Annotated in this window: 107 protein-coding genes, 2 tRNA genes and 2 other RNA genes (1 of these 111 cut by a window edge); 63 read left to right on the top strand and 48 right to left on the bottom strand. The window is 55.0% G+C overall.

Annotation, left to right across the window (positions count from 1 at the left end):
• Positions 1-292, bottom strand: the beginning of a protein-coding gene (locus AC007G_RS21940; protein WP_032688408.1) for a NupC/NupG family nucleoside CNT transporter. The gene continues 893 nt to the left of window position 1, outside the view; 292 of the gene's 1,185 nt are visible here — the first part of the coding sequence; it begins with the start codon at positions 290-292; the stop codon falls past the left edge of the window.
• Positions 293-565: 273 nt separating this feature from the next.
• Here AC007G_RS21940 and efeU point away from each other — a divergent pair, with 273 nt between their 5' ends.
• The 4 genes from efeU to phoH all read left to right on the top strand — a co-directional run bounded on the left by efeU (position 566) and on the right by phoH (position 5,168).
• Positions 566-1,405: an iron uptake transporter permease EfeU gene (gene efeU / locus AC007G_RS21935; protein WP_032688407.1), complete on the top strand. Its 840-nt coding sequence runs from the start codon at positions 566-568 to the stop codon at positions 1,403-1,405.
• 47 nt (positions 1,406-1,452) lie between these two features.
• On the top strand, positions 1,453-2,580 hold the full coding sequence (efeO, locus tag AC007G_RS21930) for an iron uptake system protein EfeO (RefSeq protein WP_032688609.1): 1,128 nt from the start codon (positions 1,453-1,455) through the stop codon (positions 2,578-2,580).
• Positions 2,581-2,584: 4 nt separating this feature from the next.
• Positions 2,585-3,868, top strand: coding sequence for an iron uptake transporter deferrochelatase/peroxidase subunit (efeB, locus tag AC007G_RS21925; protein WP_142630385.1), 1,284 nt, complete (start codon positions 2,585-2,587; stop codon positions 3,866-3,868).
• A gap of 511 nt (positions 3,869-4,379) precedes the next feature.
• Complete coding sequence (gene phoH, locus AC007G_RS21920) at positions 4,380-5,168, top strand: phosphate starvation-inducible protein PhoH (protein WP_032695716.1); 789 nt, start codon at positions 4,380-4,382, stop codon at positions 5,166-5,168.
• A 78-nt stretch (positions 5,169-5,246) separates the two neighbouring features.
• On the opposite strand, the gene AC007G_RS21915 is transcribed toward phoH, so the two are convergent.
• Together AC007G_RS21915 and AC007G_RS21910 are read right to left on the bottom strand one after the other, a co-directional pair.
• Complete coding sequence (locus AC007G_RS21915) at positions 5,247-6,488, bottom strand: MFS transporter (RefSeq protein ID WP_032688405.1); 1,242 nt, start codon at positions 6,486-6,488, stop codon at positions 5,247-5,249.
• Between the two features lie 258 nt (positions 6,489-6,746).
• On the bottom strand, positions 6,747-7,163 hold the full coding sequence (locus AC007G_RS21910) for a hypothetical protein (protein ID WP_142630383.1): 417 nt from the start codon (positions 7,161-7,163) through the stop codon (positions 6,747-6,749).
• Positions 7,164-8,762: 1,599 nt separating this feature from the next.
• Between AC007G_RS21910 and AC007G_RS21905 the strand changes: the two genes are divergently transcribed.
• From AC007G_RS21905 to AC007G_RS21885, 5 genes are all read left to right on the top strand, one after another.
• Positions 8,763-9,275, top strand: a complete 513-nt coding sequence (locus AC007G_RS21905; RefSeq protein ID WP_123618898.1) for a hypothetical protein — start codon at positions 8,763-8,765, stop codon at positions 9,273-9,275.
• Positions 9,276-9,296: 21 nt separating this feature from the next.
• Entirely contained in the window at positions 9,297-9,878 is a 582-nt protein-coding gene (locus AC007G_RS21900; RefSeq protein ID WP_048619527.1) for a fimbrial protein, read from the top strand.
• Between the two features lie 106 nt (positions 9,879-9,984).
• Positions 9,985-12,618 (top strand): fimbria/pilus outer membrane usher protein, encoded by a 2,634-nt coding sequence (locus AC007G_RS21895; protein ID WP_142630381.1) that lies wholly within the window; start codon positions 9,985-9,987, stop codon positions 12,616-12,618.
• A gap of 9 nt (positions 12,619-12,627) precedes the next feature.
• Positions 12,628-13,371 (top strand): fimbrial biogenesis chaperone, encoded by a 744-nt coding sequence (locus AC007G_RS21890; RefSeq protein ID WP_049267542.1) that lies wholly within the window; start codon positions 12,628-12,630, stop codon positions 13,369-13,371.
• A gap of 149 nt (positions 13,372-13,520) precedes the next feature.
• Positions 13,521-14,729 carry a fimbrial protein gene (locus AC007G_RS21885; RefSeq protein WP_133959394.1) on the top strand — a complete coding sequence of 403 codons (1,209 nt, stop codon included), beginning with the start codon at positions 13,521-13,523 and terminating at the stop codon, positions 14,727-14,729.
• A 173-nt stretch (positions 14,730-14,902) separates the two neighbouring features.
• Here the strand turns inward: AC007G_RS21885 and AC007G_RS21880 are convergent.
• The 4 genes from AC007G_RS21880 to AC007G_RS21865 form a co-directional block, all read right to left on the bottom strand.
• Positions 14,903-15,039, bottom strand: a non-coding RNA gene (locus AC007G_RS21880) — RtT sRNA.
• 43 nt (positions 15,040-15,082) lie between these two features.
• Positions 15,083-15,170: transfer RNA gene (locus tag AC007G_RS21875), tRNA-Ser, on the bottom strand.
• Between the two features lie 146 nt (positions 15,171-15,316).
• Positions 15,317-15,994: an isochorismatase family protein gene (locus tag AC007G_RS21870; RefSeq protein ID WP_479466667.1), complete on the bottom strand. Its 678-nt coding sequence runs from the start codon at positions 15,992-15,994 to the stop codon at positions 15,317-15,319.
• A 19-nt stretch (positions 15,995-16,013) separates the two neighbouring features.
• Positions 16,014-16,874, bottom strand: a complete 861-nt coding sequence (locus AC007G_RS21865; RefSeq protein WP_032688399.1) for a pirin family protein — start codon at positions 16,872-16,874, stop codon at positions 16,014-16,016.
• Positions 16,875-16,988: 114 nt separating this feature from the next.
• On the opposite strand from AC007G_RS21865, the gene AC007G_RS21860 reads away from it, so the two are divergent.
• Positions 16,989-17,894 carry a LysR family transcriptional regulator gene (locus tag AC007G_RS21860; RefSeq protein WP_032688398.1) on the top strand — a complete coding sequence of 302 codons (906 nt, stop codon included), beginning with the start codon at positions 16,989-16,991 and terminating at the stop codon, positions 17,892-17,894.
• A gap of 570 nt (positions 17,895-18,464) precedes the next feature.
• Here AC007G_RS21860 and AC007G_RS21855 read toward each other — a convergent pair.
• The 4 genes from AC007G_RS21855 to AC007G_RS21840 form a co-directional block, all read right to left on the bottom strand.
• A complete protein-coding gene (locus AC007G_RS21855) occupies positions 18,465-18,800 on the bottom strand; it encodes a nuclear transport factor 2 family protein (RefSeq protein ID WP_047665504.1) in 336 nt (111 codons plus the stop codon).
• A 132-nt stretch (positions 18,801-18,932) separates the two neighbouring features.
• On the bottom strand, positions 18,933-19,193 hold the full coding sequence (locus AC007G_RS21850) for a hypothetical protein (RefSeq protein WP_046852770.1): 261 nt from the start codon (positions 19,191-19,193) through the stop codon (positions 18,933-18,935).
• Between the two features lie 59 nt (positions 19,194-19,252).
• Positions 19,253-20,155, bottom strand: a complete 903-nt coding sequence (locus AC007G_RS21845) for an SDR family NAD(P)-dependent oxidoreductase (protein WP_032695721.1) — start codon at positions 20,153-20,155, stop codon at positions 19,253-19,255.
• Positions 20,156-20,203: 48 nt separating this feature from the next.
• Complete coding sequence (locus tag AC007G_RS21840) at positions 20,204-20,941, bottom strand: SDR family oxidoreductase (RefSeq protein WP_032688394.1); 738 nt, start codon at positions 20,939-20,941, stop codon at positions 20,204-20,206.
• Positions 20,942-21,088: 147 nt separating this feature from the next.
• On the opposite strand from AC007G_RS21840, the gene AC007G_RS21835 reads away from it, so the two are divergent.
• Complete coding sequence (locus tag AC007G_RS21835; protein WP_032688393.1) at positions 21,089-22,000, top strand: LysR family transcriptional regulator; 912 nt, start codon at positions 21,089-21,091, stop codon at positions 21,998-22,000.
• A 394-nt stretch (positions 22,001-22,394) separates the two neighbouring features.
• Here AC007G_RS21835 and AC007G_RS21830 read toward each other — a convergent pair whose 3' ends face one another.
• Positions 22,395-23,345, bottom strand: coding sequence for a Gfo/Idh/MocA family protein (locus AC007G_RS21830; RefSeq protein WP_142630380.1), 951 nt, complete (start codon positions 23,343-23,345; stop codon positions 22,395-22,397).
• Positions 23,346-23,870: 525 nt separating this feature from the next.
• Here AC007G_RS21830 and AC007G_RS21825 point away from each other — a divergent pair.
• Positions 23,871-25,163, top strand: coding sequence for a glycoside hydrolase family 28 protein (locus AC007G_RS21825; RefSeq protein WP_085397146.1), 1,293 nt, complete (start codon positions 23,871-23,873; stop codon positions 25,161-25,163).
• Between the two features lie 120 nt (positions 25,164-25,283).
• Here the strand turns inward: AC007G_RS21825 and AC007G_RS21820 are convergent.
• Positions 25,284-25,419, bottom strand: a non-coding RNA gene (locus AC007G_RS21820) — RtT sRNA.
• A 224-nt stretch (positions 25,420-25,643) separates the two neighbouring features.
• Positions 25,644-25,731 (bottom strand) — tRNA-Ser (locus tag AC007G_RS21815).
• A 268-nt stretch (positions 25,732-25,999) separates the two neighbouring features.
• Between AC007G_RS21815 and ghrA the strand changes: the two genes are divergently transcribed.
• From ghrA to ymdB, 5 genes are all read left to right on the top strand, one after another.
• Positions 26,000-26,938 (top strand): glyoxylate/hydroxypyruvate reductase GhrA, encoded by a 939-nt coding sequence (gene ghrA / locus AC007G_RS21810; protein WP_112150006.1) that lies wholly within the window; start codon positions 26,000-26,002, stop codon positions 26,936-26,938.
• Between the two features lie 84 nt (positions 26,939-27,022).
• Positions 27,023-27,760, top strand: a complete 738-nt coding sequence (locus AC007G_RS21805) for a phosphatase (protein ID WP_032688389.1) — start codon at positions 27,023-27,025, stop codon at positions 27,758-27,760.
• 22 nt (positions 27,761-27,782) lie between these two features.
• The gene (locus tag AC007G_RS21800; RefSeq protein WP_142630378.1) at positions 27,783-28,337 is read left to right on the top strand and encodes a TorD/DmsD family molecular chaperone; all 555 of its coding nucleotides are present in this window, start codon (positions 27,783-27,785) and stop codon (positions 28,335-28,337) included.
• Positions 28,338-28,439: 102 nt separating this feature from the next.
• On the top strand, positions 28,440-28,934 hold the full coding sequence (locus AC007G_RS21795; RefSeq protein WP_094898267.1) for a DUF1097 domain-containing protein: 495 nt from the start codon (positions 28,440-28,442) through the stop codon (positions 28,932-28,934).
• Positions 28,935-29,209: 275 nt separating this feature from the next.
• Positions 29,210-29,743 carry an O-acetyl-ADP-ribose deacetylase gene (ymdB, locus tag AC007G_RS21790; protein ID WP_142630376.1) on the top strand — a complete coding sequence of 178 codons (534 nt, stop codon included), beginning with the start codon at positions 29,210-29,212 and terminating at the stop codon, positions 29,741-29,743.
• Positions 29,744-29,800: 57 nt separating this feature from the next.
• On the opposite strand, the gene mdoC is transcribed toward ymdB, so the two are convergent.
• Positions 29,801-30,961, bottom strand: a complete 1,161-nt coding sequence (mdoC, locus tag AC007G_RS21785) for a glucans biosynthesis protein MdoC (protein ID WP_032688385.1) — start codon at positions 30,959-30,961, stop codon at positions 29,801-29,803.
• 252 nt (positions 30,962-31,213) lie between these two features.
• Here mdoC and mdoG point away from each other — a divergent pair, with 252 nt between their 5' ends.
• The 3 genes from mdoG to AC007G_RS21770 all read left to right on the top strand — a co-directional run bounded on the left by mdoG (position 31,214) and on the right by AC007G_RS21770 (position 35,582).
• The gene (mdoG, locus tag AC007G_RS21780; RefSeq protein ID WP_004860475.1) at positions 31,214-32,767 is read left to right on the top strand and encodes a glucans biosynthesis protein MdoG; all 1,554 of its coding nucleotides are present in this window, start codon (positions 31,214-31,216) and stop codon (positions 32,765-32,767) included.
• On the top strand, positions 32,760-35,288 hold the full coding sequence (gene mdoH, locus AC007G_RS21775; RefSeq protein ID WP_032695729.1) for a glucans biosynthesis glucosyltransferase MdoH: 2,529 nt from the start codon (positions 32,760-32,762) through the stop codon (positions 35,286-35,288). Before mdoG ends, mdoH begins: the two co-directional genes overlap by 8 nt.
• A gap of 66 nt (positions 35,289-35,354) precedes the next feature.
• Positions 35,355-35,582 carry a YceK/YidQ family lipoprotein gene (locus AC007G_RS21770; protein ID WP_004860481.1) on the top strand — a complete coding sequence of 76 codons (228 nt, stop codon included), beginning with the start codon at positions 35,355-35,357 and terminating at the stop codon, positions 35,580-35,582.
• Here AC007G_RS21770 and AC007G_RS21765 read toward each other — a convergent pair whose 3' ends face one another.
• The 3 genes from AC007G_RS21765 to AC007G_RS21755 all read right to left on the bottom strand — a co-directional run bounded on the left by AC007G_RS21765 (position 35,583) and on the right by AC007G_RS21755 (position 38,386).
• Positions 35,583-35,969, bottom strand: coding sequence for a MysB family protein (locus AC007G_RS21765; RefSeq protein ID WP_004860482.1), 387 nt, complete (start codon positions 35,967-35,969; stop codon positions 35,583-35,585).
• Between the two features lie 92 nt (positions 35,970-36,061).
• Entirely contained in the window at positions 36,062-37,312 is a 1,251-nt protein-coding gene (gene mdtG / locus AC007G_RS21760; RefSeq protein ID WP_049267672.1) for a multidrug efflux MFS transporter MdtG, read from the bottom strand.
• Between the two features lie 153 nt (positions 37,313-37,465).
• Positions 37,466-38,386, bottom strand: a complete 921-nt coding sequence (locus AC007G_RS21755; protein WP_032695732.1) for a Kdo(2)-lipid IV(A) acyltransferase — start codon at positions 38,384-38,386, stop codon at positions 37,466-37,468.
• 210 nt (positions 38,387-38,596) lie between these two features.
• Between AC007G_RS21755 and trhO the strand changes: the two genes are divergently transcribed.
• Positions 38,597-39,661, top strand: a complete 1,065-nt coding sequence (gene trhO / locus AC007G_RS21750; protein WP_004860488.1) for an oxygen-dependent tRNA uridine(34) hydroxylase TrhO — start codon at positions 38,597-38,599, stop codon at positions 39,659-39,661.
• Here trhO and AC007G_RS21745 read toward each other — a convergent pair.
• The 7 genes from AC007G_RS21745 to mdtH all read right to left on the bottom strand — a co-directional run bounded on the left by AC007G_RS21745 (position 39,647) and on the right by mdtH (position 45,098).
• A complete protein-coding gene (locus tag AC007G_RS21745) occupies positions 39,647-39,760 on the bottom strand; it encodes a YceO family protein (protein ID WP_004860490.1) in 114 nt (37 codons plus the stop codon). The genes trhO and AC007G_RS21745 overlap by 15 nt on opposite strands.
• A gap of 76 nt (positions 39,761-39,836) precedes the next feature.
• On the bottom strand, positions 39,837-40,955 hold the full coding sequence (solA, locus tag AC007G_RS21740) for an N-methyl-L-tryptophan oxidase (protein WP_032700310.1): 1,119 nt from the start codon (positions 40,953-40,955) through the stop codon (positions 39,837-39,839).
• A 125-nt stretch (positions 40,956-41,080) separates the two neighbouring features.
• Positions 41,081-41,335 (bottom strand): biofilm formation regulator BssS, encoded by a 255-nt coding sequence (bssS, locus tag AC007G_RS21735; protein ID WP_004860493.1) that lies wholly within the window; start codon positions 41,333-41,335, stop codon positions 41,081-41,083.
• Between the two features lie 387 nt (positions 41,336-41,722).
• Complete coding sequence (dinI, locus tag AC007G_RS21730; protein WP_032688380.1) at positions 41,723-41,974, bottom strand: DNA damage-inducible protein I; 252 nt, start codon at positions 41,972-41,974, stop codon at positions 41,723-41,725.
• Positions 41,975-42,046: 72 nt separating this feature from the next.
• Complete coding sequence (pyrC, locus tag AC007G_RS21725) at positions 42,047-43,093, bottom strand: dihydroorotase (protein WP_142630374.1); 1,047 nt, start codon at positions 43,091-43,093, stop codon at positions 42,047-42,049.
• 122 nt (positions 43,094-43,215) lie between these two features.
• Complete coding sequence (locus tag AC007G_RS21720) at positions 43,216-43,776, bottom strand: lipoprotein (protein WP_032688378.1); 561 nt, start codon at positions 43,774-43,776, stop codon at positions 43,216-43,218.
• A 113-nt stretch (positions 43,777-43,889) separates the two neighbouring features.
• On the bottom strand, positions 43,890-45,098 hold the full coding sequence (gene mdtH / locus AC007G_RS21715) for a multidrug efflux MFS transporter MdtH (protein ID WP_032688377.1): 1,209 nt from the start codon (positions 45,096-45,098) through the stop codon (positions 43,890-43,892).
• A 228-nt stretch (positions 45,099-45,326) separates the two neighbouring features.
• Here mdtH and rimJ point away from each other — a divergent pair, with 228 nt between their 5' ends.
• The 4 genes from rimJ (at position 45,327) to murJ (ending at position 49,142) form a co-directional block, all read left to right on the top strand.
• Positions 45,327-45,911, top strand: a complete 585-nt coding sequence (gene rimJ / locus AC007G_RS21710) for a ribosomal protein S5-alanine N-acetyltransferase (RefSeq protein ID WP_004860498.1) — start codon at positions 45,327-45,329, stop codon at positions 45,909-45,911.
• A gap of 9 nt (positions 45,912-45,920) precedes the next feature.
• Positions 45,921-46,568 (top strand): YceH family protein, encoded by a 648-nt coding sequence (locus AC007G_RS21705; protein ID WP_032688376.1) that lies wholly within the window; start codon positions 45,921-45,923, stop codon positions 46,566-46,568.
• A 2-nt stretch (positions 46,569-46,570) separates the two neighbouring features.
• Positions 46,571-47,494: a Gfo/Idh/MocA family protein gene (locus AC007G_RS21700; RefSeq protein WP_032688375.1), complete on the top strand. Its 924-nt coding sequence runs from the start codon at positions 46,571-46,573 to the stop codon at positions 47,492-47,494.
• 112 nt (positions 47,495-47,606) lie between these two features.
• Positions 47,607-49,142 carry a murein biosynthesis integral membrane protein MurJ gene (gene murJ, locus AC007G_RS21695; protein ID WP_032688374.1) on the top strand — a complete coding sequence of 512 codons (1,536 nt, stop codon included), beginning with the start codon at positions 47,607-47,609 and terminating at the stop codon, positions 49,140-49,142.
• Between the two features lie 52 nt (positions 49,143-49,194).
• Here the strand turns inward: murJ and AC007G_RS21690 are convergent, their stop codons facing one another.
• Positions 49,195-50,409 carry an MFS transporter gene (locus AC007G_RS21690; protein WP_032688373.1) on the bottom strand — a complete coding sequence of 405 codons (1,215 nt, stop codon included), beginning with the start codon at positions 50,407-50,409 and terminating at the stop codon, positions 49,195-49,197.
• A gap of 109 nt (positions 50,410-50,518) precedes the next feature.
• Here AC007G_RS21690 and AC007G_RS21685 point away from each other — a divergent pair, with 109 nt between their 5' ends.
• Positions 50,519-51,454, top strand: a complete 936-nt coding sequence (locus AC007G_RS21685; protein WP_142630372.1) for a LysR family transcriptional regulator — start codon at positions 50,519-50,521, stop codon at positions 51,452-51,454.
• A 41-nt stretch (positions 51,455-51,495) separates the two neighbouring features.
• Here the strand turns inward: AC007G_RS21685 and rne are convergent, their stop codons facing one another.
• Complete coding sequence (rne, locus tag AC007G_RS21680) at positions 51,496-54,792, bottom strand: ribonuclease E (protein ID WP_475697995.1); 3,297 nt, start codon at positions 54,790-54,792, stop codon at positions 51,496-51,498.
• Positions 54,793-55,621: 829 nt separating this feature from the next.
• On the opposite strand from rne, the gene rluC reads away from it, so the two are divergent.
• Positions 55,622-56,575: a 23S rRNA pseudouridine(955/2504/2580) synthase RluC gene (gene rluC / locus AC007G_RS21675; protein WP_015584649.1), complete on the top strand. Its 954-nt coding sequence runs from the start codon at positions 55,622-55,624 to the stop codon at positions 56,573-56,575.
• 209 nt (positions 56,576-56,784) lie between these two features.
• Here rluC and AC007G_RS21670 read toward each other — a convergent pair whose 3' ends face one another.
• The gene (locus AC007G_RS21670) at positions 56,785-57,369 is read right to left on the bottom strand and encodes a Maf family protein (protein WP_032688367.1); all 585 of its coding nucleotides are present in this window, start codon (positions 57,367-57,369) and stop codon (positions 56,785-56,787) included.
• 141 nt (positions 57,370-57,510) lie between these two features.
• Here AC007G_RS21670 and yceD point away from each other — a divergent pair, with 141 nt between their 5' ends.
• The 22 genes from yceD (at position 57,511) to AC007G_RS21560 (ending at position 76,616) form a co-directional block, all read left to right on the top strand.
• Positions 57,511-58,032 (top strand): 23S rRNA accumulation protein YceD, encoded by a 522-nt coding sequence (yceD, locus tag AC007G_RS21665; RefSeq protein WP_032695736.1) that lies wholly within the window; start codon positions 57,511-57,513, stop codon positions 58,030-58,032.
• Positions 58,033-58,048: 16 nt separating this feature from the next.
• Positions 58,049-58,222 carry a 50S ribosomal protein L32 gene (rpmF, locus tag AC007G_RS21660; protein WP_000290724.1) on the top strand — a complete coding sequence of 58 codons (174 nt, stop codon included), beginning with the start codon at positions 58,049-58,051 and terminating at the stop codon, positions 58,220-58,222.
• A 201-nt stretch (positions 58,223-58,423) separates the two neighbouring features.
• Positions 58,424-59,521 (top strand): phosphate acyltransferase PlsX, encoded by a 1,098-nt coding sequence (gene plsX / locus AC007G_RS21655; RefSeq protein ID WP_071824628.1) that lies wholly within the window; start codon positions 58,424-58,426, stop codon positions 59,519-59,521.
• A gap of 53 nt (positions 59,522-59,574) precedes the next feature.
• The gene (locus AC007G_RS21650) at positions 59,575-60,528 is read left to right on the top strand and encodes a beta-ketoacyl-ACP synthase III (RefSeq protein ID WP_032688349.1); all 954 of its coding nucleotides are present in this window, start codon (positions 59,575-59,577) and stop codon (positions 60,526-60,528) included.
• 15 nt (positions 60,529-60,543) lie between these two features.
• Positions 60,544-61,473 (top strand): ACP S-malonyltransferase, encoded by a 930-nt coding sequence (gene fabD / locus AC007G_RS21645; RefSeq protein WP_032688348.1) that lies wholly within the window; start codon positions 60,544-60,546, stop codon positions 61,471-61,473.
• 12 nt (positions 61,474-61,485) lie between these two features.
• Positions 61,486-62,220: a 3-oxoacyl-ACP reductase FabG gene (gene fabG, locus AC007G_RS21640; RefSeq protein WP_004860512.1), complete on the top strand. Its 735-nt coding sequence runs from the start codon at positions 61,486-61,488 to the stop codon at positions 62,218-62,220.
• Positions 62,221-62,430: 210 nt separating this feature from the next.
• Positions 62,431-62,667 (top strand): acyl carrier protein, encoded by a 237-nt coding sequence (gene acpP, locus AC007G_RS21635; RefSeq protein ID WP_000103754.1) that lies wholly within the window; start codon positions 62,431-62,433, stop codon positions 62,665-62,667.
• 88 nt (positions 62,668-62,755) lie between these two features.
• The gene (gene fabF, locus AC007G_RS21630; RefSeq protein WP_032688347.1) at positions 62,756-63,997 is read left to right on the top strand and encodes a beta-ketoacyl-ACP synthase II; all 1,242 of its coding nucleotides are present in this window, start codon (positions 62,756-62,758) and stop codon (positions 63,995-63,997) included.
• Positions 63,998-64,129: 132 nt separating this feature from the next.
• Positions 64,130-64,939: an aminodeoxychorismate lyase gene (gene pabC / locus AC007G_RS21625; RefSeq protein WP_142630368.1), complete on the top strand. Its 810-nt coding sequence runs from the start codon at positions 64,130-64,132 to the stop codon at positions 64,937-64,939.
• Between the two features lie 2 nt (positions 64,940-64,941).
• Complete coding sequence (gene yceG, locus AC007G_RS21620) at positions 64,942-65,964, top strand: cell division protein YceG (RefSeq protein WP_032688344.1); 1,023 nt, start codon at positions 64,942-64,944, stop codon at positions 65,962-65,964.
• On the top strand, positions 65,954-66,595 hold the full coding sequence (gene tmk / locus AC007G_RS21615; protein ID WP_032688343.1) for a dTMP kinase: 642 nt from the start codon (positions 65,954-65,956) through the stop codon (positions 66,593-66,595). The genes yceG and tmk overlap by 11 nt, the downstream gene beginning before the upstream one ends.
• Complete coding sequence (gene holB / locus AC007G_RS21610) at positions 66,592-67,596, top strand: DNA polymerase III subunit delta' (RefSeq protein WP_032688342.1); 1,005 nt, start codon at positions 66,592-66,594, stop codon at positions 67,594-67,596. The genes tmk and holB overlap by 4 nt, the downstream gene beginning before the upstream one ends.
• 10 nt (positions 67,597-67,606) lie before the next feature.
• Positions 67,607-68,392 (top strand): metal-dependent hydrolase, encoded by a 786-nt coding sequence (locus AC007G_RS21605; RefSeq protein ID WP_004860525.1) that lies wholly within the window; start codon positions 67,607-67,609, stop codon positions 68,390-68,392.
• A 303-nt stretch (positions 68,393-68,695) separates the two neighbouring features.
• A complete protein-coding gene (ptsG, locus tag AC007G_RS21600; RefSeq protein ID WP_004860526.1) occupies positions 68,696-70,129 on the top strand; it encodes a PTS glucose transporter subunit IIBC in 1,434 nt (477 codons plus the stop codon).
• A 345-nt stretch (positions 70,130-70,474) separates the two neighbouring features.
• On the top strand, positions 70,475-70,831 hold the full coding sequence (gene hinT / locus AC007G_RS21595) for a purine nucleoside phosphoramidase (RefSeq protein ID WP_004860530.1): 357 nt from the start codon (positions 70,475-70,477) through the stop codon (positions 70,829-70,831).
• A gap of 3 nt (positions 70,832-70,834) precedes the next feature.
• Positions 70,835-71,209, top strand: coding sequence for a YcfL family putative periplasmic lipoprotein (locus AC007G_RS21590; RefSeq protein WP_015584643.1), 375 nt, complete (start codon positions 70,835-70,837; stop codon positions 71,207-71,209).
• A 21-nt stretch (positions 71,210-71,230) separates the two neighbouring features.
• A complete protein-coding gene (gene lpoB / locus AC007G_RS21585; RefSeq protein WP_162180106.1) occupies positions 71,231-71,866 on the top strand; it encodes a penicillin-binding protein activator LpoB in 636 nt (211 codons plus the stop codon).
• Positions 71,847-72,665, top strand: coding sequence for a thiamine kinase (thiK, locus tag AC007G_RS21580; RefSeq protein ID WP_142630366.1), 819 nt, complete (start codon positions 71,847-71,849; stop codon positions 72,663-72,665). Before lpoB ends, thiK begins: the two co-directional genes overlap by 20 nt.
• Before the next feature lie 20 nt (positions 72,666-72,685).
• Complete coding sequence (gene nagZ, locus AC007G_RS21575; protein WP_047664654.1) at positions 72,686-73,708, top strand: beta-N-acetylhexosaminidase; 1,023 nt, start codon at positions 72,686-72,688, stop codon at positions 73,706-73,708.
• A 26-nt stretch (positions 73,709-73,734) separates the two neighbouring features.
• Positions 73,735-74,277 (top strand): alpha/beta hydrolase YcfP, encoded by a 543-nt coding sequence (ycfP, locus tag AC007G_RS21570; RefSeq protein ID WP_032688339.1) that lies wholly within the window; start codon positions 73,735-73,737, stop codon positions 74,275-74,277.
• A 240-nt stretch (positions 74,278-74,517) separates the two neighbouring features.
• Positions 74,518-75,822 carry an NAD(P)/FAD-dependent oxidoreductase gene (locus AC007G_RS21565; protein WP_032688338.1) on the top strand — a complete coding sequence of 435 codons (1,305 nt, stop codon included), beginning with the start codon at positions 74,518-74,520 and terminating at the stop codon, positions 75,820-75,822.
• Between the two features lie 254 nt (positions 75,823-76,076).
• Positions 76,077-76,616 (top strand): glycine zipper 2TM domain-containing protein, encoded by a 540-nt coding sequence (locus tag AC007G_RS21560; protein ID WP_048619515.1) that lies wholly within the window; start codon positions 76,077-76,079, stop codon positions 76,614-76,616.
• 55 nt (positions 76,617-76,671) lie between these two features.
• Here AC007G_RS21560 and AC007G_RS21555 read toward each other — a convergent pair whose 3' ends face one another.
• Entirely contained in the window at positions 76,672-78,858 is a 2,187-nt protein-coding gene (locus AC007G_RS21555; protein WP_032700297.1) for a TonB-dependent siderophore receptor, read from the bottom strand.
• A gap of 244 nt (positions 78,859-79,102) precedes the next feature.
• On the bottom strand, positions 79,103-79,738 hold the full coding sequence (locus tag AC007G_RS21550; RefSeq protein WP_032688336.1) for a TetR/AcrR family transcriptional regulator: 636 nt from the start codon (positions 79,736-79,738) through the stop codon (positions 79,103-79,105).
• A gap of 249 nt (positions 79,739-79,987) precedes the next feature.
• On the opposite strand from AC007G_RS21550, the gene bhsA reads away from it, so the two are divergent.
• Entirely contained in the window at positions 79,988-80,245 is a 258-nt protein-coding gene (gene bhsA / locus AC007G_RS21545) for a multiple stress resistance protein BhsA (RefSeq protein WP_004860548.1), read from the top strand.
• Between the two features lie 214 nt (positions 80,246-80,459).
• Here bhsA and ldtC read toward each other — a convergent pair whose 3' ends face one another.
• Both ldtC and mfd read right to left on the bottom strand, forming a co-directional pair.
• A complete protein-coding gene (gene ldtC, locus AC007G_RS21540; protein ID WP_046852760.1) occupies positions 80,460-81,422 on the bottom strand; it encodes a L,D-transpeptidase LdtC in 963 nt (320 codons plus the stop codon).
• A 167-nt stretch (positions 81,423-81,589) separates the two neighbouring features.
• Positions 81,590-85,036, bottom strand: a complete 3,447-nt coding sequence (mfd, locus tag AC007G_RS21535; RefSeq protein ID WP_032688334.1) for a transcription-repair coupling factor — start codon at positions 85,034-85,036, stop codon at positions 81,590-81,592.
• A 564-nt stretch (positions 85,037-85,600) separates the two neighbouring features.
• Here mfd and lolC point away from each other — a divergent pair.
• From lolC to cobB, 5 genes are all read left to right on the top strand, one after another.
• Positions 85,601-86,800, top strand: a complete 1,200-nt coding sequence (lolC, locus tag AC007G_RS21530; RefSeq protein WP_123198868.1) for a lipoprotein-releasing ABC transporter permease subunit LolC — start codon at positions 85,601-85,603, stop codon at positions 86,798-86,800.
• The gene (gene lolD / locus AC007G_RS21525) at positions 86,793-87,494 is read left to right on the top strand and encodes a lipoprotein-releasing ABC transporter ATP-binding protein LolD (protein WP_032688332.1); all 702 of its coding nucleotides are present in this window, start codon (positions 86,793-86,795) and stop codon (positions 87,492-87,494) included. The genes lolC and lolD overlap by 8 nt, the downstream gene beginning before the upstream one ends.
• Positions 87,494-88,738 carry a lipoprotein-releasing ABC transporter permease subunit LolE gene (lolE, locus tag AC007G_RS21520; protein ID WP_032688331.1) on the top strand — a complete coding sequence of 415 codons (1,245 nt, stop codon included), beginning with the start codon at positions 87,494-87,496 and terminating at the stop codon, positions 88,736-88,738. Before lolD ends, lolE begins: the two co-directional genes overlap by 1 nt.
• 155 nt (positions 88,739-88,893) lie before the next feature.
• On the top strand, positions 88,894-89,805 hold the full coding sequence (nagK, locus tag AC007G_RS21515) for an N-acetylglucosamine kinase (RefSeq protein WP_032700293.1): 912 nt from the start codon (positions 88,894-88,896) through the stop codon (positions 89,803-89,805).
• A 14-nt stretch (positions 89,806-89,819) separates the two neighbouring features.
• Entirely contained in the window at positions 89,820-90,644 is an 825-nt protein-coding gene (cobB, locus tag AC007G_RS21510) for a Sir2 family NAD+-dependent deacetylase (protein WP_479466665.1), read from the top strand.
• Between the two features lie 170 nt (positions 90,645-90,814).
• Here the strand turns inward: cobB and AC007G_RS21505 are convergent, their stop codons facing one another.
• The 3 genes from AC007G_RS21505 to AC007G_RS21495 are packed head-to-tail and all read right to left on the bottom strand — an operon-like array spanning position 90,815 to position 92,520.
• On the bottom strand, positions 90,815-91,060 hold the full coding sequence (locus AC007G_RS21505) for a pentapeptide MXKDX repeat protein (RefSeq protein WP_049267687.1): 246 nt from the start codon (positions 91,058-91,060) through the stop codon (positions 90,815-90,817).
• 49 nt (positions 91,061-91,109) lie between these two features.
• The gene (locus AC007G_RS21500; RefSeq protein ID WP_136895124.1) at positions 91,110-91,898 is read right to left on the bottom strand and encodes a molybdopterin-binding protein; all 789 of its coding nucleotides are present in this window, start codon (positions 91,896-91,898) and stop codon (positions 91,110-91,112) included.
• A gap of 10 nt (positions 91,899-91,908) precedes the next feature.
• Positions 91,909-92,520, bottom strand: coding sequence for a cytochrome b/b6 domain-containing protein (locus AC007G_RS21495; protein ID WP_064385105.1), 612 nt, complete (start codon positions 92,518-92,520; stop codon positions 91,909-91,911).
• A gap of 144 nt (positions 92,521-92,664) precedes the next feature.
• Here AC007G_RS21495 and AC007G_RS21490 point away from each other — a divergent pair, with 144 nt between their 5' ends.
• Both AC007G_RS21490 and AC007G_RS21485 read left to right on the top strand, forming a co-directional pair.
• Positions 92,665-93,384 (top strand): response regulator transcription factor, encoded by a 720-nt coding sequence (locus tag AC007G_RS21490; protein WP_032695746.1) that lies wholly within the window; start codon positions 92,665-92,667, stop codon positions 93,382-93,384.
• A gap of 272 nt (positions 93,385-93,656) precedes the next feature.
• Entirely contained in the window at positions 93,657-95,294 is a 1,638-nt protein-coding gene (locus AC007G_RS21485) for a long-chain fatty acid--CoA ligase (protein WP_142630364.1), read from the top strand.
• A gap of 252 nt (positions 95,295-95,546) precedes the next feature.
• Here AC007G_RS21485 and potD read toward each other — a convergent pair whose 3' ends face one another.
• The 4 genes from potD to potA are packed head-to-tail and all read right to left on the bottom strand — an operon-like array spanning position 95,547 to position 99,331.
• Complete coding sequence (potD, locus tag AC007G_RS21480) at positions 95,547-96,593, bottom strand: spermidine/putrescine ABC transporter substrate-binding protein PotD (RefSeq protein ID WP_032688324.1); 1,047 nt, start codon at positions 96,591-96,593, stop codon at positions 95,547-95,549.
• The gene (gene potC / locus AC007G_RS21475) at positions 96,590-97,375 is read right to left on the bottom strand and encodes a spermidine/putrescine ABC transporter permease PotC (protein WP_032688323.1); all 786 of its coding nucleotides are present in this window, start codon (positions 97,373-97,375) and stop codon (positions 96,590-96,592) included. Before potC ends, potD begins: the two co-directional genes overlap by 4 nt.
• The gene (gene potB, locus AC007G_RS21470) at positions 97,372-98,229 is read right to left on the bottom strand and encodes a spermidine/putrescine ABC transporter permease PotB (protein ID WP_032688322.1); all 858 of its coding nucleotides are present in this window, start codon (positions 98,227-98,229) and stop codon (positions 97,372-97,374) included. Before potB ends, potC begins: the two co-directional genes overlap by 4 nt.
• The gene (gene potA, locus AC007G_RS21465) at positions 98,213-99,331 is read right to left on the bottom strand and encodes a spermidine/putrescine ABC transporter ATP-binding protein PotA (protein ID WP_032688321.1); all 1,119 of its coding nucleotides are present in this window, start codon (positions 99,329-99,331) and stop codon (positions 98,213-98,215) included. Before potA ends, potB begins: the two co-directional genes overlap by 17 nt.
• A gap of 274 nt (positions 99,332-99,605) precedes the next feature.
• Between potA and pepT the strand changes: the two genes are divergently transcribed.
• Together pepT and AC007G_RS21455 are read left to right on the top strand one after the other, a co-directional pair.
• Positions 99,606-100,835: a peptidase T gene (gene pepT / locus AC007G_RS21460; protein ID WP_047664668.1), complete on the top strand. Its 1,230-nt coding sequence runs from the start codon at positions 99,606-99,608 to the stop codon at positions 100,833-100,835.
• Between the two features lie 277 nt (positions 100,836-101,112).
• Positions 101,113-101,616, top strand: coding sequence for an REP-associated tyrosine transposase (locus AC007G_RS21455; RefSeq protein ID WP_142630362.1), 504 nt, complete (start codon positions 101,113-101,115; stop codon positions 101,614-101,616).
• A gap of 450 nt (positions 101,617-102,066) precedes the next feature.
• Here the strand turns inward: AC007G_RS21455 and AC007G_RS21450 are convergent, their stop codons facing one another.
• The 3 genes from AC007G_RS21450 to phoP form a co-directional block, all read right to left on the bottom strand.
• On the bottom strand, positions 102,067-103,188 hold the full coding sequence (locus tag AC007G_RS21450; RefSeq protein ID WP_047664669.1) for a ribosomal protein uL16 3-hydroxylase: 1,122 nt from the start codon (positions 103,186-103,188) through the stop codon (positions 102,067-102,069).
• Between the two features lie 124 nt (positions 103,189-103,312).
• Positions 103,313-104,779 (bottom strand): two-component system sensor histidine kinase PhoQ, encoded by a 1,467-nt coding sequence (gene phoQ, locus AC007G_RS21445; RefSeq protein WP_032688317.1) that lies wholly within the window; start codon positions 104,777-104,779, stop codon positions 103,313-103,315.
• A complete protein-coding gene (gene phoP / locus AC007G_RS21440; RefSeq protein ID WP_032688316.1) occupies positions 104,776-105,450 on the bottom strand; it encodes a two-component system response regulator PhoP in 675 nt (224 codons plus the stop codon). The genes phoQ and phoP overlap by 4 nt, the downstream gene beginning before the upstream one ends.
• Positions 105,451-105,814: 364 nt before the next feature.
• Here phoP and AC007G_RS21435 point away from each other — a divergent pair, with 364 nt between their 5' ends.
• Positions 105,815-106,102, top strand: a complete 288-nt coding sequence (locus AC007G_RS21435; RefSeq protein ID WP_032688315.1) for a hypothetical protein — start codon at positions 105,815-105,817, stop codon at positions 106,100-106,102.
• A 125-nt stretch (positions 106,103-106,227) separates the two neighbouring features.
• Here AC007G_RS21435 and purB read toward each other — a convergent pair whose 3' ends face one another.
• The 5 genes from purB to rluE are packed head-to-tail and all read right to left on the bottom strand — an operon-like array spanning position 106,228 to position 110,595.
• On the bottom strand, positions 106,228-107,598 hold the full coding sequence (gene purB, locus AC007G_RS21430) for an adenylosuccinate lyase (RefSeq protein WP_032688314.1): 1,371 nt from the start codon (positions 107,596-107,598) through the stop codon (positions 106,228-106,230).
• Positions 107,599-107,601: 3 nt separating this feature from the next.
• Entirely contained in the window at positions 107,602-108,243 is a 642-nt protein-coding gene (gene hflD / locus AC007G_RS21425) for a high frequency lysogenization protein HflD (RefSeq protein ID WP_004860640.1), read from the bottom strand.
• Between the two features lie 59 nt (positions 108,244-108,302).
• Positions 108,303-109,409, bottom strand: a complete 1,107-nt coding sequence (mnmA, locus tag AC007G_RS21420) for a tRNA 2-thiouridine(34) synthase MnmA (protein ID WP_046852754.1) — start codon at positions 109,407-109,409, stop codon at positions 108,303-108,305.
• Between the two features lie 56 nt (positions 109,410-109,465).
• Positions 109,466-109,924 (bottom strand): NUDIX hydrolase, encoded by a 459-nt coding sequence (locus AC007G_RS21415; protein ID WP_032688312.1) that lies wholly within the window; start codon positions 109,922-109,924, stop codon positions 109,466-109,468.
• Positions 109,925-109,944: 20 nt separating this feature from the next.
• Complete coding sequence (gene rluE / locus AC007G_RS21410; protein ID WP_142630360.1) at positions 109,945-110,595, bottom strand: 23S rRNA pseudouridine(2457) synthase RluE; 651 nt, start codon at positions 110,593-110,595, stop codon at positions 109,945-109,947.
• 233 nt (positions 110,596-110,828) lie between these two features.
• Between rluE and icd the strand changes: the two genes are divergently transcribed.
• The 3 genes from icd (at position 110,829) to AC007G_RS21395 (ending at position 113,272) form a co-directional block, all read left to right on the top strand.
• The gene (icd, locus tag AC007G_RS21405) at positions 110,829-112,079 is read left to right on the top strand and encodes an NADP-dependent isocitrate dehydrogenase (protein WP_032695751.1); all 1,251 of its coding nucleotides are present in this window, start codon (positions 110,829-110,831) and stop codon (positions 112,077-112,079) included.
• 337 nt (positions 112,080-112,416) lie between these two features.
• Positions 112,417-112,881, top strand: coding sequence for a hypothetical protein (locus AC007G_RS21400; RefSeq protein ID WP_047664672.1), 465 nt, complete (start codon positions 112,417-112,419; stop codon positions 112,879-112,881).
• Positions 112,853-113,272 (top strand): hypothetical protein, encoded by a 420-nt coding sequence (locus AC007G_RS21395; RefSeq protein ID WP_047664674.1) that lies wholly within the window; start codon positions 112,853-112,855, stop codon positions 113,270-113,272. The genes AC007G_RS21400 and AC007G_RS21395 overlap by 29 nt, the downstream gene beginning before the upstream one ends.
• A 203-nt stretch (positions 113,273-113,475) precedes the next feature.
• Here the strand turns inward: AC007G_RS21395 and AC007G_RS21390 are convergent, their stop codons facing one another.
• On the bottom strand, positions 113,476-114,030 hold the full coding sequence (locus AC007G_RS21390) for a hypothetical protein (RefSeq protein ID WP_052135790.1): 555 nt from the start codon (positions 114,028-114,030) through the stop codon (positions 113,476-113,478).
• Between the last annotated feature and the right edge of the window lie 469 nt (positions 114,031-114,499).

Here is a 114,499-nt window from a genome sequence, read left to right as displayed (position 1 = left end):
TCGGGCACAGCACGCCAAGGAAAATAAACGCCATCCCTTTTTCACTCATGCCGCCAAATACAAAGTTGGTGCCTTCGGCAGCAAAGCCGAGCAGCGAAGTGAAAAAACCAGAGATATTTTTAACTATCCACAGACCGCTTTCGGCATGCAGGAAAAAGAATGCCAGCGCAATTTCAATGATAATTAACTGGATAATATAGCGAACGCGGATTTTTTGTCGGTCATAGCTGGCAAGCCAGGCAAGGCCGAGGATAACCGCCAGCGCCAGCAGGAAGTGCAAGAATTGTGTCATGTTGTTCATTTCGCAGGTCAATAAGGCCGCTATTTAGCCACAGCCGGTCAACCTGGTAAATATCTGCAGCGAAAAAACCGCCGCGCCGACTGGCCGAACGCGACGCAGACAGATAGTCCCCTAAGTGATTATTTTACAGCAATTAATTTACAACTCGTCACCAAACTCTCTACATTTCACTTGTGTTTCTGATTATTGTAATGATAATCACTATCAGAAATATTTACTTATCTTTGCATCCACTGACTGCGATTCACATTGAAGGGTGTCGGCATGTTTGTTCCATTTCTCATTATGTTACGCGAAGGGCTGGAGGCGGCGCTGATTGTCAGCCTGATTGCCAGCTATCTCAAACGCACCCAGCGCGGCAGCTGGATTGGCGTCATGTGGATTGGCGTAATCCTGGCGGCGGCGCTGTGCCTGGGCCTGGGGATCTTTATCAACGAAACGACCGGCGAGTTTCCCCAGCGGGAACAGGAGCTGTTCGAAGGCATCGTGGCGCTGGTGGCGGTATGCATCCTGACCTGGATGGTGTTCTGGATGCGTAAAGTCTCGCGCAACGTGAAGCAGCAGTTGGAACAGGCGGTGGATAATGCTCTGCAGCGCGGTAATCATCACGGCTGGGCGCTGATCATGATGGTCTTTTTCGCCGTCGCGCGGGAAGGGCTGGAGTCGGTGTTCTTCCTGCTGGCGGCATTCCAGCAGGATGTCGGAATTTGGCCGCCGCTCGGGGCGATGCTGGGACTGGCTACCGCGATTGTCCTCGGCTTCCTGCTTTACTGGGGCGGGATCCGCCTTAACCTCGGCGTATTTTTCAAATGGACCAGTCTGTTCATTCTGCTGGTGGCGGCCGGGCTGGCTGCCGGGGCAATTCGCGCCTTTCATGAAGCCGGTCTGTGGAACCATTTCCAGGACGTGGCGTTTGACCTGAGCGGCGTGCTGTCGACCCACACGCTTTTCGGCACGCTGCTCGAAGGGATCTTCGGTTACCAGGAGACGCCTACCGTCAGTGAAGTGGCGGTCTACTTTATCTATTTGATTCCGGCGCTGGTGCTGTTTGCGCTGCCGCCGCGTAACAATACAGCAACCTCGCGCACCGCTCCGCTTAAGTAGGGCGCCGCAGGATTATGGTTACAACATACTTACCGAAAGGGATGATCATGATGATTCATTTTCGCCGTAATGCGCTGCAGCTTGCCGTCGCAGCGTTGTTCAGCTCTGCCTTCTACGCTCAGGCTGCGGATATCCCGCAGGTAAAAGTCACCGTTAACGACAAACAGTGTGAGCCGATGAACGTCACCGTGAAAGCGGGGAAAACGCAGTTCATTATTCAAAACCACAGTCAGAAAGCGCTGGAGTGGGAGATTCTCAAAGGCGTGATGGTCGTGGAAGAGCGCGAGAACATTGCGCCAGGCTTTACGCAAAAGCTGACGGCGAACCTGCAGCCGGGCGAATACGACATGACCTGCGGTCTGCTGACCAACCCGAAAGGCAAGCTGATCGTGACCGGCGCCGCCACCAAAGATGCGGCGAAAGCCGATGCGCTGTTAAGCCTTGGCGAGGCGATCACCGCCTATAAAGCCTACGTTACGGCGGAAACCGCACAGCTGGTTAGCGGCACGAAAGCTTTCACCGACGCGGTGAAAGCGGGCGATATTGAAAAAGCGAAAGCGCTGTATGCTCCGACGCGTCAGCACTACGAGCGCATTGAACCGATCGCAGAACTGTTCTCCGATCTGGACGGCAGTATTGATGCGCGTGAAGACGATTACGAGAAAAAAGCCGAAGACCCGAAATTCACCGGCTTCCACCGTCTGGAAAAAGCCCTGTTTGGCGACAACAGCGTCAAGGGGATGGAAAAGTATGCCGACCAGTTGAACAGCGATGTGCTTGAACTGCAAAAACGCATCAGCGAACTGGCGTTCCCGCCGTCGAAAGTGGTGGGTGGCGCGGCGGGCCTGATTGAAGAAGTCGCGGCCAGCAAAATCAGCGGCGAAGAAGATCGCTACAGCCACACCGATCTGTGGGACTTCCAGGCGAACATCGACGGCGCGCAGAAGATTGTTGACCTGCTGCGCCCGCAGCTGCAAAAAGAGAACAGCGCGCTGCTGGCGAAAGTGGATGCTAACTTCAAGAAAGTTGACGCTATCCTCAGCAAATACCGCACTAAAGACGGCTTCGAAACGTATGACAAGCTGACGGATGCGGATCGTAATGCGTTAAAAGGGCCGATCACCACGCTGGCGGAAGATCTGTCTCAGCTGCGCGGGATCCTTGGGCTGGACTAAGTCGATGGCAGAACAGAAGCAATCTGACGTGAATGAGCCTTCACGTCGTCGATTATTAAAAGGGATCGGCGCGCTTGGCGGCGCGCTGGCTATTACCGGCGGCTGTCCGGTGGCACACGCGGCGAAGAGCAACAGCTCTCCGGGTGTGCTGTCGCCGGACGCGCGGGCCGAGGCGCAGCCTTTTTACGGGCAGCACCAGGCCGGCGTGCTGACGCCGCAGCAGGCATCGATGATGCTGGTGGCCTTTGATGTGCTGGCCAGCGATAAAGCGGACCTGGAGCGTCTGTTTCGTCTGCTGACTCAGCGCATTGCCTTTCTGACCAAAGGGGGGCCGGCGCCGGACACGCCCAATCCGCGCCTGCCGCCGATGGATTCGGGGATCCTCGGAGCGTGGATCTCCCCGGATAACCTGACCGTCACCGTGTCGGTTGGCCATTCGCTGTTTGATGAGCGCTATGGATTAGCGGACCAGGCGCCGAAAAAGCTGCAAAAAATGACCCGCTTCCCCAACGATTCGCTGGATGCGGCGCTCTGCCATGGCGATCTGCTGTTGCAAATCTGTGCCAATACTCAGGATACGGTTATCCATGCGCTGCGCGATGTGATTAAACATACGCCGGATCTGCTCAGCGTCCGCTGGAAGCGTGAAGGGTTTATTTCCGATAGCGCCGCGCGGAGTAAAGGCAAAGAGACGCCGGTTAACCTGCTGGGCTTTAAAGACGGCACCGCGAACCCTGTCAGCACCGATAAGGCGCTGATGGATGAAGTGGTATGGGTGACCGCCGATCAGGGTGAGCCGGAATGGGCAACCGGCGGCAGCTATCAGGCGGCGCGAATCATCCAGTTCCACGTGGAATTCTGGGATCGCACCCCGCTGAAAGAGCAGCAGACCATTTTTGGGCGCGATAAGCACAGCGGCGCGCCGCTGGGCATGCAGCATGAGCATGACGTGCCGGATTACAGCCGGGATCCTGACGGCGATATTATTGCCCTGGACAGCCACATTCGACTGGCGAACCCGCGGACACCGCAGACGCAGTCCAGTCTGATGATGCGTCGTGGCTACAGTTATTCGCTGGGCGTAACCAACTCCGGGCAGCTGGATATGGGACTGCTGTTCGTCTGCTATCAGCATGATCTGGAGAAGGGATTCCTGACGGTGCAAAAACGCCTTAACGGCGAAGCGCTGGAGGAGTACGTCAAACCTATCGGCGGTGGCTACTTCTTTGTGTTACCGGGCGTTATCGACAGCCAGCACTTCCTGGCGCAATCCCTGCTTGAAGCCTGACGCACCTGCCCGTAAGGGCAGGGCGTTTCTGCTGTTTTTCCATTCTTTTTTTGTATTTCCTGCCTTGTGTTATTTTTCTGTAATCTAAATGACGGAAACTCGCTCCAGCTGTACAGGGAAATATTTGTTGCGTCTATGTAAAAAATAAGTTGCATTAAGAATAATTTTTGATGTACTTATTACAGACGCGGTAGTTCCCGGCAGTGATGTCGTTTCACTATGGAGATCGCGAATGGTAGGGTCCTGTACCGGACAACGCAAAACAACACACCGTACTCTTCAGCACGGAGGGAAAACCTCCGGCAGCGATTTCGTCAGCGTAAATTCACCTCTTTCCACCCCCACAGAACATCCGAACCCTGACCGGGTACGCGGTGCGCGTAGCCGTGACTCGTTGTCAATTCAACCGGCAAGCAATGGCTTAAAAGGAAGCCAAACCTCAATCGTTTGTGCGCATAATCGCGTCGATGCTGACGCGTGTGATGTAAACCAACAACGCAAGGTGCTATCCATGGGAAGACAAAAAGCAGTGATCAAAGCTCGTCGTGAGGCAAAACGTGTGCTGAGACGCGATTCGCGCAGCCATAAGCAACGCGAAGAAGAATCGGTCACATCGCTTGTGCAAATGAGTGGCGTAGAAGCAATTGGCATGGCGCGGGACAGCCGTGATACTTCCCCAATTGAAGCGCGCAATGACGCTCAGGCGCATTATTTGAATGCCATCGACAATAAACAGCTGATTTTTGCAACGGGCGAAGCCGGGTGCGGTAAAACCTGGATTAGCGCAGCAAAAGCCGCCGAAGCCCTGATTCACAAAGATGTGGACAGGATTATTGTTACCCGTCCCGTTCTGCAGGCCGATGAAGATCTCGGCTTCTTACCGGGAGATATCGCCGAGAAGTTTGCTCCCTATTTCCGACCGGTGTACGACGTACTGGTGAAGAGGCTGGGCGCTTCCTTTATGCAATACTGCCTGCGACCGGAAATTGGCAAGGTGGAAATCGCGCCGTTCGCCTATATGCGCGGACGTACATTTGAAAATGCCGTGGTGATTCTGGACGAGGCCCAGAACGTGACGGCTGCGCAAATGAAAATGTTTTTAACCCGCCTCGGGGAAAACGTGACGGTCATCGTGAACGGCGACATTACCCAGTGTGATTTACCCTCTGGCGTGAAGTCCGGGCTGGTCGATGCGCTGGCGCGTTTTGAGGAAGACGAGATGATCGGCATTGTGCGTTTTACCGCCGATGATTGCGTCCGTTCGATGCTCTGCCAGCGAACGCTGAAAGCCTACTACTGATCGCTATCTTGTGTGCAAAGCCCGGGGAAACCCGGGCTTTGTTATTTTGATGCGGCGACGACGGAAGCGCTAACCCCGTTAGCCTATCGCGCCCAGCGCATCTTCGCTGCCCTGCGTTTTCGGCAGTAAGAACAGGGTGGCGAAAATATCCAGCAGGTACAGAAGGGCCAGCAGCGTGATGGCAGCGGTGAACGACCAGTGGCTGACGCACAGACCAATCACCAGCGGCCCAAAACCACCGACGCCGCGACCAAGGTTAAACAGCACGTTCTGCGCCGTAGCGCGGACCTGTAGCGGGTAGGTATCAGAAATAAGCGCCCCGTAGCCGCCAATCATGCCGTTGACAAACATTCCCATTACCGCCCCGGTAAACAGCATCAGGGTCGGGTCCCGCAGCTGGGCATAGATAATGACCATCACGACGGCCCCAACCTGGTAAATCAGAAAGATCTTCCAGCGGGCGAAACGGTCCGCCAGCACGCCGAACAGCCAGATGCCGAAGGTCATCCCCACGACGGTGACCGCGGTCCAGAGTCCTGATTTGGTGAGCGAAAAACCAAAACTGGAGGAGAGATAGCTGGGCATCCAAATCATCAGGCCGTAGTAGCCAAAATTCTGTACCGAGCAGAGGATGAGGATCCCGATACTGGCCTTCGAGGTGGCGCGGTCAGCAAACAGCATCCGGAGACGGGTCGTGAAGGAGACCTGTTGGGTGACTGCGATATCTTTGGTAAACGCGTCGGGCTCCCCCATGCCGCGGCGAATGGCAAATGAGACCAGGGCGGGCAGCAGCCCAACGAGGAACATTCCGCGCCAGCCGATGATATCCAGCAGGAGAGGGGTGATAAAGGCGGCAAGCAGCACGCCAAGCTGCCAGCCGATACCGACCCATGCCGAGGCGCGATTGCGTTTGCTGGCGGGCCAGACTTCAGCAATCAGCGCCATGCCAATACCGAATTCGCCGCCTAGCCCCATACCTGCAAGAGTTCGATAGGCCAACAGATCCCAATAACCCTGCGCAACCGCACAGAGGCCGGTAAAGACCGAGAACATCAGGATCGTGAAGGTCAGGACGCGAATACGGCCCAGGCGGTCGCTGAGATGACCGAAAAAAATCCCGCCCAGTACCGCGCCAATCAGCGTCCAGGTCACGAGGGAACCGGCCTGAGAAGTGCTGAGCGCCAGCGAAACGCTGATCGCAGGCAGCATGAAACCGAGGATCAGCAGGTCAAAGCCATCCATTGCGTAGCCGCTGATCGCCGCGACCATCGCTTTCGCCGGCGTGACGCCGCGTTTGTTAAGTGGAGAAGAGAACGTCATGTCCAGACCTTAGAGTGAAAATTGTGCGCCAAGTATAAGTTTGTCGGCGGCCGCAATCTACAGGCAAAGCGGGGTAAAAGGGTCCGGGCAAGGCAAGAATGCCGACCGCAGGAAAAGGCATGCGCGCTGCCGTCGGTCAGGGCGATGCGGTAGGCGGAAAAAACGTGGCTGCGTATGGACTTGCTGCAGACGATGAGGTGGTACGCGCATCCACCTTGTTTGTGCCTTAAGTCTGGCCCCCCCTGAAGGGGCCGGGTGTTATTTTAGCCCCTCCCATAGTCCTTCAACGATCGCGGCAGCCATTGAGGAACTGTGGCCGGTATGTTCCACGCAATATGACTGCGCGGTATCGAGGTCTTTGCGAACATGGTGGCTTTTGGCAAATGCCTGGCTTGATACCGATGAACCGCCCGTGTAGATCTCAAGGCTGGCAACGCTTTCTGCATGACGCGTCACGTCAAAACGATTTACGCCGACTTCATTGTTGAGTTTTCCGTACTCCAGAAGGTATCCCTGAGAAAAAAGCTTATCCTGCATGCAAGAGTATATCGCTCTGGGTTTTGCTGAATCCTTGTAAAAGTAGCTTTGGGTGACCTCAGTATCCTTGCCGTACGGCTGAAGCGATGCGCAGCCGGCAATCAAGAAGGGGACCACAAGAACAGTTCTTTTCCGCATAAAGGTTATTCCTTTTAAGGATACGTATCATTGCGCCATCGGTCATAAGAACAGATATTCCTGCTATGCTGCGCTCCGCTATTTGACATCCTCTTTAAGGAGTAAATATATCAACACTGAGGTGGGGCAATGATTCAGATTTTAATTCTAATATTAACGAAGTCGGGTAAACCTGAGATAAACAAACTTAAGATAAAACTTTCCGTATCTGATGGGCTAAAGCAGAACTGCGTTGCAACCGCTGCATACATATAATTAACACTCCAGACATTGGTATTAACAAAAGGGGGGTTGGTGTTGATTCAATTAGCAGGGTAGAAGTGGCAATGGCAATGCAGGAAAAATACTGTACTCGCGCCACCACTTTGCTTCGCGAAAAGCTGAATAAGGGACGGTCATCCACTCGACTGTTTGAGGACCAAATCTGCTATATCGTGAAAAAATAGTACAGGTTCTACTAACACGCTTTTTAACTATACGGCGACCGCGCGTGACAAACCCCTACAATCGACTTCGTTGTCGTCATGATATTGCATGATCCTGTCCCCGCATTATGGGTCTGACTTTTTCTGCCAGGCGCGCTTCATTCACACTGAGATTTGGCTTGATTTGAAACTTAAACGGAATTCAAACACCAGCAAATTAGTTTGTTTTATAAATATTACAACTATTATAATTAACTTACGAAATCATTGCGGTGGTGCTGTATTTCTGAAGTGAAGATCATTGAATTATATACAAATTAAATTTCATCATGTTACATGTGTGCTAATAAAAAGATCCGCGGGATACTTTTCAATAGGAATAAACTATCAAAATGTTGATTTTGATAGTTTATGTGATTTTGTGATTTTTATTAGATGGTTTAATTTCTGTCGCATATGAAATGCACATGATTGTCATCTGGCTTTATTTATAAACAGGGGGACGGGAAAGATATTTCTGACAATAACTTTATTTAACTTTACATTGGTTAGTCCGCTAAGAATTGGGGAATATTCCTATGCCGGCGCTGGCAATTTTCTGTAGCGGAGAGGTTTTTTTCTAAAATTCAGCGTGCATCATGTCTGAGACGCTCTAGCAGATAGGGCCTGATTGCTTATTCGTCACTAAAGGGGAGGTTGCCATTTTATTTAAAGTCGCTAATGATTGTTTATTGATTCAAATCAAGTCATTTTTATAATGAATCGCATAAACAAAGAGTTATTTTTTTGTTGCTCATTATTTATTAAGATTTTTCCTCAAAAAAACAATGATGAAAACTTCATATTTAATCATTGGCCTGGAATACAGTGGCGCTTACAGGCTGAAAAATGATTTGTTTTATCTATCAAAACCCATGTTGATTTGAGTTAAAAACTGTTAGGAAAAATTTGGGTGGTATGATTTAAATAAAGGTGTAAGAAAACAATACTAAACAATTTTGAATGTGTCTGTTTGACACGTTGATTTCGTGTGCGTTGAATAAACAGAGAGAAAATGCGATATCATATTGTATCAGATAATTTATATTTTCTCCTGGGGGTCAGAGGACTATTTAACCGGAAGGGGTTGTTTGCATTTATATATTACAGCTGTGAGCAGTCTACGCTGGAGTTGATGCGTGATATCAATGGTCATCTGAAACCTGGTGATGTGCTGGTTTGTGCACTCAATGATATTATTCTTAGGCAGAATGTACTGAAGTTATCATGCGTATTGTTTGGGCGAATATTATTTATGCCTTTTTTTACAGTATCTGAAAAAACGACGGGTTCATTACCCTGGGTCCTGAATAGTACTGTAACAGAAGATGCTTTCTTTATTCTCCTGAAGAAAATGGAAACCGCTACATACTCTAAAAGAAATATCACCGATAAACATATGGAAACAATAGGGTTTCTGACGTCCGGTAAAACAATTAATGAACTGGTCATGGCGACGGGCTGGACCGCGAAAAAACTCTATTACCAGCGAACGGCATTGCTGAAGAGGTGCGGTCTTACCGGAACCACGGATCATGAAGTTCTTCTCTGCAGAGACATATTGACCTTATTAAGGAGGCATAACGTAACGAAAGCTGAAGTACCGCCATCTCAACATCATCTGTCAAAAGGTGAATATTATTCATAGTTAAGTAGTAAAGGGACCTGTATGAAAAGAAATACTTTATATAAAGCCTTAATTTCCGCTTTCGTGATTGTGGGGGGCTTGTCAGCCAATGCAAACGCTGCCGACGGTACCATCAACTTTCAGGGAACAGTAACATCGAGCGCCTGTACCACCATTGTTGGGGCGGCTCCGGCTGGAGGGACTGCCGGGAGTACCACAACCGTTAACCTTCCTCCGGTATCTGCCGACACGCTGAACGCCCTGGCCGGTACCTATGCCGGACATACCGCATTCACCATTCAGCTGACCGGATGTCAGGCTGCCGGTTCGTTGAACAGCGTGCGCGCAACGTTTTCTACCGCTTCTCCGGCTGCCGGAGACAATACGGTAATGGGCAATACCGCCCCTTCCGGTGCGGCCGACGTGGCAGTTGCGATTCTGACCGCGCAAAGTGCACCGGTTCATCTGAACGGTGGCACATTGCTCGATCCCGGTGCCGCGCTCCCTACCGCGGCGGCCGGTCCGGTCACTCTTAATTATCTGGCGGCATACAAATCCCTCAGCACAGCCGTCACCCCCGGTCCTGTCACTGGCATTGCCGACTACGTGATTTCCTATTTCTGATAATACGGAATAACTGTTGTATTTGTGATTAAAGCCGGGTCGACCGGCTTTTCTGGGTAACGACAGTATCTGGTTTCTACCGCGCTATACCGGGGAATATCATTATATGTATCGTTTTTTACTGCGCTGTATTCACACGGAAGAACCACGGAGTCAGGTATCCCGGATATCGATGATTCTCCCGGTGCTTCTCAGTAGTGTCAGCGTCAGTGTTTTTGCCGGAAACGATTTTGAGGAAGCGTTTTTGCGGCGCGATAAAAACGGTGTATCTCAGGATGTTTTTATGTACCAGGATCCTGTTATGCCCGGGAGGAGACTGACTGATATCGTTATTAACGATCGGTTACGGGAAAAGACCGAAATTGACTTCGTCAGCAATGGCAATAACAAGGTTATCCCCTGTCTTTCATACCGCCAGCTGAAAGCCTCAGGCATCAGGGTTAGCCACTATTCTGGCTGGGAAACCCGCGAAGGGGAAGCGGCTGGTTCGTCTGACGCGGAAACCTCCGTGCCTTCCCGCTGTGAAGATCTCGCGCTGCGAATACCTGCTGCTTTTGTTCAGTATGACCACACCCACCAGGTGCTGAACATTACCGTACCGCAGGAGGCCATGGACAACGAGCGCTTCACCATGATCTCGCCAGCTGAATGGGATCACGGCACTCCCAGTCTGCGCTCATCCTACAGCGGCTATTTTTACTCGTCACGGCTGAAGGGGGCATCCGGGCCGGGCTGGAAGGTAGATGATAGTACCACCGAGAGTGCCTGGCTTAGCCTGAATACCACGGGAAATGCCGGCCCATGGCGTCTCTACAGTATTGATTCGTTTTATCGTAATGACCGGCATCAGTGGAAATCCAATCATGACAGAGCCTATCTGGCACGTGATATTGCGTTACTGCGCAGCAGCCTGCAGGTAGGTGAAATCTACACCCGAACCTCAGGCACAATGACCGGAGCCATCCCTCTGCGGGGGATCTCGTTGGCAACCAGTGAACGCATGTCGCTCGATAACCAGTACAGCTATGCACCGGTTATCCGGGGAGTGGCGCGCACTAACGCCAGATTGACTGTGCGCCAGCGTGATGCGGTGATTTACAGCACGTTGTTGACCCCTGGCGCATTCGCAATTGATGATCTGTATACCGCTCAGGTGGGGGCCGATCTTGACGTTATGGTGGAGGAATCGGACGGGCAAATTCAGTCCTTCCGGGTTCCCTATACGGCCCTGCCGGGCATGATTCGTGCCGGCGCGATACGCTACAGTCTGGCCGCCGGTACCTGGCGCGGTCCGGACGGTGGGACATCCGAACCTGCGCTGTTATCCGGCACTCTGGAATACGGTTTTGAACATTTCACCCTGAATAGTGCATCTGTGATGACTGAAAATTATCAGATGTTCTCCTCGGGAGCGGCATGGAATATCGGTGCAATCGGGGCTTTCTCTGCCGACCTGGCGTATGCCCGCCACAGCGAAACCTGGAGAGATAACCGCCAGCGCGAAGGTACGGCAGCCAGGCTGCTTTATGCTCGTCAGTTTGATGTCACCGGGACATCATTGCAACTGCTGGGCTACCAGTATCAGTCCGAGTCCTTTCTTGATGCCGGGGAATTTCTTGCACGTCAGAGCCAGAGCTGGATTGACGGGTATGCTCCGGATACGACGACCTGGCAGAGGCGCCGGCGTAACCGGATGGAGATGACCGTCAGCCAGAATATGAACTCTGTCGGCAATCTGTATATGACCATCAGTCAGGAAAGCTTTTACGGCACGGGGGATAAAAACAGCTCGCTGAGTGCCGGAGCGGGTACCACCGTCGGTTCGGCCAGCGTATCCCTGGCTCTGACGCACAATCGTTACCAACGTCTCAGCGATAATCAACTCACTCTTTCCCTCAGTCTGCCGTTGTCAGTATGGCTCCCCGCCAGGCAGGATGCTGGTTTTCTGAGCTATGGTCTCAGCCGCAACAAAAACAACCAGTACGGCCAGTCTCTGGGGTATGCGGGCAACAGCGCTGGCAACGACTTCAGTTATTCGGCCAGTCTCCAGCGGGATACTCAGGGGGAATACAGTCAGTCAGGATCTCTGGGCTGGAATAGCAGCAGGGCAAATATCACCACAGGAATGAGCCACGCGAGGGATTATCGCCAGTACTCCGCCGGGATGTCCGGCGGTGTGACGCTGTACCGCGGAGGGGTCATTATGTCGCCGCCATTGGGTAACACCGTGGCGATTGTTGAAACCCCTGGCGCGGAAAATATCAGGGTTTCCGGTATCAATAATGCCCGGACCGATTCATCTGGCCGGGCGGTGGTGACCTGGCTGACGCCTTATCGCTATAACCAGATTAACCTGGACGCCGGGGAGTCTGATGGTGCTGAGTTGCAGGAGTCGTCCCGCAAAATCGTCCCTACAGAAGGTGCCGCCGTGCTGCTCCGGTTTGCCACCCGGTCGGGTAGAAGAGCGCTGGTGGAAATTTACAGCCGAAAAAGTATTCCGCTGGGTGCGCTGGCGTACACCGAAAGTGCTCCCGGTGTTAATGAGACCGAGGAGGCCGGTATCGTGGGTCAGAAAGGACTTGTCTGGCTGACCGGGCTGGATACCCACAGGGCGCAGGTACTGAATGTTATCTGGGGCCAGCGGCCTGAAGAACGATGCCAGATTGCGCTTTCCGCACCCACTGAAGAGCAGCTTAAACCCGATAACTGGCATAAAAAAATCAGAGCGGAGTGTCTCTGATTCTTCACCATGAAACTGCATAAAAAGAGTAACGTAATGAAATTGCTGAAATTATATATCACCGGGCTTCTGACGGTCATTTTCCTCGCCGGTACGGCGACAGCCGGCGTCAGGCCGCAACTGACACGCATTGTTGCCTATGCACAGGACAGAGAAACTCCGGTAGACGTGATAAACGACAGCCAGGAGACTTATATGGTGCAGGCCTGGTTGGAAGATCTTCGGGGGAATGACAATGATCTTCCGCTGGTGCTGACTCCACCGGTGATGAAGCTTGAGGCTAAAAAACAGGGGAAATTCCGACTCGTGGTTCTGAGGGGAGGGATTGCGAAGGACAGAGAGTCCGCATACTGGCTATCGCTGCAGGAAATACCGCCAAAAGCCGGCAGTGCAAATAAGCTGGTGATTGCCGTACGCAGCAGACTTAAAGTTTTTGTCCGTCCTGACGGACTTAACTCTGCCGGTGCCCGCGATGCGGTAAAGCAAATTCGCTGGAGTCTTGAGAAAGACGGTAATGCCGTCTGGCTGAAAGCAAGCAATCCCACGCCTTATTTTGTCAGCTTTGCCCGCCTGAGTGTGGGGGCCGGCAAGGGGATTACGTTGGAGGATCGTCATCGTATGCCTCCGCCGTTTGGTAGCGAACGTTACCGTCTGCCTGCTTCAGTTAACCATACCAGTGTGACCGTGACCTGGAGTGGGATCCATGACTGGGGCGGTGCGGGTGAAGAATACCGGGCGGAGCTAATACCATGAAGAGGGCGGCAGGCACATGTATCGTACTCATCAGAATAAGGGGTCTGTCCCTTTTTCTGATGGCTGTCGTGCTTATGTTTACTACAACAGTAACGAGGGCAACGACGTATACCATCAGTTACGTCTGGTCATCCGCCAGCGACCCTAATGTGAATAAACTGGCAGGACAATGTTCTTACACCTATCCGGATAATCAGCCTTTTTCTGTTCCCCGTTCCGTTGTTGCCGATAACTCGGTACCGGCAGGAACGATTCTTGCTTCGTGGAGTTACGCTGACTTAAATGTCCCTCTGTCGGTGAGTTGTAGCGGGAGCGGTATTGAAGGTACGACCCCGCTCGTCTCTTCTTCATATGGCGGGATTATTGCCAATTCAAGCAGCCTCACCGTTATGGGATATAATATTGCGGGGTCATTAGTGGATTCAGGGATCCTGAACACCACCGTCCCCGGTATCGGTATTCGGTTTTATGTACAGTCAGATACGCCGGACCTCGGGAACGGGATTGATACGCCTGCCTATATTCGTCTGGCCGGGTTTGGTGACTCTTCCGGTTCAGCTGTATTTGCCGCAAGTGGTGTGGAGTATCCGTATGCTGGCCCTACCGTAGGGCAGGCGGCTCTGGCCATGAGTATGCTGCGGTCGCGTACAGAAAATGGAACGACCCTCTGGTATATTCCAACACGGAGTTTATCGATTTCCCTGCGGGCTGAACTGATTAAAACCGGTTATGTAGAGAATTATGGTCCAGTCTCCTTCAGTCATCTGTTTAACTCGTGGATAACGCCATCTCCATCGGGTTCGGCGAGTGTTGTCCTGCCTCCTTCCATTCATTTTCTGACGGGGACGGGGGTGACGCTGGTCCGGCCGACCTGCAAACTGAGCTCACAGCGTCCAACGGATTATTCGGTCAACATGGGAACGTGGGATGCCAACACCATTTCCCGGGAGGGAGCCCCTGCCTTCGGGCCTGATGTTCCGGTTCCGGTGGAACTGGAGTGTAATGGGATGGCGGAGAATATCCGAATGCGATTTGAAGATGCGGGAGCGTCGCCTCTTCCGGTGAGTAACATCGGTCTTTACGATGCCGCCGGTGGACATAAAATTGATGGGCTGGAAATTGAGCTGCGGTACAACGGTAACCATATTGATGTCAACGGGTCGGCCGTCAATATTGGGAGTTATGGTTCGGGGGCCACGTCTGTGGGAGGGGATAAAATATTTGCTGTGCCATCGACAAGTTTTGTGCCGATAACCTTCCAGGCACGCTATATCCAGCGAGCAATGATCACGAGATCTGCCGTCAATTATACCGGGCCAGTCAGCGGCACCGTTAATCTGTTTATGGTTTATGACTGATGATGCTTTCAACGGGGATCTGCTGCGGGGAAGAGAGGCCTGCTCGCAGCGCGATCCCTGAAACTCGCAGGACTGCGCCAGCTGTCGCCCCCCGGTCGGGGATTCTCATCCCCCCGCAGGCGTGCAACATGCAAAAAAAAGCCCGCATTTTCATGCGAGCTCTTCTTTAAATATGGCGGTGAGGGGGGATTGACTCGCTTTGCTCGCCCTGCGGGCAGCCTGTTCGCTACGCTCTCAGTCTGTCCAGCTGGCTGTCGCCAGCTGTCGAACCCCGGTCGGGGATTCTCATCCCCCCGCAGGCATGCAACATGCAAAAAAAAGCCCGCATTTTCATGCGAGCTCTTCTTAAAATATGGCGGTGAGGGGGGGATTCGAACCCCCGATACGTTGCCGTATACACACTTTCCAGGCGTGCTCCTTCAGCCACTCGGACACCTCACCATATTGTTTTGCTGCTCACCCTGGGTGGGCAACGGGGCGCTACTATAGGGAGTTGCGCTAAAACGGTCAAGCAGTATTTATTCTTTCTTTACCGTTCGGTCAAGCAATGAACACTACGCCAGCCGAAAACCGTCAGGGCAGCAGTTTTAACGCTGAGAATCAAGCTGTTCGCTATTCTTCAGGACATCCTGAGCTTTACTGTAGCTTTCGATCAGCAGCTGGTAGGCCGGGAAGATTTTGGTATACACCTCCGCCCACTCCGCAGCATCCGGACGGTTCCAGCTGCGCTGCAGCTCGGAAGCCACCGCCGCGGTATCCATCGGCACGACGCCAGCTTGTACCACGCGTGCCAGAGTGATCTCCTGCGCCATCTTGCTGTAGGTGCCGGACGCATCTATGACGGCGAAAACCCGATAGCCGTCGGCAACTGCGGCGATAGAGGGAAACGCCATGCAGACGCTGGTAATGGTGCCGGCAATAATCAACGTCTTGCGTCCGGTAGCTTTCACGACGGCAACGAAATCCGGATTATCCCAGGCGTTGATTTCGCCTTTACGCGCAATGTATTGCGCGTGAGGCGCATTTTCGTGGATTTCCGGGATCAGCGGCCCGTTCGGCCCCTGCGGTACCGAGGCCGTCGTGATCACCGGGAGCCCTGCCAGAGAGGCCATTTTTGCCAACGCGGCGGCGCGAGCGCGCAGTTCAGGCATTGGCATATCGCCCACGGTCTGGAACAGGCCGCTTTGATGGTCAATCAATAACATGGCAGTATCGTTCACATCAATCATTGGACGAGAGTCGTTAAAGTTTGCTGGAGCAGACATCTTATTTACCTCTGTAGTTTCAGATTTGGCCAAAGCGGCCGCTGTTGTAATCCCGCACGGCTTCTGCGATCTGGGCTTTTGTGTTCATCACAAACGGGCCGTAGCCTACGATGGGTTCCTGTAACGGCTCACCAGCCAGCAGCAGTACCCTGGCGTTAGCCGTAGCGTGGAGATGAATCGCTTCTCCTTTCTGACTTAACACCACCAGCTGGCCTTCACGGGCATTGTCACTGCCGTTGACGTTGACTTCTCCTTCGAAAACCACCAGCGCGCTGCTCCAGCCATCAGGTTGCGTGAACGTCACGTCGTGGCCCTGATTTAACTGCATATCCCAGACGTTCAACGGCGAGAAGGTATGCGCAGGTCCGGCAATATCACCGTAACTGCCGGCGATCACCCGCAGAGTACCGGCGCCATCCGGTAGGGCGGCATCAGGAATGACATCCGCCGTAATGCTCTGATAGCCAGGATGGGTCATCTTGTCCTTGGCTGGCAGATTGACCCACAGCTGGATCATTTTCAGCTCCCCGCCGGTGCGGGTAAATTCCGCCGAATGGAACTCTTCATGCAGAATGCCGGCACCTGCGGTCATCCACTGCACATCGCCTGGGCCAATGATGCCGCCTTTGCCCGTTGAGTCACGGTGTTCAACTTCACCGGAATAGACGAGGGTCACGGTTTCAAATCCGCGATGCGGATGTTCACCGACCCCGCGCTTACCGCTTCCCGCCGGGAAATAGTGTGGACCGGCATAGTCCAGTAGCAGGAAAGGACTCAGCTGTTCGCCCTGTGTCTGGTAAGAAAATAGCGAGCGAACCGGGAAACCGTCGCCCACCCAGTGCTGTGCGGGGGAGGTATAGACACCTGTAATCTGTTTCATTGTGCTCTCCTGTGTGTCTGTTTCTGATGTCAATAAGCTTATATGTGCGACCTATAAGCCGGTAGATAGTAAAAATGACCTATACTGTTCTAAAAATGGAACAGTGGGGGAAGGATGCAGGATCTCAACGATTTAGCCTGGTTTGTGCAGGTGGTGGATCATGAAGGATTCGCTGCTGCAGGCAGGGCGCTCGATCAGCCCAAATCAAAGTTAAGCCGCCGGATAGCGCAGCTGGAAGAACGGCTTGGCGTGCGCTTAATTCATCGTACGACCCGACAGTTCGTGGTGACTGAAGTCGGACAGACGTTCTACCAGCACTGCAAGGCGATGTTGATAGAGGCTGAAGCGGCGCAACAGGCAGTGGAAACGCTGCGTTCGGAACCGCGCGGTAGCGTGAAGCTCACCTGCCCGGTGACCTTATTACATGCGCATATCGGACCAATGCTGGCGCGGTTTATGCTGCGTTACCCTGGGGTGAATGTGTTGCTGGAAGCAACGAACCGGCGGGTTGATGTTGTTGGAGAAGGGGTCGATGTCGCGATTCGCGTACGCCCGCGACCGTTTGATGACAGCGATCTGGTGATGCGTGTGCTGGCCGATCGCGGGCATCGGCTGGTGGCCAGCCCGTCATTGATTGCACGCATGGGGCGACCTCAGGTGCCATCAGAACTGAGCGCGTGGCCCGGGCTCAGCCTTGGGGCCGGCAGGCATCAGCATAAGTGGCAACTGACAGGACCAGGGGGGGCGCGGGCGGAAATTTACTTCACGCCGCGTATGGTGACGACGGATATGCTGGCGCTGCGCGAGGCTGCAATAGCGGGCGTCGGAGTGGTTCAGCTGCCGCTGTTAATGGTCCGCGACCAGTTGGCTGCCGGTGAGCTGGAGGTGATACTCGATGCATGGCAACCGCAGCGGGAAGTGATTCACGCGGTCTTCGCCTCTCGCCGCGGTATGCTGCCATCGGTGCGGGCACTGGTAGATTTTCTGAGTGAAGAATATCAGCGAATGGAAGAAGATTGATCTTTTGCCGGCGTGGTGTAGGCGAGACAGTTCTGTCGACTCCCGGTCGGGGCTTCGCATCCCCCCGACCTGCGCAATATACGAAAAAAGCCCGTGACCGCGTACGAGCTCTCTTAAAATATGCGCTGAGCGGGCCGCAATGTACGAATGCCTTGATGGCCTCTTTATCATGCTAACAATATGATATATAAAATTTATACGGATTGGTTGGTCTGACAAAATCAGTTGTTATCCTGTTAAAGCCAGGAATATATGACATAGTTTTCGATCCGGATGCTATCAGCGAGATCCGCGATCAATGGGGAGTTTTCAGAGATCGTCATCCTGAAATGTCTACCGCGATTCCTACCTCTGATGGGGAGGCTCGTGGGAAACAGGAAGTGTTAAATCAGACCCGGAACCCGTTTTGCCTGGCGCAATTCACGTGGTGTACTCTACTCGGCAGCCATTTTCGGCAAAAATGCGCGGAATGACTCATTTTCGGATTAAGGCTTTTCAGCGCCATGGTTCGTGGGATAGCCGTAAAATTAATCCTCGCCGTGGGTCAGTCTGCGAATTTATCCTGCTGAGTCAGGGTTCAATAACGATTCGACGAATAAGGTTACCTTCAAGGTAGAACTGCATGAGTCCGCAGCCATTAAACTTATCGCTTTTTACATTGATCTGTACAGCCTGGCCAGACAAACCATCACGCTCAATTGCATTGACCGAAATAACTTTCATTGTGGCATTTACCCCAATGTTATCGGTGGTATTCCAGTCAAGCAGACCCTTTGCTCCCTGGTAGTGATGGCCCCAGTCGGTGATCTCTGCATCTGAAGTAAATTGAGCAAGATATGCTTTTGTATCATGGTTATTCGTTGCGGTGATAAAGTTTTTCACAGGTATGGCAAGGGATTGGTTCATAGCATTATGATCCGGAAAATGAGTCCTTGTAGGGGCTCCACAGGCATTGAGAAATATGCTGAAAAGTAGAAGCAAAATACACCGGGCTGAGACATGATGAATATTTATTTTACGGTATGCGTTCATAACGGGTTATTTATCCGAGCGCCACAACGCGACTAAAACCGGCGGAAAAAATATTAACAGGAAAATCGGCAACTCTTCCAGGACGCTATAGCCAGCTCTGGTAACGCCGAGGATCATGTTAGCTGCTGCCAGACCGAACCACAGCACGGAAAACAGAATGGGAAATATGCCGGGAGCTGGTGGGTAAACCGGTAGAGATAATCGAACCAGCAGGCGACATAAGCCTGCTAACAGAAAACCAGTAGCCAAAAATAGCAAGGTTCGCATAGCCAGTACTTCCTCAGCAGAGGGGTAATCGGCCGGAGTTTCTCCGGCCCTCGGCGATATCATTCATGGCTATGGGGAGTTAATAAATCCCCTAATCCAATGCGTTGTAAAAACTCTTTGCGGATACGATCGGCTACCGCGTTAACAACGATGGCGCCATCATCTGATGGATCGACATGTACCCTGAATGGACGTGTTCTATAAGGTGTATTAACGATATCGACCATTGCCGCTGCGACCTCAGCAACATCTGCATCTTCTGGTTCGCAGGCGGCGAGGCCGCGCAACGCTTCTTCGCCAAGACCTGCGGTTGGACCGGTTTCGGTATATTCGCGTTCGCGTTCAGTATCTGCTGGCTTACCGGAATGCAGGAAGTGGTTGGTGCCTTTAGTAAATGCGCCTGGCACAATAATGGAGGTTTCGATCCCCCAGCGTGCCAGTTCCGCAGCATAACTTACCGCAACGGCGTCCATCGCCGCTTTTGCCGCGAAGTAAGGTGCCAGGTACGGCGGCGTGCCGCCGCGGGTACTGCTGCTACCGACCCACAGTAACAATCCTTGACCTTGTTTACGCAACTGCGGCAGGGCTGCGCGGTTTACTCGCTGAGTGCCCAGAACGTTGATGTCATAGAGTTGTGAGAATTGTTCCGGCAGGAACGCTTCAGTTGGCCCGTAGACCATATGTCCCGCGTTATGTACCACCACATCCAGCCGCCCGTCCTGGGCGATAATCTGCGCGATGGCGGCATCTGCGGAATCCTGTGATTGAACATCCAGTTCGACGGTACGTAAATCAACATTATGCTGCCTGGCGTATTCAAGCGTGCTTTGCACTTGCGGAGCGTTACGGCCTGCGGTATCCCGCATACTGGCGTAGACAATATGACCCGCATGGGCGAATGCACGGGCGGCCAGCGCGCCAAAGCCGCTGGAAGCACCGGTAATCAGAATGACTTGTTGCATGATGATCTCCTGATAGCGGATAGGATGTTATCCGCATCACGGTGGAATTTAAGCGAAACCGCCGTTGACACGAATGACCTGGGAGTTGATCCAGCTGCCATCCGGTCCAGCCAGCGTGGCCACTACACTGGCAATCTCTTCCGGCGTGCCAATACGTTCCAGCGGCGCCAGTTTAGCAATGGCGCTGATCTGCTCTTCGCTTTTACCGTTAAAGAACAGATCGGTCCCGGTGGGGCCTGGCGCGACGGCGTTTACGGTAATATCGCGGCCACGGAGTTCGTTCGCCAGGACATGTACCAGACCTTCAACGCCTGCTTTGGATGCGATATACGGGCCATATGCCGGGAAAGATTTTGCAATAACGCTGGTGGACAGTGCGATAATGCGCCCGCCTTCGCTAACGGACTCCGCTGCGTTAGCCAGCACCAGGAACGCGCCGCGTAGATTTGTGTGAATCACTTTGTCAAAGTCAGCGAGGCCAGCTGGCGTGATTTTCGCCATCGGCATAACACCGGCGCTATGTACCACCACATCCAGATGACCGGTTACGGCTTTGGCCTCACTGAAAAGGCGGCCGACATCCGCTTCACTGGAGACGTCAGCCTGAATGGCGACCGCTTTACCACCCTTAGTGATAATGTCCTTAACCGTTTCTTGAGCTGCATTAGCATTGCCGGCGTAGTTAACGACCACCGAAAATCCATCCTGTGCCAGGCGTTCAGCAATTGCACGACCTATACCGCGTGATGCGCCGGTCACCAGGGCTGTTTTATTCGTTACGCTCATTGTCTTCTCCAGATGTTGTTTGATGAGTCACCCGTGTAACCACGGTGTGATGCAAGTATTAGTGTTTTATCTGGAAGTATAAAGTGGGGTAAATTGATATTATAATTCCATTTAAATTAATAATAGGTTGAGGGAAGGGCCGCTCCGATGGATAAATTTGACACCCTGTTGCTCTTTACCCGGATTGTGGAACTGGAGAGTTTCAGTCAGGCCGCTGACCAGCTGGGGATCCCCAGAGCCACTGCAAGCAACGCGATAAAAGCGCTGGAAAATAATCTGGAGTGTCGATTGCTGGAACGCACGACCCGACATGTACGAACGTCTCTGGACGGCAGGGCTTTTTATGAACGCTGCGTGCATATCCTCTCAGAACTGGATGATGCCGAATCTTCTCTGCGTCATACCATCGTGCGGCCACGCGGTATTTTGCGCGTTGATCTGCATGGCGCTCACGCAACGCGGATTGTTTTGCCGAGAATTGACGAGTTTCATATTGAATACCCGGATATACAACTGGTTATCAGTAGCGGTGACCGGCTGGTTGACCTGGTTCGTGAAGGCGTCGATTGTGCTGTCCGTGCGGGTAAATTGCACGACTCGTCACTGGTCGCACGCCATTTAGCCACCATGCCGCAAGTCATATGTGCCAGTCCGACGTATTTGCAGCAGCATGGCAGACCTCTTTCACCAGACGATCTCATGTCGCACCAGTGTGTGAATTTTTTCTCTACCAGCAGGGGGACTAACTATCCAATTGAACTTCTTGTTAATGGTAAAAAGCAGGCTTATCAACCAAAGGGATGGTTGACGGTTAATGATGCGGAAAACTATGTTATTTGCGCACTTCGTGGCGGTGGGTTGGTACAGTTACCTCGCTACCATGTTGCGGATGCGCTGGAAGAAGGGCGTCTTGTCGAGGTGCTGAGTGAATGGCAAAGTCCGGGAATGTCACTTTCGGCACTCTATCCACAGCACAGGCAGCTGTCGCCCCGAGTGCGGGTATTCATCGACTGGCTGCGTTCTCTCTACAAAGAACATTTCCCCGAAGAGAAGCAATAACAACATGAAACCCCGGATATTGATTATTGTTTCCAGTGAAAGGATGGCATGACCGGTCCCCGGTACGCTCCCGGTAGGGAGGAGAACCAAACCGTTCCGTAAGAAAATCCATGAAGGCGCGGACTTTTTTTGATGTCCGACGACCAGGGAGAAATCGCGCTGAGATTGCGCCATCCTCTCTCCAGATCGGCCAGGATCCGCCTCGCGTGTTCATAATAGATTTCCCCGGAATTGGTCAGGGTCAGCGACAATGTTGCAGGAGGTGAATCTATTCGCTGCAAAGGGGCGGGGGGGATAAAACATGCGGAAAATAATCACTCAAGCCACACGCCGTGTGGCTTGATATGAAGCATTGATGAGGCGTACTCACGGCGTCAACGGTGATGGTTGCGGATCAGCCGGGGAATTGGGCGTGACGAATCATATCCAGCACCTGCATATTCCGTAGGCTTTCCTCGGGCGATATCAGCCGTGCGGGCTGGTTTAGCACGGCGGCGGAAAAGTGATGGATTTCCGCCTGATAGCGATCCGATTGCGCGACGGAAAGCGCGCGTACTCCCTGAGCGGAATGCAGATATATTTCTCCCGCATCATCCAGAAAAGGCGTGTCGACACAGAGCAGGCCTTTGTCGCCGATGATTTCCGCATAGTTTCGCCCGAATGCGTTGAAACCGCAGTGAATATTGGCAATCAGTCCATCGTCATACTGCAACAGCGCCGATAAATTGGTATCCACGCCCTGCTGTATCTCACTCAGCACCTGGCAACGTTGCGGGAGACGCCCGGTGACCATCCCGAGAAAGTTGACCGGATAGCATCCCACATCATACAGGGCGCCACCGCCGAGTTCGGCTTGCATCTTGATGGTATTGGGACGATCCAGCAGGAAGCGGAAGGAGGCATTAATATGCCGCAATTCACCTAATTCCCCGCCGTCCAGCACCTCTTTTACCACCCGCATCCGGTCAGTGTAGCAGTACATAAAGGCTTCCATCAGAATACGGTTATGCTGGCTTGCGACCTGCTGCATGGCGGCCACTTCAGCGGCATCTAAGCCCAGCGGTTTCTCACATAACACGTGTTTACCCGCCTCCAGCGCCCGAATAACCCACTCTTTATGTAACGAATTAGGTAAGGGGATATAAACCGCCTGAATATCGCTATCTGCCAGCAGGTCGGCATAACTGGCATAGGTTCTCTCCCACTGATCCGTGGGTAATCCGTCAGAATTGCGCGAGGCAACTCCGAGTAGCCGGGCGTTTTCCGCTCGTTCGATGGCAGGAATAACGGATTGTCGGGCTATTCGGGCATAGCCCAGTACGCCCCAGGTGACGATATCAGACATCAGATTATCCTTATAAAATCAGGGTGATAATACGGTACCCGGCGCATGGTGCTCCCGGTATGTCTGACTGATTCTAAGGTTCTGCGGCCTGATAAGGTATGACAGCCTTCAATAATTTATCATATATATTTTGATATTTGTTATACAGCAATCATGGCGGGATGATCTTTCACCTCCGGATGCGCCCACAGAAATGCTATCTACCTGCTCCTGTTTGAAGTGATGCGCTTCATCTTTTGAAATGAACATTGAAGCAAAGCATTGTCAGGAAGAATAAGGCGTTATTGTCGGTTCCGTTTCTCTGCGGATATGTTCTCGCTGGCCGCTGTTTGCGTCAGGCATCTCAGCATGCACGCCGATGCGGTTTTTATTCGATGCCTTAATTTTTAGCCATTAATGAAATGCGATCGGCGCAGCGCTTTTTATGCAGATATTGCCATCGACGTACGACGCCTGGCATCTATGTAAAGGTCGCCCCGGTGATAAACAATTATGATCGGGGGGCTTTTGGAACAGGAGATAACGATGGCAATCCTTAATATTCTCGACTTTGGTGCAGATCCGCAGGCCCGGCAGCTGGCAACATCCGCTATCCAGCAAACTATTGATAGCGCCGGAACCGGCGACACGATCCTGATCCCTGCCGGACGCTTTCTCAGCGGAGCGCTGTTTCTGAAAAGCGATGTGACGTTCCATTTAGCCAAAGATGCGCTATTACTCGGCAGTCAGAATCTTGCCGATTACCCTCTGGTGACTACGCGGGTGGCCGGTATCGATATGCCCTGGCCGGCAGGTATCATCAATATTCATCGCTGCCAGAATGTCCAGATCAGCGGGACGGGGACTATTGATGGTCAGGGGGCCATCTGGTGGGAGGCTTTCTGGGGGCGCGACGGCCGCGGCGGCATGCTGCAAACATACGCGGCGCAGGGGCTACGTTGGGTGGTCGATTATGATTGTCAGCGCCCGCGCAATCTTGTGGTCTACGAGAGCGATACTATCCTGTTACAGGATTTCACCAGTCGCGAGTCAGGTTTCTGGAATCTGCACTTGTGCTATTCACGTCGTCTGCGCGTCCAGAACCTGACGATTGCTAATTCCGCGGGCCCCAGCACCGACGGAATTGACGTGGACTCATGCGAACAGGTCCTTATTGAAGGATGTACCGTCTCCTGCAATGATGACAATATCTGCGTGAAGGCAGGGCGGGGAAAAGCGGCCGCGCTGAAGGGACGAGCGTCGCGGGATGTGGTGATTCGCCATTGCACGCTGCTACGCGGTTCCGGAATTACCCTCGGCAGCGAAACCTCCGGCGGCATTGAACGCATTACCATCGAACAGAACCGCTTTCGCGGTACCGGCGTCGGGTTTCGCATTAAATCGGCGCGCAATCGCGGTGGGTTTATTCGTGACATTACGGTCCGCCATCTCGACCTGTTGGATGTCGCCTTTCCGCTGATGATCCAACTGAACTGGTTCCCACTTTATAGCTACGGTGCGCGGGACGATCTTACCGATGCCCCGGCCCACTGGCGCGATCTGGCTGAAGGCGTCGATGGCGAGGCCGGTTTAACGCGGGTCTCCGCCATTGAGATTAGCGATATTTCAGCCCGCCGCGGGCAGCAGGAGGGCTTTTCCCGTGCGTTCTTTATTGAAGGTTATCCGGAGCAGGCGATTGACGGCCTGACCTTAAGCGCCATTGATATCGACGCGACAGAATTTGGCAAAATAGCCGGGGTGAAGAGGCTGCGGTTTGATCAGGTCACGGTGAATGCGCCGACCCTCACTCAGACAGAAAATGACACGTATGAGCGTTAGAAGGTGAACCGCCCAGACAGGGCTCGTTGGGTGGCAGCGACTTAGCCATGCGTCACCGCCCTGGCCGCGAGGAGTGATTTACCGGCGGGTAAATGAAAAGTACGAGCTGTTCTTAAAATATGGCGGTGAGGGGGGGATTGACTCGCTTTGCTCGCCCTGCGGGCAGCCTGTTCGCTACGCTCTCAGTCTGTCCAGCTGGCTGCGCCAGCTGTCGAACCCCGGTCGGGGATTCTCATCCCCCCTGGTGGTGCAACATGCAAAAAAAAAGCCCGCATTTTCATGCGAGCTCTTCTTTAAATATGGCGGTGAGGGGGGGATTGACTCGCTTTGCTCGCCCTGCGGGCAGCCTGTTCGCTACGCTCTCAGTCTGTCCAGCTGGCTGCGCCAGCTGTCGACCCCCGGTCGGGGATTCTCATCCCACCTGGTGGTGCAACATGCAAAAAAAAAGCCCGCATTTTCATGCGAGCTCTTCTTTAAATATGGCGGTGAGGGGGGGATTCGAACCCCCGATACGTTGCCGTATACACACTTTCCAGGCGTGCTCCTTCAGCCACTCGGACACCTCACCATATTGTCGCCCCCGTTGTTGCCGGGAACGGGCGCTAATTTAGGGAAATACGTATCTCTCGTCAATCAACTTTTTCAAAAAACAGCGTATTTAGACAAACTTCGCGCAACTTGCTTTTTTAATGCGCGACAATCGTTTTTTTTGTCGCCACCCGCTTTTTATTCGATAGAAAAATGAAATTTGCTATGCTGGCAATCCAATAGAAAACAATAAGTAAAATACGGCGCCAGGGTCAACCTGCAACCCGCGCCCGCGATCAGGAGCCATGATGGACATAATCTTTTATCACCCGACATTTGATACCGCTTACTGGATTGCCGAGCTGGAAAAGCAGCTGCCGGGGGCGTGCGTACGTGAATGGAAGTCCGGCGATACTCAGCATGCGGACTATGCGCTGGTCTGGCATCCGCCGGTGGAAATGCTGCAGGGGCGGGACTTAAAAGCCGTTTTTGCTCTCGGCGCTGGCGTCGATTCTATTCTGAGTAAACTCCGTGAACACCCGGAAATGCTGCCGATGTCGATTCCACTCTTTCGCCTCGAAGACACCGGAATGGGTCAGCAGATGCAAGAGTATGCGGTGAGTCAGGTGCTGCACTGGTTCCGTCGCTTCGACGATTACCAGGCATTAAAACAGCAGGCCCGCTGGCAGCCGCTGGAGGACTATCGTCGCGAAGAGTTTACCATCGGGATAATGGGCGCGGGCGTGCTCGGTTCGAAAGTGGCGGAAGCGCTGCAGGTATGGGGGTTTCCACTGCGGAGCTGGAGCCGTAGTCGTAAATCCTGGCCTCAGGTACAAAGCTTTGCCGGTCAGGAGGAGCTGGGCGACTTCCTTGGCGCTACGCGGGTGCTGATCAACCTGCTGCCGAACACGGCGGAAACCGTCGGCATTATTAACCAGAGACTGTTGGCGCAGCTTCCGGATAACAGCTATGTTCTCAATCTGGCACGCGGCGTTCACGTGGTCGAAGCGGATCTGCTGGCGGCACTGAATAGCGGTAAGCTTAAAGGCGCGATGCTGGATGTCTTCAGCCGCGAGCCATTACCGGCGGAAAGCCCGCTGTGGGCGCATCCTCGGGTGGCGATGACGCCACATGTCGCTGCAGTCACGCGTCCGCAGGAAGCGATCGCCTATATTGCCGGCACCATTGGTCGGCTGGAGCGCGGGGAAGCGGTGAACGGGCAGGTCGACCGTCAGCGCGGCTACTAAGAGAAAACCCCGCTGTGGCGGGGTTTTGCTAATCATGCGTCCTGATTCCTGCTATTCTTGCCACAAACAGAGAAGGAGATTGTGATGTATCCTGTTGACCTGCATATGCATACCGTCGCCAGTACCCACGCCTACAGTACCCTGCACGATTATATTGCTGAAGCAAAGCGTAAGGGGATCAAACTTTTCGCCATTACCGACCATGGTCCGGATATGGCCGATGCTCCGCACTACTGGCATTTCGTCAATATGCGCATTTGGCCGCGGATGGTCGACGGCGTTGGTATTTTACGCGGTATTGAAGCCAACATAAAAAATACCCAGGGCGAAATTGACTGCACCGGGCCGATGCTGACCTCACTGGACCTGTTTATTGCGGGCTTCCATGAGCCGGTTTTCCCGCCGCAGGATAAAGCCACCCATACTGAAGCGATGATCGCCACGATGGCGAGCGGCGCGGTACATATTATTAGCCATCCGGGTAATCCGAAATACCCCGTCGATATTCCGGCGATAGCCGCCGCAGCGGCAAAATACCAGGTGGCGCTGGAAATCAACAACTCATCCTTCGTCTCGTCACGTGTGGGCAGCGAAGATAACTGCCGGGCGATTGCCGCCGCCGTGCGCGATGCCGGAGGTTGGGTCGCGCTGGGATCGGATTCGCATACCGCATTTACGCTCGGCGAGTTCAAAGAGTGTCGTAAGATCCTCGATGATGTGCACTTCCCCGAAGAGCGGATCCTTAACGTGTCCCCGCGTCGGCTGTTGAATTTCCTTGAGTCTCGCGGGATGCCGGCGATCCCTGAATTTGCCGATCTTTAATATGAATAACTGGAAAAATTGAATGAACGAGTTTTCAATCCTCTGCCGCGTGCTGGGCTCTTTGTACTACCGTCAGCCGCAGGATCCGCTGCTGGTCCCGCTGTTTACCCTGATCCGTGAAGGGAAGTTGGCGGCGAGCTGGCCGCTGGAGCAGGATGAGCTGCTGGAACGTCTGCAAAAAAGCTGCGACGTGCAACCGCTGGCCGCCGATTACAATGCGCTGTTTGTCGGTGAAGAGTGCAGCGTTCCTCCTTATCGTAGCTCGTGGGTTGAAGGGGCAAGCGAAGCTGAAGTTCGCGGTTTCTTCAGCGAGCACGGGATCCCGACCGGAGAAGGTCCGGCCGACCACATTGGGTCACTGCTGCTGGCCGCCTCCTGGCTTGAAGATCATCCTACGGAAGAGGAAAGCGAAACGCTGGAAACGCTGTTTGCTGACTACATTCTGCCGTGGTGCGGGGTTTTCCTCGGCAAAGTCGAGGCGCATGCCGGTACCCCTTTCTGGCGGACGATGGCACCTCTGACGCGGGAAGCGCTCTCCGCCATGTGGGATGAACTGCAGGAAGAAGCGGAAGAATAAACGTGATTTTGGTCACGTTTTTGTTGCAATGAAAAGTATGATCTTGCATATAACGTGCTTCAGATCTCATTTGGCGGGCGCGTATCTGCTATGATACGCGCCATGAACATACTCCTCGCAATCGCAATAACGACAGGCATTCTCTCCGGAATCTGGGGATGGGTGGCGGTCGCGCTTGGCCTGTTGAGCTGGGCAGGCTTTCTGGGCTGCACGGCCTATTTCGCTTGCCCGCAGGGCGGGCTAAAAGGGTTGCTGATCTCAACTTGTACGGTAATGAGCGGTGTGGTGTGGGCGCTGGTTATTATTTACGGCAGCGCGCTGGCGCCGCATCTTGAAATCCTCGGCTATATGATGACCGGGGGCGTGGCGTTCCTGATGTGTATTCAGGCTCGCCAGCTGCTGCTCTCCTTTGTCCCAGGCACTTTTATTGGCGCCTGCGCCACGTTTGCCGGCGACGGTAACTGGCGGCTGGTCGTACCTTCGCTGGCACTAGGGCTGGTGTTTGGTTACGCGATGAAAAATTGCGGGCTATGGCTGGCCGCGCGTGCGCGGAAAAACAAATCCCCATTAGTGAACGAAACGCCCGACCAGGCATAAGCTGATTTCGCCCGCATAATAAACAGGACCTCAGGTCCTGTTTTTCTTTCTGCCTGTACTGTTCTGGCTGTTCAGACCGGTGGCCCGTCGGCCCGACTCATGGGGGAGCCCCGCGACGAAACCGCAACGTCAAGAGATATTAACCCGCAACATAGCCTTGCTATCCTCCGGACAGGTTATAACCAGCCGCAGCTTCCCGGACTTTCGTCGGGCGGGCTATCGTGCCATATTACCCACTATGCTTTATGTAAAGACGTTTGCCGACAGGAGGCGAAATGACTGTTAAACCTGAGGTTATTCTCGGCGACATCACTACGCTTGACGTCGATGTTATCGTCAATGCCGCCAATCCCTCGCTGCTTGGCGGCGGGGGCGTGGACGGCGCAATCCATCGTGCAGCCGGGCCGGAGCTCCTTGCCGCTTGTCAGGTCGTCCGGCAACAACAAGGCGAGTGCCCTCCTGGTCATGCGGTGATTACTACCGCGGGTCAGCTGCCGGCTAGCGCGGTGATCCATGCCGTCGGGCCCGTCTGGCAGGGCGGCGGTCATCAGGAGGCTGAACTGCTTGCTGATGCGTATCGAAACAGCCTGCAGCTGGCGTCGGCGAACAGCTACCGCTCGATTGCCTTCCCGGCCATCAGTACCGGGGTATATGGATATCCTAAGCAGGCGGCGGCGGAAATCGCCGTGCAGACGGTCAGCGCCATTCTGACGCGTTACAACCCTCTGGAGCGCGTCTGCTTTGTCTGTTTCGATGAGGAGACCGCGGATATTTATCGGCGCTTGCTTGAGCCCCGCCGCGGTGCGTGAAAATGGGCGTACCCCGACCACCCGCCGCCTGACATCAGCAGGCGAGCGGGCGGGCGATCAGCCTGCGGACACTTGAGTCTTAGCCGCTTTCGGCTGGAATTTCCCCGAAAAGAGAAAGCGTAACAGGGGGATGCGCAGATGGATTTCATACAGCACCAGCGCAATACCGACCACGAAGACTAAGCCAGCAATAAACCCCAGCGCATTGGATTTGATCGCTGGCGCCAGCCATGCGCCATAAAGCAGGGTAAGCGGGTGGTGCACCAGATAAATGAACAGTGAAGCATTAACAAAATAGGTCACCCGCGCCGACTGAAAGTTCAGCAGACGGTGGCCGAGAGAAAAGACCACGTTCACCATCCACAGACCCAGTACCATGGTAATGACCGACTCGGTTTCATACATCCAGCCATCACCGGAACCATATTGCTGATTCAGGCGATAGGCGATAAAGCCTAGCAGCGCGCCGACGAAGCACCATGGCGACGGGGTGGTAAACATCGTTTTTAAGCGCGGATTGATAAATACCTGGGCGCCAAGAATGAAGAAGGGCAGGTAAAACAGAGTCTGCATTACGATGAAATTAAACAGGCCGTTGCTGAGCAAGGGGGCATAAAGGACAAACAGCGAGCGGCGGATCACCGCGTAAAGCACGCCGAGCGCCAGAAAAATCATCGATAGCTGACCTAATGTGACGGTGTCACCAAAGGTTGACGCCTTGCCTGAGCGGCGGCCGGTCAGCCACCGAAACAGCACGACGCCCAGAGACGTCAGCACCACCAGCACCAGTAAAAACCACAGGTGAGAAACCAGTTCCCACGCCAGAGTATTGAATTTGTCGTAACCCGAGAGGGTGTGCCAGTTTTCGGCCTTGCCGTTAACGTACTGCAGCATGATGAACTGCGGCAGCGTCAGCAGAGGGATGGCGGTCAACATAGGAATGCCGACACGCTCAACGCGCACTTTCCACCACTTCTTCAGCGGATAACGTAAAAAAAGCATGTAGGAAAAGTAGCCAGAAATGACAAAGAAGACCTGCATGCGAAAAGCATGGATAAAATCGTTAAACAGCGTCAGCCACCAGGAGGGCTCGAGGCTATTCACATGCCAGCTGTGGCTGGAATAGATCAGTGATATATGAAAAGGGATCCCCAGTAGCATCAGCCAGGCGCGGATGCTATCGAAGAAATATTCACGTTGTACTGGCGTATTATTCATACAATATCACTACATTCTCGGACAATTCGTCTTATCACTCAACGTGATAACGTTTAAATTCTCAACAACCCTACATCAACTCTGGATACCTGTCTCCAGGATAAGTACGTAAAGTACCAATGTGACAGTTAACTGCCTATTACCTGCGCCGCTAAGGTGAACAAAGCAGGGATTATGTTGTCGGATTGCCTGAATTACCATTAAAATAGATCGGATCGATTTAAGCACACAAAGGGGGAAGTGCTTACTTATATGAAACTTAAACCACAGATGATGAAAATGCGCTGGTTAAGCGCAGCCGTAATGTTGTCCCTGTGTACTTCATCTGCATGGGCGTTTAGCATTGATGACGTTGCAAAACAGGCCAAAGCGTTAGCCGGGAAAGGCTATGAAGCGCCGAAGAGCAACCTGCCCTCCGCTTTCCGCGACATGAAATACGCGGACTACCAGCAAATCCAGTTTAATCACGATAAGGCTTACTGGAACAATCAGAAAACCCCATTCAAACTAGAGTTTTATCATCAGGGCATGTACTTCGACACGCCGGTCACCATTAACGAAGTGACGGCAAGCAGCGTGCGTAAGATTAAATATAATCCGGATTACTTTAATTTTGGCAGCGTCCAGCATGATAAAGATACGGTGAAAGACCTGGGCTTCGCCGGTTTCAAAGTACTGTACCCGATCAACAGCAAAGATAAGAACGACGAAATCGTCAGCATGCTCGGCGCCAGCTACTTCCGTGTTCTGGGCCAGGGCCAGGTGTACGGGCTTTCCGCGCGCGGCCTGGCTATCGATACCGCGCTGCCTTCCGGCGAAGAATTCCCTCGTTTTCGTGAGTTCTGGATTGAGCATCCAAAAGCCACGGACAAGCGTTTGACTATTTATGCACTGCTTGACTCCCCACGTGCGACCGGCGCCTATCGTTTTGTGATTATGCCGGGCCGCGATACCGTCGTTGATGTGCAGTCTAAAGTGTACCTGCGTGACAAAGTCGGCAAGCTAGGCGTTGCGCCGCTGACCAGCATGTTCCTGTTCGGGCCGAATCAACCCTCTCCGGCGACCAACTATCGTCCGGCGCTGCATGATTCTAACGGCCTGTCGATTCTTGCCGGTAACGGCGAGTGGATCTGGCGTCCGCTGAACAATCCGAAACATCTGGCCGTCAGCAGCTATGCGATGGAAAATCCGCAGGGCTTTGGCCTGCTGCAGCGCGGCCGTCAGTTCTCGCGCTTTGAGGACCTCGACGACCGTTACGATCTGCGCCCGAGCGCCTGGATCACTCCGAAGGGCGACTGGGGTAAAGGGAAAATCGAACTGGTTGAAATCCCGACCAATGACGAAACCAACGATAACATCGTGACTTACTGGACGCCGGATCAGCTGCCGGAACCGGGTAAGGAGATGAACTTCAAATACTCGATTACCTTCAGCCGCGATGAAGACAAACTGCACGCGCCGGATAACGCCTATGTGATGCAGACCCGCCGTTCTACCGGTGATGTGAAGCAGTCGAACCTGATTCGTCAGCCGGATGGCACCATTGCCTTTATCGTTGACTTCACCGGCGCTGAAATGAAAAAAATGCCGTCAGATACGCCGGTAACGGCGCAGGCGAGCATCGGTGATAACGCAGAAATTGTTGAGAATACCGTGCGTTATAACCCGGTCACTAAGGGCTGGCGTATGGTTCTGCGTGTGAAGGTGAAAGATCCGAAGAAAACCACGGAAATGCGCGCTGCGCTGGTCAATGCTGACCAGACGCTGAGTGAAACCTGGAGCTATCAGCTGCCTGCCAATGAATAAGATAACCAAGTACATTGACGCGTTGCCGCTGTCTGAGGCTGAAAAAGCCGCGCTGCCTGATACCAGCCTGCAGGCCGTACATGAAGCGCTGGACGCCGATCATCATGCTTTTGTTCGTGAAGACGATTCCCCACTGGGTTCCGTGAAATCCCGACTGGAACATAGCTGGCCAGACTCCCTGGCCGGTAACCAGCTGATAAAAGATGATGAAGGGCGTACTCAGCTCAACGCAATGCCGAAAGCAAAACGCTCCTCAATGTTCCCGGACCCGTGGCGCACCAACCCGGTTGGGCGTTTCTGGGATCGGTTACGCGGACGTGATGTCACCCCGCGCTATCTTTCTCGCCTGACCAAAGAAGAGCAGGAGAGCGAGCAGAAGTGGCGTACCGTCGGGACCATCCGTCGCTACATCCTGCTGCTGCTGACGCTGGCGCAGACCGTTGTCGCAACCTGGTACATGAAAACCATCCTGCCGTATCAGGGATGGGCGCTCATCAACCCGGCTGACATGGTCGGGCAGAATCTGTGGATTTCCTTCATGCAGCTGCTGCCGTATATGCTGCAAACCGGGATCCTGATCCTTTTCGCGGTCCTTTTCTGTTGGGTTTCGGCCGGTTTCTGGACCGCGCTGATGGGCTTCCTGCAGCTGCTGATGGGGCGCGATAAATACAGTATTTCCGCCTCAACCGTCGGCGATGAACCGCTTAACCCGCAACACCGTACGGCGCTGATCATGCCGATCTGCAACGAAGACGTCGATCGCGTATTCGCTGGCCTGCGTGCCACCTGGGAGTCGGTGAAGGCGACAGGGCAACAGCAGCACTTCGACGTGTATATCCTGAGTGACAGCTACAACCCGGATATCTGCGTTGCCGAGCAGAAAGCGTGGATGGAGCTGATTGCGGAAGTGCAGGGCGAGGGGCAGATTTTCTATCGTCGTCGTCGTCGTCGCGTGAAGCGTAAGAGTGGTAACATCGATGACTTCTGCCGTCGCTGGGGCAGCCAGTATAGCTATATGGTGGTGCTGGATGCTGACTCGGTGATGACCGGTGAATGTCTGACCGGGCTGGTGCGTCTGATGGAAGCGAACCCGAATGCCGGGATCATCCAGTCCTCGCCGCGCGCCTCTGGTATGGATACCCTGTATGCCCGTTGCCAGCAGTTTGCGACCCGCGTTTACGGTCCGCTGTTCACCGCCGGCCTGCACTTCTGGCAGCTTGGCGAATCCCACTACTGGGGCCACAACGCCATTATTCGCGTGAAGCCGTTTATCGAGCACTGCGCGCTGGCGCCGCTGCCGGGAGAAGGTTCATTTGCCGGGTCGATTCTGTCGCACGACTTCGTGGAAGCGGCGCTGATGCGTCGTGCCGGCTGGGGGGTGTGGATAGCCTACGATCTGCCGGGCTCTTATGAAGAACTGCCGCCGAACCTGCTGGACGAACTGAAGCGTGACCGCCGCTGGTGCCACGGTAACCTGATGAACTTCCGTCTGTTCCTGGTCAAAGGCATGCACCCGGTGCACCGTGCGGTGTTCCTGACCGGCGTCATGTCCTACCTGTCGGCGCCGCTGTGGTTCATGTTCCTCGCCCTGTCGACCGCGCTACAGGTTGTACATGCGCTGACTGAGCCACAGTATTTCCTGCAGCCGCGGCAGCTGTTCCCGGTATGGCCGCAGTGGCGTCCGGAGCTGGCGATTGCGCTGTTCGCCTCGACAATGGTGCTGCTGTTCCTGCCGAAATTGCTGAGTATTATTCTGGTGTGGTGCAAAGGTTCAAAAGAGTACGGCGGCTTTATTCGCGTCACGCTCTCTTTGCTGCTGGAAGTCCTCTTCTCGGTACTGCTGGCGCCGGTGCGCATGCTGTTCCACACCGTGTTTGTGGTCAGCGCGTTCCTCGGTTGGGAAGTGGTGTGGAACTCTCCGCAGCGTGATGATGACTCCACTCCATGGGGTGAAGCCTTTATGCGCCATGGTTCGCAGCTGCTGCTGGGGCTGGTGTGGGCGGTCGGTATGGCGTGGCTGGATCTGCGTTTCCTGTTCTGGCTGGCGCCGATTGTCTTCTCGCTGATCCTGTCGCCGTTCGTGTCGGTGATTTCCAGTCGGGCTACCGTGGGTCTGCGCACCAAACGCTGGAAGCTGTTCCTGATCCCGGAAGAGTATTCCCCGCCGCAGGTGTTGAAGGATACCGATGCGTATCTGACCCTGAACCGTCAGCGTTCCCTTGACGATGGGTTTATGCACGCCGTGTTTAACCCGTCCTTCAACGCGCTGGCGACGGCAATGGCGACGGCACGTCACCGCCACGGTCAAATTCTGGATATCGCCCGCGAACGTCACGTTGAACAGGCGCTGAACGAAACGCCCGACAAACTCAATCGCGACCGTCGTCTGGTGCTGTTGAGCGACCCGGTCACCCTGTCACGTTTGCACTATCGAGTGTGGGCCGCGCCGGAGAAATACTCTTCGTGGGTGAGCGCCTATCAGCAGGTGACGCTCAACCCGCTGGCGTTGAAAACGAAATAAGCGGTATGTGAAGGAAAATACCGGCAATATTGCCGGTATTTTTTTATCTGAGAATTGAGGTAGCAGATGAGAATTTTACTGGTTATCGCCATGGCGCTGCTGCTCAGCGGCTGCGGCAGTATTATTAGCCGCACGGTGCCGGGGCAGGGGCATGGGAATCAGTATTACCCCGGCGTGCAGTGGGATGTGCGCGATTCGTCATGGCGATACATCACCATTCTCGATCTGCCTTTTTCGCTGGTGTTCGATACGTTGCTGTTGCCGCTTGATGCCAGCCACGGTCCGTATAACTAATCAGCGTTCATCCCACTCATCGGCGGCAGTCTGACCCTCTTCGGTATCCAGAGAGGGTTCCAGCTGAAATTCTCCTTCGTCCCACTCATGCAGCGTATTCTCTTCCAGCCACTCCTGACGCAGCTCTATCTCGTCATAATCACCGTCAAAAACGCTTTGTGCCGCTTCGCCGCTTAACATCGGCAGGCATTCGCCTTCTTCATCTTCGTCGGCAAAAAATTCGGCCTGCCAGGCGATATCGCCATCCTGCAGAACGTACTTTTGGATATTCAACTGCTCAACGTTGGCACTCTCCTCGTCGCTATCCGGATTATTGACCAGGAACTCTTCGCGGGCCGCATCGATAGCTTCTTCGAGCGTGGCATAGAAAATCGAATCCTTTGGCATAGATAACCCCCTAAGAAGAATGAAAAATGGACACGATTCAATCTATAGAAGGCGGTGAGCGTTGCGTCAAGGAGAAGGCGCCGCTGTTGAACTTAATTTACCGAACGGCCGCCCGAGTCCGCGTTCTGCGCGCGTTCATCAGCGGAAGGGCGTCGCAAGCTAAGGGTGGAATAGATAACGTTGAACAGAACGACCGCCGCGGTGACAAAAAAGACCGCCCGGAAACCATAGCTGGCAGACACCGATGCGCCGATCAATGGGCCGGTGACGTTGCCGATATCGCGAAATGACTGGTTATAGCTAAAAATGCGCCCGGCCACCTGGCTGGTTGAGTTGTACACCAGCAGCGTCTGGACGGCCGGCAGCAGCGCGCCGTCGGCGGCACCCAGCAGAAAACGTAAAATAGCCAGCTGCAGCGGGGTCTGGACGAACGACATCGGAATCAGCAGCAGAACGGAGACCATCAGCGCGACGATAAGGATTTTTTCCGGCCCGATACGATCCCCGAGCTTACCGAGGCGCGGGGCGCTGATCAGCGCCGCCACGCCCGGGACTGAAGCAATCATTCCGCTGATAAAGGCGATATTCCCGACGTCTCCGGCCAGGTCTCGTACGTAGAGGGTCAGAATCGGGGCGATTGAGCCGGTGGCGACCTGAATAATCATCGTGGTGACAAACAGACTCAAGACCAGCTTTGGGCTTTTCAGGGACGAAAAGACATCCCGGGCATTAAGCATCTCTTTCTTCGCGACCGGGACGAACTGCTCGCGGATGAAAAACAGCGTCAGAATAAAACAGACGAGCAGGACGCTGGCGGTGAGAAAGAAGACGGTGCGCAGTCCCCAGTGGTCGGCAAGAAAGCCGCCCGCCAGCGGGCCAAGGAGCGCGCCGCTCACGGCTCCGGTGGAGAGCGTGCCCAGCGCCCAGCCGCTCTTCTGGCGAGGAATCTGGGTGGCGATCAGGGCATTCGCATTGGGAATAAACCCCCCCAACAGCCCCAGCAAGGCCCGTAGTATCAGAAACTGCCAGATGTTTTGCGCCAGCCCCATCAACATCATGACGATAGCCATCCCCAGCGCGGAGCGCAGCAGCATAATTTTGCGCCCTTTGCGATCGGCCAGACTGCCCCAGAAAGGAGAGGCAACGGCGGAGAACAAGAAGGTAATGCTGAATACCAGTCCTGACCACATATTCAGGGCGCTGTGGCCCGTCACGCCAAGCTGCTCGACGTAAAGCGGGAGAAAGGGCATGACCAGGCTAAAGGCGGCGCCGGTCAAAAAACAGCCGAGCCAGGTGACGGTGAGATTTCGTTTCCAGTTAATCGGACTATCTGCAGACGACATAGGCTTCCATGGGCCTGCGATGCAGGACAAAAAAAGAAAAGGTGAGCCTGCTAATTATGCGCCTGAGTAACGATCATCGCAATGGTGGAGAGCGCTTAAAGCTAAAGCGGAAAGGTGCCTCCGGCCAGCATCGGGCTGCCGGAGGAAGCACACTTAATAGCGCGAAGGTACGCCGGGCGGGCGGGTCTTAAAGCGGCGGTGCAGCCACATATATTGCTCCGGCGCCATCAGGATGCATTTCTCGACGATGCGGTTCATCCAGGCAGCGGTCGTTTCCGCATCATCAAGCGGCGGATTGCACTCCGGCGGCAGAATAATCAGCTCATAACCTTTACCGTCGGGTTTACGTCGCGGAACGAACGGAACAATGCAGGCTTTCGACATCTTTGCCAGCATCCAGGTCCCCGACGTCGTTGCCGCCTGGTCGACGGCAAAGAGCGGCACGAATACGCTGGCGGCCGGGCCGTAGTCGTGGTCCGGCGCATACCAGATCACTTCGCCTTTTTTCAGCGCGCGAATCATCCCTTTCAGATCTTTACGGTCGATCATATCTTTATTCGAACGCAGCCGACCCCAGGTTTGCAGCCAGTCAATGACCGGGTTGTCATTCGGACGGTAGACGCCGATGCCGGGTTCGTTGATGCCAAACATCCGCGCCCCCATTTCCAGCGTCAGGAAGTGGATGCCGATCAGCAGAATGCCGCGCTGTTGCGCCTGAACTTCCCGGATATGCTCGACGCCGATGGAGTCGGTCCAGCGCGCAATACGCCGGGTCGGCCAGAACCAGGCCATCCCGGTCTCCATTAAACCCATTCCCACCGATTCGAAGTTTTGCACCACCATCTGATGGCGCTCATCTTCGCTTTTGTCCGGGAAGCAAAGTTCCAGGTTACGGTAAGCGATTTTGGCGCGGCGTTTCATAAAGCGCATTGCCAGGCGGCCAATCGCATTGCCAAGGCGGTAAATCAGCGGATAGGGAAGCTGAACAACCAGCCACAGCAGGCCAATACCTAGCCAAAGCAGCCAGTAACGCGGATGCAGCAGCGCCGCGGAAAATTTAGGTAAATGGGTCATCTCATACCTGTTTAAATAAGCAACTCATTCTATTATCGCATTTTTTCATGCTTCAGCCAAAACGGCGGTCCCAGGTGGCATTTATTGTTAAACGTGAACCAACGGGAGTGAAATGAATGTAGCGCAAAATGTGGGGATGTAAATTAACGTCGTTTGCTATATGATGCCGGCCGTTTATTTACCTCATTTCCTATGTCGAGCAGGTACACCATGCCAGTGTTACATAACCGCATTTCAAATGAGACGTTAAAAGCGCAGATGTTAGCTGAGAGCGAACCGCGTACAACGATCTCGTTTTATAAATATTTCACCATCGTGGATCCAAAAGCCACGCGCGATGCATTGTGGATTGCCCTGACCAAATTAAACGTGTTTGGTCGTATCTATCTGGCCCACGAAGGGATCAATGCACAAATCAGCGTGCCAGAAAGTCAGGTCGACGCGCTACGCGAGTTTCTCTACGCCTTCGACCCGGCGCTGGATGGCCTGCGGATGAACATTGCGCTGGACGACGACGGAAAATCCTTCTGGGTGCTACGCCTGAAAGTCCGCGATCGTATCGTAGCGGATGGGATCGATGATCCGACGTTTGATGCCTCAGACGTTGGTGATTATCTGAAGGCGGCTGAAGTGAATGCGATGCTGGACGATCCCGATGCGGTGTTTATCGATATGCGTAACCACTACGAATATGAAGTGGGTCATTTTGAGCAGGCGCTGGAAATCCCGGCGGACACGTTCCGCGATCAGCTGCCGAAAGCGGTCGAGATGATGCAGGAACATAAAGATAAAAAAATCGTTATGTACTGCACCGGCGGTATTCGTTGTGAAAAAGCCAGCGCCTGGATGAAGCACAACGGCTTTAGTAAGGTCTGGCACATTGAGGGCGGGATTATTGAATATGCCCGTCGTGCGCGCGAACAGGGGCTGCCGGTACGCTTTATCGGTAAGAACTTTGTCTTTGACGAGCGGATGGGGGAGCGGATTTCCGACGACGTGATTGCCCACTGCCATCAGTGCGGCACCCCGTGTGATAGCCATACTAACTGCCTGAATGACGGCTGCCATCTGCTGTTTATCCAGTGCCCGAGCTGCGCCGAGAAGTTTGCCGGCTGCTGTAGCGAGGCGTGCATGGAAGAGCATAAGCTGCCGGAAGAGGAGCAGCGTCAGCTGCGCGCCGGACGAGAAAACGGCAATAAGATCTTCAACAAATCTCGCGGCCGCCTGAACACGAAGCTGGGGATCCCGGACCCTGAGACCTCAGAAAAACCATAACCAGATAAGATCAACGATCGCCAGCAGCAGCCACAGTGCGAGATAAATCATAAAGTGCTCGCGGACGTTGTTGACCAGTAAATCGTACAGGCGACGCATAAACTCTCTCTGTGATGAACGGCCTCCTCTGAGGCCGTTTTTTATTGCGCAAATCAGGACCGCGCGCAGCGGCCAACTATCGCTGAAAGCGTGCCAGCGAGAACGGGGTCAGGTCGAAGGCTGGCGTCTCCCCCAGGGCAAACTGCGTGGCAATTTCTCCCAGCACCGGGGCGAATTTGAAACCATGGCCGCTTAATCCGCTAATCAGCAACGTATCAGGATGCCCGGGAAGGGTGTCGATAATAAAGTCTTCATCCGCCGTATTATCGTAGGTACAGGAGGCGCCATGCAGGCAGCCGCCGATACCGGGCAGAACGTTACGCAGGAAGCTGAACGACTCGGAGCCGTCGGTGGCCACCGCGCCAAACGGCGTGCGTTCTTCCGGCGCGGAGATCAGCTGCCCGCCGTTGTGCTTACCGATCTTCAGTTCATTGTCTTCCGCCGGGAAACCATAGAACTGATCGCCGTTCGGCAGCTCACCGGTAAATGCCGGGAAGTGGTTTTTAGTGCTGTAACGTCCATCAGCCTGGAACCAGGCGAAGATTTTGCGCACCGGCTGGACTGGCAGGTCGGGCAGCAGACGCGTTACCCACGTACCGGCGCTGACCAGCAGTTTCTTGCCGCTGTAGCTGCCATCGGCGGTGTCGATTGTCACGCCATCCGGGTGATGGTGTATGGCGGTAACCGGGCAATTAAACAGCTGAGCGCAGCCCGCCTCGCGCGCGAGACGTATCCAGGTTTCGATGGCCAGCTCGCTGCGTAAAACCCCTGATGCCGGTTCGAATAGGCCACGATAATCTTCCGGTACGCGAATCTCAGGCCAGCGGGCCATGATAGCTGGGGCATCCATCTCTTCAACATCCAGCTGAAACTGTCGGGCGCTGTGCGCAACGTTGCTGAGAAACGTCGAGTTTGCCGGGCCGAGGTTAATCACCCCGGTACGTTCGAAGACGGCCTCGCCGCTGAGGGTAGCAAGCTCATCCCACAGCGTCTGCGCACGCAGCACCAGCGGGACATATCTCTCTCCTTCACCGTAGGCGTGACGGATAAGGCGCGTATTGCCGTGATGGCTGCCTTCCTGATGCGGAGGCGTGTGCGCGTCGGTCATCAGCACGTTGAGTCCAGCCCGGCGGGCATAATAGCCGGCAGCGGCGCCAGTGGAGCCGCTGCCGATAATGATGAGGTCGTATTGCATGGTCTGTTCCGGTTTTTTGCTTTATTAGCAGGGTAATTAACAACCTGCATATATACAAGCCCGAAAATAAAGCAGGCACCCGCAGGTGCCTGTTGAGTTAGCATATATCGATCGCGGCATAATCATTAATGCCTGCGGTACTCGTTTGCCTGGTATTCACCTGATTCTATCTTCGCAATACCTGCTTCCAGGATAGAAATAAATTGACGTGCGACTTCCGTCGTTAGCCATAGCGTCTGGCCAATTTCAGCTTCGTTACTGCTTTCTTGAGTGGGGTTTTGGTAGTGCAGGCGCAACATCATTGCATCGTAGCTATCAACGGTGCTGATGTCCCATCCGACGAGGGGATGGGTCTGGATGACTTCATTATTCTTTTCCATCATAACCCCTTATTCATATGTTAAAAGACAACAATTCTCGAGGTTTAATGCATATTTTTTGAAGCAAGTTAATTATATCAGGTGTTAAGAATAAACTCGAGAAATTAAATTAAACAGGGCGAACTTTCATCTGTTTGGTGCTTTTTTGCACAAACTTAGTGCCGCGCATCGTTATTTTTAAAGGAAATAATGAGGAGAAAGAAGAAAAGTCTGAGACTGACACGGGGATAAAAAAGCCGGGGCGACCCGGCAAAAAAAAGCACAATGAGGGAGCAAATTAAATTTGCTGTACCCGACGCGATGTTCCGGCGGTTTTTGCTTCAGACTGGCCTGCTCTGTTTGTTCAGAGTCAGCGCCACTCTGCTGCGGTATGCCGCCAGAGAGGCGTCAGGATACGTCATGGTCAAACCAGTCATCAGCGCTTTCCCAGGTTTCTTGCAGGATTTCGCTTATCCGGTCTTTATCTTCTTTCAGGCCGCCAATGACGGACAAATTGTTACTGGCGGCAAAGCGTACGGTTACCTGGCTTGGATAAGCCGGGAACTGCTGTTCAATGCGTCGGGAGAGTTCGTTATTTAGCGCTTCTAAGGCGCCGTTCGGTAAGGCTGTGGATTTGGCGATAGACACTTCGATGCGCATAATTGCCCCCTGTGTAATATACTGTTTATTTATACAGTATCTGATTTACCTTTACAACAAGGGGCAGTGCTTTTATTTCTTCATCGTCCAGCGCAGGGTTTCACCGGCAAGGAAAGGCACCAGGGTATCGTCCGGTAGGGCGATGCTGTCAACGACGGTGCTCTCTTCGCGCACCAGCTCAACAAAGGTGTCATTCACCGGCAGGCCGTAGAAGCGCGGGCCGTTGAGTGAACAAAACGCTTCGAGGTGCTGCAGGGCATTCATCTCTTCAAATACAGTCGCATAGCTGCTCAGCGCGGTCGGCGCGTTAAAGCAACCGGCGCATCCGCAGCTGGCCTCTTTACGATGGCGGGCGTGCGGAGCGGAGTCGGTTCCCAGAAACGCGCGGCTAAAGCCGCTGGCAACCAGCTCACGCAGCGCCTGCTGGTGGATATTACGCTTCAGAATCGGCAAACAGTAAAGATGGGGGCGCACGCCGCCAACCAGCATGTGATTACGGTTAAACATCAGGTGCTGAGGAGTAATGGTCGCGGCCAGCAGTTCGTTACCGTCGCGTACGTATTCGGCGGCATCCTTCGTGGTGATATGTTCGAATACCACTTTCAGGCCAGGTAAACGCTGACGCAACGGCTCCATTACCGTTTCGATAAAGCGCGCTTCGCGATCGAAGATGTCAATCTCGGCGTGGGTGACTTCACCGTGAACCAGCAGCGGCATGCCCAGTTTTTCCATGCACTCCAGCACCGGCATGATGGCATCGATGCTGGTGACGCCGTGGCTGGAGTTAGTGGTGGCATTGGCCGGGTAGAGTTTTGCCGCCGTGAATACGCCAGCGTGGAATCCACGCTCCAGCTCTGCCGGGTCGAGCGTATCGGTCAGGTAGCAGGTCATCAACGGCGTAAAATCGTGCCCGGCGGGAACGGCGTCGAGGATACGCTGGCGATAAGCTATCGCCGCTTCAACGGTGGTGACAGGCGGCACCAGATTCGGCATCACGATCGCCCGGCCATAAAACTCACTGGTGTAAGGCACGACGGTCTTCAGCATATCGTCATCGCGCAGATGGATATGCCAGTCGTCAGGGCGGCGGATTTTCAATACCTGGGATTGTGCTGTCATGGAAAGCTCCGGCTAATAGGGTCAGTCATCAGGGCTGTTTTTGCCGGGCACTAAGGATAAGCGTAAACGTTTTCCTTTGCATCAATTTCCGTAAAAAAACGGGCGCCGCAGCGCCCGTCGTATTAATTGGTGAACGGGATGATAATTTCGCCCGGTTTCACCTCGATGCCTTTCGCGTATTTTTTCGCCAGCGCTTCGCCGGTGCTGGCGTCTTCGCGCAGGACGTAGGCCGGCTGCTGGTTAAAATAGCTACGCAGAGACTGATTCAGGTAGGGAATCAGGGTCTGCACGACGGATTGCAGCTTCTCAGGTGACACTTTCGCCTCTACGACCTCCATCTCCTGCAGGAAGATCGCGCCTTTCTCTTTATTAAAGACCGGCAGCGCCTTGAGCTTCAGATCGATGGTGGCTTTCTGGTTGCCGAATAACGAGTTCAGATCCAGGTTGGCAATGCCGCTCAGCGTCACTTTATTCGGCTCTTCACGGCCAATCGCGCTGGTCAGATCGTGTAACTCAATATGTGCATCCGCCACGCCCGGCAGGCCGATATCTTTGGCGAAATGGTTACGTTTCTGCAGCGCCTGGTTAATTTCCTGCTCGCTAACTGAATACTGCGTAAGCTGGTTACAGCCGCTCAGAAGGCCGCTGACAATGAGCGCGGCCACGATAAACATCTTTTTCATTAGATTCCTTAACGGTCATGCCAGGACTTATCCTGACATAAAGCAGTATGGCCTGCCAGCATTCGACGCACTAGCGGAAAATGCTGAAAACAGGCCTTACGTTAAACCTCTGGTCAGGTACGTGGCTCCAGCATGCCGGATGTCGACCGCTTCTGGCTGAACTGCCACCACAGGGCAAGGAAGGTAAACAGGCCGATAATACCCAGCATCAGCCACGGTAGTTCGGGCTGATTCAGCGCTTTACCCGCATCGAACAACCATCCGCCGCCGGCATAGCCAAACGCGCCGCCAAAGGCCAGCCCCAGCCGGCTGAAGCCCATATAGCTACCGCGCGCCCGGGCATCGGCTAAAGAGGCTCCCAGCGTTTCCCGCGCCGGTTCCGCAACGATCGACCCAATATAGAAGATACAAATCAGGGTAAACAGCTGCTGTAAATTGCTGGTCAAGCCGATGGGCAGCATGGCGATGGTCATCACCAGTAACCCGGCCATCAGCCGATGCTCGAGGCGAAAGCGCTGTTCGCTCCAGCGGGCAATGGGGTAGAGCAGGGTTAACGATATAGCGGCTTCAATGGCATACATCCATTTTACCGCGGTCGGTGAACCGGCGATGTCGTTAACCATAATGGGCAGCATGAGCATCACCTGGACAGCCAGCATGTAGTAGCCGGTGAGCGTCAGAACGTAGGTGACAAAGCGCTTATCGCGCAGCACCCGACCCAGACCTTCCCGAACCGGCGTTTTCACGGTGGAAAGCTTCCACGCCGGGAGATACCAGGCGTTGAACGCGGCGCAGGCGACAAACAACGCCGCGCCCACGCTACAGACAAGACGGAAGTCATATTGCAGCAACCAGCTGCCGAGCAGGGCGCCGATCACCGCCCCGGCGCTGTCCTGCATCATCAGAATCGAAAAGAACCGCCCACGCTGATGCGGGCGCACCAGCTTGACCACCAGCGCGGCGCGCGGCGGATCGAACAGGGTGCCGCCGAGCCCGGAGAGAATGCAGGAGAGCCACAGCACCCACGGTTCATGGGCCACGGCCATCGCCGCGAAACCGCCCGCGCGCATGAGCATGCCGGTGACGATCATCGGCTTGGCGCCAAAGCGATCGGCGACCGCGCCGCCAAAAATGCCTAATCCTTGCTGCACCAGCTGGCGCAGGCCGAGCGCAATCCCGACCATCAGCGCCGCCCAGCCCATCTGGTCAACAAAGCGAATAGAAATCAGCGGGAAGACGACAAAAAAGCCCAAAACCACCAGCATGTTGTCGACCAACAGGAAATATTTACCCAGGCTCCTTGCCTGCGATACGCGGGACATTTCCCCTCCAGGGAAAATAAAGAGTTACCCGGATAGTGTGCGGGGAAGATGCTGACTTTCCCAGCATCCTTGCGACAATATTTTTTTATCAAAATGCAAGATCGATTGAGTCTATTCATCGAAAAAGGGAGATGGTGCAGAAAATGGTATGTTGCTGTTTTCACACAACCGTTCAGGACAGGTATAGTGAAGGGAGCAGGTAATCAGTCAGGGGAACAGGAGAAGGGAATGTTTGGCTATCGCAGTAACGTACCGAAGGTGCGTTTGACGACGGACAGGCTGGTGGTGCGGCTGGTATACGATCGTGACGCCTGGCGTCTGGCCGATTATTACGCGGAGAATAAAGGGTTCTTAAAACCCTGGGAGCCAGTGCGCGACGACAGCCACTGCTACCCCTCTGGCTGGCAGGCGCGTTTATCGATGATTTCCGAGTTTCATAAGCAGGGCTCGGCATTCTATTTTGCGCTGCTCGATCCGGAAGAGAAAGAGATTATCGGCGTGGCAAATTTTTCCAATGTGGTCCGCGGGTCGTTTCATGCCTGCTACCTCGGCTATTCCATTGGCGAGAAGTGGCAAGGCCAGGGGCTGATGTTTGAGGCCCTGACCGCGGCAATTCGCTATATGCAGCGCACGCAGCATATCCATCGCATCATGGCCAACTACATGCCGCATAATCAACGAAGCGGCGATTTACTCGCTCGTCTTGGCTTTGAAAAAGAGGGGTACGCCAAAAATTATCTGCTGATTGACGGGCAGTGGCGTGACCATGTACTGACGGCGTTGACGACACCGGACTGGACTCCGGGTCGCTGAGGAGAGAGCATGAAATATCAGTTAACCGCACACGAAGCGCGCGTCATCGGGTGTTTGCTGGAAAAACAGGTTACCACGCCTGAGCAGTATCCGCTGTCGGTCAATGCGGTGGTGACCGCCTGCAATCAGAAAACTAACCGTGAGCCGGTGATGTCGCTCAGCGAAAGTGATATTCAGGATCTGCTGGATACCCTGGTCAAACGCCATTACCTGCGTACCGTCAGCGGTTTCGGCAATCGGGTAACCAAATACGAACAGCGCTTTTGTAATTCCGAATTTGGCGATTTGAAGCTGTCTTCGGCGGAAGTGGCGGTTGTGACAACGCTGCTGCTGCGCGGCGCGCAGACCCCGGGCGAGTTGCGCAGCCGGGCGCAGCGAATGCATGACTTTAGCGATATGGCGGAAGTGGAGAGCGTGCTGGAAACGCTGGCAACCCGGGATGACGGGCCTTTCGTCGCGCGTCTGCCGCGCGAGCCCGGGAAGCGAGAATCCCGCTATATGCACTTGTTCTGCGATGATATGGACTCGCTTATTACCGCCGTTGAGGCCGTCTCGCCGCCGGCCGATGATCTTCTCGCGCGGGTTGAGGCGTTGGAAGGCGAAGTCGCGGAACTGAAAGAACGGCTGGCCTCGCTGCTGGCTCACCTGGGAGATTAATCGTGACCGCGAAATTACGCATTGGCGTGGTGGGGTTAGGGGGCATTGCGCAGAAGGCCTGGCTGCCGGTGCTGGGTGCCGCAGACGGTTGGACGCTGCAGGCGGCCTGGTCGCCGGGCAAAGAGAAAGCGCTGCGTATCTGCGAGGGCTGGCGCATTCCTTATGCCGACTCGCTGGAGCAGCTGGCGGCGCAGTGCGATGCGGTCTTTGTGCATACTTCAACGGCCTCGCATTTTGAGGTGGTCAGCCGCCTGTTGAATGCCGGGGTGCATGTGTGCGTGGATAAACCGCTGGCCGACAAGCTGAATGAGGCAGAGTCGCTGGTCGAACTGGCGGCGCGCCGCAAGCTCACGCTGATGGTCGGTTTTAACCGTCGCTTTGCGCCGCTGTATCGTGAACTCAAAACGCAGATGGGCAGCGCCGCATCGCTGCGCATGGATAAACATCGCAGCGACAGCGTCGGTCACGATCTGCGTTTTACGTTGCTGGATGATTATCTGCATGTGGTGGATACTGCGCTGTGGCTGGCGGGCGGTACCGCGCGCCTGAGCGGCGGCTCGCTGCAAACCACGGCCCAGGGCGAAATGCTCTATGCCGAACACCACTTCAGCACGCCTCAACTGGAGGTCACCACCAGTATGCACCGGCGTGCCGGTAGTCAGCGGGAGTGGGTGCAGGCCGTAACTGACGGCGGACTGTACGCCGTCTGCGATATGCGCGAATGGCAGGAAGAGCGCGGTCAGGGGGTGATTATGCGCCCGGTTCCGGGCTGGCAAACCACGCTGGAGCAACGCGGGTTTGTCGGCTGCGCGCGCCACTTCATCGAATGCGTGCAAAATCAGACGGTTCCGGAAACTGCGGGTGAACAGGCGCTGTTGGCCCAACGGGTGGTCGAAAAACTCTGGCGCGAGGCAATGAGTGAATAATTGGTTGTAACATCTGGGAGTAGTAATTCATGACGAACCCGGTAGACTATCGCCACTTTCCAGCGCCCGCAATCGCGGGCGTTTTACTTCAGGGTTGTGGAATAACACGTTAATGAACCTTTTAAAATCACTGGCAGCAGTCAGTTCGATGACCATGTTTTCACGCGTTCTGGGGTTTGCGCGTGATGCTATCGTCGCCCGAATTTTTGGCGCAGGGATGGCGACGGACGCCTTTTTCGTCGCGTTTAAATTACCGAATTTGCTGCGTCGTATCTTCGCTGAAGGGGCCTTCTCTCAGGCATTTGTACCCATTCTTGCCGAATATAAAAGCAAGCAGGGCGAAGATGCGACCCGCGTGTTTGTGGCCTATGTCTCTGGCCTGCTGACGCTGGTTCTGGCGGTCGTTACCGTTCTTGGAATGCTGGCGGCGCCCTGGGTGATTACCGTCACTGCGCCCGGTTTTGCCGACAGCCCGGATAAATTTACCCTGACCACCCAGCTGCTGCGCATCACCTTTCCTTATATTCTGCTGATTTCACTGGCGTCGTTAGCCGGGGCGATTCTCAACACCTGGAACCGTTTTTCCGTTCCCGCCTTCGCTCCGACGTTCCTCAACGTCAGTATGATCGGTTTTGCTCTGTTTGCCGCGCCCTATTTCCACCCACCAATGCTGGCGATGGCGTGGGCGGTCACCGTCGGCGGCGTGCTGCAGCTGGCCTATCAACTGCCGCATCTGAAAAAGATTGGCATGCTGGTTCTGCCGCGCATTAACCTGAAAGATGCTGGTGCAATGCGGGTGGTCAAACAGATGGGGCCGGCGATCCTCGGCGTCTCTGTTAGCCAGATTTCATTGATTATCAACACTATCTTTGCCTCGTTCCTGGTGTCTGGTTCGGTGTCGTGGATGTATTACGCGGATCGCCTGATGGAGTTTCCGTCCGGGGTCCTTGGCGTGGCGCTGGGGACTATTCTGCTGCCATCGCTGTCAAAAAGCTTTGCCAGCGGTAATCATGATGAGTACTGTCGCCTGATGGACTGGGGGCTGCGTCTGTGTTTCCTGCTGGCGTTGCCCAGCGCCGTGGCGCTGGGGATCCTGGCGAAGCCGCTCACCGTTGCGCTGTTCCAGTATGGGAAATTCAGCGCGTTTGATGCGGCGATGACCCAGCGCGCGCTGGTGGCTTACTCCGTCGGGCTGATGGGACTGATTGTCGTTAAGGTACTGGCACCGGGCTTTTATTCGCGGCAGGACATTAAAACGCCGGTAAAAATCGCGATCGTTACGCTGATTATGACCCAGGTGATGAACCTGATCTTTATTGGCCCACTGAAGCATGCCGGGTTATCGCTGTCTATCGGCCTGGCGGCCTGCCTTAACGCCGGTCTGTTGTACTGGCAGTTGCGTAAGCAAAAGATCTTTACTCCGCAGCCTGGATGGTTCTCCTTCCTGCTGCGCCTGGTGGTTGCGGTGCTGGTGATGTCGGCGGCGCTGTTGGGCATGATGTATATCATGCCGGAGTGGTCGCAGGGCTCGATGCCGTTCCGTCTGCTGCGCCTGATGGCGGTGGTGGCGGCGGGCGTGGTGGCCTATTTTGCCACCTTAATGGTGCTGGGCTTCCGGGTTAAAGAGTTTGCCCGACGTACGGCCTGACGCCATACGCCGGATTGAAAGAGACCCGTTCCGCATTGCGGCGCGGGGTTTTTTATCGCACTGCGCGCGCTATGGATGCCAGACGGGCGCTTTCCCGCAGGCGAATCGCGAGCGCAATCGCGCCGGTAACTACGGCCAGGACAACGACGCCGTTCCAGCCGGCGACCACGTATAGCCGGCTGCCGAGTACTGAGCCGAGCGCCATACCAATAAACACGCCGGTGAACAGCAGGGCATTCAGGCGACCGCGAGCCTGCGGCTCGAGGCTGTAAACCAGATTCTGATGCGCGACCAGGCTGGACTGCAGACCGAGATCGAAGCCGATCGCCGAAAGGCCGATCAGCAGCAGCTGACCATGTGGCGGCAGTAGCGGCATCAGGAACATCAGGGCGAAAGAAAGGGTAACCAGTCCGGCCCCTAGCTGAGTAACCCTTCCCGCGCCATATTTATCGGCCAGTCCACCCGCCAGCGGGGCGGCAAGGGCCCCGGCCGCACCGGCGATGCCGAATCCCCCGGCCACGGCGCTACCCATCTGATAATGTGCGAGCAGCATCACCGCTAGCGTTGACCAGAAGGCGCTGAAGGCGATGGATAAAAAGCCCTGGGCCAGTGCCGCGCGTCGCAGCGCAGGGTAGCGTTGCCACAGGTGCGCCATCGATTTCATCAGCTGCGGATAGCTTAGCGTTGAGTGAATCGCAAAGCGGGGCAGAATACGCCACATCAGCAGGCCGATGAGAGCGATACTCAGAGCTGCCGCCTGATACATCACCCGCCAACCGAACAGCGCCCCGACCAGTCCGCTGACGGTCCGCGAGAGCAGAATTCCCAGCAGCAGACCGGTCATCACCGTCCCGACCATTTTCCCCTGCTTACCCGCCGGGGCCAGAATCGCTGCTGCCGGAACAATATCCTGCGCCATCGTCGCGGCCATCCCGATCAATAAGCTGACCACCAGCAGTGAAGTGAGCTGGTCCGTCAGGCTACACAGCAGCAGCAGGACCGCCAGCGCCGCGCTTTTCAGTAGAATCAACGTCCGCCGGTCGTGGCGATCGCCGAGCGGCAGCAGAAACAGAATGCCCAGCGCGTAGCCGGCCTGGGTCAGGGTCGGGACGAGGCCCATCCCTTCAACGCTCAGGTGCAGGTTGGCGCCCATCAGCGGGAGCAGGGGCTGGGCGTAATAAATAGAGGCAACGCTAAAACCAGCGCCAAGAGCGAGTATAAAAATAATCCAGCCTGCCTCGCGGGAGGATAGTGGAGTCGGGGTCATGATGAAGTCCTCGTAGATGAGATGGCGCTATTCTTCCCCGAATGCCGCTGGCGCGGTAGATAGCGTGGTGGTAAAACGGTTATACGTTTAACGTATAGAGAAAGTGATAATGAAGAGGCAGGAGCGTATAGACCGCATTGAACTGATGCGGACCTTTATTCGAATTGTCGAGGCCGGTTCACTCTCTTCGGCGGCACGGCAGCTGGATACCACTCAGGCGACGGTCAGCCGCCGTCTGCAGTCGCTGGAGAGCATGCTCGGTAATCGACTGATCCTGCGTACAACGCATGCCATGAAGCTCACCGATGATGGTGAACGCTGTTATCAGCACGCGCGTCAGGTGGTGGATGCGTGGCTGGCGCTGGAGGACGAGATGAGTATTGCTGACGATCGGCCGGTAGGGATACTGCGCGTGCGTGCGCCTCATGCCTTTGGTCAGCAGCAGCTGCTGGGGCCGCTGGTCAGTTTTCTGCAACGCTATCCGCAGCTGGCGGTGGAGTGGATGCTCAATGACAAAACCGTCGATTTTCTCAGTGACAATATCGATTGCGCGATTCGGGTGGGCGCTGAAGTTGACCCGGCCACGGTGTCGGTGCTGCTGGCCGAAGTTCCGCGTAGTCTGGTGGTTGCCCCACAGCTGTTGTCACGCTATCCGGCATTAGCGATGCCTGAGGATCTGTCGCGGCTGCCGTGGGTGGCCATCAGTACCTTTTATCAACATGAAGTGGAGTTGCAGCATCAGGAGGATAGCCGGGAGATATCGTTTGGTATTGTGCCCTGTCTGAGCACCGATAGCGTGTATGTGGCCCGTAATACGGCGCTGGCGGGGCTGGGGGTTGCTATCGTGTCGAGTTGGGCTGTGACGGAGGATATCGCCGCCGGTCGGTTGGTTGAGCTATTTCCGCAGTGGCGGGCCTCTTCGCTGCCGGTCCACCTGGTCTATCCGTGGGCGCGTTATTATCCGACCCGGCTACGAAAGTTTCTCGACCTGATGCGCGAAGTGATGCCGCAGGTTGCCGGGATGCAGCGCCCGGAGGGGGAATAAAAAAACCGGCCAGAGGCCGGTTTTTTGATGCCGTACCGCGTTTACTCGGCAGGTTGTGGGCGGGTTGGTTCCGCCGTCGCCTGATGAGTCGCGCTGTGGCCGCCTGCCGCACCTTTGCCGTCAAAGGCAAACGACGGGCGAACCCAGTCGCTGTGACGCGGCGCTTCTGGCTCGTAGGCTGGCGCCGGGGCACGCGTCATCGGGGCGGTCGCGTGGCGATGAGACACGATAACCGCCGCCGCGGGTGTGGCGACCACCACCGGAGCAGGCGCTGATTCGACGACCGGCGCTGTTTCCAGGACCGGAGCGGCTTCAACCACTGGGGCGGGTTCAACCACCGGAGTAGCTTCAACCACCGGCGCGGGTTCAATGACCTGCGGTGCCGGAGCTGCTTGTGCCACAACCGGGGCAGATTCCTCAACAACGGCTTCAGCTGCTGTTTCTACTGCTACCGTTTCCGGTTCTGCAGCAACCGGCGCAACACCGCTTTCTGCCTCAACAACCGGCGCTTCTGCGGCGATAGCATCCTGCGGCGCAACCTCGGTTTCGCGGGCGACTTCCGGCTGAACAGTCTGCGCGGCTTCAGCGGCGGTTGCTTCGGCTACGACAGGTTGTTCGGCGGCAGCAGGCGCCGCCTCGGCAACCGCCGGGGCGACCACTTCTGCAATGGCGGCTTCAGCGACAGCAACAGGAGCGACAGTTTCAGTAACGGACGCCTGAATCTGCTGTTCTTCCTGCTGTTGATCCTGCGGACGGACAACCGGGTAACGAATCCACACTTTACCTGACGCCATTTCCGGGGATGCACAGGCTACGGTCAGCGGCATCGGCGACTGGGTCGGGTAACGCTCATCGCGGTAACGACGACGACGCTGGCCGCTGACGCGCAGATGACGCGGCGAGCGACGGGAGCGACGCGGCATACCGTTGGCTTCGCGAGACTCGTTGTTGTCGTCATGGTCGCCGTTGCTTTCAACGACGGCAGGCAGATCGACTTTCGCCAGTTCCGTGCGCGGAGCGACCGCTTCCGGCTGGACCGCAGGCACGGTTTCAACAACCTGATCGGCCGTTTCAGCTACCGCAGACTCGATGCGAACTTTCTGGGATAACTGACGCGGTTTACGACGGGACATCGTCTGAACGCGTTCTTCCTGCTCGACTTCCTGCTGAACTACTGGCTCTTCGCGCGTTTGTGCTTTGGCTTCCTGCGGAGCCTGGCGCTTCTCGTCATTACGACGACGATTACGCTCACGACGCGGCTGCTGCTCATCGCGCGCTTTGCCTTTTTCTGCATCCTCGGTCACCGTCTGACGAGATTCACGCGGCTCGACATTCTGCTGCTGTTTCTCGCGACGATTACGGCGGTTTTCCTCGCGGGATTCACGAGGTTCACGGCCTTCGGTATTTTCAGCACGGTTATCGCGGTTATCACGACCGTCGCGGTTATCACGGTTATCACGGTTATCACGGTTATCACGACGATCGTTGCGATCGCGGCGATTGTTGGTCCGCGGTTTACGACGTTCTTGCTGACGTTCCGGTTTCTCTTCGGCTTTCTTCTCTACCTGAGGTTCTGCCGGTTTCGTCTCTTCTGCGCCGGAGAAGATGTTTTTCAGGGCGCCAAAGAAGCGGGAGAGCAGACCAGGCTGCGCTGGCGCAGCAGCGGCTACCGCTGGTTTTGCGGCGGCAGGTGCGGCAACAGGAACTTCCTGCTCTGGCGCTGGCGGGACGTCCGGCATCACGAAGGTGGCCAGGGCCGGCTGCTCAGGGCGCTTACGTTCGGCCGGTTCTTCGTCAGCAGGCAGCGCCATCTCTTCTTCGTGCAGTTTAGGCAGCAGATAGCTCAGGGTAGAGGTCTCTTCGCCTTTACGTACGCGCAGCACGGAGTAGTGCGGGGTTTCCATCTGATCGTTCGGGACGATGATCACGCGCACGTCGCCCTGGCGGGTTTCGATGGCGCTCACCGCAGCACGTTTTTCGTTCAGCAGGTAGGACGCAATCGGCACAGGCACGATAGCGTGAACTTCCTGGGTGTTCTCTTTCAGCGCTTCTTCTTCAATCAGACGCAGGATAGAGAGCGACAGGGATTCGTTATCACGAACGGTGCCGGTACCGCTACAGCGTGGGCAGACGTGATGACTGGATTCACCCAGCGACGGGCTCAGACGCTGACGCGACATCTCGAGCAGGCCGAAGCGAGAGATATGACTGATCTGGATACGCGCACGATCCTGACGCACCGCTTCGCGCAGGCGGTTTTCAACCGCGCGCTGGTGGCGTACTGGCGTCATGTCGATGAAGTCGATGACAATCAGGCCGCCGAGGTCACGCAGACGCAGCTGGCGAGCAATCTCATCGGCTGCTTCCAGGTTGGTGTTGAATGCCGTTTCTTCGATGTCGCCGCCGCGGGTGGCGCGAGCGGAGTTGATATCGATAGCGGTTAACGCCTCGGTGCTGTCGATAACGATTGACCCGCCGGAAGGCAGGCGCACTTCGCGCTGGAAGGCGGACTCAATCTGCGATTCGATTTGATAATGGCTGAACAGCGGGATTTCACCGGTGTACAGTTTGATTTTGCTGCTGAAATCCGGGCGGCCCAGTGCGGCGATGTGCTGGCGAGCCAGCTCAAGCACTTTCGGGTTATCGATCAGGATTTCGCCGATGTCCTGGCGCAGGTAATCACGGAAGGCACGCACGATGACGTTACTTTCCTGATGGATCAGGAACGGCGCCGGGCGGCTTTCAGCGGCTTTCTGGATTGCTTCCCAGTGTTTCAGACGGAAGCTCAGGTCCCACTGCAGCGCTTCGGCAGATTTGCCGACGCCCGCGGTACGCACGATAAGCCCCATGCCGTCCGGCAGCTCAAGGCTGGCCAGCGCTTCTTTTAGTTCTGTACGATCGTCACCCTCAATGCGGCGTGAAATACCGCCCGCGCGCGGGTTGTTCGGCATCAGTACCAGATAGCTACCCGCCAGGCTGATAAAGGTGGTGAGCGCGGCGCCTTTGTTGCCACGTTCTTCTTTATCAATCTGAACAATCACTTCCTGACCTTCACGCAGAACATCCTTAATATTCGGACGACCATGAGAATTGTAGTTAGCAGGGAAGTATTCGCGGGCGATTTCTTTGAGGGGGAGGAAACCATGACGCTCGGCGCCGTAATCAACAAACGCGGCTTCAAGGCTAGGTTCAATACGGGTAATTTTGCCTTTGTAGATGTTCGCTTTTTTCTGTTCGTGCCCGGGGCTTTCGATATCCAGGTCGTACAGGCGCTGCCCATCAACAAGGGCGACGCGCAACTCTTCCTGCTGAGTTGCGTTGATTAACATTCTTTTCATCGTAACTTACTCATTATTCTTACATTGACGACTAAGCTGCGGGCAGAGTATTGCCTTGCCGGGGGAAACCGATGGCCTCGTGTCTGTTTCACGTCGCCAACCTCACGGTTGTCGCGCGCTTAAGAGGCGCAGAGTGTCGGTCGCCTGTATTTCAAACGGAAACACAGCGCAATTAGCAGGGGAACAGCCTGGGATGTATCACCAGAGAAGATTCCATTTATACGCGTCATTTTTCAGGTTGCTTCTGCGTCGGCTTGCTCGTTTCACCCCTGTTGCTGACTTACTGATGATGTCAGTTCCGGAGATTCTCTCTTTCGCCGCCTTGGCGCATCCTGAATAATTTTGCGTATATCTCGTCGTCTTTCACGTTACAGATGTAGTGGCTTAACCCGCTCATCTCAATCAGCGGACTGAGTAGAGCACCCGGGAATACCCGGAGTCGACGCCTTCCTGCGACGTGAAATCCATAGAGGCCTGTACCGGTAAGGACTGCAACCCGCAGCCCGCTAACTGTCTGAAAGATCAATACGTCTTACGCCATTGCTGCGTGGATGATCGGTCAGACAAAATTGGTCATTCCGCTAATTTCTTGTTCTAACAAGATTCAACACGGAAAACGGCATCATTATTCCATTGCTAACCTTGTTATAGCAAGTTGACTTTTACCTTTTATCACCCGGTTACTCACAGTTTTTTCACCAGCGCATACAGATTGTTCTAATAACAAACAAAACGCCGATGAAGCATTCAATGAAAACCGGATAATGATAAATATAAGCATATAAAAATGAGTGGCGCTAATGCGTCGGGCTATTTAGAATCGCGCACCATGAAAACTGAGACTCCAAGCGTAAAAATGGTTGCCATTACCGCCGATGAAGCGGGGCAACGCATCGATAACTTTTTGCGTACGCAGCTAAAGGGCGTACCGAAGAGCATGATTTATCGCATCCTGCGTAAAGGCGAGGTGCGGGTGAATAAAAAACGCGTCAAGCCGGAATACAAGCTGGAAGCCGGCGACGAAATCCGCATTCCGCCTGTTCGGGTTGCCGAGCGTGAAGAAGAAGCCGTCTCCCCGCATTTGCAGAAAGTGTCGGCGCTGGCCGACGTGATTCTGTATGAAGATGACCATATTCTGGTGCTGAACAAACCTTCCGGTACCGCGGTGCACGGCGGCAGCGGCCTGAGTTTCGGCGTCATTGAAGGCCTGCGCGCGCTGCGTCCGGAAGCCCGTTTCCTCGAACTGGTTCACCGCCTTGACCGCGATACCTCCGGCGTACTGCTGGTCGCGAAGAAGCGTTCCGCGCTGCGTTCGCTGCATGAACAGCTGCGCGAAAAGGGGATGCAGAAGGATTATCTGGCGCTGGTGCGCGGGCAGTGGCAGTCGCACACCAAAGTGGTGCAGGCACCGCTGCTGAAAAACATTCTGCAGAGCGGCGAACGTATCGTTCGCGTTAGTCAGGAAGGAAAACCGTCGGAGACGCGCTTTAAGGTTGAAGAACGCTATACGCACGCGACGCTGGTTCGCTGCAGTCCGGTGACCGGGCGTACGCACCAGATCCGCGTTCACACGCAGTATGCGGGCCACCCCATTGCCTTTGACGACCGTTATGGCGACCGCGAGTTTGACAAACAGCTGGCTGGCACCGGCCTGAATCGGTTGTTCCTCCATGCTGCCGCGCTGAAATTTACTCATCCGGGGACCGGGGAAGTGATGCGTGTCGAAGCGCCGCTGGATAACCAGCTGAAGCGCTGCCTGCAGGTGCTACGTAATAGTAAATGATCGTCCCGGCGGACGCTGAGTCCGCCGTTGTCATCTGCTGCGTCGCTGTGCCAGCACTCACCGCGACGTTTTTCTCCTTTATGGGTAAATGTACCCGCCGCACGCCGCGCCAGCGCGATATCCCCATACCACACACCCCATCAGGATTGCCGTTCGCCAGACCCCCAGGCCAGGCCAGAACGGCGGTTCCGGCCCGGCAGAATAAACGGCTAGCGCAACAGCGGATTACAGCCTTCCCGGCGTAGCATCTGACACAGGGCGATCAGCGGCAGGCCCACCAGCGCATTCGGGTCACGTCCTTCCAGTCGCTCGAAAAGGGTAATGCCCAGACCTTCACTTTTAAAACTCCCGGCGCAGTGCAGCGGACGCTCTTTGCGCACATAATTGTCTATTTCCTGGTCGCTTAAATGGCGAAAATGGACATCAAAGGGTTCACACTCGGTTTGTAGATGGCCGTTGGCGGAATGATAAAGTGCCAGTCCGGTATAAAAGGTCACAATCGTGCCGCTGGCTTTCCTTAACTGCAGGCGCGCATTCTCTTCGCTGTGCGGCTTGCCGGTAATTTCGCCATCGAGGACGCAAACCTGATCGGATCCGATAATTAAGTGCCGGGGATAGCGTTCGGCAAGAGCCTGCGCCTTCGCCTGCGCCAGACGGACCACCAGCTGACGGGCAGATTCGCCGGGGTGGGGGGTTTCATCCACATCAGGCGCCGCGCAGTCAAACGGCATGGCCAGTTTTTCCAGCAGCATTCGCCGCCACGGCGAGGTCGACGCCAGGATAAGTTCAGACATATTTTTTCATCCACATATAGCGCTTCTAAGAGCATCATTTTAAACTATTGGCCGCAATGTGTGCGAATAAATGGCGAAAGGCAACCTGAGGCTGCCTTTTTCTTTGACTCTATGACATTACAAAGTTAATATGCGCGCCCTATGCAAAAGGTAAAATTACCCCTGACTCTCGATCCGGTTCGCACGGCTCAAAAACGCCTCGATTACGAAGGTATCTATGCCCGTGATCAGGTTGAACGTGTAGCCGATTCAGTAGTCAGCGTGGACAGCGATGTGGAATGCAGCATGTCGTTCGCTATTGATAATCAGCGCCTTGCCGTTATTACCGGCGATGCAAAGGTATCAGTAACCCTCGAATGTCAGCGTTGCGGGAAACCGTTCCCCCATCATGTCCACACCACGTATTGTTTTAGCCCCGTCAGAAATGACGAACAGGCCGAAGCACTGCCGGAAGCGTATGAGCCGATTGAGGTTAACGAATTCGGTGAAATCGACCTGCAAGCGATGGTTGAGGATGAAATCATTCTCTCCTTGCCTGTAGTTCCGGTGCATGATTCTGAACACTGTGAAGTGTCCGACGCGGACATGGTCTTTGGTGAACTGCCTGAAGAGGCACAAAAACCAAACCCATTTGCCGTATTAGCCAGCTTAAAGCATAAGTAATTGAGGAGTAAGGTCCATGGCCGTACAACAGAATAAACCAACCCGTTCCAAACGTGGCATGCGTCGTTCCCATGACGCTCTGACCGCAGTCACCAGCCTGTCTGTAGACAAAACTTCTGGTGAGAAACACCTGCGTCACCACATCACTGCCGACGGTTTCTACCGCGGTCGCAAGGTTATCGCTAAGTAATCACGCACGACTCCATGGATTTCGCGCGGCAAGAGGCGTAAGCGAGAACATCGCCGGCAGCATAGACAACTATGTGACTGGGATGAACGAGCGCAGTCAATATACTTGCAGCGTGAAAGACAAAGAGTATGAGCGTGATGAAGCTTAGCGAGGATTTCCCCAGGTGACTGGGGAATAACCGAACCGGGCAGCGACGATATCTTGACACGTCTAACCCTGGCGTTAGATGTCATGGGGGGTGATTTTGGCCCATCCGTGACAGTGCCTGCAGCACTGCAGGCACTGAACTCTAATTCGCAACTCACACTTCTTTTAGTCGGCGACCCCGACACCATCACGCCATTACTTGCCAAAGCTGATTTCGAACAACGTTCGCGTCTGCAGGTGATCCCTGCGCAGTCAGTTATTGCTAGTGATGCGCGGCCCGCTCAGGCGATCCGCAGTAGCCGCGGAAGCTCAATGCGCGTGGCGCTGGAGTTAGTAAAAGAAGGGCGGGCGGAAGCCTGCGTCAGCGCGGGGAATACCGGCGCGCTGATGGGACTGGCCAAGTTATTACTCAAACCCATTGAAGGGATTGAGCGTCCGGCGCTGGTGACGGTGTTACCGCATCAGCAAAAGGGCAAAACGGTGGTGCTGGATTTAGGCGCCAACGTGGATTGCGATAGTACGATGCTGGTGCAGTTTGCGGTCATGGGCGCCGTACTGGCCGAAGAAGTGGTCGGCATTGAGAACCCCCGCGTCGCGCTGTTGAACATCGGCGAAGAAGAGATGAAGGGCCTCAGCAGTATCCGCGATGCCGCTGCGGTGCTGAAGACACTGCCGTCGCTGAACTATATCGGCTATCTTGAAGCCAACGAACTATTGACGGGCAAAACCGATGTGCTGGTTTGTGATGGATTCACGGGCAACGTCACATTAAAAACTATGGAAGGTGTTGTCAGAATGTTCCTCTCGCTGCTGAAATCACAGGGTGAGGGCAAAAAACGGTCGTGGTGGCTGCTGTTATTGAAGCGTTGGTTACAAAAAAGCCTGGCAAGGCGATTCAGTCACCTCAACCCCGACCAGTATAATGGCGCCTGTCTGTTAGGATTGCGCGGTTCCGTGATTAAGAGTCACGGTGCTGCCAATCAGCGCGCCTTCAGCGTGGCGATAGAGCAGGCAGTGCAGGCGGTGCAGCGGCAAATTCCTCAGCGGATCGCCGCTCGCCTGGAATCTTTATACCCAGCAGGTTTCGAACTGCCCACGGGCGACAGAAACGGGAACTCCCGGCAGCAAAGCGGGACGAACGAAGAAGGCTGACGCCCAGCGGTTTGAACAAGGCGGGTATATTACCCAAGAGTGACTGAGCGTACATGTATACGAAGATTATTGGTACCGGCAGTTATCTGCCCGAGCAAGTGCGTACTAACGCCGACCTGGAAAAAATGGTAGAGACGTCCGACGAGTGGATTGTTACTCGTACGGGTATCCGTGAACGTCGTATTGCTGCACCGAATGAAACCGTTGCTACGCTGGGTTTTGAAGCGGCAAAAAATGCGCTGGATATGGCGGGTGTTAAACCGGAGCAAATTGGTCTGATCGTTGTTGCGACCACCTCGGGTACTCACGCATTTCCAAGTTCGGCTTGTCAGATTCAGTCTATGCTGGGTATTAATGGCTGCCCGGCCTTTGACGTGGCGGCGGCGTGCGCAGGGTTTACCTACGCACTGAGCATCGCCGATCAATACGTGAAAAACGGAGCCGTGGACTACGCGCTGGTGATTGGCGCTGACGTTCTGGCGCGTACCTGCGATCCTGGCGATCGCGGGACGATCATTATTTTTGGTGATGGCGCGGGAGCCGTCGTACTGGGCGCTTCTGAAGAGCCGGGTATCATTTCCACCCACCTGCATGCGGATGGCCGCTACGGCGAGCTGTTAACGCTGCCGAACGCCGATCGCGTTGAGCCGGAAAATCCGATCTATCTGACGATGGCGGGCAACGAAGTGTTTAAAGTTGCCGTGACCGAGCTGGCGCATATTGTCGATGAGACGCTGGCGGCTAACAATCTCGATCGCTCGGCGCTGGACTGGCTGGTACCGCATCAGGCTAACCTGCGCATCATCAGCGCGACGGCAAGAAAACTGGGGATGTCGATGGATAACGTGGTGGTGACGCTCGATCGTCATGGCAATACCTCCGCGGCTTCCGTTCCCTGTGCGCTGGATGAAGCGGTGCGCGATGGCCGCATCCAGCGTGGTCAGCTGATTCTGCTGGAAGCCTTTGGTGGCGGTTTCACCTGGGGTTCCGCGCTGGTTCGTTTTTAGGATAAGGATTTAGACATGACGCAATTTGCTTTTGTGTTCCCGGGACAAGGTTCTCAGACGGTCGGCATGTTGTCTGACATGGCAGCGGCGTATCCGGTTATCGAAGAAACTTTCCGTGAAGCCTCTGCGGCGTTGGGTTACGATCTGTGGGCGCTTGCTCAGCAGGGCCCGGCGGAAGAGCTGAACAAAACCTGGCAAACCCAGCCTGCGCTGCTGACTGCTTCCGTGGCGCTGTATCGCGTCTGGCAGCAGCAGGGCGGTAAGACCCCGGCTCTGCTGGCGGGTCATAGCCTGGGTGAGTATTCCGCGCTGGTTTGTGCCGGCGTGATTGATTTTGCCGACGCGGTGCGTCTGGTCGAAATGCGCGGCAAATTTATGCAGGAAGCGGTCCCGGAAGGGACCGGCGCGATGTCAGCGATTATCGGTCTTGACGATGCGTCTATTGCGAAAGCCTGCGAAGAGTCCGCCGAAGGGCAGGTCGTGGCTCCGGTCAACTTTAACTCTCCGGGCCAGGTGGTCATTGCCGGCAACAAAGAAGCCGTTGAGCGTGCCGGTGCTGCCTGTAAAGCTGCCGGCGCTAAACGTGCGCTGCCGCTGCCGGTGAGCGTCCCGTCCCACTGCGCGCTGATGAAGCCTGCGGCGGAAAAACTGGCTGTCGAACTGCAAAACATCACCTTTAACGCACCGGTTATTTCGGTGGTGAACAACGTTGATGTGCAGTGTGAAACGGCGCCAGACGCGATTCGCGATGCGCTGATTCGCCAGCTGTACAGCCCGGTTCAGTGGACCAAAACCGTTGAGTTTATGGCATCCCAGGGCGTAGAACACCTGTATGAAGTGGGACCGGGTAAAGTCCTCACCGGTCTGACCAAACGTATTGTTGACACCCTGACCGCTTCCGCGCTTAACGAGCCAGCAGCGATGTCTGCGGCGCTTGAGCAATAAAAGAGGAATACCATGAGTTTTGAAGGAAAAATCGCGCTGGTTACCGGTGCAAGTCGCGGCATTGGCCGCGCAATCGCAGAAACGCTTGTCGCCCGTGGCGCGAAAGTGATCGGCACGGCCACCAGCGAGAGCGGTGCGCAGGCGATCAGCGATTACCTCGGTGCTAATGGCAAAGGTATGCTGTTGAATGTGACCGATCCGGCATCTATCGAATCTGTTCTGGGAAATATTCGCGCAGAGTTTGGTGAAGTTGATATCCTGGTTAATAATGCCGGTATTACTCGTGATAACCTGTTAATGCGAATGAAAGATGATGAGTGGAACGATATTATCGAAACCAACCTGTCATCAGTTTTCCGTCTGTCAAAAGCAGTAATGCGCGCTATGATGAAAAAGCGTCACGGCCGCATTATTACTATCGGTTCTGTGGTCGGTACCATGGGAAATGCTGGTCAGGCCAACTACGCTGCGGCGAAAGCGGGTCTGATTGGTTTTAGTAAATCGCTGGCACGTGAAGTCGCGTCCCGCGGTATTACTGTTAACGTTGTTGCTCCGGGCTTTATTGAAACGGACATGACGCGTGCGCTGTCTGAAGATCAGCGTGCGGGTATTCTGGCGCAAGTTCCTGCGGGTCGCCTCGGCGATGCAAAAGAAATCGCCAGTGCGGTTGCGTTCTTAGCTTCTGACGAAGCAGGTTACATCTCTGGTGAAACCCTGCACGTCAACGGCGGAATGTATATGGTCTGACCGAGATTTGCACAAAACGCTCAGGAACCGCGCAGTCTGTGCGATCCCGAATGCGGTTTTGTGCAAAATGATTTGCGTTCTGAGGGCAAACACCCGCAAAATAGCGTAAAATCGTGGTAAGACCTGCCGGGATTTAGTTGCAAATTTTTCAACATTTTATACACTACGAAAACCATCGCGAAAGCGAGTTTTGATAGGAAATTTAAGAGTATGAGCACTATCGAAGAACGCGTTAAGAAAATTATCGGCGAACAGCTGGGCGTTAAGCAGGAAGAAGTTACCAACAATGCTTCCTTCGTTGAAGACCTGGGCGCTGATTCTCTTGACACCGTTGAGCTGGTAATGGCTCTGGAAGAAGAGTTTGATACTGAGATTCCGGACGAAGAAGCTGAGAAAATCACCACTGTTCAGGCTGCCATTGATTACATCAACGGTCACCAGGCGTAAGTGAACATCTCCAGGCGGTCATTCGACCGCCTGAGTTTTATCTTTTTTTGTCCCACAAGAATCTATTTTCCCTCCCTGGAGGACAACCGTGTCTAAGCGTCGTGTAGTTGTGACCGGACTGGGCATGTTGTCTCCTGTCGGCAATACCGTAGAGTCTACCTGGAAAGCTCTCCTTGCCGGTCAGAGTGGCATCAGCCTGATCGACCATTTCGATACTAGCGCCTATGCAACAAAATTTGCTGGCTTAGTAAAGGATTTTAACTGTGATGACATTATCTCGCGCAAAGAACAGCGCAAGATGGATGCCTTCATTCAATATGGAATTGTCGCTGGCGTTCAGGCCATGCAGGATTCTGGTCTTGAAGTAACGGAAGAGAACGCAACCCGCATCGGCGCCGCTATTGGTTCCGGTATTGGCGGTCTTGGCCTGATCGAGGAAAACCACAGTTCGTTAACCAACGGCGGACCTCGGAAGATCAGCCCGTTCTTTGTACCGTCTACAATTGTTAACATGGTGGCCGGGCATTTGACCATCATGTTTGGTCTGCGTGGGCCGAGTATTTCTATCGCGACCGCTTGTACCTCTGGCGTACACAATATTGGTCAGGCTGCGCGTATGATTGCGTATGGCGATGCTGATGCAATGGTGGCCGGCGGTGCGGAAAAAGCCAGTACCCCGCTTGGCGTGGGTGGCTTTGGCGCCGCGCGTGCGCTCTCAACCCGCAACGACAATCCGCAGGCGGCAAGCCGTCCGTGGGATAAAGATCGCGACGGTTTTGTGCTGGGCGACGGTGCAGGTATGGTGGTGCTGGAAGAGTACGAGCACGCCAAAAAACGCGGCGCGAAAATCTACGCGGAAATCGTCGGCTTTGGTATGAGCAGCGATGCTTACCATATGACGTCTCCTCCGGAGAATGGCGCCGGCGCGGCCCTGGCGATGGTGAATGCCATCCGCGATGCAGGGATTGAACCGGGCCAGATTGCTTACGTTAACGCGCATGGCACCTCGACGCCGGCGGGCGATAAAGCAGAAGCGCAGGCGGTTAAATCTGTCTTCGGTGACGCCGCAAGCCGCGTGATGGTCAGCTCAACCAAATCAATGACCGGGCACCTGCTGGGCGCTGCCGGAGCAGTAGAATCGATCTACTCCATCCTGGCGCTGCGCGATGGCGTGGTTCCGCCGACCATCAACCTGGATAATCCGGATGAGGGTTGTGACCTGGACTTCGTTCCACACGAAGCGCGTCAGGTTTCCGGTATGGAGTACGCGCTGTGTAACTCCTTCGGCTTTGGTGGCACCAACGGTTCACTGATCTTTAAAAAGATCTAAGCCCGTCGCGCTTGCCGCTAAATCCTGACTCAGGCCTGCATCAAATGCGGGCCTTCTTTTTTCTTCAGCTTTCTCTGCTTGTCCTGCGTAATTCATCCTGAGACACTGACAGGCCACCGATAAGGAGCCGCTATGTTCTTGATTAATGGCATTGAACGGGACACCCTGGCCGCTAATGACCGGGCCATTCAGTTTGGGGATGGGTGCTTTACCACCGCACGCATTGCGGGACGTAAAGTACAGATGTTGCCAGCCCACCTTCGCCGTTTGCAGCAGGCCTGCGAAAAACTGATGATTCCCTACACCCGCTGGCAAACGCTGGAAGAGGAAATGCGGCACCTGGCGCTGGCGCATGATGACGGCGTGCTTAAAGTCATTCTGACGCGCGGTGCAGGCGGACGCGGCTACAGCGGCGCGAGCTGTCAGGCTCCCACACGTATCCTCAGCGTTTCGGCTTATCCGGCGCATTATGCGCGCTGGCAAGAAACCGGCGTTGCGCTGACGCTAAGCCCGGTTCGGCTGGGACGTAATCCGGCGCTGGCCGGGCTGAAGCACTTGAACCGCCTGGAACAGGTGTTGATCCGGTCTCATCTTGAGCAGACGGACGCCGATGAGGCGCTGGTTCTTGACAGCGACGGGTGGCTTACGGAATGCTGTGCCGCGAATCTGTTCTGGCGCAAGGGGATGGATGTGTTTACGCCACGTCTCGATCATGCCGGGGTCAATGGCATTATGCGCCAGCATTGCATCGCGCAACTGGCACAATCGCCGTTTCACGTTGTCGAAGTCACTGCGGGTGCGGAGGCGTTGCGTGATGCCGATGAAGTGCTGATATGCAATGCGCTGATGCCGCTGGTACCGGTTCGCCGCTGGGACGAGACATGCTGGTCCTCGCGAGAGCTTTATCATTTTTTAGCCCCACTGTGTGAGCTGTCTGGTTAGTCATGAAGAAAATGTTACGTTTTATCCTGCTGTTGTTGGTAGTGCTGGGCATTGCTGCAGGCGCGGGCATCTGGAAAGTTCGTCAGCTTGCACAGAGCAAGCTGCTGATTAAAGAAGAGACGATCTTCACCTTAGAGGCCGGTACCGGGCGCATGGCGCTGGGTGAGCAGCTGTATGTCGATAAGGTGATCAATCGGCCGCGCGTATTCCAGTGGCTGCTGCGTCTTGAGCCTGAATTATCCCACTTTAAAGCCGGTACCTACCGCTTTACGCCGGACATGACGGTGCGGGAAATGCTGCAACTGCTGGGCAGCGGCAAAGAGGCCCAGTTCCCGCTGCGCTTTGTGGAAGGGATGCGGGTGAGCGACTACCTGCGTCAGCTGCGCGATGCGCCGTATATCAAACATACGCTGGCAGATGACCGCTACGAAACCGTCGCTCAGGCGCTTAACCTCGAGCATGCGGATTGGGTTGAAGGCTGGTTCTGGCCGGATACCTGGATGTATACCGCCCATACCAGCGATGTGGCGATCCTCAAGCGCGCGCATCAGAAGATGGTCGCGCAGGTCGAAAAAGCCTGGGAAGGGCGGATGGATAATCTGCCGTACAAAGATCAGAACCAGCTGCTGACCATGGCGTCCATTATTGAAAAAGAGACGGCGGTTGCCGAAGAACGCGACCGCGTGGCGTCGGTATTTATCAATCGCCTGCGGACTGGCATGCGTCTGCAAACCGACCCGACCGTTATCTACGGTATGGGGGAGAGTTATACAGGCAAGCTGACGCGCAAAGATCTGGAGACGCCGACGGCGTACAATACCTACGTGATCGGCGGTATGCCGCCGGGGCCCATCGCCGCACCGGGAGAAGCCTCTCTGAACGCCGCGGCGCACCCGGCGAAAACGCCCTATCTCTATTTTGTTGCCGATGGTAAGGGTGGGCATACGTTTAACACCAATCTGGCCAGCCACAACCGCTCGGTGCAGGATTATCTGAAAGTACTTAAGGAAAAAAATGCGCAGTAACTATATCGTTATCGAAGGCCTGGAAGGCGCAGGGAAGACCACCGCGCGCAATCTGGTGGTGGAGGCGCTGCAGGAATCAGGTATCAGCGATCTGGTGTTTACCCGCGAGCCGGGCGGCACTATTCTGGCCGAGAAGCTGCGCAGCCTGGTGCTGGATATCCAGTCCACCGGCGATGAAGTGATTAATGACAAAGCCGAAGTACTGATGTTTTACGCCGCCCGCGTTCAGCTGGTCGAGACGGTGATCAAACCCGCTCTGGCTCGCGGTCAATGGGTCATCGGCGATCGCCACGACCTGTCGACCCAGGCCTATCAGGGCGGCGGTCGCGGTATCGACCAGACGATGCTGGCTACGCTGCGTGATGCGGTACTGGGTAATTTTCGCCCGCACCTGACGCTGTATCTGGATGTGACGCCAGAGGTGGGGTTGAAGCGCGCGCGCGCGCGCGGTGAACTCGATCGCATTGAACAAGAATCGCTGGCTTTCTTCAATCGTACCCGGGCGCGCTACCTTGAGCTGGCGGCACAGGATCCGACTATTCACACCATTGATGCGACGCAGTCGCTGGAAGCCGTCGCAAGTGATATCAAGGCGGTTATCCGCCGGTGGGTCGCGGAGCAAAGCGCATGAAATGGTACCCGTGGTTACGCCCGTCATTTGAACAATTAGTCGCCGGCTATCAGGCTGGACGGGGTCACCATGCGTTACTGCTTCAGGCATTGCCTGGCATGGGAGGGGAGGCGCTGATCTACGCGCTGTGCCGTTATCTCATGTGCCGACAGCCGGAAGGAAATAAAAGCTGCGGGCAGTGCCATAGCTGCCAGCTGATGCAGGCTGGCACGCACCCCGATTACTACACCCTGGCGCCGGAAAAAGGCAAAAGCGCCCTCGGTATTGACGCTGTGCGTGACGTTAACGAAAAGCTTTATGAACGTTCCCGTCTTGGCGGCGCCAAAGTGGTGTGGGCAGGCGATGCTGCTTTGTTAACGGATGCGGCGGCAAATGCCTTGTTAAAAACGCTGGAAGAGCCGCCGGAAAATACCTGGTTTTTCCTCGCCTGTCAGGAGCCCGCGCGGTTGCTGGCCACGCTGCGCAGCCGCTGTCGCCTCCATCACCTCGCGCCGCCGTCAGAGTCCTACGGGCTGGCGTGGCTGGAGCGCGAGGTGACAATGCCTCAGGAGACGCTGCTCTCTGCGCTGCGCCTGAGCGCGAATGCGCCAGCAGCGGCGTTGGATCTGCTGCAGGAGAGTCACTGGGCTTCCCGGCAGCAGCTTACCCAGACGCTGGCTGGCGTCTTAAGCAGCGGCGACTGGCTGGCGCTGCTGCCGATTTTGAATCACGAACAGGCCGCGGTTCGTTTGCACTGGCTGGCATCGCTGCTGCTGGATGCACAAAAACGGCAACAGGGCATCACGCTGGTGAGTAACCCTGATGCCTGGACGCTGGTCAATCAGCTGGCGCAGGCGCTGCCTGCCGCCCGTTTGCAGGCGATCGCCCGCGACGTCAGCGCCTGCCGCGACCAGTTGTTGAACGTGGTTGGCGTCAACCGCGAACTGCTGCTAACCGAGCGCCTTCTGCGCTGGGAACATTACCTGCAACCTGGGACGGTACTTCCCGTATCCCACCTCTGAGCGAGACATTATGTTTTTAGTCGACTCCCACTGCCATCTGGATGGTCTGGATTATCAAACGCTGCACAAAGACGTGGACGATGTGCTGGCAAAAGCCGCGGCCCGTGACGTGAAGTTTTTCCTCGCGGTGGCCACGACGCTGCCGGGATACCGTGGAATGCGTGAGCTTGTCGGACCGCGCGACAATGTGGTTTTCTCCTGCGGCGTACATCCGCTCAATCAGGATGAAGAGTACGATGTTGACGAGCTGCGTAAGCTGGCGGCGGAAGAGGGGGTTGTCGCAATGGGGGAGACCGGGCTGGACTATTTTTACACGCCGGAAACCAAACCCCGCCAGCAGGCTTCCTTCCGCGATCATATCCGCATTGGCCGCGAGTTAAACAAGCCGGTTATCGTGCATACCCGCGATGCGCGCGCCGACACGCTGGCCATTTTGCAGGAAGAAAAAGTGACGGATTGCGGTGGCGTACTACACTGTTTCACTGAGGACAGGGAGACGGCAGGTAAATTGCTGGATATGGGTTTCTATATCTCGTTTTCCGGGATCGTCACTTTCCGTAATGCCGAGCAGCTGCGCGATGCCGCGCGCTATGTTCCGCTCGACCGCCTGCTGGTGGAAACCGACTCGCCGTACCTGGCGCCGGTCCCGCATCGCGGCAAAGAGAACCAGCCGGCAATGGTACGCGATGTTGCGGAATACATGGCGGTACTGAAGGGGGTTTCGCTTGAGCAGCTGGCGCAACAGACCACGCAAAATTTCGCCAGCCTGTTCCACATTGACCCCGCCAGACTGTAACCTGCCGATCTTTCTATTATTTTAAGGCTCGTAATTAATAGGTAAAGCGAGTAAAGTTCACCGCCACAAAATGGGCGGTGAAGGGTTTTTTGCAACATCCAGAAACGGATTATGTAAGTTGGTGTAAATTTTTCAACGCTGACTGATTGAAACGTGATAGCCGTCAAACAATGATTCCGTCAATTATTTTACTCTGTGTAATAAATAAAGGGCGCTTAGATGTCCTGTCCACGGCACGGTTCTCCCCCCGTGCCAATGCGTGAAAACGTAAAAAGCACCAAATACTCAGGAGCACTCTCAATTATGTTTAAGAATGCATTTGCTAACCTGCAGAAGGTCGGTAAATCGCTGATGCTGCCGGTCTCCGTGCTGCCTATCGCAGGTATCCTGCTGGGCGTCGGTTCCGCAAACTTCAGCTGGCTGCCAGCCGTTGTTTCCCACGTTATGGCAGAAGCAGGCGGTTCAGTCTTTGCCAATATGCCATTGATCTTCGCTATCGGTGTGGCGCTTGGCTTCACCAATAACGACGGCGTATCTGCGCTGGCTTCCGTTGTTGCTTACGGCATCATGGTGAAAACCATGGCGGTCGTTGCACCGCTGGTTCTGCATTTACCTGCTGAAGAAATTGCGGCCAAACACCTGGCTGATACCGGCGTACTCGGCGGTATTATCTCTGGTGCGATTGCAGCGTACATGTTCAACCGCTTCTACCGCATCAAGCTGCCTGAATATCTGGGCTTCTTTGCGGGCAAGCGTTTTGTTCCGATTATCTCCGGTCTCGCCGCTATTTTCACCGGCGTGATCCTCTCCTTCATCTGGCCACCGATCGGTACTGCTATCCAGACCTTCTCGCAGTGGGCGGCATACCAGAACCCGGTTGTGGCGTTCGGTATCTACGGCTTCATCGAACGCTGCCTGGTACCGTTTGGTCTGCACCACATCTGGAACGTTCCTTTCCAGATGCAGATTGGCGAATACACCAACGCGGCAGGTCAGGTCTTCCACGGCGATATCCCTCGTTATATGGCAGGCGACCCGACTGCGGGTAAACTGTCCGGCGGCTTCCTGTTCAAAATGTACGGTCTGCCGGCTGCTGCTATCGCGATTTGGCACTCCGCTAAGCCGGAAAACCGCGCGAAAGTGGGCGGTATCATGATCTCCGCAGCGTTGACCTCGTTCCTGACCGGTATCACCGAGCCGATCGAGTTCTCCTTCATGTTCGTTGCGCCGATTCTGTACGTTATCCACGCTATTCTTGCCGGTCTGGCCTTCCCGATCTGTATCCTGCTGGGTATGCGTGATGGTACGTCGTTCTCTCATGGTCTGATCGACTTTATCGTACTGTCTGGTAACAGCAGCAAACTGTGGCTGTTCCCGATCGTCGGTATCTGCTATGCCATCGTCTACTACGTTATCTTCCGCGTGCTGATTAAAGCACTGGACCTGAAAACTCCGGGTCGTGAAGATACGACTGAAGACAGCAAAGCCGGTGCGACCAGCGAAATGGCTCCGGCACTGATTGCAGCGTTCGGCGGTAAAGACAACATCACTAACCTTGATGCATGCATCACCCGTCTGCGCGTCAGCGTGGCCGACGTAGCGAAAGTTGATCAGGCTGGCCTGAAAAAACTGGGCGCTGCCGGTGTGGTTGTTGCAGGTTCAGGCGTTCAGGCCATCTTCGGGACCAAATCCGATAACCTGAAAACTGAAATGGATGAGTACATCCGCAGCAACTAAGTCGTGATGTGGGGAGACTAAGGCAGCCGAATGGCTGCCTTTTTTATTGTTCTCAATCTGCCGGCTGAAACCTGGGGTACGTATTAAGGCATAAAAGAGATGTGGGCATCAGCCTTTGATACCCGCGGTGGTGCCAAAAAGGCCCTTAAGCGAGCCCGGCGCAAAGCCTGAAGCCGCAATATGATTAATCCATCAGCAGCTATCATCGTCGCGACATAAGAAAAAGCGCATTCGGGTTGAAAGAGAGGGAGTAACTCGCTCATACTCTTAGGCGAATCCTGTGCATCCGCGTTTATCTGCAGAGGCAGGCCAGAGCACGGTATAAAAATTAATAAGGAATCAGTCATGGCAGAAGAAACGATTTTTAGCAAAATCATTCGCCGGGAGATCCCGTCGGATATGGTTTATCAGGATGAACTGGTGACCGCTTTTCGCGATATTTCCCCGCAGGCGCCGACCCACATTCTGATTGTCCCCAATATCCTGATTCCTACCGTCAACGATGTGACCGCTGAACATGAACTGACGCTGGGGCGCATGATGACCGTTGCGGCAAAAATTGCGCGTGATGAAGGTCTTGCTGACGATGGCTATCGTCTGATTGTCAATTGCAACCGCCACGGCGGCCAGGAAGTCTACCATATCCACATGCACCTGCTGGGCGGTCGCCCGCTAGGCCCGATGCTGGCTCACAAAGGTTAATCGATGCGCGCAGCTCATTTCGGCCCGCTTCTGGCGGCTGTGCTCCTGGTCGGGTGCGGTTCCCATGCGGAAATCCCCGTTGGTGAACAGCAGACTCTGGTGATGGAATCCAACGTGCTGGCGGCGGGCATCAGCGCCGATGCGCCAGAGGTCACGGCCTCAGAGATTCAGGCAACCGCCACCTCCAGACTGTTTAATGAACGACAGGAACCGATCACCGTGCATTACCGCTTCTTCTGGTATGACGCCAGAGGACTGGAAATGCATCCGCTGGAGCCGGCCCGGAGTATTACGGTGCCTGCGCACTCTTCTGTCACCTTGTACGGTAGCGCAAATATTTTGGGGGCACATAAGGCCCGCCTGTATCTTTATCTGTAAGGGGTAATTGTAATGATTAAAATGTGTCGCTACGCGTTAATCACGGCACTGGCGATATTCCTTGCCGGGTGCGTGGGGCAACGTCAGGAGCCCGCTCCCGTTGAGGAGGCGCAGCCGAAGCCAACCCAGCCCGCGCAGCCGCAGCCGACGGTGCCAACCGTACCTACGGTTCCGACTATTCCGGAGCAGCCAGGGCCGATTGAACACGAGCAGCAGCCGGCACAGCCAGCGCCGCGCGTGCGTCATTATGACTGGAATGCGGCGGTACAGCCGATGGTGGGGCAAATGCTGCAGGCGGGCGGCGTCAATGCGGGCAGTATTCTGCTGGTCGACAGTGTGAATAACCGCACCAACGGCACGCTGAACGCCGGAGAGGCGACGACGGCGTTGCGTAATGCCCTGAGCGGCAATGGCAAATTTACGCTGGTGTCTGCCCAGCAGCTGGGAGTGGCAAAACAGCAGCTGGGTTTATCCCCTCAGGATAGTCTCGGCAGCCGCAGCAAAGCGATGGGGATTGCCCGTACCGTGGGAGCTCAGTACGTGCTGTACTCGAATGCGACCGGCAACGTCAATTCACCTGAGCTGAAAATGCAGCTGATGCTGGTGCAGACTGGCGAGATTATTTGGTCAGGTAAAGGTGCCGTTCAGCAACAGTAAACTGGCGCGCGATGAGGTGTTGTCGCGCTTTTTCCCCCGCTATTCACCTGTCGCCGGCCTGGGCCAGAATGGCCTGAGCGGAGGCAGCTGTATTATCAGCGACGGCGTCCGGCGGCTGGTCCTGCGCCAGCCGCACGACCCCGACGCTCCCGCTCGTGATTTCCTCCGCCAGTACCGCACCCTGTCTCGCCTGCCGAAGACCGTCGTCCCCGCGCCGCTTTTTTATTCGCCGGGCTGGCTGGTGGTGGAATATTGCGATGGCGAGATGAAAAGCACGCTTCCGGAGTGCCCGCAGCTGGCAGGGTTATTGTATCATCTGCACCGGCAGTCGCGTCTGGGCTGGTATGTGGCGCTGGCGCCGCTGCTTGAACGCTACTGGCTGGCCTGTGATCCTGCGCGGCGTACGCCGCTGTGGCTGCGTTGGCATAAACGTTTGTTGCGGCGCGGCGAGCCTCGTCCTCTGCGGCTGGCGCCGTTACATATGGATGTGCATGCCGGCAATATTGTCCATACGAAAGCGGGGCTGCGGTTGATCGACTGGGAATATGCGGGCGATGGCGACATTGCGCTGGAGCTGGCCGCGGTGTGGATTGCGCCGGCGGCGCATCGCCAGCTGGTCACCGCATATGCCCGGCTGGCGCGTATTGATGAGCGGCTGCTGTGGCGGCAGGTACAACGCTGGCGTCCTTGGGTCATATTGCTGATGGCGGGCTGGTATGAACGCCGCTGGCAGCAGACCGGCGACCGGCAATTTATCACGCTGGCAGATGAAACATGGTGTCAGTTAGACAAAGAATGAAAAGGATAAGAGAGGTCAGTGTGGGTCCGGTAATGTTGGATGTCGAAGGGTTTGAACTGGATGCGGAAGAGCGTGAGATTCTCGCCCATCCGCTGGTGGGCGGGCTGATTTTATTCACCCGCAACTATCACGATCCGGCCCAACTGCGGGAACTGGTGCGCCAGATCCGCGAGGCTTCGCGCAATCATCTGGTGGTGGCCGTCGATCAGGAAGGCGGGCGCGTACAGCGCTTTCGCGAGGGGTTTACCCGACTGCCGGCCGCGCAATCTTTTGCGGCGCTGCTGGGGATGGAAGAGGGCGGCGCGCTGGCGGCTCAGGCCGGTTGGCTGATGGCCAGCGAGATGATTGCGATGGATATCGATATCAGCTTTGCGCCGGTTCTTGATGTCGGCCACATCAGTGCCGCGATCGGTGAACGCGCTTATCATGACGATCCGGATAAAGCGCTGGCCATCGCCCGCCGCTTTATCGACGGTATGCACGAGGCGGGGATGAAAACCACCGGGAAACACTTCCCTGGACACGGTGCTGTGAGCGCGGATTCGCATAAAGAGACGCCGCGAGATCCGCGCGCTGAAGCTGAGATTCGGGCCCGGGATATGGCGGTTTTCCGCACCCTGGTGGCGGAAAATCGTCTCGATGCCATTATGCCTGCCCACGTTATCTACAGCGATGTGGATCCGCGCCCGGCCAGCGGTTCAGCGCACTGGCTGAAGACGGTGCTGCGCGGTGAGCTGGGTTTCGACGGGGTCATTTTCTCTGACGATCTGTCGATGGAAGGGGCAGCGATCATGGGCAGTTATGCCGAACGTGGGCAGGCATCGCTGGATGCAGGTTGCGATATGATCCTGGTCTGCAATAATCGTAAGGGTGCGGTCAGCGTGCTGGATAACCTGTCGCCGATCAAAGCAGAGCGTGTTACGAAATTGTATCATAAAGGTTCATTTACCCGTCAGGAGTTAAGGGATTCTGCCCGTTGGAAGACGGTTAATGCGCAGCTGGAGCAGCTCCACGCGCGTTGGCAAGAGGCGAAGTCTGCGTAATTGACCTGAAGTCTGGTGAGGATGCGATGATTATCTATTTACACGGTTTTGACTCAAACAGTCCCGGAAACCATGAGAAAGTGCTGCAGCTGCAGTTTATCGATCCCGATGTGCGTCTGATAAGCTACAGCACGCGGCACCCAAAACATGATATGCAGCACTTGTTAAAAGAAGTCGATAAAATGCTGCAGCTTAATACTGACGATCGGCCGCTGATTTGCGGCGTCGGTCTGGGCGGCTATTGGGCGGAACGAATCGGTTTCCTTTGCGATGTGCGTCAGGCCATTTTTAACCCCAATCTGTTTCCCGCAGAAAACATGGAAGGTAAGATCGACAGGCCTGAAGAGTATGCTGATATCGGGACCAAGTGCGTCAACAACTTCCGCGAGAAAAACCGCGATCGTTGTCTGGTGATACTCTCCCGCCAGGACGAAGCGCTGGACAGCCAGCGTTCCGCTGACCTGCTGCATCACTACTATGAAATCATCTGGGATAATGAGCAGACCCACAAATTCAAAAACATCTCCCCCCATCTGCAGCGGATAAAAGCCTTTAAGACGCTAGGCTGAACCGCTCCTGGACTCCGGCCCGCCGTATGTGAATACGGCGGGCTTTTTTTATGGCGCCAGTGATGGCATGGTTAAAAAACAGGCGGTAAAACTTGATGCATATCAATTTTGGTATGACCAATGACCCGTTCATGGTATTCTCAATTTCGCTGAATGGTTTCACTGCTGTAACTTGTTGTTAAATAAGAGCTATTTGTATAACTTTTAATTAACAATTGGTTAATATTTTTAGGGGGTCTCGTGACTACACCATTGAAAAAAATCGTAATCGTAGGTGGCGGTGCCGGTGGACTGGAACTGGCGACTCAGCTGGGGAGAAAGCTGGGGCGTAGCAAAAAAGCGAAAATCACGCTGGTGGATCGTAATCATAGCCATCTGTGGAAGCCGTTGCTGCATGAAGTGGCGACCGGTTCGCTCGATGAAGGCGTCGATGCGCTGAGCTATCTGGCCCACGCCCGCAACCACGGTTTCCAGTTCCAGCTGGGGTCAGTGGCGGATATTAACCGTGAAGCGAAAACCATTACGCTGTCCGAGCTGCGTGACGAGAAGGGCGAGCTGCTGGTCGCCGAGCGTAAGCTGCCGTACGACACGCTGGTGATGGCGCTGGGCAGTACCTCTAACGACTTTAATACTCCGGGCGTCAAAGAGAACTGTATTTTCCTTGATAACCCGCACCAGGCACGCCGTTTCCATCAGGAAATGCTGAACCTGTTTCTGAAATACTCGGCTAACCTCGGCGCCAACGGCAAAGTCAATATCGCGATCGTGGGCGGCGGGGCTACCGGCGTTGAGCTCTCCGCTGAGCTGCACAACGCGGTGAAGCAGCTGCACAGCTACGGTTACAAAGGGCTGACTAACGAGGCATTGAACGTGACTCTGGTTGAAGCGGGTGAGCGTATTCTTCCTGCGCTGCCGCCGCGTATTTCCAGCGCCGCTCACAATGAACTGACAAAGCTTGGTGTACGCGTCCTGACGAAAACCATGGTGACCAGCGCCGATGCCAACGGTCTGCATACCAAAGACGGCGAGTTCATTAATGCCGACCTGATGGTCTGGGCGGCGGGGATCAAAGCGCCGGACTTTATGAAAGAGATCGGCGGTCTGGAAACCAACCGTATTAACCAACTGGTGGTTCAGCCAACGCTGCAAACGACGCTCGACCCGGATATTTATGCGATCGGCGACTGCGCATCCTGCGCGCGTCCGGAAGGTGGATTTGTGCCACCGCGCGCCCAGGCGGCTCACCAGATGGCGACCTGCGCATTGAATAATATTCTGGCGCAGATGAAAGACAAGCCGCTGAAGCCCTACGTCTATAAAGATCACGGTTCGCTGGTTTCGCTCTCCAACTACTCGACCGTGGGGAGCCTGATGGGCAACCTGATGCGCGGTTCCATGATGGTCGAAGGACGTATTGCGCGTTTCGTGTATATCTCTCTGTACCGTATGCACCAGATTGCGCTGCACGGCTACTGCAAGACCGGTCTGATGATGCTGGTAGGGCGCATCAACCGCATCATTCGTCCCCGTCTGAAGCTGCACTGATAGTCTGTTTGCCTCGTTCCCGGATTGTGTCGCCAGGCCCGTTTGGGATGGTAACAAGGTGAACATTGAGCCGGCAATCTCCTTGCCGGCTCAATGACAGAATTTCTGTCTGCCATTTCGCGCATAACATCTCGGATTCCTCTGAATCCACTCCGTTTGCCGCTTTTCCCCGCATTTTTCATCCGCTTTCTCATTTGCAAGGTCCCCGGGTCGATAGCAAAATTGTTTCTATCAGCAACAAGGGAGGATACCCCGTGAATAAATCAATGTTGGCGGGTATAGGGATTGGCGTGGCTGCCGCGCTGGGTGTTGCAGCTGTCGCTGGTCTTAACGTCTTAGATCGTGGCCCGCAATATGCGCAAGTGGTGTCCAGTACACCGATAAAAGAGACCGTAAAAACTCCGCGTCAGGAATGCCGTAACGTCACCGTGACCCATCGTCGTCCGGTGCAGGATGAAAACCGCATCGCCGGCTCCGTTCTTGGCGCCGTTGCCGGCGGGGTCATCGGCCATCAGTTTGGCGGCGGTCGTGGTCGCAGCGTGGCGACCGTCGTGGGCGCTCTGGGCGGCGGTTACGCCGGTAACCAGATTCAGGGTTCGATGCAGGAAGGGGATACCTACACCACCACGCAGCAGCGCTGTAAAACGGTGTACGACAAGTCGGATAAAATGCTGGGCTACGATGTGACCTACAAAATTGGCGAACAGCAGGGAAAAATCCGCATGGAACACGATCCCGGGACGCAGATTCCGCTGGACAGTAACGGCCAGCTGGTCCTCAACAACAAAGCGTAAAAAAGACGTGACTGTTATTTGCCCCTCCTGCACTCAGGCTGAGGGGCTTTTTTTATCAGAAGCTGACGGCGTAGTTCAGGCCAAAGGTACGGCCGCGACCTTTGTATTCATACAGTGAACTGCTGCCGTAGGTCGGGCTGTAGAGCAGCGGGGCGCGCTGTCCCCAGATGGTGACATAGTCTTCGTTCAGCAGGTTCTCGATGCTGAAGGTCAGTTTGCCCACCGGGAGCGCATAGCTGCCGATAAAGTCTACGGTATTATAGCCGTCGAGCTTATTACCGCTGGCATCGCTCAGGTCGAATACCTGCTGGGTTTGCACGCGCAGCGACCACGGATCCGGCGCCCAGCCGACCCAGGCGGTGGCTTTAGATGGCGAAGCGAGAGTCACATCCCATTTCTGCCAGCTACCGTCACTCTTCACCTGAGATTTCAGCACGTTGAAGTTCGCACCTGTGCTCCAGTCGCTATCCGGGAAGAAGTAATCGACGGCCCCTTCCACGCCGTAAATACGCCGCTTGTCGGACTGGACGTCGATCGTCATATCGGTGCGGTTAACGACAATGGTTTTGTCCGAGGTGGAGTAGTATGCCGCCAGCTGCGTGCGCAGGTTATCGCCGGTGTAACGCCAGCCCAGTTCGTAGGAGTTGACTTTGATCCCCTGCAGCGGCGAATCACCCACGTTGACGCTCGACAGCAGGGGATAGTTGCCGTTGACCGCCGCGCCGTATTTGCCGATACCATAGTATTTACCCGGGTCCGGCAGCTCGACGCCCTGCGAGAAGTTAAACCAGGTCTGCTGGCGGTCGGTGAGGTGGGCGACAATACCGGCGTTAAACAGGAAGTTATCATAATCCGTTTTACCGCCCGGGATGGCATCGGCCGAGTTCACTTTGCCGCTGGCGACATCCTGCTGCTGGGCGTAGCCGACAAAATCATCAACCCGGTTTTCCGTCCATTGATAGCGCACGCCGCCGCTCAGGGTGAAAATATCATTCAGGTCATAACTACTTTGCAGGAACGGCGCCAGGTTTGTAATGCTATAGCCCGGGTAGCGTCCTGTCGTGTAGATAGACTCGTTGTGCAGGCCGCCTGACGCCATCGAAGTGTTCAGATCGAAGAACATCTGGTTGGCATTAAAGGTCTCATGATCGGCATCCAGCCCCCAGGTCAGATCCCAGCCGTCAAGCGGTTGGCTGTTAAGGGTAATCTTCGCACCGTACTGATCGGTATCCTGTTTAGATGAGGAGAAGCTGCTGACCTGACCTTTGGTGAGCGTCGGGAAGGGGTAAAAGGTCAGCGACTCGTCGCGATAATAGATCTGGCTGACCAGATTCTGGCCATAGAAATCGGCATCGGAGTATTGCAGGCTAATCAGATGCCGTTCGGTACCAGGAACGCGGTCGGAATTAAGCCCGTCGGTGGTATAGGCTTTGCCCTCACCGGTGACGGCCGACATGTTTTTGCCGAGATACAGGCCGTAATCATCGCCCTGGCTTTTATAGTATTGCGTCACCAGCTGCAGCTGACGGTTATCGTCGATGTTGATGGTGCCGGTGCCCATGACATCGAGGCGATCCGAGTGCTGCAGGCCGGTCTGCGTATTATCGAGGACCAGCGCATCGTTATTGCCATCATACCAGCCGCCAAAGCGCTGATAAGCCACCGATAACCGTCCGGAAGCATGGTCGGTGCCGCCGCTGACCGCCGCCGCCACGCGTTCGTCGTGATCGTTGCTGTTGGCAAATCCGCTTTTGCCGCCTAATTCCAGATCCACCTGGCGTTCCTGCTGCCCTTTTTTGGTCACGATATTGATCAGGCCGCCGGTACTGCCGCCGCCATACAGCGAAGTGGCGCCGGAGATGACTTCAATATGCTCAATGTTGAACGGGTCGATAGCGTCGAGCTGACGGCTGTCGGTACGGGAAGAGTTGAGGCGAACGCCGTCGATCAGCACCACGATGGCCCGTCCACGCATGTTCATTCCGTAGTTGGTTCGTCCCTGGCTGCTGACATCAATTCCGGGAATCAACTGGGCCAGGACGTCTTTGAACTCCTTTCCTCCCTGAACCTGTTGTTCTATCTCCTGACCTTCGATAACCCACGTGGTTTGCGCCATTTCGGCGACGGTGCGGTGAGTTCGGTTGGCGCTAACGATAATGTTTTCTTCTTCCGCCTGCGCGGCAAAGGCGGGCAGGGCGGTGGCCAGCAGCAGTGGGTTAAGCACCCAGAGACGCTTGTTCATACGCATTCCTTTTATGAGTTAACTGCAGTCATGTTGTTTTTAGTGTTCGATGCGGGCGCATCGGTTGTTACAGATGGAAATAAGCAGAAAAACTTAAAAGCGGATTTTGCACGTAGTGATTATTGTTATCAATATCATTTACAACAAAATTGATACGTAACAGTGTGAAAACATGAGTAAAACTGGGGTTAATCAGGAAAGACAGGGGAAAACCCGGTGGCGATTGTCACCGGGGAAGCGCAGATTAGTGCTGGAGGATTTGCGGCCACAGCCGCAGGGTGGTATCGGCGATTTGCATCAGCCTGGTGAAATCAGCCCCTTCGCGTGCGCTGATGGACATCCCTTGCAACACGCAGTTTAAGAACTGCGCCAGCTGTCGCACATCGCCGTTTTGCGGCAGTTCGCCGCGCAGCTGCCGCTGCTGGAGGAACTGGGTCAGCGTTTGTTCCTGCATCGCGTGCCGCGACTTAATGGTATTGGCGATCGCGGTAGATGATGCCGCCAGCGCCGCGGACGTATTGATCATAAAACAGCCTGCCGGCGTGTCTTTACTGGTAAAGCAGGTGGCAATGGCGGTGAAATAGTCTCGCAGCGCCTGATCAACTGATTTTTCTTCGGCAAACAACAGCGCTTCGTGTCTGGCGGCAAAACGTGAAATATAGCGATCCAGAACCGCGCGAAATAACCCTTCCTTGTTGACGAACTCAGCGTACAGCGTCGGTGCTTTTGCCCCGGTCGCCTCCACCAGATCGGCAAGAGAAGTTGCCTCGTAGCCGTGCTGCCAGAAAAGTGCCATAGCCTTATCCAGCGCCGCTTCCTTGTCGAACACTTTGGGTCGGCCACGGCTTTTTTTTGTGCAACTTTGAACGTCAGTTGTCATGATGCCGCTGTACCTATGTTGGTTTGTTGAAGAGGCATTATAAAAATAAACCTTACAACCTTCCAGCGCTGAGCCCGCAAAAATAAATAATTCATATATGTATGAATTTTAAGTTGTTTATAAATAAATAAACGATCGTTATAAAAATTCATTGACGTGTGATATAGGTCACATTATTATTTACCTATCGATCGTTAAGTTAATTCTTGCGACCCTACTAAAAAAATCATCTGCATAGGTATAATAATCATGAAAAACATCAAAACGCTGACGCTTGCCGCCGTGCTGAGCTCTCTTTCTTTCGCCAGCTTCGCGGCTGTTGAAGTGCAGTCCACACCTGCCGGCCAACACAAAATCGGTACCGTTTCTGCCTCCGCCGGGACAAACCTGGGCTCGCTGGAAGACCAGCTGGCGCAGAAAGCGGAAGAAATGGGCGCCACCTCTTTTCGTATCACCTCAGTAACGGGTCCAAACACCCTGCATGGCACTGCGGTTATCTACAAATAAGTTTCGTTTTACCCCTGTCATGCCACTGACAAAACGCGCCCCCTGACCCCTTTATCAGGCCGCGAGCAGTAAGTTGTTTCCTGTTATGCCACTTACGTGACGCGGTTTTCACCCCTTTATGAAACCGCGAAGCGTCGCACTATCGTTTTACCCCGTTTGTTATCCCATAAAAAAACCGCCCCCTGGGGCGGTTTTTTTATTTCTGTCTAAGCGCTTACAATGACTGTTCGCCAGTATTGTGATGACGGGTAACGTCAATCGGCATACCCGAACGCAGCGCCATCGCACGATCCATCACCGTCTGGTCGGTCTGCGCGGCCTGCTTAAACGCCGACATCTCGCTATTCAGGACTATCGGCAGCGTCTGCGGATCGTCATTTAAGTGTTTGGACAGCGGCTGATGGATTTCCACCAGACGCCTGCCGTCAGGCTCCACGGAGACTTTTACTGGCGTATTGATAATATTGACTTTAGTCCCTGGGGTAACGAGGTTAAACAGGGTTTTGATGTCGTCATCGCGCAGGCGGATACAGCCGGAGCTTACGCGCATTCCGATGCCAAAATCGGCATTCGTGCCGTGCAGCAGATAGACGCCGCCGTAGGCCGCAAGGCGGATAGCATGGTGCCCCATCGGGTTATCCGGCCCGGCAGGTACCACGCCCGGGAGTTCTATTCCCATCGCTTTATACCGTGCGCGAATATTCGCCGTCGGCGTCCAGGTTGGATTTGCGCGCTTGTCGGAGACGGTGGTGATCATCGTCGGAGTAAGGGTATCCCCTCCCAACTGGCCGATACCGATAGGGTAGACGGTGACCTCATTTTTCCCCGGCGGGTAGTAGTAGAGGCGAAGCTCGGCGAGGTTGATCACCAGCCCTTCGCGCGGCGCTTCCGGCAGTAGGGTCTGCAGCGGAATGGTCAGTACGCTGCCGGCACGCGGAACGTAAGGATCGACGCCGGGATTTGCCTGAAGCAATGCCAGAAAGCCCACGTTGTATTTTTTGGCGATAGCCTCCAGCGAACCGCCGTCATTCTGGACGACGTGAAACTGATTTTGCCCGACGAGGCGGCTGCCTGAAGGCGGTAAGGGCCAGGTATTGGCGCGGGCAGGGAGGGCCAGGACGCCAGCAACGGCCGCCATTGCCAGCCACAGTGAAAAACGCGATACGAAAGTAGTCATAATAAATAAGTGGTTATTTTTTATGAGGAAACAGACGGGGATTATCGCGCGGGTCTCTGTGGGGAAACCCTGGTGAATTGCAAAATGTTTGTAAAGTTTACCGGGTGTGACCGTGAAGGAAGAAAAAGGCGCGGAAGACGGTGACGGGCACCGCCTCCGCGCTGCGATTAAGCGGTCGCGTTCTCTTCTAACTGACGCATAAACTGGCGAACCCACTCCATCCGCGTTTTACGCTCGCCAAGTTCCTGCATGAACTTCAGCCGCGTCGGGCCATCCAGGCGGAAGTGCTGAGGCTGTTTTTGCAGCAGGCCAATCAGCCACACCGGGTTGACGTTGTTCTTTTCATTGAACTCAATCACGCCGCCTTTCTCATTGCCCTCCAGCTTACGGATACCCAGCTTCTGCGCCTGTTGACGCAGGCGGGCGATATCCAGCAGGTTTCTCGCCGCATCCGGTAGCGGGCCAAAGCGGTCAATCAGTTCGACTTTAATCTCTTCCAGGTCGTGCTCATTCCTGGCGCTGGCAATCCGCTTGTAGAACGAGAGTCGGGTATTCACATCAGGAATAAAGTCGTCCGGCAACAGTGAAGGCATACGCAGCTCAACTTCAGTCTGCTGGCTGGTCAGATCCTCAAGCGAAGGTTCGCGTCCGGCTTTCAGCGCATCGACAGCATTCTCCAGAAGCTCCATATAGAGCGAAAAACCGATGGTGGTCATCTGCCCGCTCTGATCTTCGCCCAGCAACTCGCCAGCGCCGCGGATTTCCAGGTCATGCGTGGCCAGCGCGAAACCGGCGCCGAGATCCTCCAGCGAGGCGATGGCTTCCAGACGCTTTTGCGCATCGGTGGTCATTGCTTTCGGGTGCGGCGTCAGCAGCCAGGCATAGGCCTGATGATGCGAACGGCCGACGCGTCCGCGCAGCTGGTGCAGCTGAGCCAGACCGAAATGGTCCGCGCGCTCGATGATAATGGTATTGGCGGTCGGGATATCGATCCCGGTCTCAATGATGGTGGTACAGACCAGTACGTTAAAGCGCTGATGGTGGAAATCATTCATCACCCGTTCCAGCTCGCGCTCGCGCATCTGCCCGTGACCGATGGCAATACGAGCCTCCGGCACCAGCTCCGCCAGCCGATCCGCCGCTTTCTGGATATTCTCCACGTCGTTATAGAGGTAGTAGACCTGGCCGCCGCGCAGCACTTCACGCAGAATCGCCTCGCGAACCACCAGCGAGTCATACTCCCGGACGAAAGTTTTCACCGCCAGACGGCGAGCGGGCGGGGTGGCAATAATGGACAGATCCCGCATTCCGCTCATCGCCATGTTCAGCGTTCGTGGAATCGGCGTGGCGGTCAGCGTCAGAATATCGACATCGGCACGCATCGCCTTGATTCGCTCTTTGTGGCGAACCCCGAAGCGATGCTCTTCATCGACGATCAGCAGCCCAAGGTCACGCAGTTTGACTTCACTTTGCAGCAGCTTATGCGTGCCGATAAGAATATCGATTTTACCTTCGGCGGCCTGTTCAAGAATCTGCGCCTGCTCTTTCGCGCTGCGAAAGCGCGACAGCATTTCAATACGTACCGGCCAGTTGGCAAAGCGGTCGCAGAAGTTATCGAAGTGCTGCTGCGCGAGCAGGGTGGTCGGCACCAGGACCGCGACCTGTTTGTGGTTCTCCACTGCCAGGAAGGCGGCACGCATTGCCACTTCGGTTTTCCCGAAGCCGACGTCGCCGCAGACCAGGCGGTCCATGGCCAGCGGCTGACACATGTCGCTGAGAACGGCATTAATTGCCTGCGCCTGATCCGGGGTGGTTTCAAAGGGGAAACCGTCGCAGAACAGCTGGTACTGTTCGCGATCGTGCTTAAAGGCAAAGCCCGATTTCGCCGCGCGCTGGGCGTAAATATCGAGCAGTTCTGCCGCCACATCGCGCACTTTTTCTGCCGCTTTCTGCCGCGCGCGCGCCCAGGCATCGCCGCCGAGTTTATGCAACGGCGCGCTCTCTTCTGCGCCGCCAGCGTAGCGGCTAATCAGATGCAAGGATGACACCGGTACGTACAGTTTGGCCTCGTTGGCGTAGGTCAGCATCAGGTATTCCCCTTTGATGCCGCCTGCTTCCAGCGTGGTCATACCGGCGTAACGGCCAACGCCATGCTCCAGGTGCACTACCGGCTGGCCGATATGCAGTTCCGCCAGGTTACGGATTAAGGTGTCGGGGTTAATGGTGCGGCGTGAATCCTGGCGACGGCGCGCCACGCGCTCGCCCAACAGGTCGCTTTCGCAAATCAGTGCCAGATCACGCTGGCTATCGATAAACCCATGTTCGGCGGCGCCAATCATCAAATAGCGGCCGTTGCCGGTGGCTTCTTCCAGCCGCAGAATATGTTTTGGCGCAATTTTGATGCGCGCCAGCACTTCGCCCAGCGCTTCCCGGCGACCTTCGCTCTCAACCGAGAATATGACCGGGCCGGTAAAGGCTTCAAGGAAACGGCGCAGATTGTCCAGCGGCGCTTTGTTCTGCGCCTGTACAGAGAGGTCCGGCAGCTTCTGATAACCGAGGTTAATGTTGGCGGCTTTCTCGGCCAGACGCTCCGTTTTTAACTGAATGCGCGGCCATTTTTTCAGCTCGCTGAACAGTTCGTCAATCCGCAGCCAGAGCTGTTCCGGCGGCAGCAGCGGACGCATCGGGTCGACGCCGCGGCTTTCGAAGCGGGCGCGGGTTTCGTTTTGAAAACGCCCGGCGCTGGCTTCCAGATCGCCGGTATTCACGATCAGGGCGTTCGCCGGGAAGTAGCTGAACAGCGGCGGCAGAGGCTCACTGAAAAACAGCGGCTGCCAGTATTCGATACCGGTCGGTAATGTCCCTTTACTGACCTGCTGATAGATATGTTCGGCGTCGCGTTTGACCTCAAAGCGATCGCGCCACTGGCTACGAAACAGCTCAATCGCCGCCTGATCGGTCGGGAACTCATGGGCGGGCAGCAGATTAATGGCGGCCACCTCTTCCAGCGTACGCTGGCTGTCGACGTCGAACAGGCGCAGGCTGTCGATTTCATCATCGAAGAAGTCGAGGCGATAGGGTTGCTCGCTCCCCATCGGGAACAGGTCAAGCAGGGCGCCGCGGGTGGCATACTCTCCGTGCTCCATCACCTGATCCACATGGCGATAGCCGGCGCTGTCCAGCTGAGAGCGCAGGGCATCACGCGACAGACGCTGGCCTTTTTTCATCACCAGCGCATGTCCGTGGAGGAAATTATGCGGACAGACGCGCTGCATGAGGGTGCTGACCGGCACGATCAGTACACCGCGCTGCATGGTGGGTAATTGATAGAGCGTGGCGAGGCGGGAAGAGATAATGTCCTGATGCGGCGAGAAGCTGTCGTAAGGTAGCGTTTCCCAGTCTGCCAGGCCTGTCACCATGCTGTCGGTAAACTGGCGAACTTCATCGTTCAGGCGCAGGGCATTTTGCATATCGGGGGCGACGAGGATAACCGGCCCACCGTGGCGCTCGGCCATTTCCGCAACCAACGTGGCACAAGCCGCGCCGGTTAATTCACCGAGGTGCCGCTGTTCGCCGGGCTTGACCGGCAGTGTGTATCGGTATTGTTGAGGCATAGCTGTTATCAGGATCCCTTCTTGATTCGCTCTATATGTGTACCCTAAATATTCGAATTGCTGCTCAAAAACACCTCAGGCATTGTTGAACAGCGCTTGCACTGACCCCGAAGGGGCAAGGCCATAGGCCAGGTTACGCGGCAAGTGAGCGACAAATTCGTCAGAAACGAACCTGAACAGTCGACGATGCCTCTGGCAAGGGACAAAGAGGTCCCTCATTTTGCCGATTGCTGCCCGATGAGCTTACGCAGGTAAGTGATTCGGGTAAACCAGCGTCGCCAATGCACATGCAGCTTGCAGTATGACCGGTATATAAGGGCAAATCGCTAATATTCAATGTTGATGATTATCCGCGATTGACCCGTATTCGCCAACCTGATTGACGGTAAGAGGGGCCGCTGCGGTGAAAGATTCTGATAGATAAGCGCTGACTAATCAAATATCCATTTGATTTATCTTTACTTTTTTCTTATTGCGCGACAAAAACTTACCGTTTCAGTGATTTACGCGTTGTGCTATGCCATATATACTCGTGCATCGGCTATCAGCAACCAGATGGATTACATGTACCAACCTGCCGCACTCTTTATCGGCCTTCGCTACATGCGCGGGCGCGCAGCCGACCGCTTCGGTCGTTTCGTCTCCTGGCTATCCACCATCGGCATTACGCTTGGCGTGATGGCACTGGTGACCGTGCTTTCGGTCATGAACGGCTTCGAGCGCGAGCTGCAGAACAACATCCTGGGGCTGATGCCGCAGGCCATGATTAGCGCACAGCAGGGCTCGGTGAACCCTCAGCAGCTGCCGGAAAGCGCCATCAAGTTACAGGGCGTCACGCGCATAGCGCCATTAACGACCGGCGATGTGGTGCTGCAAAGCGCCCGCAGCGTCGCAGTTGGCGTGATGCTGGGTATCGACCCGACGCAAAACGATCCGCTCACTCCCTATCTCGTTAACGTGAAGCAAAGCGATCTTCAGGCCGGCAAATATAACGTCATTCTTGGCGAACAGCTGGCCGGTCAACTGGGGGTTAACCGCGGCGACCAGATTCGCGTCATGGTGCCCTCAGCCAGTCAGTTCACGCCAATGGGGCGGGTGCCCAGCCAACGCCTGTTTAACGTGATCGGCACCTTTGCCGCCAACAGTGAAGTGGACGGCTATCAGATGTTGACCAATATCGACGATGCCTCGCGCCTGATGCGCTACCCGCTGGGCAACATTACCGGTTGGCGCCTGTGGCTGAGCCAGCCTTTACAGGTGGATACCCTCAGCCAGCAGACGCTGCCGCAGGGAACGAAGTGGCAGGACTGGCGCGAGCGGAAAGGCGAGCTGTTCCAGGCCGTGCGCATGGAAAAAAATATGATGGGCCTGCTGCTGAGCCTGATTGTGGCCGTCGCGGCGTTTAATATCATTACCTCGCTGGGGATGATGGTCATGGAAAAACAGGGCGAGGTGGCGATTTTGCAAACCCTGGGGCTGACCCCGCGACAGATTATGCTGGTCTTTATGGTCCAGGGGGCCAGCGCCGGGATCGTCGGAGCCTTGCTTGGCGCCGCACTCGGCGTACTGCTCGCCAGCCAGTTAAATAATTTAATGCCGATTATCGGCGCGTTCCTTGACGGTGCTGCGCTGCCGGTCGCAATCGAGCCTTTCCAGGTGACGATTATCGTACTGGTGGCCATGGTGCTGGCATTGTTATCTACGTTGTATCCTTCCTGGCGCGCTGCCGCCACTCAACCCGCTGAGGCTTTACGTTATGAATAAGATCCTGCTGCAATGCGACAATCTGTGCAAACGCTATCAGGAAGGCAGTGTGCAAACCGACGTGTTGCACAATGTCAGCTTCAGCATTGAGGAAGGGGAGATGATGGCGATTGTCGGTACCTCGGGTTCCGGGAAGAGTACGCTGCTCCATCTGCTCGGCGGGCTGGATACGCCGACCTCCGGCGATGTGATTTTCTCCGGGCAGTCGATGAACCGGCTCTCCGCAGCCGCGCGAGCCGACCTGCGTAACCGTGAGCTGGGCTTTATCTACCAGTTCCACCACCTGTTGCCGGATTTCACCGCCCTCGAAAACGTGGCAATGCCGCTGCTGATTGGCAAACAGAAAGCAGCGGATATTGAACGTCAGGCTAAGGCGATGCTGCATGCCGTGGGGCTGGAACACCGCAGCAACCACCGCCCGTCAGAGCTTTCCGGCGGCGAGCGCCAGCGGGTGGCGATTGCCCGGGCGCTGGTCAACAAGCCCCGGCTGGTGCTGGCGGATGAACCGACCGGTAACCTCGATGCCCGCAACGCCGACAGTATTTTTCAGCTGCTGGGGGAACTGAACGTTGCCCAGCGCACCGCTTTTCTGGTGGTGACCCACGACCTGCAACTGGCCAAACGGATGAACCGCCAGCTGGAGATGCGTGATGGCCATCTGGACGCGGAACTGACCCTGATGGGGGCCAGGTAATGACTTCTCCGTTATCGTTATTGATTGCCCTGCGTTTTAGCCGCGGACGGCGACGTGGCGGCATGGTGTCGCTGATTTCGGTGATTTCAACCATCGGGATTGCGCTCGGGGTGGCGGTATTGATCGTCGGCCTCAGCGCAATGAACGGTTTTGAACGTGAGCTGAACAACCGCATTCTGGCGGTGGTTCCGCATGGCGAAATCGAGCCGGTGAAGCAGCCGTGGACCAACTGGAACGACGCGCTGGCGAAGGTGGAAAAAGTTAAAGGGATCGTTGCCGCGGCGCCGTACATTAATTTCACCGGGCTGGTGGAGAGCGGCAGCAACATGCGCGCCATTCAGGTCAAAGGTGTCGATCCGCAGCAGGAAAGCCGCCTGAGTTCGCTGCCTCAGTTTGTCCAGAATAACGCGTGGGCTAATTTTAAAGCCGGCGAACAGCAGGTGATTCTCGGTAAAGGGGTGGCGGATGCGCTGCACGTGAAGCAGGGCGACTGGGTTTCCATCATGATCCCCAACTCTGATTCTGAGCATCAGCTCCTGCAGCCGAAACGCGTCAGGCTGCATGTGACCGGGATTTTGCAGCTCAGCGGCCAGCTCGATCACAGTTTTGCGATGATCCCGATGAGCGATGCCCAACAGTATCTGGATATGGCTGGCAGCGTGACCGGGATTGCGATTAAAGTCACCGATGTGTTCCACGCCAATACGCTGGTGCGTGATGCCGGCGAAGTGACCAACAGCTACGTTTACATCAAGAGCTGGATCGGAACCTACGGTTATATGTATCGTGATATTCAGATGATCCGCGCCATTATGTACCTCGCGATGGTGCTGGTGATCGGCGTGGCCTGCTTTAACATCGTTTCCACCCTGGTGATGGCGGTGAAAGATAAAAGCAGCGATATTGCGGTACTGCGTACGCTCGGGGCGAAAGATGGCCTGATCCGCGCCATTTTTGTCTGGTATGGTTTGCTTGCCGGTTCGGTCGGGAGCCTGATTGGTGTGGCGATCGGCGTCATTTGTGCGCTAAATCTGACGTCCATCATCAACGGCCTCGAATACCTGATCGGGCACAAATTCTTGTCCGGCGACATCTATTTTATTGACTTCCTGCCGTCTGAACTGCACTGGCTGGATGTTATTTATGTGCTGGTGACGGCACTGTTGCTGAGTTTGCTGGCCAGCTGGTATCCCGCCCGCCGCGCCAGCCGCATTGACCCGGCGAGGGTGCTGAGTGGCCAGTAATTCAGTGGATTGCGGGGAATGAACCGGTAGGTCGGGTAAGGAGAAGCTGCCACCTGACATTGCGCCCGGTGGCGCTTCGTTTGCGCGGACCTACAAGAATCTCTGTTATCCACTCTTTACGTCCTGACCTTTTCGGTCAGTAAAGAGGAATGGCTATGTACTACGGATTTGATATTGGCGGCAGCAAAATAGCGCTGGGCGTGTTTGATAAAGCGCGGCGATTGCAGTGGGAAAAACGCGTTGCCACGCCGAAGGAGAGTTATGCCGACTTTCTACAGGCGGTAGAGGCGCTGGTCCGTGAAGCTGACGGCCGCTTTGACTGTCAGGGGACGGTAGGGATTGGTATTCCGGGGATGCCGGAAACCGCGGACGGCACGCTGTATGCCGCTAACGTCCCCGCTGCCAGCGGCCAGTCGCTGCGCAGCGATCTGAGCGCCCGGCTCGGGCGTGAAGTCCGTCTGGATAACGACGCCAACTGCTTTGCTCTCTCCGAAGCCTGGGACGATGAATTTACGCAATACCCGCTGGTGATGGGGCTGATTCTCGGCACCGGGGTGGGCGGCGGCCTGGTCCTCAACGGTAAATCGATTACCGGACATAGCTATATTACCGGTGAATTTGGCCATATCCGGCTGCCGGTAGATGCGCTGGAGGTCGTGGGGCGTGATTTCCCGCTCACCCGCTGCGGCTGCGGTCAGCTGGGCTGCATTGAAAACTATCTCTCCGGCCGCGGTTTTGCCTGGCTCTATGAACATTTCTATCAACACACCTTAACCTCTCCCGAAATCGTGGCGCTCTGGCAGCAGGGCGATGCGCGGGCGCACGAGCACGTCGAGCGCTATCTTGACCTGCTGGCGGTCTGTCTGGGTAATATTCTGACGATTGTTGATCCGGATCTGCTGGTGCTTGGCGGAGGATTGTCTAACTTTACTGCCATAAGCGAAGGGCTGGCGCAACGCCTGCCGCGACATTTACTTCCCGTTGCCCGGGTACCGCGTATTGAACGTGCGCGCCATGGCGATGCCGGAGGCATGCGCGGTGCGGCCTTCCTTCATTTGACTCATTAACCACAGGGGGAGCTATGTTGTCGCGCCGCTTACACCGATTGAGCCGTTTTCGTCGCAATAAACGTCGCTTGCGTGAACGTCTGCGCCAGCGGATTTTTTTTAAAGAGGATAAGGCGGCTCTGGAAACAACAGATAAACCCAGGGTTGTGGTGCTGACCGGCGCGGGCATTTCAGCGGAGTCCGGGATTAAAACGTTTCGCGCGGCCGATGGTTTGTGGGAAGAGCACCGGGTGGAAGATGTGGCGACGCCGGAAGGCTTCGCCCGCGACCCTGCGCTGGTGCAGGCGTTTTATAACGCCCGTCGCCGGCAGCTGCAAAGCCCGGAGATAGCGCCGAATGCGGCACATCAGGCGCTGGCGCGGCTGGAAGCGGCGCTGGGCGATCGATTTGTGCTGGTTACCCAGAACATTGATAACCTGCACGAACGCGCGGGAAACCGTCGGGTGATTCATATGCACGGCGAGCTGTTGAAGGTGCGCTGTTCGTGGAGCGGACAGGTACTGGAGTGGACCGGAGACGTCACGGCGGAAGATAAGTGCCACTGCTGCCAGTTCCCGGCGCCGCTGCGTCCGCACGTGGTCTGGTTTGGCGAGATGCCGCTGGGGATGGATGACATTTACAGCGCGCTGGCCGATGCCGATATCTTCATCGCCATTGGCACTTCCGGGCACGTTTACCCGGCGGCAGGTTTCGTGCACGAAGCCCGTCTGCAGGGGGCGCATACCGTGGAACTTAACCTCGAGCCCAGCCAGGTCGGCAGCGAATTTGCCGAAAAACACTACGGTCTGGCGAGTGAGGTTGTTCCGGCATTCGTCGACCGGCTGTTGAAAGATCTCTGATCCCGTAACGCTACGGCTTTGATTGCTAAAGCTCAGGTCGGAGGAGAGCGGTTTCCCGGTGTTTCGAGGGCCCCTGCTGGCGATCCTACGGTGGCAGGATGAGGGGATAAAAAGGGGTTACCTGCCCAACCGGCAGGCCACCCCTTTGACCTCGTCGTCGGGCTGCGCGGTTATTGTTTACCCATCGTGTCTTTGCCCATCTTGTCTTTCGCCATGGCATCTTTGGCCATGCTGTCTTTGCTCATTTTATCCTTCGACATGCCATCTTTAGACATACACTCTTTTTTCATGCCATCTTTTGTGCAGTCGTGAGACATCTTGCCCATGTTATCTTTGGCCATATTATCGGCAGCGTAGGCGCTGGACATACCGAAAAGTAAAGCAGAGCACATCAGTAATGTATTAATCTTTTTCATTTTGCAATTCCTTCATGTTGTATGAATAACGGATGATGACGACCACGAATTAACTACCGGCGAACCAGTTATAACCCTGGTCTTCCCAGTAGCCGCCGGGGTAGCGGTTGGTGACTTCAATTGACATAATATGCTTCGGGTTTTTATAACCGAGCTTGGTCGGAATTCTTAACTTCATCGGGAAACCATATTTACGCGGTAATATCTGGCCATCGTAGGTTAATGCCATAATCGTCTGCGGATGGAGCGCAGTGGCCATGTCGATACTGGTATAATAATTATCAGCACAGCGAAAGCTGACGTAGCTGGCGCTCAGATCGGCGCCGATACGTTTGAGGAATAGGGCAAACGGAACGCCACCCCATTTACCGATGGCGCTCCATCCTTCCACACAAATATGTCGCGTGATCTGGCTGACCTGCGCCATCTTATGCAGTTCGGCCAGTGTCCATGGGCGTTTGTCAGCCACTAATCCAGAAACTTCAAGACGATAATCGCTGCCGTCGATCGCGGGCGCCTGATCCTCGCTGTAAAATGCATTAAACGGGAAAGGGCGAGCGATCATACTTTCGGGATAAACCGGCGCAAGGTTATTAGCATTAAATAACCAGCGTTGAATACGATCGTTAAATTGTGAGATCTGGCTTAAGGTTGTTTCGACCTCGCTGTTATTGCTGATATCGCAACCGCTTAACAGCATCAGACCGCCAAAAGTTAACCCCTGTCTGATAAAGCGGCGACGACCTTCCGATGAGAGCCGCTTGTTAATTTCCCGGCTCGCCTCCTGGACTACGATGGCCTTGTCGGCGGCGGAGAATGAATTTTTATGATTGTTCACTGTATTTTCCTTATCGTCCGCGGAGCATGGCCAGTAATGTTTTCGGGACCAGCAGCACCATCAGCAGATGAATAACGACAAATCCCATCAGTGCGGACATCGCAAAGAAATGAATCACCCGTGCGTTGTCATATCCCCCGAGTAAGATTCGTAGCAGCGGAAACTGCACCGACTTCCAGATAACCAGACCGGATAACGCCAGAATAATGCTATCGAGCATGACGAAGAGATAGGCCAGTTTCTGGACGTAGTTATAATGGCCGGGATTGTCATGTGTCAGCCTGCCGCGTAGTGCGGAAATAAAATCGTCAATTACCCCTTGCGGCGACAGAGGCCAGAATTGTTTTTTTAAGCGCCCGCTGACAAGATTCATCAGCAGGTAAAATACACCGTTAAGAGCAAACAACCACATTGCTGAAAAATGCCATTGCAATGCGCCTGCCAGCCAACCGCCAAGAGTCAGTACATCCGGAATATCAAAATTAAACAACGGTGAGGCGTTATAAATACGCCAGCCGCTGGTCACCATAATTAATATCGAAAGCGCATTAACCCAGTGGCAAATTCTTAACCACAGAGGATGAATGGTCGCGGGCTTACTCTGATTTGAGAGACTGTTCATCATGATATTCCCGGTTATTGCGTTAATAACAGTGTGGCCTGAATCTGTTCGCCGATGTATCACGAAAAGTTAAATTAAATGTGATAACTCGCGATGCGAATGTCGTCTAAACTGTCTCTGACAGAACGCAATAAGGCGGCAGCGATGAAGCCCAAAAAAGTATTAATTATTGAAGATGATGAAAATATCGCGGAGCTGCTGCAGCTGCATTTATGCGAGGAGGGCTATGAAATCAGCCATGCTGCTGAAGGCACCGGCGGGCTGGCGATGGTCAGGCAGGGCGGCTGGGACGCGCTGATCCTCGACCTGATGTTACCGGGCATCGACGGTCTGGAGATCTGCCGGCATGCCCGCACCATGGCAAGCTACATGCCGATAGTGATAATCAGCGCGCGCGCAAGTGAAGTCCATCGTGTCCTGGGGCTGGAACTCGGGGCAGATGACTACCTCGCGAAACCCTTTTCGATGCTTGAGCTGGTGGCGCGAGTGAAGGCGCTCTTCCGTCGTCAGGAGGCCATGGCCCAGAATCTGATGCAGGACGCCGGCATACTGCACATTGACCGGCTGACCATCGACCCGCTTGCGCGCGAAGCGCGTCTGCGCGATCTCGCCCTTGACCTGACGCCGCGCGAGTTCGACCTGCTGTGGTTCTTTGCCCGGCATCCCGATAAGGTCTTTTCCCGCATCAGTTTGCTCAACCAGGTGTGGGGCTATCAGCATGAAGGGTATGAGCATACGGTCAACACGCACATTAATCGGCTGAGGATGAAAATAGAAGATAATCCGGCGGAGCCGGAGTTTATTCTGACGGTATGGGGAAAAGGATATAAGTTTACGGCCCCGCAGCCAGAGCCTGGCAACTGAAACATTGCGCCGGCGCGAGTTGAATGCGACGAGCGTACCACTCGCGCATTCTTCACTGCGTCGGCCCCTCTTCTGCGCGCTGCCGCCGCGCGTGAAAAGCCATTTCCCATCACATTCCCCGCTGCCAGACGAGGATTCTTGTGCGTGAACGCTAAATTTTGCACATCTGTTTTGGTTGGCTGCCCGGGTTGTTGCCAGATTTAGTGAGAGTTCGGGTGCACACCGGACCGCATCACTTACACAACATATCAGCCTGTCGCGGAGTAACAGCCATGCATCCACCGATGATGTATCAGGATTTAACGACCCGGACGCTCATTGAGCATGCTGCGCGCTATCATAGCGATACGGAAATTGTTTCGGTCGGGACGTTAGGGGGAAGAGAGTACAGTAGCTGGGGAGAGGTGGCGGATAACGCCCTGCGTCTGGCTTCCGCCATGAGCCGGCTGGGGCTCCCGACAGGCGCCCGCTGCGGCACGCTGGCGTGGAATAATCGCCGCCATCTGGAGATCTATTTTGGCATCAGTTCTGGGGGATGGGTGACGCATACCATCAACCCACGCCTGTCCACGGAACACCTCGCGTTTATCATCAATGATGCCGCGGACGAGATTCTGTTTTTCGACGACACCTTTCTGCCGCTTATCTGCGCGCTGCGGCCCCAGTTGCCAACGGTAAAGCATTTTGTTCTGCTGGAGCCGCGGAATGAGGAGGCGCTCGCCGCGCTGGACTCGCTGCTGTTTTTTGATGAGCTGATCGCTGCAGCGGATCCGGCGTATCGCTGGCCCGAGGTGAGCGAACATTCGCCGGCGTCGCTGTGCTATACCTCGGGGACCACCGGCAAGCCGAAAGGGGTGCTGAATACCCACCGCTCGCTGGTACTGCATGCGCTGAGCGGCAATCAGCCGGATGCGGCCGGTATCTCGGCGCAGGACACGCTGTTGCCGGTAGTGCCGATGTTCCACGTCAATGCCTGGGGCACGCCTTTTATTGCCGCGATGGCCGGCGCTCGCCTGGTTCTGCCGGGGCCGAATCTGGACGGCGACAGCCTGCTGCGGCTGTTGAGCGAGGAGCAGGTCAGCGTCGCCTTCGGCGTTCCGGTCATCTGGGCAGGATTGCTTGCCGCGCTGCGTAAATCGGATGTTCGCCTGCCCTGTTTTAAACGATCTTTTGTCGGCGGGTCGGCGCTGCCCCCGTCGATGATTGAGGTCTTCCGCCGCGATTATGGTATTGAGCTGATTCATGCCTGGGGGATGACCGAGACTTCGCCCATCGGCACCATCAACACGCCGCTGAGCAAACATAAAGCCCTGCCTCAGGAGGCACAGCAAAAACTGGGGCACGGTCAGGGGCGCGTCATTTTTGGCATCGATCTGCGGGTGGTGGATGCTGAGGGCCAGGCGCTGGCCAACGATGGCGAAAGTCAGGGCTATCTGCAGGTGCGCGGCCATTGGGTGGCGGCAAATTACTACGGTCGTCCCGATACCGCGTTGACCGATGACGGCTGGTTCGACACCGGTGATATTGGCACGGTTGATGAGAATGGCTACCTGGTGATTCACGATCGGGCGAAAGATATCATTAAGTCCGGCGGAGAGTGGATCTCAACGGTCGAGCTGGAGAATATTGCGCTTGCCCATCCGGCGATTCGCAGCGCGGCGGCGATTGCGGCGCGGCATCCGCGCTGGGATGAGCGTCCGGTGCTGCTGTGTGTCAGGGCAGAAGATGGCGAAATTGAAGAGCCGGAGCTGTTGGCCTGGTACCAGACACGAGTGCCGAAATGGCAGCTTCCGGACCGGATTCTGTTCATCGATGCGCTCCCCGTCAGCGCCACCGGTAAAGTCCTGAAAAACCGGCTGCGCGCCGAGTTTGGTCAGATTCTGATGGCGGATGGGCGCGATGCGGGATAAGCCGGCGTCCGGGGGCCCCAATCAACGTGCGGGTGCTAATACCCAGAGTTGAATCGCGGAGGAATGGCCGCACCCGGCGGCTTACGCGGGATGATAATGGCGACCCGATTGCCCCGCCTCGGCAGCAGTCATACCGTCGCCAGCATGATTAGCCTCGTGGCGGAAATTCTGCGCTGGTATGAGTGTCAGTGTTGCGCAGTAGAGCGGGGGAAGGACGAAACAACGGCGGAGCCGGGGCTCCGCCTGACGGGATTAACGGCCCGCTTTTAGCTTCTGATAATACTCTTCATACAGGGTGCTGGCGCTGCCTACATCGTTTTGCCATTCGCCCCTGGCGATAGTGTCCGCATCCGGGTAGAGCGACTTATCATTGGCGACTTCCGGGCTGAGCATTTTACGCGCGGCGAGATTTGGCGTCGGGTAGCCGATGGTTTCCGCCACCTGTTTTGCCACTTCCGGACGCAGCAAGAAGTTAATCAGCTTGAGCGCGCCGTCGACGTTTTTCGCATTCGCCGGAATCGCCAGGCTATCCATCCAGAAGATCCCGCCTTCTTTCGGCCAGACGACCTCGAGCGGCGTGCCCGACTGGCGGGCAACCCATGCCGAACCGTTCCACACCATGCCGAGATTCACTTCCCCTTCCATATACGGGTTGGCCGGATTATCGGAGTTAAACGCCGCGACGTTAGGCATCAGTTTTTTCAGCTCGTTGTAGGCGGCTTCAATCTCTTTCGGGTCGGTGGTATTGCCGGAATAGCCCAGCTTACGTAAGGCTATCTGGAACACTTCCCGCGCATCGTCGGTCAGCAGCAGGCTGCTCTTATACTCTGGTTTCCACAGGTCGGCCCAGCTGGTGACGGTTTTCGGGTCGATAGCATCGCTATTGACGCCAATGGCGGTGGCGCCCCAGATGTAGGGAATGGAATAATCGTTGCCCGGATCGAACGGTTTGTTCAGCATCTGCGGATCGAGGTTGCTGAAGTTCGTCAGCTTGCTCTTATCGATCTTCTGCAACATCCCTTCTTTACGCATCTTGTCGACGAAATAGGTGGAAGGCACTACCAGATCGTAGGCGCCGTCTTTGTAGGTTTTGAGTTTGGCGTACATGGTTTCATTCGACTCGTAAGTGGAATAGATAACCTTGATGCCGGTCTCTTTGGTGAACTGCTCCAGCAGACCCGGCGGCACATACTCGGTCCAGTTATAGAAATAGAGCGTTTTGCTGTCGTCCGCATGCGCGGCGCTGATACCCATTACCAGAGCGCCCGCTGCGAGCAGGTGGCGTGACCATTTTTTCATTTTAACGTCCCCTGAGTTTTATCACGTGCAATCAATTGGCTGGCGATGACCATCACCAGCGACAGAACTAACAGAATCGTCGCCAGGGCATTCACTTCCGGCGATACGCCCACTTTGACCATCGAATAGATCTTCAGCGGCAGGATCTCGTAACCCGGGCCGGTCACGAATGACGACACCACCACATCATCCATCGACAGCGTAAAGCTCAGCAGCCATCCGGCGGCCACGGCAGGCAGCGCCAGCGGCAGAAGAATTTTACGCAGAATGGTCAACTCGCTGGCGCCCAGATCTTTCGCCGCCTCCAGCATCCGCACATCAAAACCTTTGAGGCGCGAATAGACCGTCACCACCACGAAAGGCAGGCAGAAGGTGATGTGCGAAAACAGCAGCGACCAGAACCCCAGCTGAATGCCGATCAGCATAAACAGCACCAGCAGGGAGATGGCCATGACGATATCCGGCGACATCATCACCACGAACAGCATTCCGCTGACGAACGGTTTACCACGAAAACGATAGCGATACAGCGCGACGGCGGTCAGCGACCCGATAAGCGTTGCAAAGGTGGCTGACAGCACCGCCATGGTCAGCGAGTGCTGTGCGGCCTGCAGCAGACTATCGTTGTTCATCAACAGGCTATACCATTGAGTGGTAAAGCCCTGCCAGTTAATACCAAAGCGCGAACTGTTAAACGAGTTGACGATCAGAATAATGATCGGAATATACAGGTAAGCATAAATGGCGGTCATAAAGCCGCCGCGCAGCAGTCGACCGATCATTCGAGTTCCACCTTGTTATTCAACAGACGCGCCGCGCGCCAGTAAATTAACAGCATCAGGCCCATCACCAGCGTCAGCGTAATGCTGGTTGCGGCGCCAAACGGCCAGTCGCGGATATTCAGGAACTGACTCTTAATCACGTTACCGATCAGCAGGTTTTTGGCGCCGCCCATCAGATCCGAGACGTAGAACAGCCCCATCGCCGGCAGCATCACCAGCAGACAGCCGGCGATAATGCCCGGCATGGTCAGTGGAATAATGATGCGGATAAAGGTTTGCAGCTTGCTGGCGCCCAGATCTCTTGCCGCTTCCAGCAGAGGACGATCGAGCTTCTCAATACTGGAGTACAGCGGCATCACCATAAATGGCAGCAGAATATAGACCAGTCCGATGATGACCGCAGACGGGGTATACATGATGCGCAGCGGCGTATCAATCACTCCCAGCCACAGCAGGAACTCGTTGAGATACCCTTTGGTGCTGAGGAAGATTTTCAGCCCGTAGATACGGATCAAGGAGTTAGTCCAGAACGGCACGATCAGCAGAAACAGCAGCAGCGGGCGCACTTTTTCCGGCAGCCTGGCCAGAAACCAGGCGAAAGGATAGCCGAGCGCCAGACAGGCAAGGGTCGCCAGCAGCGCCATATTAAGCGAGTGCAGCAGCACGTCGTAATAGAGCGGATCCAGCAGGCGCGTGTAGTTATCCAGCGTGAAGACCATCTTGACGAAACTGGCGTCGTCGCGGGTCAAAAAGCTGGTACCGATGATCATCAGGTTGGGCAGGAACACAAACAGCACAAGCCAACCCACGATAGTGGCGATCACCACATTCTGGAATTTACTGGTGTTCTTCATCAGCCAGCACAACCTCCCAGCTTTCTACCCAGTTAATGGCCATTTTCTGGTCAAGCGGGTGATCAAAGTCCGGATCGTCTTCGTTAAAGAATTCACTGACCATCACCATTTTGCCATTTTCCAGTTCGACAACCGACTCCAGCGTCATGCCTTTGTAGTTGCGCTCGCGAATGTAGCCGATCAGTCCGTCGGCGTCGCTGCCGTCGTGGACTTCATCGACGCGCAGATCTTCCGGGCGCAGCAGAACGTTCAGCCGCTGACCCCGCTCGACGGGGAAGTTGACGTAGATATTGCATTCGCGGCCTTCAACGCTGGCGCGGACGCGCTGCTCGTCAAGGCGTTCAATGACCGTAGCATTAAACAGATTAATCTCGCCGATAAAACTGGCGACGAACAGGTTTTTCGGCTCTTCGTAGATTTCACGCGGCGTGCCGTCCTGCTCGATTTTCCCATCGCGCATGACCACGATGCGGTCGGACATGGTCAGGGCCTCTTCCTGATCGTGGGTGACGAAGACGAAGGTGATGCCCAGCTTACGCTGCAACGCCTTCAGCTCGTTTTGCATCTGCTTACGCAGCTTGTAATCCAGCGCCGACAGGGACTCATCCAGCAGCAGCAGGCGCGGTTTGTTGACCACCGCCCGGGCGATAGCCACCCGCTGCTGCTGACCGCCGGAGAGCTGATGCGGTTTGCGTTGGGCAAACTCCTCCAGCTGGACCATGCGCAGCGCATCGAGGACGCGAGGCGTGATTTCCGCCGCCGGCGTTTTCTGCATCCGCAGACCGAAGGCGACGTTTTCGAATACGCTCATATGGGGAAACAGAGCGTAGCTTTGGAAGACGGTATTGACGTGGCGGTTTTCCGCCGGAACATGAGTGATGTCCTGATCTTCGAGATGAATTCGCCCGCTGTCGACGTTTTCAAGCCCGGCAATAAGACGAAGAACGGTGGTTTTACCGCAGCCAGAGGGGCCAAGCAGGGTGAGAAACTCACCGTTGTTGATGGTCAGATTCAGATCTGAGATAACCGTTTTTCCATCAAAGCTTTTGCGAATTCCCGCCAGTTGCACCAGCGGCGAAAGCGAACGCGGTTGTATATTCAATTTTTAACTCTGTCCCATGTAGACGCAGCGGACGATTGACCGTTGCGGGGTTTGTGGTTAACCACCTTTGCGGTTGCGCATAATAAACGAGGGCCAGCATTCTACGGCAATCGCTTGCGATCGCCAATGCCTGTCTCATACGGATACACGACCTTTACAACAATACGCCGGTTCATGTATTAAATTTTTATTTGCCGGGCTAAAAATGACCTGACGCAATATTTGTATATTCGGGCTTATGAATAATGTTGTCACAAAAGATGAGGGTGGCTACATGGATAAATTGCTTGAGCGTTTTTTACAGTACGTTTCTCTGGACACACAGTCGAAGCCTGGCGTGCGTCAGGTTCCAAGCACGGAAGGTCAGTGGAAGCTGTTACGCCTGCTGCAGGCGCAGCTGGAAGAAATGGGACTGGTTAATGTGACGCTAAGTGAGAAAGGGACGGTGATGGGAACCCTTCCGGCCAACGTTGCCGGCGCTATTCCGCCCATTGGCTTTATTTCCCACGTCGACACGGCGCCGGATTTCAGCGGCAAAAACGTGAACCCGCAAATCGTTGAAAACTACCGTGGCGGTGATATCGCGCTTGGGATTGGCGATGAAGTGCTTTCTCCGGTGATGTTCCCGGTACTGCACCAGCTGCTTGGGCAAACGCTGATCACCACCGATGGCAAAACGCTGCTTGGCGCCGATGACAAAGCCGGTATCGCCGAGATAATGACCGCGCTGGCGACGCTGAAGGCGAAAAATATTCCTCACGGCGATATTCGCGTGGCCTTCACGCCTGACGAAGAGGTCGGGAAAGGGGCGAAGCACTTTGATGTCGCCGCGTTTGACGCCCGCTGGGCCTATACCGTTGACGGCGGCGGAGTGGGCGAGCTGGAGTTTGAAAACTTCAACGCCGCATCGGTGACCATTAAGATCGTGGGCAACAATGTCCATCCGGGCACCGCAAAAGGGGTGATGGTGAATGCGCTGTCGCTGGCGGCACGGATTCATGCGGAAATCCCTGCCGATGAGGTGCCGGAGACGACCGAAGGCTACGAAGGTTTTTACCATCTGGCGAGCATGAAAGGCAGCGTTGACCGGGCAGAAATGCACTACATCATTCGCGACTTTGACCGTAAGCAGTTCGAGGCCCGCAAGCGCAAAATGATGGAAATTGCCAAAAAGGTCGGTAAGGGGCTGCATCCGGATTGCTATATTGAGCTGGTGATTGAAGACAGCTATTACAATATGCATGAAAAAGTGATGTCGCACCCGCACGTCGTGGAGATTGCCCGCCAGGCGATGGTGGATTGCGATATTGAACCGCAAATGAAGCCGATTCGCGGCGGCACCGACGGCGCGCAGCTCTCCTTTATGGGGCTACCCTGTCCGAACCTGTTTACCGGCGGCTATAACTATCACGGCAAGCATGAATTCGTCACGCTGGAGGGGATGGAGAAGGCGGTGCAGGTGATTGTGCGGATTGCGGAGCTAACGGCAAAACGCGGCGCCTGATCCCGAAGAACTCCCGGATAGCGCGGTGCTTATCCGGGCTATTGGTAGGCCCGGTAAGCCGCAGCGGGCAATATATGCGGTGCGGTACATAATTCCGGAGCCCGGACCGTAGGCCCGGTAAGGCGCGAGCCGCCATCGGGCAATATATGCGGTGCGCTACATAATTCCGGAGCCCGGACCGTAGGCCCGGTAAGGCGTAAGCCGCCACCGGGCAATACCGAACGTGCGGTTCGCAAAGACTGCGTACCTGCACCTGCGGAAGGGGAGGGAACCTCTGATGTCAAATTACCGCCGCAGCCATATCCCTGGCGGTACCTGGTTCTTTACCGTCAATTTGCGAAATCGGCAAAGCGATCTTTTGACCCGCCATATCGCTCAACTTCGCGCTGTGGCAGCTGATATTAAACGCAAAAAGCCCTTCCTGATTAACGCGTGGGTTATTTTACCCGAACATATGCATGCTATCTGGACGCTACCGGAAGGTGATACCGATTATTCGGGACGCTGGCGGGATATTAAAAAAACATTCACCCGCGAACTGGGAATGCGCGAGGTCTGGCAGCCCCGTTTCTGGGAACATGCGATCCGTCATGAGGACGATTACCGACGGCATATGGATTACGTTTACATCAATCCGGTGAAACATGGCTATGTGAAGAGGGTGATTGACTGGCCGTATTCAACTTTTCATCGTGATGTGAGCCTCGGGTTGTATCCGCCGGATTGGGCTGGGGACGTTGCCGATTTTGACGCCGGAGAGCGCAAACAGAACGCCGGGTGACGGCTCACGCCTTACCCGGCCTACAGAATCCAGACTCACATTCATCCCGTAGGCCCGGTAAGGCGTAAGACGCCACCGGGCAATATATGCGGTGCGGTACACAATCCCGGAGCCCGGACCGTGGGCCCGGTAAGGCGCGAGCCGCCACCGGGCAATATATGCGGTGTGGTACACAATCCCGGAGCCCGGACCGTAGGCCCGGTAAGGCGTGAGCCGCCATTGGGCAATATATGCAGTGCGCTACATAATCCCGGAGCCCGGACCGTAGGCCCGGTAAGGCATAAGCCGCCACCGGGCAATATATGCGGTGTGGTACATAATCCCGGAGCCCGACCGTAGGCCCGGTAAGGCGTGAGCCGCCACCGGGCAATATATGCAGTGTGGTACATAATCCCGGAGCCGGGACCGTAGGCCCGGTAAGGCGTGAGCCGCCACCGGGCATCTCGCGGATCAGTCCTCGAAGAACCAGTAGCCGCAGTTGACCAGTGCGGCAAGCATTGCGAGGAACGATGGATCTTCCAGCGCATCGCCAAAATGTTCCGCGTTAAGCGACAGATGCGTGGCCAGCGCGTCCAGCGCCGGACGGTGCGGCGAATTAATCTTCTCGCCGTTGACGAACACCTCGCCATCGATACGCAGTACGCGCAGCCCGCCCAGCCGCACCAGGCGATCGCCCTGTTGTAGCGCGTCGTAAATCTCATCAGGCTGATACGGCGGCTCAGCAGGAGCGACGTCCAGCTCATGGCGGGATTGGGTGATAAACTCCCCAAACCACTGCTTAAAATGCTCTGGCTGGTTAATCAACCCCAGCATCATATCGCGCAGACGGTCGAGTTCAGCTGGCAGAATATCCGCCGGATGATCGCGGGAAGGCACATCCGGATCGACATAGCGCTGGCTACCCAGTTCACGTTGCAGAATATAGTCGGCAAAGCCGCTGAACAACTCGCGGGCATTTGGCGAGCGATAGCCTACCGAATAGTTCAGCGAGTTTTCCAGGGAATACCCCTCGTGCGGGAATCCCGGCGGAATATAGAGAATATCGCCCGGCTCCATCTCTTCATCAATGATGGCGTCGAACGGATCCACCTGCAGCAGGTCTGGATGCGGGCAGTGCTGCTTCATCGGGACTTTATCGCCCACGCGCCAACGACGCCGGCCGGTTCCCTGGATGATAAACACGTCGTACTGATCGAGATGGGGACCTACGCCGCCGCCGGGCACGGAGAAAGAGATCATCAGATCATCAATACGCCAGTCGGGGAGAGCGCGGAAGGGCTGCATCAGCGCGGCCGTCGGCTCGTGCCAGTTATTCACCGCCTGCACCAGCAGCGACCAGTTGTTTTCGCTCAGATGGTCGTAGCTTTCGAAAGGACCATGGCTGACCTGCCATTTCCCGTCCTGATGGCTGACCAGGCGGCTATCGACTTCGCTTTCCATCGCCAGCCCGGCCAGTTCATCCGGGCTAATGGGATCGACGAAATTCGCGAAGCCGCGCTTGAGGACTACCGGGCGTTTTTGCCAGTAGCGTTCGATAAAGTCAGGCCAGTTAAGCGTTAATTGATAATCCATTTTATTTATTCCACAGCAGGTGTCTGTTTGGGATTATACACGCCATGCTTCAAACTGCCTCTTTGTTGACGGCGATTGTGCTTCGTAGTCACAGAGTTTGCCCAGGCGTGGGAAGCGGGGCGATTCAGCTTTCCGTATCGTCGGGCAGCTGGCGGCCAAAAACCACCTCCATGCAGGCTCCGCCGAGCAGACTTTCGCCGGTGAGAATGTCGCCATCGTATTGCTCAACGATCTCCCGGGCGACGGAGAGTCCCACGCCCTGGCCTGGCCGCAGCGTATCGGCACGTTGCCCGCGATCGAATACGGCAGTCCGCTGGTTTAACGGGATGCCGGGGCCATCATCTTCCACCAGAATATGCAGGTGGTTGTCGTTGGTCTGACGCACGGAAACTTCGACAAATTCCAGGCAGTATTTACAGGCGTTATCCAGAACGTTGCCCATTACTTCCATAAAATCATTCTGTTCGCCGACAAAGCTGATCTCCGGAGAGATATCAAGACTGATATTGACCCCTTTGCGCTGATAAACCTTGTTCAACGCCGAGGTCAACTTGTCGAGCAGCGGCGCAATGGGGTGCAGTTCGCGGCTGAGCAGGGTACCGCCGCTGCGCATACTGGCGCGATGCAGGTAGTAGCCGATTTGCTGCGAGATGCGGCTGATCTGCTCCAGCATGATCGGTTCTGCTTCATTAAGGTCAATCTTTTCGCCGCGCAAAGAACGCAGGGTGCTTTGCAGCACGGCCAGCGGCGTTTTCAGACTATGGGTCAAATCGGTCAGCGTGGTGCGATATTTGTCGTAGCGCTCGCGCTCGCTGGTCAGCAACCGGTTAAGGTTGCTGACCAGTCGGGTCAGTTCGCGGGTGGTATTCGGGTTGAGCATGTCGCGGTGATGCTCTTCCAGCTCGCGGACCTCTTTTGCCAGCGACTCGATGGGGCGCAGGCTCCACCAGGCCGCCACCCAAAGCAGCGGGATCACCAGCAGCAGGTTGGCAACCAGCACATAGATAAACCAGCTCCAGACCATATAAGAGCGTTTCAGCTCGACAGGAATGGTGTCGATCACCACGATGCTCAGCTGCGGCATCTTATCGGTTGCCGGGTAGATATTGATCGCCACCGAGTGGGTCATTTCTGAACCATCATCCTGCTGGCGAAGGGCGTCCAGCTCCTCCTGGAACTGTTGATTGTTGCGCAGCAGCATGCTGCTGCTGTCAACGTCGGACTCGATTTCGTGGAAGCCGTTGCTTTTCAGCCATTCAGGTTGAATACGTTTTGCCAGCCAGGCGACATCGCGCTGCATCCACAGCAGTTTGCCTTTGGCATCGTATATCAACGTAACCGTCGGGCTCTGCATGTTGAGGTTTTCGGGGATATCCACGTCGATGTGGTTGTTTTCCCACCTTGCCAGCATATAGAACAGGTTGCTTTCGCCGCGCAGCAAGCGGAAGGTGGTTTTATCAAAGCTGACGCTGTAGCCCACCAGCGCCACCATGCCGTAGGCCAGCGAAAGCACCAGCACCACTGCCGCCGTCGCCAGCAGAAAACGCACGCGTAATGAAAGCGGCAAAATATGCCGTAGCGGACTTTTCATTCGCGTAGTTCAAATAAATAGCCCTGGCCGCGCACGGTCGTAATGACATCATGCGGGTGCTGAGTCTGAATTTTTTTCCGCAGCCGCCCCATCAGTACATCGATGGTGTGGCTTTCGCGCAGTTCAGCATCGGGGTAGAGCTGGAGCATTAATGAATCTTTGCTGACGACTTTGCCACGGTTACGAATCAGCGTTTCCATAATGGTGTATTCAAATGCGGTCAGCTTGATGGGCTGTTCGTTAATCGACAGCTCGCGGCGTGACAGGTCAACCTGGAAAGGCGGAATGGAAATAACCTGTGATGCCAGGCCGCTGTTGCGGCGCAGTAGCGCCTGCATCCGGGCAGCGACTTCTTCAATATGGAACGGTTTGGTGACGTAGTCGTCCGCACCGGCGCTCAGCACCTCGACTTTATCCTGCCAGCCTTCACGGGCGGTCAATACCAGTACCGGAACCGACACGTCATGACTGCGCCAGCGGCGAATCAGAGAAAGACCGTCTTCGTCGGGCAGGCCCAGATCGACAATGGCGATATCCGGCACGTGTTCACCCAGATAGTAATCGGCTTCCTTTGCATCTTCTGCTGCGTCCACCTGATGGCCTAATTCCTGGAGCTGAACTTTCAGGTGATGGCGCAGTAAAGCGTTATCCTCAACGACGAGCACGCGCATGCCTTTTCTCCCATTTATTTTGGTTTCGAGTAGTGTAGCGCTGAATAGATATACTGAATTTAAACGGCTGTAAATGAAAGGTTTGCGTTATAACTTCACCTGCCATCCCCATTTTCTGGCCTGCCAGGCCGGTGGAGAGAGGGAGGTAGCGCCAGCGCCCGATATACATCCGGTACGAGAAAGGGGCATACCGTGGGCATATATTGGCAAGTTTATCTTCGTGTTTCCACTTCGACGAGCATTGTGCTGATAATTTGGTGGGTCTGGCCAGGATGATTATCCGTCAACGACCGGGCAACTAGCGAATGATCGTATATCCTTAGTGATGATTATCTCTGCATCCCCCCACACATGGAGTTCACGTATGAGACTGAATGAGTTGAAACGCGCTTCGTTGATGCTAACCACATGTTTAACCTTAGTTTTCTGTTCATCAGCCCTGGCAGAAAACCCAGCCAGCAGCACGTCAGAAAAACAGGCGGAAAAAGAGCAGCTAAAAAATCCGGATCACATCATCGATGACTGCAGAGCCGTCAGCGGTGCACAAGTGAAGGAGGGGTGTAAAACTCAGGCTGAGTTAAAAAAACATGAAATGAAAAATGAGGCAAAAATGAAAAGCGGCACATCGATGGATGATGTGACGAAAAAGTGAATTAAGGCGCGTGACGGGCACGGTCATCGCCCTGACGAATTGATGGCCGGAATGATTCCCGGCCATCTGTTTCTCTGCATTCACGCACTCTCCGCCGATTCACGGAGGAAGGTGAGACAAAGCGATTACTTCAGTTCGTCAACCATGGTGGTCGCGCGACCGATGTAGTTGGCCGGCGTCATGGCTTTCAGGCGAACTTTCTCGTCTTCCGGCAGCGGCAGGCTGTCGATGAACTGTTGCATTCCTTCCGCGTCCACGCGCTTACCGCGGGTCAGCTCTTTCAGCTTCTCGTACGGTTTTTCGATACCGTAGCGGCGCATCACGGTCTGGATCGGCTCAGCCAGCACTTCCCAGTTATGATCCAACTCGTCCAGCAGGCGATCGCCGTTCAGCTCCAGTTTGCTGACACCTTTGAGGGTCGACTGATAAGCAATCAGCGCGTAGCCGATACCGACACCGAGGTTACGCAGTACGGTTGAATCGGTCAGGTCGCGCTGCCAGCGGGAAACCGGCAGTTTGCTCGCCAGGTGCTGCATCATGGCGTTAGCCAGGCCGAGGTTACCTTCGGAGTTCTCGAAATCGATCGGATTCACTTTATGCGGCATAGTGGATGAACCGATTTCACCGGCGATCGTCTTCTGCTTGAAGTGGTTCAGCGCGATGTAGCCCCACACATCGCGATCGAAGTCGATCAGGATGGTGTTGAAGCGGGCGATGCAGTCGAACAGCTCGGCAATATAGTCATGCGGCTCAATCTGCGTGGTGTACGGGTTCCACTGGATGCCCAGCGAGGTAACAAACTCTTCACTGAACTGGTGCCAGTCCACTTCCGGATACGCCGCGATGTGGGCGTTATAGTTACCCACCGCGCCGTTGATTTTACCCAGAATCTCCACCTGGTTTAGCTGACGATACTGACGCTCCATACGGTAAGCGACGTTAGCCATCTCTTTACCCATTGTGGACGGCGTGGCCGGCTGACCGTGAGTGCGGGACAGCAGCGGTACATCGCGATACTGAACCGCAAGCTCTTTCACCGCGTCGATAAGCTTGCGCCAGTACGGCAGAACCACCTCATCGCGCGCGGTTTTCAGCATCAGCGCGTGGGAGAGGTTGTTAATGTCTTCGGAGGTGCAGGCGAAGTGGATGAATTCAGATACCGCATGCAGTTCAGCGATATCGGCCACTTTTTCCTTGAGGAAATACTCTACCGCTTTCACATCGTGGTTGGTGGTACGTTCGATGGTTTTGATGCGCTGCGCATCTTCAACGCTGAAGTCGGCAACGATTTTATCAAGGAAACCGTTTGCGTCAGCAGCAAAAGCAGGAACTTCCTTGATCGCTGCGTGCGCGGCTAACTTCTGCAGCCAACGTACTTCGACTTGTACACGGAATTTCAGCAAACCGAATTCGCTGAAGATACCGCGCAGCGCGCTGACTTTATCGCCGTAGCGTCCATCGACAGGGGAAACGGCGGTCAGTGAGGATAATTCCATAGATCACAACTCCGGGGTTAAATGAGCAAGAATTTGTTTTGCCTGGTTAACCAGACGATTACGAGAAAACATGAGCTGCATGCGCCCGCCGCCCACCTGGTGCCAGAGCACGGCGGCACGAATGCCAGCCAGCAGCGAGGCGCGGACCTTGGCCTGAACCTGCGGGCTTTGCAACACGGCGGGGGAGCCGGTCACCTGAATACGCGGGCCCAGCGGACTGATGACGTCAACGTAGATCCCCGCCATGGCGCTGAGCAGCGTTTCTGATTGCAGATCGAAATGCTCCAGCTGACGGCGCAGGCCGGCGATGCGGTTGCCAAGGGTATCCATCGCCCCTTTGCTCCCGTCAAGCTTACGCTCAAGCACCATCAGGCTTAAGGTGTAGCGGGTCAACTCAGCATTGAGACCCTGGCGGCTGCCGCTGTTGAGTACGCCAAGCAGCGTTTCCAGCCCGAGGCGAAGATTGGCTTCACTACCACCGAACACCGCCAGCGTTGAATCCGGGTTGAGATCGATGATGCTGTTCAGCGACACGTGCAGGGCATCGCTGTCGCAATGGCCCTGGTGCGCCAGCTGCTGAACCAGACGGGCGGCCTGGCAGATGCCCGCCAGCGCCAACGTGATGTCATAATAATTCTTCGCCACACCTACTCCTTGTAAACCGTCGGGGAGGGTTTTGTCTCACCGGCGGTAAAAACTGTCTGTCAGGACTGCAGCGGCATACGCTGCTCGATCACGCCGCCGCCGAGGCACACTTCGCCAAGATAGAAGACCGCCGACTGGCCCGGCGTCACCGCCGCAACCGGTTCGTCAAAAAGTACCTCGATGCGGTCGTCATCCAGCGCTTTCACGGTGCACGGAATATCGGTCTGGCGATAGCGGGTCTTCACCGTGCAGCGCAGAGTGCCTTTAACCGGCTCGCGATCGACCCAGTGCAGCTGTTGGGCAATCAGGCCCCTGGACATCAGACGCGGGTGGTCGTGGCCTTGAGCTACGACCAGAATATTGTTTTCGACGTCTTTATCAACAACGTACCACGGGTCCTCGCTGCCTTCTTTGGTGCCGCCGATGCCGAGGCCTTTACGCTGGCCAAGGGTATGGTACATCAAACCCTGATGCTCGCCGATTTCGTCGCCGTCAACGGTGACGATTTTGCCCGGCTGAGCAGGAAGGTAGCGGCCGAGGAACTCGCGGAATTTGCGTTCGCCGATAAAGCAGATCCCGGTAGAGTCTTTTTTCTTCGCGGTGATCAGATCCAGATCCTCGGCGATCTTGCGCACCTGCGGCTTTTCCAGCTCGCCAACCGGGAACAGGCTCTGGGCAATCTGCTCATGGCTGAGGGTGTACAGGAAGTAGCTCTGATCTTTGTTGCCGTCCAGGCCGCGCAGCAGCTGGCTTTTGCCGTTGACATCGGCACGGCGCACGTAGTGACCGGTCGCAATATAGTCGGCGCCCAGATCTTCTGCTGCGAACTCCAGGAAGGCTTTAAATTTGATTTCTTTGTTGCACAGAATGTCCGGGTTCGGCGTGCGCCCGGCTTTGTATTCAGCGAGGAACAGTTCAAATACGTTGTCCCAGTACTCTGCGGCAAAGTTAACGGTATGAAGCTCAATCCCGAGCTTATCGCAGACGGCTTGCGCGTCGGCGAGGTCGGCAGCGGCGGTGCAGTATTCCTCACCATCGTCTTCCTCCCAGTTCTTCATGAACAGGCCTTCTACCTTATAACCTTGCTGAAGCAGCAACCAGGCAGAAACAGAGGAGTCGACGCCGCCGGACATGCCGACGATCACTTTTTTTTGGCTTTCTGACATTGGAATATTCACCACATTGAACTTCAAGGCGGCATATTCTAGCACGCACGAGCGGCTCAGGCACCCCCCAGGAGCGGCCAGTTAAACGCACCAATTAATGACAGCGGGTAGCGCGGGTCCTGTTGATAGCTGCGGATGCTTTCAGCAACCAGCTGGGAGCGTAGATTTGGCGCAGTCAGGATCTCATGCGCACTCAGCCACAGGCAGCGGTCGATATCGCTGTCATGCGGCTGCGTGGCGCACGTATCGTTAAGTTCGATGGCGAACAGGAAGCGTAAAAACGGCGTATTGTCCGGCGCAATCCACTGGTGCATGCGGATAAAATGCTGCGGCGTGGCGCGAATGCCGGTCTCTTCCCACAGCTCTCGTTCGGCGGCCTGCACCAGTGTTTCATCTGCTTCAAGGTGTCCTGCCGGCTGATTCCACAGCGCTTTGCCGTTGATGGTTTCCTCAACGATCAGAAATTTGTCTTTCGCGTGTACGACGCAGGCGACGGTGACGTGCGGTTTAAACATACTTCCCGTTCCTTGTGTGATTAGCCGACCTGGCGCCACTCGCCGTTGGCCAGTCCGTCGAGAGTATAGCCGCCCATGGCGTAACGAATAAGCCGCAGCGTGGGGTAACCTACGTGTGCGGTCATGCGTCGCACCTGACGGTTGCGTCCTTCATACAGGGTGATTTTCAGCCAGCTGGTGGGTATGGATTTGCGTTCGCGGACCGGCGGGTTGCGGGGCCACAGCCACGCCGGTTCAGCGACCCGCTCAATGCCAGCGGGCAGGGTAGGACCATCGTTGAGCGTGATGCCTGCGCGCAGCGCGGCCAGCGCATCTTCTGATGGCAGGCCTTCAACCTGAACGTAGTAAATTTTGCCGGTGCGTTTGCCGGGCTGAGTCAGCGTGGCCTGCAGCGCGCCATCGTTGGTCAGCACCAGCAACCCTTCACTATCGCGGTCAAGACGACCCGCAGCGTAGACCCCGGAGACTGAAATAAAATCTTTCAGCGTGCTGCGTCCGGCTTCATCCGTAAACTGCGGCAACACATCGTAGGGTTTATTGAACAAGATCACGCGTTTTGGCGCGTGTTCTTTGCGTTGTCTGGCGACTTGTTGTGAGCTGAATCGCTCAACGCGATGTTTTCTAAATGAAGTTTTCTGCATGGTATTTTCAGATCCTGACAATTGCCGCATTATAGCCTAATTACGAATGCCTTTCATGGACGCAAACATTCAGGTAGTATTGACATGCTCATCACAATTTTTTAACAAAAATATTGCTCAAACTGATTCGCGCTACTAGAAGGCGGCACGGACGCGAATCTCCGGTTAGCGGGATGACCCGGTGGCGGAGTGGGCGGATAAAGCCAACGCTCGGTTAGTGTGAAAAGGAAGAGCAGAACCAGAAGCGCTCGAAGGAGAGGTTAATGGAAAGCAAAGTAGTAGTTCCGGCGGAAGGTCAAAAAATCACCCTGCAAGATGGCAAACTGAATGTCCCTAACAACCCGATCATCCCGTTTATCGAGGGTGATGGTATTGGTGTTGACGTGACTCCGGCGATGCTGAAAGTGGTGGATGCCGCCGTTGAGAAAGCCTATAAAGGCGAGCGTAAAATTTCCTGGATGGAAATTTACACCGGCGAAAAATCGACCCAGGTGTATGGCCAGGACGTCTGGCTGCCTGCCGAAACTCTTGATCTGATTCGTGACTATCGTGTTGCTATCAAAGGCCCTCTGACGACGCCAGTTGGCGGCGGTATTCGTTCTCTGAACGTTGCGCTGCGCCAGGAGCTGGACCTCTACGTCTGCCTGCGCCCGGTTCGTTACTACCAGGGTACTCCGAGCCCGGTTAAACACCCTGAGCTGACCGACATGGTTATCTTCCGTGAAAACTCCGAAGACATCTATGCGGGCATCGAGTGGAAAGCGGACTCTGCTGAAGCAGAAAAAGTGATCAAATTCCTGCGTGATGAGATGGGCGTGAAGAAAATTCGCTTCCCGGAACATTGCGGTATCGGCATCAAGCCGTGCTCTGAAGAAGGTACCAAACGCCTGGTTCGCGCGGCTATGGAATACGCTATCACCAACGATCGCGATTCGCTGACCCTGGTACACAAAGGCAATATCATGAAGTTCACCGAAGGCGCGTTTAAAGACTGGGGCTACCAGCTGATTCGCGAAGAGTTCGGCGGTGAACCGATCGACGGCGGCCCGTGGCAGAAGGTTAAAAACCCGAATACCGGTAAAGAGATCATTGTCAAAGACGTGATCGCCGATGCCTTCCTGCAGCAGATCCTGCTGCGTCCGGCGGAGTATGACGTCATTGCCTGTATGAACCTGAACGGCGACTACATCTCTGATGCTCTGGCAGCTCAGGTTGGCGGTATCGGTATCGCACCGGGCGCGAACATCGGTGACGAATGTGCGCTGTTCGAAGCGACCCACGGTACAGCACCGAAATATGCTGGTCAGGATAAGGTGAACCCGGGTTCTATCATTCTGTCCGCTGAGATGATGCTGCGCCACATGCAGTGGTTCGAAGCCGCAGACCTGATCGTTAAAGGCACTGAAGGCGCTATCGCCGCTAAGACCGTGACCTATGACTTTGAACGTCTGATGGAAGGCGCTAAGCTGCTGAAATGTAGCGAGTTTGGCGACGCAATCATCGCGAATATGTAATCAGTGATGGCTGATTAAAGATAAAAGGGAGCCTCATGGCTCCCTTTTTTACGATCATTCAAAATCTTTCCCCAAAACTGGCTTAAAATCATACTGCTTTTTGACCTACAACGAGCCAGTCTTTATCCCGGTCATATGTCGGAAGATCTCTAAAAGCGAATGGTTCGTTTTGCAGGGATATTTACAATTCCATACCTACCAAGTATGGAATCATAAAAAGGGTGATTTTTAAAAATTAATCATTCTGCCAGTGTAATAGGCTCTCATTTTATTGGTAAATTTTGATCGTAAAATACTGTGGTTTAGCGTTAAACTATGTAAAAAGGAAATTTTTTAGATGGTTACACAGTTTAGAACCATGAGGTTCTCGGCTTACTCTCGTGTCCATACGGCTATTTTTTTCTCAAATGGCCATGAGTACGAGCTGAACTTGCAGAGCATTTCAGAGTTCAATCTAGTTGATTCCTCAGTGATTTTCCCAGAAGGCTATATTTTTAGTCCTAATGGGTGCTGGGAAATCTCGTTTGATTTAGCGGAAAACCTGGCAAATGGAACCTATTTCGAGCGTCCAGAGTTAGGTGCAGTAAGCGCTGTAAGCGTCGTGAGGACAGTTGAAAGAGCTATTCTTGACCACTATAATGAATTCAAGACTGGAATGTACGTTTTTTTGCCGGATAATGACAAATTAGAAGCTGTGTACAAACGACTTATCGCAAGACACTTAGGACACGGCTTCACAATAGAAACTGGACTGGATCCTGACAGGAGGGGTTATGTCTTACGAACGCCAAAATGCTACTAAACGTTCTGCGTCAATGCAGGTTGCGTTGGATAGACGTGCAGCTCGTATGCTCCGTGCCCGGGAAGCCCGTCTAGAAGGCAAAATGGATGACGCAACGAAACAAGATGTTGACGCCAGTCTCGCCACACTTAAAGAAATGAGAAAACTGAGCGTTATTGAGCCAGCAACAGCCAAACTTTTTGGCGATCTCAAATTCCTTAACGCACATGCTGCAGCAAAATACACGGTAATAAAAAGCGGCGGTATCAAATATAACGCCGAAAGTGATATGAAAGTCGTTTTGGTCAATCTCGAACGTGGACTTGAAAAACCCTTCGATCCCAAAGAATTAAAAGTTGTCACACCATATATATCGAACCCCTGGCATGCTTACGAAAAGAAAGTTAAATAAAGCCCCAGATGGGGCTTTATCATTTATCGAAACCAAATTCATCCTTCTCTCTGAGCAAGGGGCTATCGCGGTCCTGTGCCATTTAGGAATGAGCATTTCTCAGGCACTTCATTATCCTTCTTTTGTGTAAATACAGTCATGCATCTCACCTTTTTAATTATTATAACTCGAACGTAAAGATGATCTGCTAAAGGAAAAGGTTATTATATTTTTACACCTATCTGCTTCAAATACTCATCCCCTACCAGCATGGGCCTATAAATCAGACCCGTAACATCATCAGCTTTCTTTGCGATAAATATTCCGGCATTTTCAGGCTGATTATTATTAATAGCAAACGTTGTACTAAGGGTCAAGTCTATGATTTCATAGCTTGGAAGTGTTAGCCAGGCGTGAATGTCCATTGTTGGAGAGTGGTGCCCATGAATTAGCTTATGTTGTATATCGTGCTCTGTAAATTCATATAAATTAGATTCTTCAGAAGAGGTGGTTTCGACCCAGCCCAAAGTTAAAAAAACTGGTAGGGAAATACATTTTTCAATATCATCACGAGCCATGAAATGAATAAATACGCATTCGTTGGCAAGTTGTCGAAACCCCAGCTCTGGTTTTATTACCTGAGTGAGAGCCTTCACTATTTTTCGCATATTTTTATCATTAAGTATCCTACGATTTTCCATTTCTATAAATGGTATCCCATCGCTCAAACCTAATCGTTCTGTTCTTGCGATAGCATCTGCCCATTCATCTTTATACATGCTGTGTGCTCCGTTATATTGAAAAGGCTCCCTTATGGAACCTTTTCAAGTTACAGCGTCATAGCTAATGTTGCAAGTTCATTGTATCCGCCAATCGGATCGCCCTCAATGAAGATTTGCGGAACCGTTCGAACCGGTTTCCCTACCAGCTTACTAAGCGCAGCTGCATCAATACCGGCTTCAACAAAGTTGGTAAACGCTTAAAGAAATCTTGTTTGACCATCTTCGTAATATGTGAATTCTCATATTGAGAGCAATCGGCAGTTTTCGAAGACCAAACGATGTGTTGTAAAACGTAGTAGGAGCGGATACTTACTCATCGTGATATGATAGCTTTAATGGTATATGAAGGGATCATAGATGATGACCTTAAAATATTATTTACGGTACTGCTTATGGGGATGGTGTGGATATGGCTATCTGCTCTATTTTATAGTGCGCGATATGAATAACGGGCACATTTTTCCTC

The organism is Klebsiella sp. CSG-1, assembly GCF_056521145.1.
The sequence above is the reverse complement of the archived record's forward strand: the minus strand, read 5'-3'. Positions and strand labels throughout refer to the sequence as shown.

What these genes read in the sequence shown, in the direction of transcription:
- efeU (WP_032688407.1), top strand. Translation starts at nt 566, where the DNA reads ATGTTTGTTCCATTTCTCATTATGTTACGCGAAGGGCTGGAGGCGGCG.
- efeO (WP_032688609.1), top strand. Translation starts at nt 1,453, where the DNA reads ATGATGATTCATTTTCGCCGTAATGCGCTGCAGCTTGCCGTCGCAGCG.
- efeB (WP_142630385.1), top strand. Translation starts at nt 2,585, where the DNA reads ATGGCAGAACAGAAGCAATCTGACGTGAATGAGCCTTCACGTCGTCGA.
- phoH (WP_032695716.1), top strand. Translation starts at nt 4,380, where the DNA reads ATGGGAAGACAAAAAGCAGTGATCAAAGCTCGTCGTGAGGCAAAACGT.
- AC007G_RS21915 (WP_032688405.1), bottom strand. Translation starts at nt 6,488, where the DNA reads ATGACGTTCTCTTCTCCACTTAACAAACGCGGCGTCACGCCGGCGAAA.
- AC007G_RS21910 (WP_142630383.1), bottom strand. Translation starts at nt 7,163, where the DNA reads ATGCGGAAAAGAACTGTTCTTGTGGTCCCCTTCTTGATTGCCGGCTGC.
- AC007G_RS21905 (WP_123618898.1), top strand. Translation starts at nt 8,763, where the DNA reads ATGCGTGATATCAATGGTCATCTGAAACCTGGTGATGTGCTGGTTTGT.
- AC007G_RS21900 (WP_048619527.1), top strand. Translation starts at nt 9,297, where the DNA reads ATGAAAAGAAATACTTTATATAAAGCCTTAATTTCCGCTTTCGTGATT.
- AC007G_RS21895 (WP_142630381.1), top strand. Translation starts at nt 9,985, where the DNA reads ATGTATCGTTTTTTACTGCGCTGTATTCACACGGAAGAACCACGGAGT.
- AC007G_RS21890 (WP_049267542.1), top strand. Translation starts at nt 12,628, where the DNA reads ATGAAACTGCATAAAAAGAGTAACGTAATGAAATTGCTGAAATTATAT.
- AC007G_RS21870 (WP_479466667.1), bottom strand. Translation starts at nt 15,994, where the DNA reads ATGTCTGCTCCAGCAAACTTTAACGACTCTCGTCCAATGATTGATGTG.
- AC007G_RS21865 (WP_032688399.1), bottom strand. Translation starts at nt 16,874, where the DNA reads ATGAAACAGATTACAGGTGTCTATACCTCCCCCGCACAGCACTGGGTG.
- AC007G_RS21860 (WP_032688398.1), top strand. Translation starts at nt 16,989, where the DNA reads ATGCAGGATCTCAACGATTTAGCCTGGTTTGTGCAGGTGGTGGATCAT.
- AC007G_RS21855 (WP_047665504.1), bottom strand. Translation starts at nt 18,800, where the DNA reads ATGAACCAATCCCTTGCCATACCTGTGAAAAACTTTATCACCGCAACG.
- AC007G_RS21850 (WP_046852770.1), bottom strand. Translation starts at nt 19,193, where the DNA reads ATGCGAACCTTGCTATTTTTGGCTACTGGTTTTCTGTTAGCAGGCTTA.
- AC007G_RS21845 (WP_032695721.1), bottom strand. Translation starts at nt 20,155, where the DNA reads ATGCAACAAGTCATTCTGATTACCGGTGCTTCCAGCGGCTTTGGCGCG.
- AC007G_RS21840 (WP_032688394.1), bottom strand. Translation starts at nt 20,941, where the DNA reads ATGAGCGTAACGAATAAAACAGCCCTGGTGACCGGCGCATCACGCGGT.
- AC007G_RS21835 (WP_032688393.1), top strand. Translation starts at nt 21,089, where the DNA reads ATGGATAAATTTGACACCCTGTTGCTCTTTACCCGGATTGTGGAACTG.
- AC007G_RS21830 (WP_142630380.1), bottom strand. Translation starts at nt 23,345, where the DNA reads ATGTCTGATATCGTCACCTGGGGCGTACTGGGCTATGCCCGAATAGCC.
- AC007G_RS21825 (WP_085397146.1), top strand. Translation starts at nt 23,871, where the DNA reads ATGGCAATCCTTAATATTCTCGACTTTGGTGCAGATCCGCAGGCCCGG.
- ghrA (WP_112150006.1), top strand. Translation starts at nt 26,000, where the DNA reads ATGGACATAATCTTTTATCACCCGACATTTGATACCGCTTACTGGATT.
- AC007G_RS21805 (WP_032688389.1), top strand. Translation starts at nt 27,023, where the DNA reads ATGTATCCTGTTGACCTGCATATGCATACCGTCGCCAGTACCCACGCC.
- AC007G_RS21800 (WP_142630378.1), top strand. Translation starts at nt 27,783, where the DNA reads ATGAACGAGTTTTCAATCCTCTGCCGCGTGCTGGGCTCTTTGTACTAC.
- AC007G_RS21795 (WP_094898267.1), top strand. Translation starts at nt 28,440, where the DNA reads ATGAACATACTCCTCGCAATCGCAATAACGACAGGCATTCTCTCCGGA.
- ymdB (WP_142630376.1), top strand. Translation starts at nt 29,210, where the DNA reads ATGACTGTTAAACCTGAGGTTATTCTCGGCGACATCACTACGCTTGAC.
- mdoC (WP_032688385.1), bottom strand. Translation starts at nt 30,961, where the DNA reads ATGAATAATACGCCAGTACAACGTGAATATTTCTTCGATAGCATCCGC.
- mdoG (WP_004860475.1), top strand. Translation starts at nt 31,214, where the DNA reads ATGAAACTTAAACCACAGATGATGAAAATGCGCTGGTTAAGCGCAGCC.
- mdoH (WP_032695729.1), top strand. Translation starts at nt 32,760, where the DNA reads ATGAATAAGATAACCAAGTACATTGACGCGTTGCCGCTGTCTGAGGCT.
- AC007G_RS21770 (WP_004860481.1), top strand. Translation starts at nt 35,355, where the DNA reads ATGAGAATTTTACTGGTTATCGCCATGGCGCTGCTGCTCAGCGGCTGC.
- AC007G_RS21765 (WP_004860482.1), bottom strand. Translation starts at nt 35,969, where the DNA reads ATGCCAAAGGATTCGATTTTCTATGCCACGCTCGAAGAAGCTATCGAT.
- mdtG (WP_049267672.1), bottom strand. Translation starts at nt 37,312, where the DNA reads ATGTCGTCTGCAGATAGTCCGATTAACTGGAAACGAAATCTCACCGTC.
- AC007G_RS21755 (WP_032695732.1), bottom strand. Translation starts at nt 38,386, where the DNA reads ATGACCCATTTACCTAAATTTTCCGCGGCGCTGCTGCATCCGCGTTAC.
- trhO (WP_004860488.1), top strand. Translation starts at nt 38,597, where the DNA reads ATGCCAGTGTTACATAACCGCATTTCAAATGAGACGTTAAAAGCGCAG.
- AC007G_RS21745 (WP_004860490.1), bottom strand. Translation starts at nt 39,760, where the DNA reads ATGCGTCGCCTGTACGATTTACTGGTCAACAACGTCCGCGAGCACTTT.
- solA (WP_032700310.1), bottom strand. Translation starts at nt 40,955, where the DNA reads ATGCAATACGACCTCATCATTATCGGCAGCGGCTCCACTGGCGCCGCT.
- bssS (WP_004860493.1), bottom strand. Translation starts at nt 41,335, where the DNA reads ATGGAAAAGAATAATGAAGTCATCCAGACCCATCCCCTCGTCGGATGG.
- dinI (WP_032688380.1), bottom strand. Translation starts at nt 41,974, where the DNA reads ATGCGCATCGAAGTGTCTATCGCCAAATCCACAGCCTTACCGAACGGC.
- pyrC (WP_142630374.1), bottom strand. Translation starts at nt 43,093, where the DNA reads ATGACAGCACAATCCCAGGTATTGAAAATCCGCCGCCCTGACGACTGG.
- AC007G_RS21720 (WP_032688378.1), bottom strand. Translation starts at nt 43,776, where the DNA reads ATGAAAAAGATGTTTATCGTGGCCGCGCTCATTGTCAGCGGCCTTCTG.
- mdtH (WP_032688377.1), bottom strand. Translation starts at nt 45,098, where the DNA reads ATGTCCCGCGTATCGCAGGCAAGGAGCCTGGGTAAATATTTCCTGTTG.
- rimJ (WP_004860498.1), top strand. Translation starts at nt 45,327, where the DNA reads ATGTTTGGCTATCGCAGTAACGTACCGAAGGTGCGTTTGACGACGGAC.
- AC007G_RS21705 (WP_032688376.1), top strand. Translation starts at nt 45,921, where the DNA reads ATGAAATATCAGTTAACCGCACACGAAGCGCGCGTCATCGGGTGTTTG.
- murJ (WP_032688374.1), top strand. Translation starts at nt 47,607, where the DNA reads ATGAACCTTTTAAAATCACTGGCAGCAGTCAGTTCGATGACCATGTTT.
- AC007G_RS21690 (WP_032688373.1), bottom strand. Translation starts at nt 50,409, where the DNA reads ATGACCCCGACTCCACTATCCTCCCGCGAGGCAGGCTGGATTATTTTT.
- AC007G_RS21685 (WP_142630372.1), top strand. Translation starts at nt 50,519, where the DNA reads ATGAAGAGGCAGGAGCGTATAGACCGCATTGAACTGATGCGGACCTTT.
- rne (WP_475697995.1), bottom strand. Translation starts at nt 54,792, where the DNA reads ATGAAAAGAATGTTAATCAACGCAACTCAGCAGGAAGAGTTGCGCGTC.
- rluC (WP_015584649.1), top strand. Translation starts at nt 55,622, where the DNA reads ATGAAAACTGAGACTCCAAGCGTAAAAATGGTTGCCATTACCGCCGAT.
- AC007G_RS21670 (WP_032688367.1), bottom strand. Translation starts at nt 57,369, where the DNA reads ATGTCTGAACTTATCCTGGCGTCGACCTCGCCGTGGCGGCGAATGCTG.
- yceD (WP_032695736.1), top strand. Translation starts at nt 57,511, where the DNA reads ATGCAAAAGGTAAAATTACCCCTGACTCTCGATCCGGTTCGCACGGCT.
- rpmF (WP_000290724.1), top strand. Translation starts at nt 58,049, where the DNA reads ATGGCCGTACAACAGAATAAACCAACCCGTTCCAAACGTGGCATGCGT.
- AC007G_RS21650 (WP_032688349.1), top strand. Translation starts at nt 59,575, where the DNA reads ATGTATACGAAGATTATTGGTACCGGCAGTTATCTGCCCGAGCAAGTG.
- fabD (WP_032688348.1), top strand. Translation starts at nt 60,544, where the DNA reads ATGACGCAATTTGCTTTTGTGTTCCCGGGACAAGGTTCTCAGACGGTC.
- fabG (WP_004860512.1), top strand. Translation starts at nt 61,486, where the DNA reads ATGAGTTTTGAAGGAAAAATCGCGCTGGTTACCGGTGCAAGTCGCGGC.
- acpP (WP_000103754.1), top strand. Translation starts at nt 62,431, where the DNA reads ATGAGCACTATCGAAGAACGCGTTAAGAAAATTATCGGCGAACAGCTG.
- pabC (WP_142630368.1), top strand. Translation starts at nt 64,130, where the DNA reads ATGTTCTTGATTAATGGCATTGAACGGGACACCCTGGCCGCTAATGAC.
- yceG (WP_032688344.1), top strand. Translation starts at nt 64,942, where the DNA reads ATGAAGAAAATGTTACGTTTTATCCTGCTGTTGTTGGTAGTGCTGGGC.
- tmk (WP_032688343.1), top strand. Translation starts at nt 65,954, where the DNA reads ATGCGCAGTAACTATATCGTTATCGAAGGCCTGGAAGGCGCAGGGAAG.
- holB (WP_032688342.1), top strand. Translation starts at nt 66,592, where the DNA reads ATGAAATGGTACCCGTGGTTACGCCCGTCATTTGAACAATTAGTCGCC.
- AC007G_RS21605 (WP_004860525.1), top strand. Translation starts at nt 67,607, where the DNA reads ATGTTTTTAGTCGACTCCCACTGCCATCTGGATGGTCTGGATTATCAA.
- ptsG (WP_004860526.1), top strand. Translation starts at nt 68,696, where the DNA reads ATGTTTAAGAATGCATTTGCTAACCTGCAGAAGGTCGGTAAATCGCTG.
- hinT (WP_004860530.1), top strand. Translation starts at nt 70,475, where the DNA reads ATGGCAGAAGAAACGATTTTTAGCAAAATCATTCGCCGGGAGATCCCG.
- AC007G_RS21590 (WP_015584643.1), top strand. Translation starts at nt 70,835, where the DNA reads ATGCGCGCAGCTCATTTCGGCCCGCTTCTGGCGGCTGTGCTCCTGGTC.
- lpoB (WP_162180106.1), top strand. Translation starts at nt 71,231, where the DNA reads ATGTGTCGCTACGCGTTAATCACGGCACTGGCGATATTCCTTGCCGGG.
- ycfP (WP_032688339.1), top strand. Translation starts at nt 73,735, where the DNA reads ATGATTATCTATTTACACGGTTTTGACTCAAACAGTCCCGGAAACCAT.
- AC007G_RS21555 (WP_032700297.1), bottom strand. Translation starts at nt 78,858, where the DNA reads ATGAACAAGCGTCTCTGGGTGCTTAACCCACTGCTGCTGGCCACCGCC.
- AC007G_RS21550 (WP_032688336.1), bottom strand. Translation starts at nt 79,738, where the DNA reads ATGACAACTGACGTTCAAAGTTGCACAAAAAAAAGCCGTGGCCGACCC.
- bhsA (WP_004860548.1), top strand. Translation starts at nt 79,988, where the DNA reads ATGAAAAACATCAAAACGCTGACGCTTGCCGCCGTGCTGAGCTCTCTT.
- ldtC (WP_046852760.1), bottom strand. Translation starts at nt 81,422, where the DNA reads ATGACTACTTTCGTATCGCGTTTTTCACTGTGGCTGGCAATGGCGGCC.
- mfd (WP_032688334.1), bottom strand. Translation starts at nt 85,036, where the DNA reads ATGCCTCAACAATACCGATACACACTGCCGGTCAAGCCCGGCGAACAG.
- lolC (WP_123198868.1), top strand. Translation starts at nt 85,601, where the DNA reads ATGTACCAACCTGCCGCACTCTTTATCGGCCTTCGCTACATGCGCGGG.
- lolD (WP_032688332.1), top strand. Translation starts at nt 86,793, where the DNA reads ATGAATAAGATCCTGCTGCAATGCGACAATCTGTGCAAACGCTATCAG.
- lolE (WP_032688331.1), top strand. Translation starts at nt 87,494, where the DNA reads ATGACTTCTCCGTTATCGTTATTGATTGCCCTGCGTTTTAGCCGCGGA.
- nagK (WP_032700293.1), top strand. Translation starts at nt 88,894, where the DNA reads ATGTACTACGGATTTGATATTGGCGGCAGCAAAATAGCGCTGGGCGTG.
- cobB (WP_479466665.1), top strand. Translation starts at nt 89,820, where the DNA reads ATGTTGTCGCGCCGCTTACACCGATTGAGCCGTTTTCGTCGCAATAAA.
- AC007G_RS21505 (WP_049267687.1), bottom strand. Translation starts at nt 91,060, where the DNA reads ATGAAAAAGATTAATACATTACTGATGTGCTCTGCTTTACTTTTCGGT.
- AC007G_RS21495 (WP_064385105.1), bottom strand. Translation starts at nt 92,520, where the DNA reads ATGAACAGTCTCTCAAATCAGAGTAAGCCCGCGACCATTCATCCTCTG.
- AC007G_RS21490 (WP_032695746.1), top strand. Translation starts at nt 92,665, where the DNA reads ATGAAGCCCAAAAAAGTATTAATTATTGAAGATGATGAAAATATCGCG.
- AC007G_RS21485 (WP_142630364.1), top strand. Translation starts at nt 93,657, where the DNA reads ATGCATCCACCGATGATGTATCAGGATTTAACGACCCGGACGCTCATT.
- potD (WP_032688324.1), bottom strand. Translation starts at nt 96,593, where the DNA reads ATGAAAAAATGGTCACGCCACCTGCTCGCAGCGGGCGCTCTGGTAATG.
- potC (WP_032688323.1), bottom strand. Translation starts at nt 97,375, where the DNA reads ATGATCGGTCGACTGCTGCGCGGCGGCTTTATGACCGCCATTTATGCT.
- potB (WP_032688322.1), bottom strand. Translation starts at nt 98,229, where the DNA reads ATGAAGAACACCAGTAAATTCCAGAATGTGGTGATCGCCACTATCGTG.
- pepT (WP_047664668.1), top strand. Translation starts at nt 99,606, where the DNA reads ATGGATAAATTGCTTGAGCGTTTTTTACAGTACGTTTCTCTGGACACA.
- AC007G_RS21455 (WP_142630362.1), top strand. Translation starts at nt 101,113, where the DNA reads ATGTCAAATTACCGCCGCAGCCATATCCCTGGCGGTACCTGGTTCTTT.
- AC007G_RS21450 (WP_047664669.1), bottom strand. Translation starts at nt 103,188, where the DNA reads ATGGATTATCAATTAACGCTTAACTGGCCTGACTTTATCGAACGCTAC.
- phoQ (WP_032688317.1), bottom strand. Translation starts at nt 104,779, where the DNA reads ATGAAAAGTCCGCTACGGCATATTTTGCCGCTTTCATTACGCGTGCGT.
- phoP (WP_032688316.1), bottom strand. Translation starts at nt 105,450, where the DNA reads ATGCGCGTGCTCGTCGTTGAGGATAACGCTTTACTGCGCCATCACCTG.
- AC007G_RS21435 (WP_032688315.1), top strand. Translation starts at nt 105,815, where the DNA reads ATGAGACTGAATGAGTTGAAACGCGCTTCGTTGATGCTAACCACATGT.
- purB (WP_032688314.1), bottom strand. Translation starts at nt 107,598, where the DNA reads ATGGAATTATCCTCACTGACCGCCGTTTCCCCTGTCGATGGACGCTAC.
- mnmA (WP_046852754.1), bottom strand. Translation starts at nt 109,409, where the DNA reads ATGTCAGAAAGCCAAAAAAAAGTGATCGTCGGCATGTCCGGCGGCGTC.
- AC007G_RS21415 (WP_032688312.1), bottom strand. Translation starts at nt 109,924, where the DNA reads ATGTTTAAACCGCACGTCACCGTCGCCTGCGTCGTACACGCGAAAGAC.
- rluE (WP_142630360.1), bottom strand. Translation starts at nt 110,595, where the DNA reads ATGCGGCAATTGTCAGGATCTGAAAATACCATGCAGAAAACTTCATTT.
- icd (WP_032695751.1), top strand. Translation starts at nt 110,829, where the DNA reads ATGGAAAGCAAAGTAGTAGTTCCGGCGGAAGGTCAAAAAATCACCCTG.
- AC007G_RS21400 (WP_047664672.1), top strand. Translation starts at nt 112,417, where the DNA reads ATGGTTACACAGTTTAGAACCATGAGGTTCTCGGCTTACTCTCGTGTC.
- AC007G_RS21395 (WP_047664674.1), top strand. Translation starts at nt 112,853, where the DNA reads ATGTCTTACGAACGCCAAAATGCTACTAAACGTTCTGCGTCAATGCAG.
- AC007G_RS21390 (WP_052135790.1), bottom strand. Translation starts at nt 114,030, where the DNA reads ATGTATAAAGATGAATGGGCAGATGCTATCGCAAGAACAGAACGATTA.